Below are 115,343 nucleotides of genomic sequence, written 5' to 3' on the forward strand. Positions count from 1 at the left end.
ACAACAACTTGGTTTATTTGATCAAATAATATGTCTCTCTGATCTCACAACAGAAGAAGACAGATTGCAATATCAAGCTGTTCAATCAGAATCTTCACCAAACTTACTCAAAGTGTTCGTCCAGAAAAAGAACAGTATCAGCCATTTGAAGTTTTGTGCACTGGCGTTTTCTGAACGCCGCAAAGAACCAAGATACAGCTTCAAAACAGAAATAAACATTCAACAAGATGGTCAATCCATCACTGGTCACTCTCAAGATATTTCCACAAAAGGCTTTCAAGTCACTGTGCCTTCGCCATTTAATTTAGATAATGAGAAAGTCGTTTGGCTTGGTTTGCCTAAATTGCAATCACTGGCAGGCAAAACCCAATTACATAACTTGCCCTACAAGCTCGTCATGCAGCGAAAAAATGGTCAACAATTGCATCTAGTTGCAGCTCAATCTACGGAACCTCACACTGGCGTGACCTTTATGAATCGCCTCATCATTCATAATGAAGAAAAGTTAAAACAGTTATCTGAAGCAGACGATCAAACAGGTGAGTTATCAGATGGATTGAAAAACTTAATGATGCGGAAATTGCCAGCCACTCCGTTTTTTATTGAGAAAACCCAAAAATCCGCCAAGCTCTCAGCCATTGCAATTAGCTCTGAAAGAGATCCTGTTGCAGAATTGTTTGCCGCTAATTCAAAAGAATCATTCACTTATGACTTGAGTCCTTTATTTGAAGATGGCTTCTTTAAAAAACATATCATTGCCTTTATACGCCGCACTCGCTCTCATCAAGAGATGATGCATGTGGATTTTTATCTGCACTTAATCCGCCAATCCCGAGGAACATTCAATTTAAAGTGTGTCCCTAAATACTCCTTTTCTAACCAAAGTGAGCAAGCAGAATTCATTAAAACAGGACAAAAACTTGGGCGATTTATTGCTTTGAGAATGTTTGTCGGAGTTACAGGGAAACCTGATCTAAAGTACATCCAACAAGAGCGAAAATACATTGCACAACACGCGGCTCATAAAGCCAAACAGCTTGAAGAAAAGCTATGGTATACCGTTGGTGTCGGAGAGATTATGGATATAACCGCAGAGGTTCTACATCGCAATATTTGCAGTAAAACGGAATGATTACATCAGAGAAAAAGGCTTAATGCATAATTAAACATCCTTCATAAAACTTCAACTTATGAAAATATTGTATATAACATAGGTAAAAGGCCTAAACAGTTTCTCAACAAATTATCAAAAACTGATTAGACTGAAAAACGGGGGATATTTAAGCATTACTGGAATGTATTTGCTTAAATATAGTTTCAAATGTAAGACCTTATGGTTTTACTAAGGATGCATTATGGTAACTTCAGTACGCTCTGGTATCGCTCCTTGTGAACGGGCCGTAGATGTTGAACCACGTAAAAGACGTCACACCAACTCAGCTTTTTTGCTTGAAGGTAAAGATTACTTCATCGAAAACCTGTTAGATGAAGACAAAGAGCAAGGAAGTAATAAGCAGTCTCAACAAGAGTTTGGTGGTTTTCACGAGTCTCTCGAACAAGGCGAGTCTTCATTTTGCCAAGCCTTGAAGCAAGGGTTCTCCATTAAACGACTGAGTGATGGATTCATTGCCAAAGCGCTAAAACGATTGGTACTAATTTAGCGAATATTCTGAGCAATACTCTTATTCATTTCTTGAAGCATGGTTTGCATACTGTTAATCATGCTCACACTAACATTATAAGTTTGCATAATCTTTTGAAGCTGTAGTTGAGCTTGCGATACAAAATCGGAAGCACGATTGGAGACATTCTCTAATGCGTCTTTTACAGCTTCTAATTGACCTTTATTTAATTTTACTGTCGAGAGCGTATCATCTGGCTTTGGATCATCAAAACGTCCTTGGTAGGTTTTACCATTCAACTCGTAAGTAACGTCTTTACCGTCAGCCGATACTTGTACCTTAGAAGGATCGATGGTTTCCTGAGTCACTCCACCTTGACCATCATCTAATTCACCATAGGTTTGATAAGACCCATCTTCATACTTAAACAGATCTAACTTTTGACCATCACTGTCAGTTAAAAAAATATGAGCTTGTGGTTCAGGAGGTTTAAAGGGATGTTTAAGGTAATCATCAATGGACTTACCATCAACCTCAATGCCATTATCTCGCATGTAATCGATTACATCTTGTGGCAACGGCTCAGCACCTTGGTCACCTTCTTTTGCCACTTTAGCAATCACTTCATTAACTTCATTGGCTTTATCTTGTGCATCACGAGAAACTTTGGCTTTTTCTTGCATCTCGAGGTATTTTTGGTTGGCAAGTTCAGATAGTAAATCCATGAATAAATACAACACTGCGATGCCTCCTGATAATACTGAATCTCCATTAAATGCTAGCGAGTAATCAGTACTAGGGCTCGGAACTCCATAGCTTGCAGAAGCCCCAATACCAAAGTGTGAGTTGACATAATCTACATTTGAGTCAGTTAACACTGGCCCTCTAGAGGAATCAGACATAGCATAACCTTATTGATGTATGGTTATGCCATTATGCCGCTTTAACGACCAAAAGATTTTAAAAGTTAACCATAAACCCGCATAACTGGTCTAACCAGATATCACAGAGATTATACTATCTAACCCTTGATGTGAGATTGATACATGAGCTTGTTCTTGAACTTTCGGCTTGGCATGAAATGCCACTCCCAAACCCGCAGCTTGCATCATAGGAATATCGTTAGCGCCATCTCCAACGGCAACGGTTTGATTGAGTTCAACGCCATGTTGTTTAGCTAATGAAAGTAAAATATCTGCTTTAGCTTGAGCGTCCACCACTTTACCAACAACCTTGCCAGTTAACTTACCATCAATAATTTCCAGCACATTAGCAAAGGCTGCATCCAAGCTAAGTTTGTCTTTTAAATGATTCACAAAAGGCGTAAAACCGCCAGAAGCAACGGCAACAATCCAGCCATGAGACTTTAGTTCTCCAACCAGTGATTCTAACCCTTTTGTTAGAGGTAATTGGTCACACAATTGCTTGATCACGTCTGCATCCAGCCCTTCAAGCAAAGCGACTCGTTGACGTAGGCTTTGCTCAAAGTCCAACTTGCCTTGCATGGCTAATTCAGTCACTTCTGCAACCCGTTCTCCAATGCCCGCCAACTTAGCCAGTTCATCTATGCATTCTATTTGAATAGCCGTAGAGTCCATATCCATCAACAACACACCTTTTATCTTCAGCATTGGATTAACCTTAGATAAAGGAATGACTTCTACATTTACACTAGAGAACGTCTTATGAATATCAACAGCAATTGAGCAAGCACAATCAATATAAGTAACGCCCGATTGAGTTTTGCCTTGTTTTACTTCTTGAGCTGTTTGCTCCTGACTCAGCCAAGCTTCAATGGCATCTAACGCTGCACAACCTTGGTAAATCAATCGATAGGTTTCCATAGTGTTCATTTTTAATTATTCCGATAAAAACGCCTCTCAAGACACAATACCAAAATAATGATGTATAAGGTAAAACAGTCTATCGCTATAACCAGACAATCACATTGATTTAACAACTTGGTTTTGGTATTTTCAGCAACATTAAATTATCAATGGAGTGACTCTATGAATACGTGGACAAAAACTGCTTGTATCCTTGCTTTCTTAGCCGCATCACAGGCAAGTTTTGCCTCGGAATCACCACAATCTCAACGTGAATTATTTAACCAAGCCTACAGCCAATATAAAGAAGCTATCGCTGAACGGAAAAATTTTAATGCTGTAAAGTTTGCTAAACAATCTTACCAATTGGGTAAAGAGTTATATAAAGATTCACCTAATGACTTAGCCGCTCTCACCGTCAATTACGCCACTTCTCTGTCTAAAATTTACCAACGAGATAAGAAAAAAACAAAAGCCACTCACCAACAAGCTAAAGCGTTATTTGATGAAGCATTGGCGCTATATCAGCAAATTAAGCCGGCTCCTGTTACCGCTATTATTGACACTCACCTACTTAAAGCCAAAGTGATGTCCAGTTCTGGTGGAACTAAAGACCAAATAAACAAAGCCTTAAAACTTGCTGAACAAAACGGTGATCAAATCTTTGTTGCCAAGGTAAAAATGCTCGCTTTCGATACGCTAAATAGAGATAAGTATACTCGTCACTTACGTGGGTTAACCATTGAGGCGTTAGACACATTTCAAGAAAAACTGCCTGAAAATGCTATGGACAGAGTCACTACTGAATTTCAGGTAGCGCGTATCTATCAAGCTGAGAAAAAAACCAATAAAGCAGAAAACTTATATAAAAGTGTGATCAAGCAATTCGACACATTGGATTACAGCCACCCGTTTAAGTTAGGTGCTCATTCTCGTTTAATTTCAATTTATGAAAAACGTGGTGACAGTGATAAATCAACCGAACATTGTATTGCCATTGGTAAAATGAAGCCTTGGCAGGAGGATCAAGATCCGATTCCACTATATCGCACTGCATTAGATTATCCGGCCAGCTATGCAAGGTTAGGAAAAGAAGGACATGTAGTTTTGTCATTCACTATATCTAAATCTGGTACTGTGAAAGATATCGAAGTCATTGAGTCTGAAGGTGGACGTAAATTTGAAAAATCAGCTAAGAAAATGTTAACTGAGTGGCGCTATGCACCTAAATTCGAAAACGGTAAAACCGTTGATGCCAAGGATATGAAGATAAGACTGGATTTTTCCTTGGGTTAAATTTTCTCTTTTAGTTTATATAATAAAGGCCGCAAATGCGGCCTTTATTATTAACGACTTTAAGCAATTACAGTTCAGAAACTGCATCCAAAGTCATTTCGATCATTTCGTTGAACGTGGTTTGACGCTCATCAGAAGTGGTCGCTTCACCAGTACGGATATGATCAGATACAGTTACAACACATAATGCTTTTGCACCGAACTCTGCCGCCACACCGTAAAGACCAGCAGCTTCCATTTCCACACCTAGAACGCCCATTTTTTCCATTTTGTCGAACATTTCAGGCTGTGGAGTGTAGAACAAATCAGCTGAGAATACGTTACCAACACGGTGCTTAATACCACGCTTATCAGCTGCATCAACAACCGCCTTTAAAAGACTATAGTCAGCGATAGCAGCGAAATCTTGGCCACCAAAACGCATACGGTTAACTTGTGAATCAGTACAAGCACCCATACCAACAATAACGTCACGAACTTTAACGTCAGTGCTGATTGCACCACAGCTACCAACACGGATTAGGTTTTTAACACCATAATCTTTTACAAGCTCAGTAGCATAGATAGAGCATGAAGGAATACCCATACCAGAGCCCATTACCGATACACGAGTACCTTTGTAAGTACCAGTAAAGCCAAGCATGTTACGAACATCAGTAACTTGCTCTACATTCTCTAAAAAAGTTTCAGCAATGTATTTTGCACGTAGTGGATCACCTGGAAAAAGAACGGTTTCAGCAAAAGCGCCATCGGCCGCATTAATGTGTGGTGTAGCCATCGTTTATAACCCCTATATTTTTTAATGTCTTTCCAAATTAAATTAGGAAACTCTAAATTAATTTGGTGTAATTTAACGACTTTATTTAATTTTTTCACTTAAATACTGCCCAATTGATGTCAATTGGACAGTCAGTATTCAAATTCTGTTAGCCAACGAAAGATGTACCGTATTCCATTGGCTCTAATTGGTAATAGCTAGCGATAGACTGCCCCATATCGGCAAACGTTTCGCGCCCACCTAAAGAACCCGCGGCTAAACCTGCACCTAATGCTAAAACGGGTATGTGCTCACGAGTATGATCGGTGCCCGGCCAAGTTGGATCGCAACCATGATCGGCGGTCAGTAATAACAGATCATCTTCTTCTAGAATGTCTAGTAACTCTGGTAAACGAGAGTCAAAATATTCAAGTGCACGGGCATAGCCCGCTACGTCACGACGGTGACCATAGTGAGAGTCAAAATCCACAAAGTTAGTGAATACGATTGTACGTTCACCCGCTTGCTTAACTTGCTCTAGCGTTGCATCAAACAGAGCTTCTAAGCCGTTTGCTTTCACTTTTTGAGTGATACCGCAATGAGCGTAAATATCAGCAATCTTACCGACACTCACCACTTCACCGCCTGCTTCTTGAAGCTTTTGCAGTACGGTTTTTGCAGGTGGTTCGATTGAATAGTCACGACGATTACCGGTACGAGCAAAGTTATCAGCATCAGGACCATTAAATGGACGAGCGATAACACGACCAATATTGTATGGCTCTAGCTCTTCACGAACAATTTGACATAACTTGTATAGGTTTTCTAAACCAAACGTATCTTCATGACAAGCGATTTGGAATACTGAGTCAGCTGAGGTATAGAAAATCGGCTGACCGCTTTTCATGTGCTCTTCACCCAGCTCTTCAAGAATCGCAGTACCAGATGCATGGCAGTTACCTAAAAATCCATCTAATCCGGCACGCTCAAGAATCTTATCCGTTAGTTCTTTAGGGAAAGAGTTTTGTTTGTCATGGAAGTAACCCCAATCGAACAATACGGGAACACCCGCGATTTCCCAGTGACCGCTCGGAGTATCTTTACCTGAGCTGATTTCTTTAGCATAACCGTATGAGCCCGTTACAGTGATATCGTCACCAAAACCCATTGGGAACTCACCCGTGCTTTCTTTAGCAGCATGAGCCAAGCCAAGTTTTGCAAGGTTTGGCAGCTTAAGCGGCCCTTCGCGACCTTCGTTAGCGCGACCTTCTGCACACGCTTTGGCGATATGACCAAACGTGTTAGAACCAACATCACCAAACGCTTCAGCATCACCAGCAGCGCCGATGCCGAATGAATCCAGCATTAAAATTACATTACGTTTCATTTTATAAATCCTCTGCGCGAATGGCTTTGTATACTTCAACTTGTTTTTCAGGTCGAGTATCACTTACTTCAATCGCAGCTTTAACCGCAGCAGCGGCTTCTTCAAATCCAGCTTCAGTTTGAGCATGAACCATAGCTAATGGTTTATCTGCATTAATTTCATCGCCTAATGCACAAACTTCTGTTAGCCCTACACTATAGTCTAACGCATCACCCGGTTTACGGCGTCCGCCACCTAACGTCACAACTGACAGACCTAATTCTCGTGTATCCATGCTATGAGCAAAACCAGATTTTTCAGCGTACACAGGACGAATGATTGATGCCTGTGGTAAATATTTATCATACGCTTCGACAAAATCAGCAGGGCCACCTAAACCAGACACCATTCTACCAAATATTTCAGCCGCGCGACCATTATCAAGCACTGCATTCAGTTTTGCTCTAGCTTCTGTCTGAGAATGTGCAAGTCCACCCAATAGCAGCATTTCTTCACACAGTGCCATAGTCACTTGATATAAACGCGGGTTGCGATAACGACCAGTCAAGAAATCAATCGCCTCTTTCACTTCTACTGCATTACCCGCTGAAGATGCAAGCACTTGGTTCATGTCAGTCAAAATAGCTGTAGTCTTAGTTCCAGCACCGTTTGCTACAGCTGTGATACTACGAGCCAACTCTTCCGACGCCTCATACGTAGGCATAAATGCACCAGTACCGACTTTTACGTCCATAACCAAAGATTCCAGACCTGCAGCAAGCTTTTTAGACAAAATGGATGCAGTGATCAATGAAATAGACTCAACGGTTGCCGTATTATCACGAATCGAATAAAAGCGTTTATCAGCAGGCACTAAGTCACCTGTTTGACCAACAATCGCCACGCCAGCTTCTTTTACCACTTTACTTAGCAGTGCATTATCCGCTTCGGTATTGTAACCTGGGATAGCATCAAACTTATCTAAAGTTCCGCCAGTATGACCTAAACCACGTCCAGAAATCATAGGTACATAACCACCACAAGCGGCAACCATTGGACCAAGCATCAAACTGGTTACGTCACCTACACCGCCAGTACTGTGTTTATCAACAATTGGGCCGTCTAAATTTAAAGAGTCCCAGTTCAATACAGTACCTGAATCACGCATTGCAGAAGTAATGGCAACACGTTCATCCATATTCATGTCGTTAAAATAAACTGCCATACCCAGCGCGGCAATTTGCCCCTCGGAAACGGCACCATTAACAATGCCATTAACGAAAAATTGAATTTCTTCTGTGGTTAACGCTTCACCGTTACGCTTCTTACGAATGATTTCTTGTGCTAGAAACATACTGCTACTCCGAAGTATCTTCACCTCTGTTGGAGGCAGATACAAAATGCAAGATTAAAGACAAAATGTAGTAATTTTTCTAAATAGTAACGAAGTTTTATTGGGGCAAAAGGGAGTTAGATCACAGATATACATACCAGCGTCAGCGAATCTGTCATTATGAGATCAAATGACGCTGGTAATTCAGTCTTACTTATTAGTAACCTTGACTTGCCGCTGGCGCGTCAGCAAGTTCAAGAGTATGTAATAGGCTATTTAGCAAGCTTGAAGCACCAAAACGGAAGGTACGTGGCGTGATCCACTCATCACCTAGAATGCTTGCTGCTTTACCTAAAAACTCTGCCGTTTGAGCCGCATCACGAACACCACCAGCAGGCTTGAAACCCACCTTAGTGTTTTTCTCTTTGATCACAGTTAGCATGATCTCAGCCGCTTCAATTGTTGCATTCACAGGTACTTTACCAGTAGAGGTCTTGATGAAATCAGCACCAGCATCGATAGAGATTTCAGATGCTTTGCGAATAAGAGCAGGATCTTTAAGCTCACCTGATTCGATGATCACTTTTAAGATTGCTTTGTCGCCACACGCTTCCTTACATGCTTTTACTAATTCAAAACCAACTTCTTCGTTACCCGCCATTAATGCGCGATATGGGAAAACCACATCTACTTCATCAGCACCGTAAGCAACAGCAGCTTTCGTTTCAGTTACTGCAATTTCCACGTCATCGTTACCATGTGGGAAGTTAGTAACAGTAGCAATTGGCATGTGCTCTGCACCAAGTTCACGGAATGTTTTACGTGCGATAGGAATAAAACGTGGATAAATACAAATAGCCGCCGTATGACCTGCAGCTGTTTGAGACTTTTTACAAAGTTCAATCACTTTTTGATCAGTATCGTCATCGTTTAGCGTTGTAAGGTCCATTAAAGAAATGCCACGTTTTGCAGCCAGTTTTAAGTCAGTCATGTTCTTTCTCCAAACAAAAAATTCGAAAATCACTTAATTCAATTTGATTCAGTTTTGAAAGCAAATGTTGAAGCCGATAATTGGTCAAAACTGAATCTCAGGCAGTTATGCCATCAAAATAGGGTTAAGCATTCAATGTTACTGATCACAGATCAATAACTATCTTGACGGTAACGTCACGACTTGAATCCTTGAAGACCGGAAGAGAAGAAATAACTCAGTTACGAGAGAAATGATGTCCTACTTCCGCGAAAAATCCATCTTAGCGCGAGAAATCTTTATTTAAATTATGATTAATTGAAATAAAGACTTAGAAACTCAAAGGAGCCGCATAGTGCGACTCCAAGCACAATTCTAATTTAAATTAGAAGTTGTATTTAGCAGTGAAGATTACTGCATCATGGTAAATCGAAGTACCTAGCTTTTGATCAGCATAACGGTATTGAACACCAGCAGTAAATTTCTTAGTTGCGTTCCACCATAGTGAAACTGCACCGTTTTGACCAGTACGGCTTAGCTGACGCTTAGCATTGAAACGGAATTGGTCTTCACGTAGGAATTCAGTTTCGTGCCATTGAGTAACAGCGAAGTCTTGACCAGCTAGTTTGAAGTTATAACCTAAAACCCAACCAGCCATTAAGCCATTGTAACCTGCACCAGCAAAACGTTGGTTTTCATAGTGTAGACCTAAGAAAGGCTTCATCCAAAAACCAGAATCAGTGTTGATGTCATAGCTAACACCAAGAACGATATTTTGGTCGAAGAAACCAGTAGAATCGCTTAGGCTATAGATGTGACCGTATGCGTTCCAGTTAGACTTACCGATGTTGTATGCAATAGAACCTTTAGCAGCGATACGGAACGCTTCTGGAGCAGGAACACCAGTACGTACATCTTTACCGTCTACTTTCTTAGTAGCATTCTCTGAGTTATTAATGTTACCTGGGTTTTCAAAGTCTACGAAACCGTAAACATCACCCCAATCGTAACCAGCACCGCCTTCAATTTCTAGATAAACGAAATCATGCTTAGGAGCACCATAGCCTTCTTTGTTAGTGCGGCTTTCAGCTTTAGCAGTCCAGTCTAAGTAGTTAACCGAAGCAGTCATAAAACCGTAGTATTGCTCAGCTTGAGCGGTTCCGGCAGTCATAGCTGCAGCAGCTGCACCAGCGATAGCTAACATTTTAAAGTTTTTCATCATCAACCCCATATTATTTGAGTTCTGCCTATTTTGGCAGTGTTTTTGTTTGCACTTGTATTTTACTAAATTCCGAAAGCATCACCAACGGTTAACAAGCAAAATACAAACATAAAATCCCGAAATGTGAACAATATCTTGTTTTTTTAATTAGCTAGACATGTGATTGTTAGAAGGATGTAAAAAGACATGAGCTTTAGAAAAATAGCTATGTCTTCCTTGAACACAACACAGCCTATTTGAATTTGGTTAGTCAACTCGATTGGAGCAAATGGCGACCCATAGGCCGCCATTATTTGGTATTACAGTGCTAAGAATAGACCTGCAATTGTTGCACTCATAAGGTTAGCTAGAGAACCAGCAACTACCGCACGTAGACCTAAACGAGCAAGGTCGTGACGACGGCTAGGAGCCATTGCACCCAAACCACCTAGTAGAATCGCGATAGAAGATAGGTTAGCGAATCCACATAGAGCGAAAGAGATAATCGCTTTAGTACGGTCAGTCATTGGTAGACCAGTTTCAGCTACAGCTTTAAAGCCTTCAGCAGCAGGGTCTAGCATGTATGGAGCGAAGTTCAAGTAAGCTACGAACTCGTTCACAATCACTTTTTGACCGATGAATGAACCAGCAACGAAAGCTTCGTTCCAAGGTACACCGATTAGGAATGCTAGTGGCATGAACACATAACCTAGGATCATTTCTAGGCTTAGTTGTGGGAAACCGAACCAGCCACCGACACCACCAAGAATACCGTTAGCCATTGCAATCAAACCAACGAATGCGATAAGCATTGCACCAACGTTAAGTGCTAAGTGCATACCAGAAGAAGCACCACCAGCTGCAGCGTCTAGAACGTTAGCAGGCTTGTCTGGATCTTCAGGCAGATCTTCCATGTCATCTTTAACTTCTTCAGTCTCAGGGTGCATCAGTTTAGCCATTAATAGACCACCTGGTGCTGCCATGAACGATGCTGCAACTAAGTACTCAATCGGTACACCCATTTGAGCGTAACCAGCCAATACAGAACCCGCGATTGATGCAAGACCACCAACCATGATAGCGAATAGCTCTGATTGAGACATAGATGCAATGAAAGGACGCACGATAAGTGGTGCTTCAGTTTGACCTACGAAGATGTTTGCAGTTGCAGACATAGACTCAGTACGTGAAGTACCTAGTGCCTTTTGTAGACCACCACCGATGATGCGGATAACCCACTGCATAACACCTAGGTAGTATAATACTGCAATTAGAGACGAGAAGAAGATAATAACTGGCAATACGTTGATTGCGAAGATAAAACCTACTTTGAAGTTAGCAAGATCACCAAATAGGAAACCGATACCATCTTTTGAGTAGCTGATTACGCTAGAAACGCCATCAGATACCGCTTTAAGAATATCTTTACCTACTGGTACGTATAAAACAAAACCACCGAAAGCCGCTTGAATAGCTAACGCACCACCAACGGTACGATAGTTAATTGCTTTCTTGTTGTTTGAAAGTAGGAATGCAATACCTATAAGGACTGCGATACCTACAAGACTCATTAATATATCCATGAACCATCACCCTAAATTGTTAACGTTTTTTATTTTGTTGTTAACCAACCATTTCGAATAGGGATTATACCTAAGCCATAAATAAAAAGCGTTGTATTGATCATATTTTTGAAATCTAACAAAGTGAAAATAACACGTCGTTAACAGCAGCCCAATGACTATGTTTTCACTTAAACCTTTTAGACTCAAAAGCCTGAGCGTGATTTAGCCTTAGCTGTTCTGAAATTAAGGTAACTGATTTAGCTGACAGTTTGCTTAATTTAGAGACAATTTTGGGGATTAAAAGTGGAGAATTTCGAACTTGATCACTATTTTTTGGTAACATTGACGGCGAATCTGTTTCAATTAAGAAGTTTTCTAGCGCAATATCCTTAACAGTTTGATGCAACTTTTTCGCGTCTTCATTCAGCAGTAAACCACCAATTCCAAGCTTAAAACCTAAATTAATGTATCGCTGTGCCAATTGAGGTGAGCCATAAAAGCCGTGGATAACACCACCAAAGCTCGAACCATAATGCTGTAATAGTTCAATAACTTCATCATGAGCTTTTACCGCATGAATAATCAAAGGCTTTCCTAGTTCAACCGCAAGTTGAATTTGCTTTTCGAAGCAATCTAGTTGTTGTAGCCAGTTTCGCTTCCTTATTTTATCTAAGCCTGTTTCCCCTATAGCAACAAAGTTCGGGTTATTCAGGTGACGTTTACACTCTTCCACCAATAACTTTATATCAAAATTTACATCATCAGCCGTAAACCAAGGGTGAACACCAAGAGCAAAAGGACAATTAAACTGAGTCGCAACTTGAATTTGTTTTTTCCAATGAATAGGTGAAATCCCCGGAATAAGCGCTCCACTAATCCCTTGTTGTTTCATTTTTTCAAAAAGCTCTGCCCTGTCACGATCGAAATCATTAAAATCTAGATGGGCATGACTATCCATTAACATTTTCTTCATCCTTTAACAAAAAAGGCCGCAATTGCGACCTTTTAAATATGACACCAATTAATGCTCACGTGTTTTCGCAAACTTGATGTCTGGATAACGTTCCATACTCAAGCTTAAATTCACCATGGTTGGTGCAATGTAAGTCAGGTTATCACCGCCATCGAGTGCAAGGTTTGTACTGCATTTACGACGGAAATCTTCTAGCTTGCGCTCATCATCACAATACACCCAACGAGCCGTCGCTACGCTTACTGATTCATAAATCGCTTCTACGTTGTACTCGGTTTTTAAGCGCCCTACTACCACTTCAAACTGTAGAACACCAACAGCCCCTACAATCAGGTCATTGGTATCAAGTGGACGGAACACCTGCACCGCGCCTTCCTCTGAAAGCTGTACTAACCCCTTAAGCAGCTGCTTTTGCTTTAAAGGATCACGTAATCGAATGCGGCGGAACAATTCAGGCGCGAAATTAGGCACCCCCGTGAAGCGCATAATTTCACCTTGAGTGAAAGTATCACCTATCTTAATCGTTCCGTGGTTGTGTAAACCAATAATATCACCAGGATATGCGGTTTCCGCACGTTCACGATCGCCAGCCATAAAGGTCAACGCATCGCTGACATTAATGTCTTTACCTAAACGCACATGACGCATTTTCATACCTTGACGATATTCACCAGAGCAAACTCTCATAAAGGCAACACGGTCACGGTGCTTGGGATCCATATTGGCCTGAATCTTAAAGACAAAACCTGAAAATTTTTCTTCGTTTGGTTCTACATTGCGCTCTTCTGTTTCACGCGGCTGCGGGATTGGCGCCCATTCAACAATGCCATCAAGAATGTGATCAACACCAAAATTGCCCAGCGCCGTACCAAAATACACGGGGGTCATTTCGCCTTTTAAGAAAGCATCATGATCAAACTCTGGGCAAGCACCAACAACTAACTCCAGTTCATCACGTAAATCTTCAGCGTAAGAGCCAATGGCTTCATCAAGCTCTGGATTATCTAAGCCTTTGATCACGACTGAATCTTGAATGGTATGCCCCATACCCGTTTGATAAAGCACGGTTTCATCACGCAGAATATGGTAAATCCCTTTGAACTCTTTACCACAGCCTATAGGCCAAGTGATTGGTGAACATGAAATTTTCAGTACGTCTTCAACTTCGTCCATCAATTCGATAGGATCACGAATATCACGGTCAAGCTTGTTCATAAAGGTGACAATTGGCGTATCACGTAAACGAGTTACTTCCATTAATTTAATGGTTCGTTCCTCTACACCTTTCGCCGAGTCAATCACCATTAGGCATGAATCTACCGCCGTTAAAGTACGATAAGTATCTTCCGAGAAGTCTTCGTGACCTGGGGTATCAAGCAGGTTTACCAAAGCATCAGCATATGGAAATTGCATTACCGAGGTAGTGATCGAAATACCACGGTCTTTTTCCATTTCCATCCAGTCAGATTTTGCATGCTGACCTGACTTTTTACCTTTAACGGTTCCTGCTTTTTGTAACGCCTGTCCGAACAGCAATACTTTTTCTGTAATGGTGGTTTTACCCGCATCTGGGTGAGAGATGATCGCAAAAGTGCGACGTTTAGAGACTTGCTCTGGCACTGACATCGACATGAATTATTTCTTCTTTGGCAATTTGAAATTTTGCGCGTATTTTCGCTGAAATTAGCTAATGAAACAATCAAAGCCTAATTTTTTGTTTGTAAATGTGCCTTATTAGGCACAGCTAACCTCAATAAAACCACTAACCTCGTTTTGATGGATGTGTTTAGGCAGCTCGTCTAAACGCCATCTTAACGATGAACTCACTTCATGTTGAAACTCATTATACTCTATGAGTAACTCGAAACATTGCTCTAGATTTTTATTGGTTGACAGCAACTCAGTTTTGGGATGAGTAATAAGACCTAAAATAACTCCCTGTAACTTGGGTGATTTAGAGTTCTTTTTGTAATGACGAAGTGCATGATGAAGAGGGGTATCTTGTCGTGAATTCTTTAAATTCGCTTTTACCGTTTGCTGATTAAGCACTAATAGCATAATAGGTATTCTTAGGTAATTAATCGCTAAGAAGAGGGGCGATGGAATTAAACCGCAGTAATACTTGTCAGCCGTAACGGTCTGACTTAGAAATAGCGATCTTAAAATCTCAGTGGCATTGCTTTCGATACAATGGCTAAGCAAATCAGACTTATACCCCAAATTTTTTCCATATTCACTTTGTTTAATTCCGTTTTTGATATAATTATCGAATAAAGTTTTTTTGGCCTTTAACCGCTCAAAGCCAATCAAGTCGTCTTCTTTAATTGTGTGATTAATTAACTGATTAAAATTATATACAGTGAGATTGTCGAAACAACCTAAAAGCTCCAATTCAGACCAGTTACAAAATGATTGCTCAACTTCATCATCCGATAAGAAGCCACCTAGCTTTAAGTTCACAATTGTAGATGTTCTGCAACGCTCTTGCGTATCAAGTAGACAATAAAATTGCTCACAAAACTTAATACTAAAACCTCTCTTTTGAGGAGAGCATTGCAAGAGAGTAGCGATTCGTTCTTTAATTAATGGTTTTTCTTCAATTAACAGTTGCAACTTTTCGATAACCAAACAAGTTGGCAGCCGTTTCTCGCAACTCAAAACTTGATTAGTACTTAAAAAGTTTAAAACTTCATCAAATGATTGAGCACTGGCTATTGTTAGTTCAAAAAGATGATTAACGGCTTCATCAGAAAGATCTTGCAAGTTAACTCGTTGCACGTCAGCCATCATCACGGCTCGAGAGGCATAATTTTCCTGTATCCAAAAATAACTTCCCTCGGGAGTAAATTTAAACAAGGTATTAGGTTTTGAACGCAACGTAACCGTCTCTTCCATCCCAATAGGGATCTTTTCGAAGGCTCTTGCTGTTGTAGCGAGAAGGTTTAGCTTGATCTCAGCAATAGAAATGGCACAAGGATAATTGGCATCTAGTATATCGGCTTCAGTGCATATCTTTCGTTCTTCGGCAATAATGCGAAGAGGTCCACAAAGCTGTATAAACAACTCACGAGGTAAAGAGTTAGCTTTCGCTATTTGCATTTGAGCAACAGCATCGGTACTAAAATATTCTAATGGAATGTAGACACAATCTTGCCAACGAGGGTCATCGACAACAATTTGATTTAACCTTTTCAATACCGCATCTTTGTTTTGAATATCTAATTGTGTGAGTTTACGATTCAAATCTTCTAATGAGCCAAACTGCTTGGACCAAAATTTATCTATTAATAACGGGGTTACTGATTCATCGCTAATTTGCAGCAACTCTGCTTTTAACTTGTCTTGCGTGGATGCCGTTAGTTCAGACAAACATACCCAATCCGCTCTCAATACTTGATAATCAGACAGTACGGTAATAAGTTCTTTAGTCAGTTGTTCAAAAACATATTTTGTTAAATATATGGGATGAAACGCGGCCTCAACTTTTTGTTCGAAGCCAGTTAGATAGGAATATCTAAAACCGATCTGGGTATCCGTATTTTCAAACTTGGGAACATTAAATCTTTCGGAAAAATGGTTAACTAAGCCATGTTCAATATGAATCTGACTATGGGCTAAATTATCTACTGAATCGCTATCTTTAAACCCACACAAATGCTCCCTAGCCACAGCTATCATAACTTCACGTTTATGCAGCTGTAATGTCTCTAAGGTAAAGTTACTCTCTAATAATGTCGCGTTACGTATACTCTGAACAGTTTCTTGAATACCTGACATGCATTTATCCAATGCATGTATTAACTCTCCAAGCAGTCGTACTTTCTCATCTTCAGGAAGCTCGTCTGATTCTAGTTCATCAATAGCTAGGTGAAATTCATCAGTAAAACTGGAAAAAGCAATTTCTCGATATTGCGCAGCAGTTAAATTTACTGCCTTTTCGTCATCATCAATTTCGAAAAGATATTTCCAAAATAATTTTTGAGCTGATTCAAAATTAGACAAGCCGAATTCACGCGATAATGTTCTTAAACGCTCGACATCCTGCTTATACTGCGTTTTTAACCCTTCGAAGCCACTCGTCTGACGATAACGGTTTAAATCGCCATGTTCATTCCGTGAATACAAAACCACCTCAAGCTGAACATTTTCTTTTTCAGAGGGCGTATATTGATCATCAATATTGGTATTAGCATCAACTGCATCGACACACATATAAACCTCCATCAACCTTTTAAGGTCTTAAGCCAGCTTAACCACGTAAAATCCTGACTTTGCTTTATGGTTTAGTGCAGTTTGAATTGCATAAATCTAGAAAGTTCAAAAATCAATCAAAAGTTAATGTAACTGTAATTTATTTGAAATACATACCGCTAATCCCCACTCTTATAGATTAGTTTTATTACTCGAAAATAATATGTAAACATAAATTAACCGCAGCACTGTAGATAAAAATTTAAGGTTTATGTTGTAACATAATAATATTATTGATTTAGTTATACAGAACTAAGGCTAAATTAAATAATGAAAACGAGCTTGAGGGGTTAAAAATGAAAACAAGAGAAATGGTCATCCATGCAAGCTTAGAGCTGTTTAATGAGCATGGCGAACGTACAATTACCACCAACCATATTGCAGCGCATATAGGGATTAGTCCGGGAAATTTGTACTATCACTTCGCAAATAAGCAAGATATTATTCAAGAGATCTTCACTTTATTTGAAAATCATATTAATAAAAATATTAAGCCGTCTGTAGAAAAAGAGTTCCATACTGGCTCTATCATGGCTTATTTAGACGCCGCTTTTGAAGCCTTATGGAAATTCCGCTTTTTCTACGTCAATCTACACGACATTTTGCTCAAAGATGATCAATTGAAAAAGCGCTATCTGAAACTGCAGCAAAGCACGACTCATTCTATTAGTCAGATATTGCAGCAAATGGTGAATTCCGGATTACTCTGTATACCAGCGGGAGATGTCGAGCGACTTGCAGACACCGTTAGAATTCTAATGGGCTCATGGATTGGTCACAAATTGGTTCAATCTAATCAAAAAGAAATTAAACCATCAGAGCTTTTTGATGGCATGTCCCGCATGATTTTAATAATAAAACCCTATGCTACTGAAGCTTCTTCAGCCATGTTTTCGCAAATGGAGTCTCGTTATCAATCATTAATCGGGGAAGATGGGGCTGCTCTGAACGCCATTTAGCAAAGTTGGCTACATGTTGATTTAAAAAATAGAACAGCACATTCAATCTACAACGCAATAGAGGACTCATAAGTCCTCTATTTCATCCCTATTTTCAAACTTTGTCTATACTGTTGATAAAACGTATACAGAGTCAGGCAAATGTCACAATTATCTATTTCAAACAATGCATCCCGTCAAGTAAACATTAATTTAGAAGCATTCAAAAAACCGAGTGTCGACGGTCAAGGCGCTGAATCTGGAGTTACAGAAACAAGTTTTACGTCCAAAAACCCTGTTAAACAACTTATCCAGCATATTTGGAATGGAATTAGATCAATTGGAACTGGCATTTCGATAAATGACGTTGAAAAAAAATTAACCCAAATATCTAACGCAACAAGCTATGGCGAATTGAATGCTTTGACCGATGAGCTAAATAGTATGTATGAAAGTGAACAACAACATTTTTACCTTAAGGTTGTTGAAGATCCCGCAAGGGGCGTTTCGTATATGCAATGCCATGCCAGACTAGATAATGGAGAAGAACTTCCAATCTCAAACCCAGTTTCATTTAAACCCGTAAATGATTGGCACCAAGGAGACCAATACGAGCAGCTCAAAGAAGATTTTTGCAATAACTGGATACCTAAAGCTTCTGCTGATGTTAAAAACCAAGTGCGTAATGCATTAGATGTTTTAGCCTTAACAAAAGAAGAAGCCATAGACCAGCGTGACAGTGCCGTTAGGCAGATTGAGGAATTAGTTGCTGAACATGGGTTTCATTATAACCAATTTGCTTTTGAAGTCCTTGATAGAAAACCGCATAACAGTCAAGACAGTTTTGTTTTCGATAGCAATGCTGGATTACAATATAACTTACGCCTAAAGCCGGGCGCTAACTCGATAGTTCTTCACCACCCCATAAATAGATTTAAAGCGAGCTAGAGTAGCTATCGCTACTCAAACTCTCCCTCAAGTCTTGATAGCTCTAGCCCTGCAAAGCGATATTCGACAAAGTCATAAACGTCTGTGGCAAGGGCTAACCTAAATAATTGAGTAGCGGCTTCGAGATGTCCTTGGTGCAAAGCTTGCTGAGCGATATAAAAATACGCTTCACATAGATGCTCCGTGTATTCACGTCGCTGATCTTTGGAATCAAGGTATTCATTGGCCTTACTTACTAATTTATCTGCACTTAGGTTACCAAGTAAATACTCAGCTATTTGAGTGGACCACAACCCCTTATCCAGTTTCGAAACCCTTTGAGTCAGTTCTGTTTTCGCTTTTTCAGGGTTAAACTTACGATGCGCTAAATAAAGCCAAATTGAACGGTACGCATCGTCAGGTGCTTTTGAATAGAAAGTGGTGAGATCATCTTTGGAAAGTTCAAATCGGCCTGCATAATATAAAGCAATACCACGATTTAAATATGCATACTCATAGTTAGGGGCTAACTCAAGGACTGAATCAAAAGCATCATACGCACTGTCAAAGTCACCCTCTAACGTCGAGTAAATACCAAGAAAATTATACGCATCTGCCAAACGAGGATTTAAATTCAACGCTTGCCTAAAGTCATAACGGGCAGAAAGCTGTAATCCCATGCGGTCATAAATCACCCCACGCTCATACATAAATCGAGCACGTTGCTCATCCGTTAGCTTAGCACGAGCAAGAATATCCGAACTTTTAAGCAGGTTTAACTCATCTTGATAGAGATGAGTAGCAGGCTCAACCAATAAACGGTCGGGATAATGAGGGGCTGAGGGAGTGGATATGCAACCAGAAAGTAAAAAAACTGCCGCCGCAATTTTAAGAATACGCCAATAAACAATCATTTATATTAAAGCCTTTAAAAAGTACGGAAACCGCTTAATCATACCAATCCAAGTCATAAACGGCTATCACGAATTTGTCTATGCCGCTAAACTTTCACAGAGCCGCTTCGAACTTCGAATGAGTTTTTCTGTTACCTCATTGAGATCCAGTAATAGCATCGATTTGGAAGTTAAGTAATTAGAATAAATTCCATAACAAACCAGCTCGATATCATTTAAATTTGCTTGAGGATACTCAGAAGTTATGATTTGGCGGCAATGATTTATGAATTCAGCCATATTTTGCTCTTGATGCTGTTTGACCTGCTCCAAGCGCTTAGATTCAGAAAATAATTCATGGCTGATAATATTGTCTTTATTATCCTCTGGTGAGCTAAAATTAAACAAAATCTCTAACAAAGCATCAACGGCAGCAGTTTTAGGAAGATGAGAAAGTACTTGTTGCCACTGTTCAGAATAAATATCTCGCCAACGCTCACTCAATGCGGAAATAATTTGATCTCGATTACCTATATAGTGACGTAATATGGTGCGCTTCACTCCAGCGGTTTCGGCAATGTTTTCTAAAGACGTGTCCTGAAGTCCTCGCTCAATAATACATATCTCAAGTGCATCAAGGATTTCTGCTCGCCTCTGCTCCACCATACTGGGTCTTGCCATTATCGCCTCTATTTTGTTACTTATTGTGTTTAATTGTCATTTTTTTAAGTTATCCATTTACCAGAGCTCTATGTAACAAAATTCAAATCTTATAAGGTATTTTCACTTGTAATACCTAAATAGAGCTAAAGGTTAAGTTATCACACTCAAAAAAATTAACAAATATTGTACATTTATATATGGAATTTGTGCTTATGTTGCAATCATAATATATTTTCATAATGAAAACATACTAAGACAGACAATTTTATTGAATTATCTCACAAAAGGTAAAACGATTAACCTTTTATGGTTATAAATCTATTTTATAACCATAAAAAAAGGGAGCTAAAAAGCTCCCTCATATTTACTATCTAAAAAAACAGATTATTCAGCCGCTGGCGCTTCTGCTTTAACTACTGCTTCTTTGATAGATAGACGTACGCGACCTTGACGATCCACTTCCATCACTTTCACGTCCACTTCCTGACCTACTGCTAGGTGATCAGATACGTTAGCGACACGCTCTTCACTGATTTGTGAAATGTGTACTAGACCATCTTTACCTGGAAGGATGTTTACGAACGCACCGAAATCAACGATACGGTTGATCTTACCTTTGTAGATACGACCTACTTCAACTTCTGAAGTCAGTTCTTCAATACGGCGGATCGCTTCACGCGTTGAGTCACCGTCAGAAGAAGCAATACGCACTGTACCGTCATCATCAAGTTCAATCGTAGTACCCGTCTCTTCAGTAAGCGCACGGATGGTTGCACCACCTTTACCGATAACATCACGGATCTTCTCTGGGTTGATCTTGATGCTAGTGATACGAGGAGCGTGATCAGAAATATCATCACGGTGAGAGCCGATTGCACTGTCCATCACGTTCAAGATGTGGATACGAGCACCCATGGCTTGCTGTAGAGCAATGTCCATGATCTCTTTGGTGATACCTTCGATCTTGATGTCCATTTGAAGTGCAGTAATACCACCACGAGTACCTGCTACTTTAAAGTCCATGTCACCTAAGTGATCTTCATCACCTAGAATGTCAGAAAGAACCACAAAGTCATCGCCTTCTTTAACCAGACCCATTGCGATACCCGCAACTGATGCCTTGATTGGTACACCAGCATCCATCAATGCTAGAGAAGTACCACAAACTGAAGCCATAGAGCTTGAACCGTTAGATTCAGTGATTTCAGAAACGATACGAACTGAATATGGGAATTCAGTTTCACTTGGCATAACCGCGTTGATACCACGCCATGCTAGCTTACCATGGCCGATTTCACGACGCTTAGGTGAGCCTACCATGCCTGTTTCACCAACAGAATATGGAGGGAAGTTATAGTGCAGCATGAAGCGATTAACTCTTTCGCCCATGATGCCGTCAATCTTCTGTGCGTCGCGCTCTGTACCTAGAGTAGCGGCAACTAAAGCCTGAGTTTCACCACGAGTGAAGATTGCAGAGCCGTGAGTACGTGGAAGTACACCAGCTTGAACATTTAGCGCACGAACCATATCAGGCTCACGACCATCAATACGCGGCTCACCACGAATGATGCGACCACGAACAACGTTCTTCTCTAGGCTACCAAGCAAACCTTCAACTTCAGACACATCAATGTCTTCGTTTTCAGCAACTAGCTTCTCAACAGCAGCAGATTTTACAGCCGCTACTGCGTCACGACGCTCTTGCTTATCAACCACTTGGTAAGCTGCGCCCATACCCTCTTCAGCTAAGTCTTTGATTTTAGCAACAAGGTCTTGATCTTTTTCTTCTGCAGTCCAACCCCAAGCCGGCTTGCCCGCTTCAGCTTTGAACTCTTCAATGGCGCTTACAACAACTTGTTGCTGATCGTGACCATAAACTACTGCACCTAGCATGATTTCTTCTGGTAAAGCTTGCGCTTCAGATTCAACCATCAATACTGCTGATTGAGTACCAGCAACGATTAGGTCAAGCTGGCTCTCAGGCATTTGATCTACGTTAGGGTTTAGGATGTACTCACTGCCGGTATAACCAACACGTGCTGCACCTAATGGACCATTAAATGGAATGCCAGAAATCGCTAATGCTGCTGAAGTACCAATCATCGAAATGATGTCTGGCTCAATTTGAGGATCAACTGAAACAACAGTGATGATCACTTGAACTTCGTTCTTAAACCCATTAGGGAATAGAGGACGGATCGGACGGTCAATCAAACGTGCAATCAGAGTTTCGTCTTCAGATGGACGACCTTCACGCTTGAAGAAACCGCCAGGGATCTTACCTGCTGCGTATGCTTTTTCTTGATAGTTTACAGTTAATGGGAAAAAATCACGCCCTGGATCAGCTTGTTTTTTACCTACTACAGTAACTAAAACAGTGGTGTCGCCCATGCTTGCCAACACAGCAGCGTCAGCTTGACGTGCAATCACTCCGGTTTCTAGAGTTACGGTGTGTTGACCGTATTCAAAACTCTTTACAATTGGATTCACTTGACCAATTCCTTAATTAATTATCTTAAATTTCGCTCAGCATTATACGTTAACAACCGTCATTAGATAAAGCGTCTATACTTCACAAACATCATTATCACAAATATTTCATGTATAAATGTGCTAACAAACGGATTTTGTAAGCTCAAAAAAATCATAGAGGATTGAATTCAGGGATGAAATTAAGCTTTAGTTCTCTCACGTTAAAGCAAACGTTTTTAGTATCTATCACGGTATTTTGTTTTGCCGTGGCACTGCTCTTTATCGAGTTTATTTCGGTGGTACATGCTGAAAAACGCCACCTAAAACAACAGAGTGCTACGCTTTTTCATTCGTTACAACAAACAGCAAAAGCGTCCCCTCTTACAGACAATATACTGTTATCAGAGCAATTATTAGAACAAAGCTTTAATCTGCCATGGGTACAGGATATTAGTCTTGAGCTCAGAGCTACTGGTCATTTGCTGTCTGCAGCTAAGCCTCTAGATTCAGATGACAGCATTTGGTTAAATCTCAGCCAATGGTTCTTTCAAAATCAGCAAGATGTCACTCACTTGCTTTATAAAAATAGTCAGCAACCTTTCGCTAGAATCAGCTTAAAATACGATCTAAAAGATATTAGCCAAACACTTCAAAGCCACTTTACTCGAACCTTTATATTTACCTTAGTCTGCACGCTCATTCTCACGATTTTATTGACTGGTGTGTTTCATTTATTTCTAACGAAACCCATTCTCACTTTGAGTCAAGCCATAGATAAGATTACTCCCGACTCCCCTAAAAATAATTTATTACCCCGAATCCCTTTCCACAACAATAATGAGTTGGCTGGAGTGGTAACTAAGTTTAATCAAATATTGATCCAGTTTGATATGGCACAACTCAAGCTTCGAAAAATGGCGACCAAAGATGCGCTGACGAGTTTACCTAACCGAATACTGTTACTTGAAACCATGAATTTGAACATTCAGCGTTCAAGCCAACAAAAACGAAGTTTCGCCTTGTTTTACATTGATTTAGATAGATTTAAAAATATCAACGACTCGTTAGGTCATCAACTTGGCGATCGCTATCTAACACGCATAGCTCGTGTTTTAAAGCGAGTTGTTGGTGAAAAAGGCACCGTTGCACGCCTTGGTGGTGATGAGTTTGCCATTATTGCTAACGAGCCTCAAACGCTTCCCCAAGCAGGGGAATTTGCGCGGACTTTAATTAAAGAGATCAAAAAGCCGCTATATCTCAATGAACATAAACTTCATCCCAATGCCTCTGTGGGCATTGCCCTATACCCTGACGATGGCCATAACGCTGATGATTTGATCCGTCATGCAGAAATCGCCATGTACAGTGCAAAAAAGCAAGGGCTAGGAAACTGGGAGTTTTTCAATAAACGTATGACGGAAAAAGCTATCGCTCACCTACGCATTGAAGCCGAACTCCATAATGCTATTCGAAATGATGATTTATGCTTATTTTTTCAGCCTAAAATCGAATTAGCCACAGGAATGATAAAAGGCTCAGAAGCTTTGATCCGTTGGCAAAAAGACGACAAGATCATTTCTCCAGGTGAGTTTATCCCAGTAGCTGAAGAATCTGAACTAATCGTAAGCTTGGGAAAATGGGTGATTAATAAAACCTGTGAAACACTAAGAAAATGGTGTGACGAGTTTAATCAGGTTCCCTCAATTGCAATTAATATCGCAGCAAAACACTTTATTGATCCTAAGTTTGTAGAACAGCTCAAAAGCACCGTCAACAGCTATTTTCTCGATCCAGCCCTTATCGAAATCGAAATCACTGAAAGCTCTTTTATCCATGATATTCAATTAGCCATCGATGTTACTGAGCAACTTAGAAAGTCCGGTTTTAAAGTCTCAATTGATGACTTTGGAACAGGTTATTCATCGTTATCGTACCTGAAAGTGTTACCTATCAACACGCTTAAAATCGATCGCGCCTTTATTGAAGGGCTACCCGATAACGATGCGATTGCTTCCACCATTGTTATGCTTGGTAAGCAAATGGATTTAGAAATTGTCGCGGAAGGAATCGATGAGAAAAAGCAGCTGACATGGTTAAAAGATCATGGCTGCTCTTTAGGTCAAGGGTACTTGTTCAGCCGACCATTATCACAAGATGAATTTGAAAAACAATACCTTGAACCAGAGCAAACCATACTAGAAATTGAATGATACTAAAGCTTCAAGACAAGTTTTTTAGAAACCGCATTTTTACCCACCCGAATTTAGCCATCCACACACCTTGACACCTTAACGTCTTGATGTTTATTATTTATCCAGAAAGGAGAATTTTTGTTCGTATCTTCATAGGGATAAAAAGATGACAGTTGCTGCAATACCTGCTTTATCTGAGACATCAGTACAGCTAAAAACGAGAGCCGAATTAGTATTACCTGCCAAGCTTCCCTTGTTTCATGGTGGCTGTATCAGTCACGGCCAGCTTTCATATTATTTACGCGGCCCAAAAGGTGCGCCTATTATCATTGTGCTAGGAGGCATTTCTTCTAGTAAAGAGACGGAAAAGTGGTGGCCAGAAATAGTAGGTGATGGATTAGCTATAGATACAGATCGATTCCAAGTTCTCAGTATTGATTTTCTCGGTGGCAACCATAATTCGAGCACTCCCGATAGTGAGCAAGCTTCCACTCAAGCAGCTGCTGTTGATACCCGAGATCAAGCTAATGTCCTTAACCTACTACTTGAACATTTAAACATTGAAGCTGTACATTGCTTTGTTGGTGCCTCGTATGGCGGCATGATAGCTCTCGCCTTTGCAGAATTATTTCCTGAAAAAGTAAATCAACTTTGTATTTTATGTGCCGCTCATAAAAGCAGTAATTTAGGCATTGCTTGGCGTTCAATTCAACGTCAAATAATCCAGCTTGGTGCAGATACCAATCAGAAACATCAAGCTATCGCACTCGCGCGATCGCTAGCAATGACCACCTATCGCTCATTCATAGAATTTGAACACCGATTCTCCACAGCACCAGAACTTATTGATGATCAATTTCATTTTCCTGTTAATGGCTATCTAAACGTCAAAGGAGAATCATTTAAGCAAGGTTTCTGTTGTCGAGCTTATCTTTGTTTATCTGAATCTATTGATCTTCACAATGTAAAACCACAATACATATCAACGCCAATTACCTGCATCAGTTTTGATACCGACCAGTTAGTTCCGTCTTCCTTGATGCAAAGTCTGGCTGACAACAGCGACACAAATAGCCAGTACTACCAACTTACCACTTTGTATGGTCATGATGGTTTTCTTAAAGAAACTCAGGCCATAACTCCTATCATTCAACGTACTCTAGAGCTCGATAGCCATGTCCAATAAAAACGAACAACCTATATATACCAATACTCAAACCACCGCAGTTCGCTCAGGTTTAGATACGGATACGGCTCACGGTGCCGTTATGCCTCCGATTTATTTGTCTAGCAACTTTAGCTTTGAGTCTTTTAATCAACCAAGAAAATACGATTACACTCGTTCAGGCAATCCTACACGTGATCTTCTTGCTGAAGCACTCGCTGAATTAGAAGGAGGTCATGGTGCGGTGATCACACCAACGGGTATGGCTGCAGTACATTTAGTTCTTCAACTATTGCGTCCTGAAGATACGCTGGTTGTGCCACACGACTGCTATGGTGGTAGCTACCGTTTATTTGAAAATGCCGCGAAACGTGGTTTATTTAAACTCAGCATTGTCGATCAAAATGATCTTCAAGCTTTGAAACAGGCACTAGAATCCCAACCAAGTGTTGTGTGGGTAGAAACACCGAGTAATCCTCTTTTGCGTATTTATGACATTAAAGCCATTTGTCAGCAAGCTCATCAGGCTGGAGCCTTAGTGGCGGTTGATAACACCTTTTTAACTCCGTTATGGCAAAAACCTTTTGATTTAGGTGCTGATATCGTCATTCACTCAACCACTAAATACATTAACGGCCATAGTGATGTTGTTGGGGGGGCCGTTATCGCAAAAACACAAACTCTCCATGAACAACTAGCTTGGTGGGCAAATTGTATAGGCGCGACTGCTGCGCCATTTGATAGCTATATGACTTTACGTGGTGTGAGAACATTGCATGCTCGTCTTCAGGTTCACGAGCAAAATACAAAAAAAATAGTGAGTTACCTTAGCAATCACTCTGCTATTTCAAAAGTGTATCACCCTAGTTTATCGAGTCACCCAGGCCATACACTTGCAGCTGAGCAACAGTCAGGTTTCGGGGCCATGTTAAGTGTTGAGTTAGATTTAGGTGATGACTCACATCACTATCCACAACTGCTAAATCACTTTTTCAGCTCATTACGCATGTTTACTCTCGCTGAGTCCCTTGGTGGTGTTGAAAGCTTAGTCTGCCATCCAGCTACTATGACACATGCAGGGATCAGCGAAGAAGCCAGAGCAACTGCAGGCATTTCTGCTTCACTACTACGATTCTCTATTGGGATTGAGCATAGTGAAGATCTCCTCAGTGACTTCTCAGTAGCCCTTGAGTCTCTCATCACTCTCCGCCAACAACTAGCCAGAAAATAGTACTCTCCCTATTTATATTTATTAGAAGTTGGGGTGAACCCTTTTTTGAATAATTAATCAATAAAACCGAAAAAATCATCACCGAGCATTGACAGTGCAAATATTATTCAATAGATTAAACAAAAGAGCATCTAGACATCTAAATGTCTATTTAAAATTAATAATTCTAATGATAAATAACTCCAAGATTGCAGTAACAGGGAAGTTTAATAAGTAGAGGATATCAACATAATGCAAGTTTCAGCGGCTAAAATTTTGGATGAAATTAATAATAAGTTTGGGCTTTTGAATGACAAGGTATCTGTTTCATTCGAGTTTTTCCCTCCTAAAACTGAAGCAATGGAACAAACCTTATGGCAATCGATACTCAAGCTTCAATCCACTAGTCCTCGCTTTGTCTCTGTCACTTATGGTGCGGGCCATTCTACTCGCGATCGTACTCATGGGGTGATCAAACGTATTCTAAAGGAAACAAATTTAACTCCTGTTCCTCACCTAACTTGTGCCGGTGCTACTCGTAAAGAAATCGAACAAATTGCTGAATCATACTGGAATGATGGTATCAGGCACATTGTCGCTTTACGTGGTGATGCTCCTGATGGCTATGATCATTCACAAAGTGAATTACCTCATGCTACAGATTTGATCAAATGCCTACGTGAAGTAGCGCCTTTTGAAATCAGTGTGGCCGCCTATCCAGATGTTCACCCTGAAGCTCCTAACCTTCAATTTGATCTGGATAACTTAAAACGTAAGCAAGATTTAGGAGCCTCTCATGCCATCACTCAGTTCTTTTTTGATATTGAAAACTTCCTGCGGTTTAGAGATAAATGTGCTGCCAATCAAATCAATTTAGAGCTTATTCCGGGCATTTTGCCCGTTACTAATTTTACCCAATTACAACAATTTGCTGGGCTAACAGGGGTAGAAGTGCCTGCTTGGATGGGAAGAATTTATAGTGGCCTTGAAAATGATCCACAAACTCGCCAATTACTTGCGGCAAGTGTAGCCATTGAGCAGGTAAAATTACTGGTTCAAGAAGGTATCACGGACTTTCATTTTTACACTCTAAACCGTGCTGAATTGAGTTACGCCATCTGTCAGACACTCGGCTTGACTCAACAACGGATTAACCCTGCCGCTTAAACCTAAAAACATCAGTTGAACGCTCAATAAGTTAATATCTATTTGAGTTAGCAATAATTTCAATGTCTTAATAATTCACCGAATGGATGAAACGCTCAACGCCCGCAAGCTTGCTAAAATGCTCGTTAGCTGCGTTGTAACTTTTGCAAGTAGAACAACTATTTGCTGCAAGCTACGCCTTGCTAGCAATCATTTTTTCTACGCTTGAGAACGTAGCCAACTGATGTTTTTAAGTTAAAATAAAAATGACGCAGTAAAAACTGCGCCATTGTTCATTTTGATACAACTATTTTTTTAGGTTTTGTTCAAACAGCTTATAAATACGATTGTATTCATCTAACCAGCTTGACGGCTGTTTAAACCCGTGGGGTTCTACCGGATAAATCGCTGTTTCAAACATTGGTTTTTCCAGTTCAATTAAGCGCTGAACTAAACGTACACTGTCTTGGAAGAATACATTGTCATCCAGTACACCAGCCATGATAAGCAATGGCTTCTTAAGACCTTCAGCATGCTCAATCGGAGAGCTACGCTCGTAAGCAATTGGATCAACATCAGGTGTATTCAAAATATTAGAGGTATAAGGAGCATTGTAATGTGCCCAATCAGTTACAGGACGAAGCGCTGCTCCTGCTTGGAATAAATCAGGCTCAGTAAACAGCGCCATAAAGGTTAAGAAACCACCGTAAGACCCACCATAGGTACCTACACGTTTAGCGTCTACGTTAGCATTCGCAGCCATCCATTTTACGCCATCTTCCAAATCTTCAACTTCTGGATGACCCATATTGCGGTAAATCGCAGTTCGCCAATCACGTCCGTAGCCTTTAGAACCTCGGTAATCCATATCCATCACTACATAGCCTTGCTGAGCTAATAAGTTATGGAACATGTACTCGCGGAAGTAGCCTGAAAATCCATAGTGCGCATTTTGTAGATAGCCCGCACCATGATTAAAAATTACTGCTGGGTACTTGTGAGCATTATTTTTATCAAAACCTTGAGGCAAATAAACACGTGCATATACATCACCAGCGACATGAGTTGATGGTACAGCTACGACTTCAGGGGCTTGCCATTGATAATCAGCAAATGCTTTGCTGGTGTAATTGGTCAGTTGCTTCAACTCCCCTCCAATTTTTTGAACATAAAGTTCATTTGGACGAGTTCGAGTTGATGCCGTTAATAGTAATGACTCCCCATCAGGACTTAATCGGTAATCGAGTACCCCTTTCCAGTTCGTCAATTGTTCACTTTTACCCGATGCAATATTCACCCGATATACGTTATACATTCCAGGGTGGGTTTTATTGGCTTTGTAGTAAAGATACTGCCCACGAGGACCAACCGTCACTTCGCTCACCACGTATTTACCTTGGGTTAGCTCTTTTACTGGTTTACCTATTTGTTTTAGATAAAGCTGCGAGTAACCGCTTTTTTCAGACAAGAAATAATATTGGTCACTGTCATCAATCCACCCGTATTGATTATGAGTGTAATTGATCCACGCATCGTCGTGTAAACGATCTTCAGTACTGAAACGACCATTTTTTAGGTCAACATTAGCAATCCAGCGATCTTTGTTATCAACGGCTTCGATCATCACCAGCAGTTTATCTTCTGATGGATGCCATTGGATAGGACTTTGACTCCAGCCCCAATCCACCATTAATTGCAATTTACGAGGTGTCTTTTCACTGTCGTAAGCTTTGCCTTCTTTCTTAGCATTTTCAGCTTTTACTTTAGCTAACACATCTTGGTTGTAGCCTGTTAACCCTTCAATCGTGATTGCACGCTTTTGATGAGTCTTAAGATCAAGCACCATAAAATCTTGACCTGGATACTTGTCTTCTGCAACTCTTGCTCGTGCAGGAACGGCATCTACGTAGCCATCTTTGCCAATGTAGTTTGGCATGATGTCGTGTTCACTACGCCACTTATAGTTTTTATCAACCACGGCTACAAATAGGTAACGCCCATCTGGTGATAAGCTTGATTCGACTACACGGTTATTTTTACCTAAGTACCATGCTTTTGAAGCCAAAGTTGGATCCTGCTTAGCTAACTCTTGATTAAAGCTCTCTTTTAGCTCAGCATTCTTATGTTGCTTGGCAACATAGTTGATCAATCGATGCTGCTGCTTAGCTAAGTAAGTGGATGGCTGCTGAACACTTTTAGGCGTATTTTCCATCTTGATGTCTGCCAGCTGCTCGATTAAGCCACTATTTGCATGAATACGGAAAATTTGATTACCTTGCCAATAGGCTAAGTCACCGTTGCTAAGATAACGCACACCACTGATACGGCGGTTTTGTTTAGTAATTTGCTCAACATTACCGGTTTCTAGGTTTTTAACGAAGATATTACCTTGGTACAAATACGCTTTTTTGGTATTTTCGATATTGAAAACACCATCACGTTGGTCAGCTAAGTGGTAATCAGCAATATTCAATTTTTTGGCAGTACCATTAACAGCTTGCTGATAATAATCTTTTAGTGGCGAACCATATGCCTGACGCACAAAATATACAGAGCTACTATCATCTGACCAATAAGCTTGTTTGGCTAAAATACCCATCCAATCTGGATTAGCCATGATCTGTTTCATGGTAAGCTGTTGTCCCACTTTCGGTGGAGCCGTTAGTTCAACGATGGATGATGTAGTTTGTAACTGAGCTTTAGGAGTAATTGGCGCAGATGCACATGCCGATAAAATCGCCACGCTCAATGTCCCTAAGGCAAGATTTCTAGTCAACAAGTTCATGCTTGTTCCTTTATTTTTAAAAAGTTATTGAGCAAATCCAAACCTTGCTCAGTCAAGATAGATTCTGGATGAAATTGAACGCCAAAAATAGGCAAAGAATCATGACTCATCGCCATGATTTCACGCCCGTGATCTGGATCATCAAACCATGCGTCCAGTGTAAAGCTTTCAGGTATGGAATCAACCAACAGGGAATGGTAACGAGTAACAGTGAGTGGATGATTCAACTTAGAAAATAACCGTTGCCCTTGATGCTCAATATCATTGGTTTTTCCATGCATTACTCGCTGAGCACGAATAACATTAGCACCAAAAACCTGAGCGATGGCTTGATGCCCAAGACAAACGCCTAATATAGGCAGTTTTCCTTGAAAATACTTGATAGCTTCAAGTGATATTCCAGCTTCATTTGGCGTACAAGGACCTGGCGAAATAACCAAATAGTCAGGGGCAATACCTTCGATATCTTCAATGGTTATTTCATCATTACGTTTAACCAATACCTCTTGCCCTAACTGTTGAAAGTACTGAACAAGATTGAAGGTAAACGAATCATAATTATCAATCATCAGTAGCATATAAGTGCTACCTTGTGTTGTTGCTGCATAAATTGAATAAGGATAAATATTGATGGGGTATTCTATGATCAAAAATAAGTAAAGTGCAGGATTTTAAGGCTTTTGACAGATTCTTTTACAAGTTTGATGCAGTTAAGAAGCAATCATTTTTTACAAAAAAAGCCCTTATCGGGCTTTTATTAGGGCTTGTTGAACTTTCATGCTTATTTTTGCAGCGATAAATTGGTTGTCTTATGCAAGGCAGAGTTTGTGAAGTGTGGTTACTCCACATAAAAAAACGATAACGCAGCAGAAGTAACCAATTTACGCTGTCTTCGATGCTTTTGAGCACTTCCTGTTCTGTGTTGTGACCAGCTTACTTAGATAACTAAGCTTCACTGCTCACGCCTTGAACAGAAAAGTGCTCAAATAGCACAAAATTTAAGCCTAATAGTTCAACAGGCCCTAAAAACAGGTTTAATTAAAAACGATATTGAATACCAACATTGAATACTGGGTAAAACTTATACTCTTTAATATCATCTTCAAATTCTTTCTGCTCTGCGACAACGTTATCTAAAAGAATATTACACTGACTGGCAGAAAGTGTTTGACCACAGGTCACATTAAGTTGAGTTTGGGGCGTGTTGTGATAATAAGCACCAAGCTCAACATTGAAACCCCAATTTGAAGTGCTTGTTGGTGCAAAAGCCCAACCTAAGCCAAGATAGGGAGCAAACTTTTGAAATTCAATTTGACCTTTTGCACTGCCAACGTCTTCAACTTTATATATTTGACCGTTAAACTCGAATTCACCATTAACTGCCAAGGCCTCTAAATTAGCCTTATTACCATTATAAAAAGCACCAGCACTCATACGGAAGCCAGATGAGTCAAATGGATGATAATCAATAATAAGTGATGCAGATCGAAGCTCAAGCTCAGCATCATATTTGAGTGAAGCTTCTTCAAATTCACCATTTGCATTAAATGCATTTACACCAAGTCGAACATTCACGTTATCAGTTAGACCATGGTAATACTCAATACCAGCACCTAAGGTACCAGCTTTGATTGCTATTCCATTCGATGAATCGGCCATTGCTGGTGTTGAAAGGCTAAAAAAAGCCAGTAGTAATAGAGCTCTGCTCAACTTCATGTTTACATCCTCATATTTCAATACCACTCACAGTAATAAGTGATATTAAGCAGTATCCTACAGTGAATTTGTTATCCGACATGGCAACAAACGTTTGTTCATTATAGAATGATGGCAATGATGTTGCGAATTATGGTTGCAAGTTTGGGGAAAATATTAAACCCCATAAGTGTATTAACTTGTATCCCCTTTGATGTAAATGGAGTTAACATTGGCTGATATAGTTTTACGAGTGCGATCAGTTTTACTCCCAATGCTATTGACTGGTATCGCTTTTTTTCTGGTACTGAACTTTCAAGAATATTGGCAACATTGGCGTCCAGTCACTCGCGAACTCCCTCTATGGCTATTTCCTATTGCCGCCTTAGTTTCACTGCAATTCAATCGCAGTCGTTTAGCCTACTTGGCTTTGCTGCTCGTTATTTTTTATTGCATGAACAGAAGCATTATTATTGATAGTAAATACCTACTCACCCATAAAGTACCTATCTTTATATTCGGTAGTTTAAGTATGTCATTACTGCTATTGATGAAAGATAGAGGGATAGCATCGATTCATGGATTGCTAGCCTTTTTCATCTTCATGGCTTGTGCTGGCCTGACGTTTAACATCGAAACGCTGCTTAACCACGGCAACAAATTGGTTTCAACACCGTTAGCAATTGATGACGTTACACTTACTTTTTGGATTGCTACGGCCATTATCATTAGTATTGGTGTACTCGTTAAAAATACATTGACAACAACAACGATTGCGCTTGCCTTTACTTTATGGTCATTATTGTATTTTCAGCCACACACAATCCCAATAGATATTGCATTGCTTGGAATAGCTGTATTGATCTTCCTAAGCGTTTTATTCGAGTCTTATCATTTAGCCTATCGTGACGAACTCACGGGGCTTCCATCACGCAGAGCGTTATACAATTTAGTGTTATCCCTAAGCAACAAGTATTGTGTTGCCATGACAGATATTGATCACTTTAAAAAGTTCAACGATACCTATGGTCATGATGTTGGAGATCAAGTACTGAAACTGGTATCGAGTAGGCTGTCAAAAGTCACTGGAGGTGGAAAAGTATTTCGCTACGGTGGTGAAGAGTTTACTATCATTTTTCCGAGAAAATCGGTTGAGCAAACGCTCGAGCACCTCGAAGCGGTTCGTGAAGAAATCCAGAATTACGAAATGGTGATCAGAAACGAAAACCGTAAAAATACTGATAAGAGTGCTAGAAATAAGGAAAGCAGTAAAAATAAAACCGTGAGTGTGACCATTTCGATAGGTGTAGCACAACACGAACGGAAGCAAGATTTTGATAAAACACTTAAAGCTGCTGACATAGCGCTATATAAAGCCAAGAAGCAAGGCCGAAATCAAGTTTGTTCATGACTCAATTTAAAGCATAAAAAAACCGAACCTCTTGGGTTCGGTTTTTAAACAGATACTTTAAACTATTTAACAACAGTTAAATGCCCACGTTTTTTGGGTGGCTTTTTCTGCTTTGGAGCTTCTGCTTCAACAACTTCAGGCTCTATAGCCTGTTCTTCATTTGTCTCAGCTTCGACACTAGCTAATGTTAACTCTTCATCATCCTCTTGTGGAGCCATAAAGGCTTCTTCCATATCGAAGACACTACCAGCACCGTTTTCACGAGCGTAAATAGCAACAATAGCTGCCATTGGTAATAGGATATGATGCGGAACACCACCAAATCGAGCATTGAACTCAACAAAACTGTTGCCCATCTCAAGGTTCATCACGGCTGATGGTGCGACATTAAGTACAATTTGTCCATCTTTAACATATTGCTGTGGAACCTGTGTACCCGGTACAAAAGCATCTACAACCAGATGTGGAGTCAAATCATTATCGAGTAACCACTCGTAATAGGCTCTTAATAGGTAAGGACGATTTGGAGTTAACATAAATTAGATCCCCATGCGCATTTCACGTTCTGCTTCAGTCAAAGAAGCTTTAAATGACTCACGATCGAAGATACGTGTCATGTAAGCGTGAATATGTTGACTAGCTTGTGAGCTTAATTCAATGCCTAAAGTCGGTAAACGCCATAATAGCGGAGCTAAATAGCAATCTACCAAACCAAACTCTTCACTCATGAAATATGGCATTTCAGCAAAAACCGGAGAAATTGCCGTTAAACTTTCTTGCAGTTCCTTGCGAGCTTCATCTGCATTATTATCGCTGCGGATACGCTCAACCAGTTGATACCAATCCGTTTCAACACGGTGCATCATCAAACGACTTTTACCACGAGCAACAGGATAAACCGGCATTAACGGTGGATGTGGAAAACGCTCATCTAAGTATTCCATGATGATGCGTGATTGATATAAAACTAACTCACGATCAACGAGAGTTGGTACAGAGTTATACGGATTAATCTCTAACAGATCTTCCGGCATTTCATTAGGGTCGACCTGTAAAACATCAACAGATACACCTTTCTCAGCCAAAACAATACGTACTTGATGGCTATATAAATCATCAGCCCCAGAAAATAGGGTCATGATAGAGCGTTTGTTGGCAGCAACAGCCATTGATACCCTCCAGAATCGAAAAACTAGAAAACAGCAATTCATCGTAACTTACGATAGACATTGCATACATTCTAGACAAAAAAACAAAACAAACGAGGGGCAAAGCCCCCCGTTAACTATGGATAACAGTACATTCTACCCGTAAATTAACGGTTAGTGTACATCTCTCCAATATTCTTTCTTCAAGAAGTAAGATAATACGAACAAGAAAAACAAGAATCCTAGTACATATTTACCTAAAGCTTCACGTTCAAGACGGATTGGTTCAGCAGAATAGACTAAGAAACCAGTAATATCTTTTACCGCTTGGTCATATTCTTTAGGAGTCATAGAACCTTGCTTAGTCAGCTCTAAATGACAATCCATTTTTGGTGAACCAGAAGCTTTATCAATGATAGGGTTACCCGCTTCATCTTTTGCTTCTTTACACACTTGCTCTTGAATACCCTGAAGGTCTTGAAGAACGTGTGGCATACCCACAGATGGGAATACCGTATTGTTCACACCAAATGGGCGGCTTGGATCTTGATAGAAAGTTTTTAAATAACTGTAAATCCAATCTTCACCACGAACACGACCAACAAGCGTTAGATCAGGTGGAGTCGCACCAAACCATTTAGCCGCTTCTTTTGGTGGAATCGCGTTAGTCATAAGTTGACCAGGCTTCGCACCATCAAGGATATACTTAGCGCGCATATCATCAAGAGAAATACCTAGGTCAGTCGCTACACGTTCATAACGTTGATATTCAGTGCTGTGACAACCAGAGCAATGCTTTTGGAATAAATCCAAACCACGCTCTAATGAAGCCTTATCATGCAAATCAATATCTGCTTTGTATGGTACAGGAGCACCACCACCAGCCATAGCCATCATTGGTAACAATGAGGCAAATGCAATCAGTAATTTCTTCATTAGTGAGTCACCCTCTCTGGCAATGGCTTAGTCTTTTCGTTCTTACTGTATAGCCACAAGAAGAAGAAGAAAGCAAAATAAGTGATAGTGAATACACGTGCTGCAATTGTTAATTCAGGAGTTGCAGGCACCGCACCTAGGTAGCCAAGGATAATAAATGAAACAGCGAATTGGCCGATGTTCAATTTATGGAACATGCTACGATAGCGAACTGATTTCACTTTACAGCGATCTAACCACGGCAGAACAAATAGAACTGCAATCGATAGACCCATCATCACAACACCACCTAACTTGTTAGGTACCGCACGTAAGATTGCATAGAAAGGTGTAAAGTACCAAACCGGTGCAATGTGCTCTGGTGTTTTCAGAGGGTTAGCAGGCTCAAAATTAGGACGCTCTAGGAAGTAACCACCACCATCTGGTAGGTAGAATAGAACCCAACAGAAAGCAATCAAGAAACCAGCCACACCCATAATGTCTTTCACAGTGTAATAAGGGTGGAATGGAATGCCGTCTACAGGCCAACCGTTCTCGTCTTTGTTCTTCTTAATTTCAATACCGTCAGGGTTGTTTGAACCCACTTCGTGTAGTGCAATCAAGTGTAAGAATACAAGTACAACTAGAACTAGCGGTAGAGCGATTACGTGTAAGGCGAAGAAACGGTTTAACGTTGCACCTGAAATAACGTAGTCACCACGGATCCAAAGCGTAATGTCATCACCGATAACTGGAATCGCACCAAACAGTGAGATAATTACCTGCGCACCCCAGAATGACATTTGACCCCATGGTAGTAAGTAACCCATGAAGGCTTCAGCCATCAACACTAGGAAGATAAGCATACCAAACAACCACAGTAGCTCACGTGGCTTTTGGTAAGAACCGTAGATAACACCACGGAACATATGCAGATAAACAACGATGAAAAACGCCGAAGCACCAGTAGAGTGCATATATCGGAGCAACCAACCGTATTCCACATCACGCATGATGTATTCAACAGAGGCGAATGCACCTTCAGCACTTGGCACATAGTTCATAGTTAGCCAAATACCAGTCACTAATTGGTTAACAAGAACTAATAAAGCTAGAGAGCCGAAGAAATACCAAAAGTTGAAATTCTTCGGAGTCGCATATTGCCCAACGTGACGGTTATACGTCGCCGTCATTGGGATACGCGCATCAATCCAACCTTGTAAATTCTTTAACATGGTCATCATAATTACGCTGCTCCTTTATCTTTACCGACAAGGATAGTGTTATCGTCGACGTAGTGATGCGGTGGGATCACTAGGTTCAATGGTGCAGGTACGCCTTGGAATACACGACCTGACATATCAAATTTAGAACCGTGACATGGACAGAAGAAACCAGACCTAATGCCTTCAACATATTGCTCAAACTTGTTGTGCTCATATGTTGGTGAACAACCAAGGTGAGTACAAATACCTACGGCAATAAAGAATTCTTCTTTAATTGAGCGATAGATATTTTTCGCGTATTCAGGTTGTTGGTCTTCTTCAGAGTTTGGATCACGTAATTGATCATTGTGCTTTGGCAGTTCTGCCAAAATGTCATCAGTACGACGTACAACCCATACAGGTTTACCTCGCCATTCTACACGGATCAGCTGACCCGGCTCGACTTTACTGATGTTAACTTCAACCGGCGCACCTGCAGCTTTCGCTTTGGCACTTGGATTCCATGACTTAATGAAAGGAATCGCTACAGCGACGGCACCGGCTCCACCTACTACGGCGGTTGCGGCGGTCAGAAATCTGCGACGTCCGGTATCGACTGGCGCATTGCTCATCCACTTATCTCCCAGAGGGTGTTGGAATTATTCTTAATTAAAGACGTTAATCTACATAATTGCTCAAAATTTTAGCAATCAAAGATTGAGGCGATGCTCATTATAGCTAAAAATTAGAAATAGATCATAGTTAAAACACATAAAGTGTATGGGGATATTTTGTTTTTTTGCGCTTTAGTCAGCTAAAAAATAGGCAAACGCTCAAAATTTAATACAAGCAGACAAAATTTAAACATTTAGATTGTGTTAAAAACAAAAAAGCCCGATGTTGTTCGGGCTTTTTTACAGTTAAGGCTTTTGATACTAAAAAGTGTCTGTAATTGATAACACTATTGGCTAATTACTTTTTGTCAGAACCTTTAAGATATTTGAAGAAATCGCTATCAGGAGACAATACCAACACATCAGAATGATTTCCGAAACTTTCACGATAGGCTTCTAAGCTACGTAAGAAGCTATAGAACTCAGGATCTTTTTTAAAGGCAGTAGCAAAAATTTTCGCCGCTTGCGCGTCACCTTGACCACGAGTGATCATAGCTTGACGATTAGCATCTGCGATTCTTACCGTTACTTGTGCATCAGCAGTGGCTTTAATCACCTCTGATTGCTCTTGACCTTCAGCGCGATGCTCTTTAGCAACAGCCTCACGGTTAGCTCGCATACGCTTATAGATACTGCTACTCACACTATCAGGCAAGTTGATTTGCTTAACACGAACGTCTACAACTTCGATACCTAAGTCTTTCGCACTTTCTTGTGCATTTTTTAGGGTATTTATTTGCAGTTCGTCACGGCTACCAGAAACGATTTCCTTAATGGTACGACGACCAAACTCAATACGAAGATCATTGTTTACTTTCGCTAACAGTCTATCAACGATTGGACCTGTCTGAGTTCTTTCGTAATATTTCTCAAAGTCTTTCACACGCCACTTAATATATGAATCAACCATTAAGTCTTTTTTCTCAGACGTTAAGAAACGGTCAGCATCACTGTCTAATGTTTGAATTCGTGCATCCATATAACGCACTTTATCAATCACAGGGATTTTGAAGTGTAACCCCGGCTTGTAAACTTCAGTGATTGGCTTACCGTCAACTTCAACCTTATTGACTTTACCGAATCGTGACACGATTGCACGCTCGCCTTCATCCACTTTATACAGTGAAGAAATACCTAAACCAATAAATATAGCGATAATAACTAGTACTATTCTGTTCATCATTATCTCCCGCTCTGACGCATACTTTCTTGACGAGACATGCGAACACTACGAGTTGTTGTGCTCGATTGAGAAGAGTTCGATGGAGTTTTCTCTATATTTGGAGCTACCGAACGACTCATTGGCATATTGTGAGTAGAGCTTTGCATCATTTTGTCCAATGGCAAATACATTAGGCTGTTATTGTTTTTGCTATCAACCAATACCTTACGATTACCTTTAAGCACTTCTTGCATGGTTTCAAGATACAAGCGCTCACGGGTCACTTTTGGAGCCGCTTTATACTCAGGTAATAGGCTTTCAAAGCGTGCAATCTTACCTTGTGCATCTAAGATAGCTTGCTCTTTATAAGCTTTAGCTTCGCGTAAAATACGCTCAGCTCTACCACGAGCTTGAGGCTCAATTTGGCGAGCATAAGCTTCTGCTTCTAAAATAGCACGCTGTTCATCTTCTTGAGCCGCAATCGCGTCATCAAAGGCATCTTTTACTTCTTCTGGTGGACGAGCTGGAAGTAAGTTTACGTCACCAATCTTAAGACCTAAATTATACGGTTTAATGATACGTTCAATTTCACTACGAGTAGCAACAACGATTTTGTCACGGCCAGTTGTCAAAATGTCATCCATTTTGTTGTGACCAATCACATAACGAAGTGCACTATCGATAGCTTCTCTCAAGCTCGCATTAGCATCAACAACACTAAACAAGTACTTGTATGGGTCTTCAACTTCGTATTGAACTTCAAGCTGAACACCTACTACGTTTTCATCCGCGGTTAACATGCTTCCAGAAGCAGGAATCGAACGAATTTGTTCAACATTTACCGGATACACTTTATCAATAAAGGTCGCTTGCCAGTGTAGGCCTTGAGTTTGAACGCTATGAAGCTTACCAAAACGCAAAACTACACCTCGTTCAGCGGGTTTGATGGTATAAAAACCAGACAATCCCCAAACAACAAGAGCAATAACGACAAAAATGCCTATCGCAGTGCCACTGACACCTGAGCCATTGCCTTTACCGCCAAAGCGCTTTGACATGCCACGAAAGATATCGTCCAAATCAGGTGGTCCTTTATCGTTACCACCACTACCTTTATTTCCCCAAGGGTCTTTACCCTTATTTCCGGGCTCATTCCAAGCCATTTAACACTCCGTAACAGAATGAAACAATGAAAAGCCGTATGACTGTTTAAGTAACAAAATTTACAAACAGTCAGAACGACAATATAGTTAACTTAATACTTTATCAGTGCTTGATTCCATAATAAAGGTCTCAAGCTCACCTTGGCTTTGCTTTAGTAATCTATTCCAATTCGACATTGGTAATCTTACCGACAAAATACAATTGCCAAGGTCGTCATATTCCTGCTGCTTTAACGCATCAAGACGATAAAACTGGCCAAGATAGTGTCCTGATGAAGCTGGGATTTTTAGCTGATATTCAGCAACTTGCTCGCCAACCAGTTCCTCAATTGCATCTTGTAATAATTCAAAGCCTAAATTGTGATGTGCAGAAACCCAAACTCGATAAGGCTCACCATTTTCATTTCTATCCACTTTTGGTGTCACATCATCTAACAAATCTATTTTGTTACAAACTATGAGTTGAGGAATTTCTTTGGCATCAATTTCTTCTAATACGGCTTGAACTTGTTCAAAGTTCTCACCCATATTCTCATCCGCACAATCCACCACGTGCAATAATAAGTCAGCATTGCGCGTCTCTTGTAACGTTGCTTTAAATGCCGCAACAAGATCATGGGGCAAGTGGCGAATAAAACCTACCGTATCCGCTAAAATTACGCTGTGATCTTTTAAATCCAGCTTGCGCAGTGTCGGGTCAAGTGTGGCAAATAACTGATCTGCTGCATATACCTGTGATGTGGTCAGCGCATTAAATAATGTTGATTTACCCGCATTGGTGTAACCGACTAATGAAACCGTAGCCAGATCACTGCGCTTTCGAGCTCGACGGCTTTGTTCACGCTGCTTATCGACTTTTTCCAAGCGACGGTTAATGGACTTGATCCGCCCTCTTAATAAACGACGATCGGTTTCAAGCTGAGTTTCACCAGGACCTCTTAGACCAATACCACCTTTTTGCCGTTCTAAGTGAGTCCAGCCACGAATCAGCCGAGTAGACATATGACGCAACTGCGCCAACTCCACTTGAAGTTTACCTTCATGGGTACGCGCTCTTTGAGCAAAAATATCTAAAATCAGCGTAGTACGATCTAAAACTCGACACTTACAAATCATCTCAAGATTACGTTCTTGAGCTGGAGATAATGCATGGTTGAAAATAACGACATTGGCATCAGTTCCAGCCACCATAGCAGCGAGTTCTTCAGCCTTGCCAGAACCGACAAAAAATTTCCGATCGGGTGATTTTCGGCTGCCCGTTATCACGCCCACTGATTTAGCACCAGCAGACTCAACTAAAAGCTGTAGTTCAGTTATATCTTCTCGACGTTCTTCGTCCGCAAAGTCGATATGGACAAGGACAGCTTGTTCACCCGCCTCATAACGATCAAACAAAAAAACTTCTCCTCAAATTATTCAGCGCTAGCTTCTGGTTGCTCTGAGCCTGCTTGAGGTGCTTGACTTGGACTTACGTTAAATGGTCGAGACGGAACAACAGTTGAAATGGCATGCTTATATACCATTTGGCTAACCGTATTTTTAAGTAAGATCACGAACTGATCAAATGACTCTACTTGTCCTTGGAGTTTGATACCATTTACCAAATAGATTGATACAGGAACGCGCTCGCGACGAAGTGCATTTAAGAATGGGTCTTGTAATGATTGCCCCTTAGCCATTTTGGTTTCCTTTTTTAATTTATATTTGAACCTATCTAATGTTTCTACTAGGTCTCTACGAACAACAAATAACAGTATGATACAACAAAAGTAAATTGGCTAATTTAGATGCCTAACAACAGTAACAATATTTTGCTTATTACCTGTTTCGAGCCAATTCAAATTTTTCCAGCTACGTAACCATGTTAATTGACGTTTGGCTAATTGCCTAGTAGCCGCAACGCCTTTTTCAACCATTTCATTATAATCATAATCTCCATCAAGATATTGCCAGCATTGACGATATCCAACACATCGCATTGACGGCAGATTTAAATGAAGGTCTTTTCTCTGTTTAAGTGCCTCAACTTCCTCTACAAATCCTTGTTCAAGCATTATCTTAAAACGTTTTTCAATCAATTGATGTAACGTTGAACGCTCATGGGGAGCGATCGCAAATTGAATGAATTCATACGGTAAAGCTTCGGCTTTTGTTTGTGTTAACTCCGTCAGGCTCTTACCACTAATTCTATATACTTCTATAGCTCTCGATAGACGCTGTGGATCATTGGGGTGAATACGCTCCGCTGACACTGGGTCTATTCGCTTCAACTCATCATGTAATACCGCCCAACCTAGCTGTTCGGATTCGGCTGAAATTTGTTCTCTGATTTCAGTATTTGCTTCAGGTAATGGCGATAACCCTTCCAGTAAAGCTTTAAAATAAAGCATGGTACCGCCAACGAGTACAGGCGTTTTCCCTCTAGCAATAATGTCATCCATTTCTCGAATGGCATCTCGTCTAAAATCAGCCGCAGAGTAATTTTCAGCAGGATCAAGAATATCAATTAAACGGTGTGGTGCTAATGCAAGTTCCTCAGCCGTTGGTTTGGCCGTACCAATATCCATGCCTTTATATATTAATGCCGAGTCCACCGAAATCACTTCACAGTTGTGATTTTGTGCTAGTTCAATGGCTAATGCGGTTTTACCCGATGCCGTCGGTCCCATTAACAAAATGACTTTTGGATACTTGCTATTTGTCACTTAATTTCTCTTGTCATTCAATTAGACATAAGTCCAATACTATTGCTCTTCTAACCAACGTTGCCACGGCAAATCGATGGCTTGCTTTAACAGTTCATCTTGTTGTGCTTGTGGTAACTGTAAATACAAAAGCCACACTTGCTTAGCTGAAACAAAGCCTTGAATACTGTTCTCGGCCAACCACTGAACCAAAGCTTCCTCACTTGGCTGCTCACTTTGCAACCACTGTAAAAAAATTGGAATCACTTCAGCTAGCTGACTGTCTCTTAGATATGAGGGCACTTTTTTTATTATCAACTGCCCTGAGCGAAATGTTAGCTCAATGCCTAACTTTCTTAATAATACTTGCTGATGATCCACCAATTGCGGCCAATCTGTTAACTGAGGAATTGATACTGGCATCAATAAAGGTTGCGGAGTCAATCCTGTAGCAAGCTTTTGTTGTAATTCATATTTATTACACGCTAAAGCAGCTTTTTTTATTGCCAATAATCGAATATGGTCGTTCTCAGTAAACAACCAATAATCTCCTTGCAATAATGGCGGCATTGCAATGCTTTCATTACTCATAGACGATTCAGCAATGCCAACATTAACGGTTTGTTCTTGAGTAGAAAGCAGTTCGGCGTAAGTTTTTACAGCATTTACATTAAGCTGGTCACCTTGATAGCTTCTTTGAGGTCGTGCATAGCCAGAATTTGATGAACCGAAAGCACCAGAAGCAGAGGTAGGTGAAGATGAATGCGACCAAGTTTGATGCTCGTTAGGGAGCGTCTCAAAATGTTGTTCAATATACTGCTCTTCTGCGCCCCCTTCCGTTTTGGCCACTAAGCCTTCACTTAGTTGACTAAGAGCTGATTGCAAGGCTTGTAAAATAAAGTCGTGAACATAACGACTTTGGTGAAAACGGACTTCATGTTTAGCTGGATGAACATTTACATCAACTTGATGAGGGTCTAAATCAAACTGCAAAACATAATTTGGCTGTAATTCAACTGACAATTCACCAAAGGCTTGTCGAACCGCATGATTGACGAGGCGATCACGTACATAACGGCCATTCACATAGAAATAATGCATGTTAAGGCTTGGCTCTGGCACTGTTGGCGACTGTAAATAGCCACGTAATCGCATTCCGTCATGCTCACAATCTACAGCAACAGCGTGTTCTGCAAAACGGTTACTCGCTACTTGAGCCAAACGTTTCACGTACTGGCTTTCATTACTTGCAGGACGATAGTTTCGCACCATTTTGCCGTTATGCTGCAAAGTAAAATGGATGTCACTACGGACCAAAGCCATCCGCTTCAGCCACTCATCAATATGAGTAAATTCGGTTTTATCACTCTTTAGAAAACGTCGACGTGCTGGCGTATTAAAAAATAAGTCATGAACGTCAATGGTTGTGCCGACAGGATGCGCAGCAGGAATAACCTTAACCGCCATTTGTGAACCTTCGGCGTACGCTTGCCAAGCTTCACTTTGCTCTTCTGTCTTAGAAGTTAAAGTGAGTCTTGCAACCGAACTAATAGATGCTAAGGCTTCACCACGAAAACCAAAACTCATAATAGCTTCTAAGTCATCCAAAGAAGCCACTTTAGATGTTGCATGACGTGCCAGCGCTAGCTCTAATTGCTCTTTGGCAATGCCACAACCGTTATCTCGAATGCGAATTAATTTGGCGCCGCCTTTGTCAATCTCAATATCGACTCGAGACGCTCGTGCATCTAGGCAGTTTTCAACAAGTTCTTTAACTACAGAAGCGGGTCTTTCTACCACTTCCCCAGCTGCAATTTGGTTTGCAAGCTGAGGCGGTAAAATTTGAATTGGCATAGATTCCCTTAGCTACGTGGAATTGTGAGATTTTGACCGATTCTAACGGTATTTGACCTCAACTTATTGGCTTTTTTTATACTGCTTACAGAAACTTGGTAACGCTGAGCAATTTTAGATAATGAGTCCCCTCTCACAACTTTATAAGTAAGAGAAGATTTACTGGCTATCAAAGTATCAGACGGTGCATTTTTCTTAAAGTATTGATAAATGCCTTTATGGATTGCATTCGCGAGCCGGTATTGGTGGTTATTAGAACGAAGCAAACGCTCTTCTTTAGGATTAGAGATGAACCCGGTTTCTACCAAAATTGAGGGAATATCGGGTGATTTTAAAACAGCAAAACCAGCGGACTCAGTGTGTTTTTTATGAAGTTTAGTCACACGACCCATTTGCTTCAGTACATCACTGGCAACGGTATGACTAATGGTCAAGGATTTATCGGAAACCATTTCAATAAGCGCTCTTGCCAAGTACTGCTCACTGTCAGTATTTTGGATTATTTCACCCGCGCCGCCCAACAATTCAGAATGACGCTCTTTTTGCTCCAACCAGCGACCCATTTCGGTTTCAGCCCGACCTTTTCTTAGCACCCAGACTGATGCGCCACGAGGTTGAGGCGTTGTAAAAGCATCAGCGTGAATCGACACTAATAAGTCAGCTTCTTGCTTACGAGCAATTTCACTGCGACGATTCAGATTAACAAAGTAATCTCCCGTGCGCGTCATGACGGCTTTCATACCCGGAGTTTTATTAATCAGAGTCTTGAGTCGATTGGCAATCTGTAGCACTACTTTTTTCTCATGCATGCCAGAAGGACCAATTGAACCAGGATCATCACCACCATGACCAGCATCAATCGCAATAATGATATCTCTCAATGCTTTTTTAGGTTGGTGAATAATTTTTTTGGCTGTTTTTACCGAAGGTTCTAAATCGATTACCAAACGGTTTCCATACGGCGCAGTTGGCTTAAGTGAGAATAGTTTTGCTTTTACTGACTTTTTCAGGTCAATAACCACTCTTAAGGTGCTTTTTTTAGGAGGCTTACTGATGCGAATTCGTTTGATCAGCTTACTGCTATTTTTAATCTTACTGAAATTGAGCTTAGTTTTACTGTTGGATAAATCGATAACCAAGCGATCAGGCTTAGAAAGGGTAAAATCATTAAATTTGGGCTTACTGCTGAGATCAAACACCACTCGTGTTGAATCAGGTGCCGCCCATATTCGAACACTTTTTAAATTATTGGCCGCGACCACTTGCAGAGGCAGCGTTAACAACACCAATAAAATGAATTGTTTACAGTAAGCTTTTATCGACATATTATTTTAATTGTTCTAGTAGTTCTTTACCTTTTGCGGTAATTGCATCCATTCTCATTGTTCGCCCCTCTTCCATATAATCAATATGTAAGTGTACATCAGCTTCTGGCAATAAGCCGTGACCACGATCAGGCCACTCCACAATACACAAACAATCATCAGAAAAATAGTCGCGGATCCCCATAAATTCCAATTCTTCTGGGTCCATTAATCGATACAAATCAAAATGAAACACTCGCATTGATGATAATTCATAAGGCTCAACAAGCGTATAAGTAGGGCTTTTTACTGCCCCTTGATGACCAAGCGATTGAATTAACCCCCGAGAAAATGTGGTTTTCCCAGCACCTAAATCCCCTGTTAGGTACACAGTCAAAGGTGGAGTGATCAAAGTTGAGAGTTGGCGACCTAAAGTCACAGTTTCGTCTTCATTGGCTAACGAAAAAACACGTTGACTCATTGATTCATTTACACTTAAAAAAAAGAAATTGATTATACAGAAAAAAGCCGAGTGCAAAAACTCGGCTTTTACATTGAATCGTCATGCCTGCGTAGACAGGCATCAAGTGGCTTTATCTCTATTTAGGACAAAGTAACTAGGTACCTGCCTTAGCAGGTACGACATAACCTCCAGCTTTATGCTTGCACTGAAATAGCAAAAACTGGATTACCCTTGCTGTCTTTGCAAGTTTAATAGCCATTTACCGTAGACAAAAATACCTACTGCAGAAATCGAACCGATAGCGGCAATGATATACCAAGCCATTCCGATATTATGGGTTTCATACAAGTATTGAGTCAACGCCTGTGGCGTGTCACCTGTATAACTGACAAGGGTTTTGAATGCTTCACCATGAGGAATTTTTTCCATATTAGCCACTGACATCCCACGCTCAACTAATAGCTCACGAGAAAACAGTTCCTTAGAGGCATACCACTCATACAACTTAGGACCAAAATAGCCTTCTAATCCCCAGCCAATGCCTTGCGGTAGCATAACAAAGCCAAGATACATGGCTTTTTTGCCCTCTGGCGCAATGTTACCCATAAACTCATTCTTTTTCGGGCTAATCATCATTTCGCCGAAAGAGAACATAGCAATCGCAAAAACCATGATCCAAGCGGCGTGGTACGACCCAATTAAAAGGAATGCAAAAATACTCAACAAACAACCACCTAACATGGCTGTGGTCACTCGGACTTTTGCCGTCAAACCCGCAACCAAGAAACAGCAAGTCATAATCAACGCTGCATTAATGTTTACCAGCCCTTCAGGTAAAATTTTGGTACCCGCAAAATCCATTGCCAATAAACCTCGCCAGAATGCGCTAGGGGTTTCACCACCAAACAAACTACTGACGATCACACTGGTATCTACCCACTCTGATATATGAATAGGTAACACATCAAAAAGCGAGTTAAATAAGAACCAGAAACCAGAAAATACCAACATGTAATAGATCACAATTGGCTTTTTCAACTCATGTAAAGCATCTTTCCAAAGCACTTCTTGCTTAACTTCACCACTCTTAATTTGTGCCATACGAGCCAAGCGCTGCTCTTTACCCGGCTCTTTATAAGCAAGTAATAATAAGAAGTTTAAAGAAATGATGGCGGCACAGGTGAAAAATACATATTCCCATGATAGCTGACGCATATATGCGGCAACGATAGGACCTAAGAATCCACCAATATTTACAATTTGATAGAATAAGCCCCAAGCCATGGAGGTGTTATTACGATTGGTAGAAAGCACCAAAGTACCTTGAATACCCGGTTTGAAGATCCCTGTGCCACCAGCCAATAACATGGCACCAATCAAGAAGCCCCAAAATGATGGAAAAAACGCCATCACTAAATAAGCCGCTATTTTTATGATAGTTGAGGCAAAAATTGTTTCTTTATAGCCAACACGATCTGAAATACCGCCAGTAAATACAGGCACAAAAGTTTGGGTTATTGCAAACCAAAACATAATAATACCGTAATCACCAAGACTAATACCTAAGCCACCTTCAGAAGCAGGTGCTTGGGCATATAACGAAGCAGTTGTTTTTACGCCATAGTATGAAAGCCTTTCAACCAGCTCCATACCGCCCACCAGCCAAAACACATAACTGAGGCTAGCAATTGAAGCCCACATGCCCAATTGTTTTACTTCGCGCAAATCATTGCCCGATGTAGCATTCCCATTACCCATAATTAATCCTTATGGTTATTTTTGTTGTTATTTAGTCATGATACTCGTAGATATAAGGTTTCTGCGAGAATAAAAATATGTCGAGTATATATCACTAAAACGGCCATCACGGATTTTACATGAGTAAAAATGAGAACATCAACGCAGTTTTCACGAAAAGGGATAGATTAGCTACGCTGTAGTTTCAGTAACCACTTGCCATAAAAATAAATGCCAACCGCAGAAATACACCCTATGGCTGACATTATGTACCAAGCCAAACCAATATTATGGGTTTGATACAAAAACAACGTTAAGTCCTGCGCAGATTCACCAGTAAAGCTTACTAAAGTGGTAAAAGCTTCACCTTGGGGTATCGCTTCCATTTTCTCAATTGACATTCCACGTTCAACTAATAGCTCACGGGAAAACAGCTCTTTTGATGCATACCATTCATAGAGTTTAGGGCCAAAATAACCTTCAAGTCCCCAGCCAATCCCTTGAGGTAGCATCACAAAACCAAGGTACATCGCTTTTTTCCCCTCTGGCGCGATGTTACCCATAAACTCGTTCTTCTTCGGGCTAATCATCATTTCACCTACTGAAAACAAGACAATGGCAAACGCCATTACCCAAGCAGCCGTATAAAAACCAATAATGGCAAACGATGCAATACAGAGAATACAGCCAATCAACATGGCATTAGTGGCTCGAAACTTTGACGCTAATCCCGCAATAAGAAAGCAAGTGGTCATGATCAAAGCAAAGTTAATGCTGATCATCCCTTCAGGTAAAATTTTGGTGCCCGAAAAATCCATCGCCATTACTTTTTGCCAAAACACACTCGGGGTTTCACCGCCAAAGATACTGGAAACAATCACGCTAGTATCAACCCACTCTTCGATATGAATAGGCAACACATCAAATAGTGAATTGAACATAAACCAAAAGGCTGAGAACACCAGCATGTAATAAATGACAATGGGCTTTTTAAGCTCATTCCAAGCGTCTTTCCATAAGACCTCTTGTTGTAACTCACCACTTTTCACTTGAGCCATTCGAGCTAAACGCTCTTCTTTACCCGGTTCTTTGTATGCAAGCAGCAGTAAAAAATTTAAGGAAATAATAATGGCACAAGCAAAAAATACGTTTTCCCACGCCAGTTGCCTCATGTGAGCCGCTAATAGTGGGCCAAGAAAGCCACCAATATTGACCAGCTGATAGAAAATGCCCCACGCCATCGAAGTATTATTTCGATTAGTAGACATCACTAATGTCCCTTGAATCCCCGGCTTGAAAATGCCCGTGCCACCAGCCAATAGCATTGCGCCAATAAAAAAGCCCCAGAAAGAAGGATAAAAGGCCATGACTAAGTAGCCAGCAATTTTGACAATGGTTGAGGCAAAAATGGTTTCTTTATAACCGACTCTATCTGAAATACCGCCAGTGAACACTGGGATAAAAGTTTGCATGATGGCCCACCAAAATAAGATGATGCCGTAATCCCCAAGGCTGATACCCAGTCCGCCTTCCGATGCAGGAGCTTTAGCATAAAGTCCAGCACTGGCTTTAACGCCGTAATAAGCTAAACGCTCAACGACTTCCATGCCACCAACTAACCAAAAGACATAGCTCAAGCTGGCAATAGATGCCCACATTCCTAGCTGTTTTACTTCTCTTAAATCATTGCCAGATGTCGAATTGTCCTTTTCCATAATTGATCCTTTAAGTTGTTTTTTATTATTCAATCATGTTCAAAAAACATACTTGCATAAAATATACAAAATTAACACTTCTTTTAATAACCTATGGCTGTATTCATATGCCTAATTAATTGGATGATCTCGAAAATATGCCTTTTTTGTTTTTAATAACTACGGCAGACTTATCGTAGTAATTATTCACATTCATTTTTCTTATATTGTTGATTGAAGGTGAACACCATGAAATACCTCGCAATCCTCTTTTACTTTTGCACCCTCTATGCTTCTGCCTCTCCTTTGCATCAACAAAATAACTTTGCCCAAAAACCAGCTATAGCTAGTTGTGGCAGCCCTGATACAAAACTGTTTCTGAACAACCAAAACGATGTTGATACCTTTAAGCACAGATTTTCAGGGTGTAAGGAATTTTTAAGCTCAATCATTATTGATAGTGATGAAGTGAAAGATTTGAGCGGTCTGTCGGAACTAGAATCCATTAACGGCAGCTTAGTCATTCTCGACACAAAAAACTTAATTGATTTAAGTGATTTGACAAATTTGTCCTTCGTTGGAGCTTCACTGGACATCGAAGCCAACCAAGGACTAATAAATCTAAATGGTGTCGAGCACCTTACTCACTTTAAGAGCCTAATATTGGTAAGAAATACTCGTTTAAAGGATATTAGCTCACTGAATGCCAAAGGTGTGGCTGGCTATGTCTTTGTCCAAAATAATCCAAACTTACAAGGTATCCCCAGTGCTTCTGATGCATTGAATAAAACCTTACCTTGGATTTATCAAGCTAATAGCAACCCAAACCTACAAGCCATTGGCGACTTGTCCACACCAGACGGCCAACTTAATGGCGCGATTTCGTTAAGTGAGGATAATAAGATTTCTAATAGTGACTTTTTAAAGTCGGTAAACAAAATTAATGGCCAATTTGGGTTGTTTGATATGAACAATCTATCTTCACTGAATGGATTACAAAACCTCACCGATATGAGCGGTCAATTGACTATTGATGACTTACCTAACCTCACTAAGTTAAATGGGCTACAAAACTTAAACCCTAACTTTTCAGGACAATTATTTATCTACGATAATTCGGGATTAATTGATTGCAGTGCCATCTGCCCACTGATGGAAAATAAAGGTCATGTAGTGCTTGTCAACAACAATGAAAAATGCATGGAGTCATTAAGAAAATGTACTTAAATAGTGCCAATTAATCTAAGTGGACTTGGAGGTATACGATACCATTTACCCTTAATAAAGCATTCAGTATAGGTGAAGTGATATGGCCCTAGCGCAATTTTCAAAATTTTTGCCCGTTTCCATTAGAGCTTTTTCAAGCACAGCCGCGTTGCTCAGTAAATCTCCAGAACAAGAACAAAAACATCATCTACTTCTAAAATCATCTGATCGTGAAACCCTATGGTTTTTAAATAAAGACGCTCATGATATACAAACGCTCAAAGCACAAAATAATTTTTGGAACGGTATTGTAAGTGATACTGATTTTAAAGAAGATAATTCGCTACAAAAAATCTATATCACAATCTCAACCATCCCCAAAAGATGATATTGAAACCATGGCTTAAAGCTATGGTTTTCAGTTAGTCCCTATTTTATCTCGCACAAATAATAAAATAATGGGTATATTCATTACTAAACCATATGTCATAGGTAATAATGCCCATTCAGGTTGTTTGAGTATTGCTGCAGCAATAAACATCCCTGTTCCCGCATTTTGAATACCAACTTCAACGAATAAAGTTCTGCGAGTTTTAAAGCTTAATTTGGATTGCTTGCAAATGAATTGGGTGGCACACATCGCAATAATGGAGAAGGTTAAACACAGTAGCACCATTAACCAGCCTGATTTCAATAAATCTTGCTGAAAATACAATGCCATAAATACCACTAACGCTAAAAATAAGCCGCTGGCGATACGGGAAATAAAAGGCTCCGCTTTCTTAACTCCCGTTTTAAAACATGCCTTGATAATCATTCCAATAATCACAGGAACAATGGTGATCAACAACAGCTTTTTCAAAGTGATAAGAAAGGGCAAATTAACCTGCGATTCAACGCCTAGCCAAGATAACTGCCATGAAAGTGTAAATGGCAAAATTAAAGGCATTATTAAACTAACTAACGCCGTCATGCTGACAGATAAAGCAGCATTACCGCCAAGTAAATAAGCAATTAAATTAGAGGTAGCCCCCCCCGGGCACGCAGCCAAAATCACGAGCCCAGCAGTGATCAATAATGGCAATTCAATGAACTTACCAACCACTATAATATGCAACCAAGCAATTAAGGGTAATAACAGCAACTGAAGCGTAACACCAAGAATAAAAGGTTTTGGATTAAGCAGTGCTTGCTTAAAGTCGTGAAGAGATAAGCTCAACCCAAGCGTCAGCATCATCATGGCTAAGGCTAATGGAAGCAAAATTTGAGTCAGTGTGGTTAATTCCATTTATATCTCTATCCAACAAAAAAAGGCAGTTCGAATGAACAGCCTTTATACCAGAAACTTATGACAAATTATGTGTTAAGTGCTACAAATTCTACTTTGTTTTTTAATGGGTAAATCAGCTTGCGCTTTTTTCAAAAATAACAGTAATTCGCGAGTTATACTCTTTAAAGACTTCATTCATAGTTGCATTTACTGAAATTGAAGAATTCAATGGGTTCCAACCTTCAGAGGTGATACTTCCAATTCCAGTATAGGTTTTTCTTTCTCCATTTAAATAGCAAAAAAAGTTTGCAGACTCTAAATGTTCATAATTAGTGTTATTTGCGCCAATGCAAAGCATCCTTTGCTGACTCGTTTCAGTACCTTCGGCAAGAGCATATGTGCTCAATAAAAAGCTGAAACACACAAAAAGTGAACTCAATAATACTGCTGGATTCATTTTGATGGACATCATATTTCTTCAAATTAGAACTCGTATTTGGGCAACCTAGCAAATAAACCTTGAAGACACACTGAACAACATAAAACAAAGCAGATATGACAGAGAGCGTTTCGGATTGAAATAAAGGTAATACCAATTACAGTAATTAATCTCTCACTCAGCAAGAGCTAAAGGTTTTCAGTACAAGGCGCATGTTCGAAGTACTAACGGGTTAATTCGAGAACATGCAACACAGTAATGGAAGCCTTTAGCCTTGCCCTTCGGGAGCTTGTATGCGCAAAAATTACTGCACAAAATTGTCTCAACGTAGAACAACTATGTCTTCACCAATTTCGTTTGTACTTTGTGCGCATACGTAGCTCTGAGTCGAGCATTTAATTACTGTAATTGGTATAAGGTCGAGCTTAATAGCAACAATGAAGTTTCTTAATCGTCCACTCTAATCGGAAAATCACCAGTAAATACAGAAATGAAAGTTTGGTATTCAAGCAAATAATCAATGCACCTTATTTTGCATGAAATATAAAAGGCTATGAAAAATCAATCGAAACTTGAGTTCGAGGAAAGATAGCTAAAGCAGACTAAAAATACAGAAAATTCCATCCATGGAATGAGCTTGATATGCTCAACCGCAGCATTTTTTATATTTTTTTCCACTGCCGCAATGACAAGGTTGATTGCGATTGGGTTTATTTTCTACTCGGGTTGATTTGGGCTTACTTAGCAAGACATCTAGTTGAGTTATGTTTTCACTCAACTCAGCATCAATTTCAATATTGGCAGAGAAACCATGCTGCGCAACTATGGCTTGTATTTCATTTTTACGTTGAACAGAATTTACCGTTAACGACAATGGTAATGCGGGAGTTCCTAATTTAACGACACGCTTCGTGTTATATCCACTCTCACCATACGCTGGCTTTGGTGTTTGACGACCTTTGAAGAAAAATTTATCAGACATACTGCGTTCCAGTTATTGCAAAATGGCACAGAGCTTACCTGTATTTTGGATAGATGCAATTCATAAAATAAAGCGACTCAGTAACTGAGTCGCTTTATTTTCTCGAACACCTTTTCAATCAGCCAGTTAAAGAACTGGGCTAATTAATACCTATACTTCTAGTTCGGCAAATTCAGCTTTAGTTTCTTGAAGCTTTTCCATGTCACGCTCAAGATCCGCTAGCTTCGTACGTTCTTTTTCAATAACCACGGCAGGTGCTTTAGCAACAAATCCTTCGTTAGAAAGCTTACCTTGAATACGGCTAACTTCTTTCACGAGCTTTTCAAGCTGCTTGTCGATGCGTGCCATCTCAGCGGCCACATCAACCAAACCAGCCATTGGGATCAACAGTTCCATCTCGCCCACTAATGCCGTAGTCGACATTGGCGCTTTGTCGTCAGCGGCTAGAACCGTCATTGACTCAAGCTTGGCAAGCGTAGTGAAGAAAGTTTGGTTTGCTTCTAAACGGGCTTTATCTTGCTCAGATACATTCTTAAGCAATGCGTTCAGCGGCTTAGAAGGCGCAATGTTTAGCTCAGCACGGATATTACGTACTGCAACAATCACTTGCTTAACCCACTCAAGGTCTGCCATGGCTTGCTCGTCCACTTGAGTTTCATCAAACTCAGGGAAGGCCGCTTGCATGATGGTGTCACCTTCAGCTTTCGCTAATGGCTTAACACGCTGCCAAATGGTTTCAGTGATGTATGGCATGATTGGGTGCAGTAAACGCTGCATCGCTTCAAGCACAGTGATAAGCGTATGACGAGTACCACGTTTTTGTGCTTCAGTACCGTTGTTCAATACTGGCTTAGTCAGTTCTAAGTACCAATCGCAGAACTGGTTCCAAGTGAACTCATACGCGGTGTTTGCCGCTAAGTCGAAACGGTAAGCGTTGATGTGATCATCAAACGTTTTCACAGTTTCGTTAAACAGACCTGAGATCCAACGATCAGCCAGAGAAAACTCCATTTCGCCGCCGTCGAAACCACAATCTTCGCCTTCTGTATTCATCAATACATAACGTGATGCGTTCCAAAGCTTGTTACAGAAGCTGCGGTAACCGTCTAGACGCTTCATGTCCCAGTTAATGTCACGACCCGTTGATGCCATTGCTGCTAATGTGAAACGAAGTGCGTCGGTACCGTGTGCTTCGATACCTTCAGCAAACTCTTTACGAGTGCTCTTTTCAATCTTAGCCGCAAGCTGAGGTTGCATCATGTTGCCAGTACGTTTAGTCACTAGAGACTCAAGATCGATTCCGTCAATCATGTCTAGCGGGTCAAGTACGTTCCCCTTAGATTTAGACATTTTATTGCCTGCCTCATCACGGATAAGACCGGTCACATAAACGGTTTTGAACGGTACTTGTGGCTTGCCGTCTTCATCTTTAATGAAGTGCATGGTCATCATGATCATTCTGGCTACCCAGAAGAAGATGATGTCAAAACCCGTTACCAATACATCGGTTGGGTGGAAGGTTTTTAGATCTTCTAAATTGTCTGGCCAACCTAGAGTAGAGAACGTCCACAACGCCGAACTGAACCACGTATCCAATACGTCATCGTCTTGGCGAAGTACCACTGAATCATCTAATTCGTGCTTAGCACGAACTTCGGCTTCAGTGCGACCTACGTAGACTTTACCTGCTTGGTCATACCAAGCTGGAATGCGGTGTCCCCACCACAACTGACGAGAGATACACCAGTCTTGAATATCACGCATCCAAGAGAAGTACATGTTTTCATACTGCTGCGGAACAAACTTAATGTCGCCGTTTTCTACTGCTTCAAGAGCCGTTTTCGCCATTGGCGCAACCGCGACGTACCATTGGTCAGTCAGTAGTGGTTCAATAACCACGCCTGAGCGATCGCCATAAGGCACTTTAAGACCATGTGGCTCAATTTTTTCAAGTAAACCAATACGCTCAAACTCAGCAACGATCGCTTTACGAGCCGCAAAACGTTCCATACCTGCAAATTCTTGCGGTAGGCTGCCGTCGATGTCTTTATTGATAGTACCGTCAGTGTTCACCACTTCAGCTTCGCTACGAATAGCAGCATCAATGGTCAAGATATTGAACATTGGCAACTGGTGACGCTTACCGACTTCGTAGTCATTAAAGTCGTGAGCAGGCGTGATCTTCACACAACCTGTACCGAACTCCATGTCTACATAGTCATCGGCAACGATAGGAATACGACGATTAACGATTGGCAGCAGAATAAACTTACCAATCAGGTTTTGGTAACGCTCATCATCAGGATGAACCGCAACCGCACTGTCACCTAACATGGTTTCTGGGCGAGTCGTCGCCACTTCTAGGTAGTCTTTACCGTCAGCGGTTAATTCGTTATCCGCTAATGGATAACGCAAGTGCCACATGCTGCCTTGCTTTTCTTTGTTCTCAACTTCAAGGTCTGAAATCGCGGTGTGCAGTTTTGGATCCCAATTCACCAAACGCTTACCACGGTAGATCAAATCATCTTCATATAGACGAACAAACACTTCTTGAACGGCTTTTGATAAGCCCTCGTCCATGGTAAAACGTTCGCGTTCCCAATCTACAGACGCACCAAGACGACGAAGTTGTTGAGTGATGTTACCACCAGATTGTTTTTTCCAATCCCATACTTTGTCGATGAAAGCATCGCGGCCAAGATCGTGGCGAGATTGACCTTCTTCAGCTTCTAATTTACGTTCCACCAGCATTTGGGTAGCGATACCCGCATGGTCAGTACCGACTTGCCATAAGGTATTTTTACCTTTCATACGCTGGTAGCGCGTTAAGGTATCCATAATGGTGTCTTGGAATGCATGACCCATGTGCAGGCTACCTGTCACATTCGGCGGCGGGATCATAATCGAGTAGTTGCCTTGGCTGGTATCACCATGCGGCTTGAAATAACCTTTCTCTTCCCAGTTTTGGTAAAGAGATTGTTCTATAGACTGAGGATCGTATGTTTTTTCCATGGGAATTCGTCTTTTAAAAGCTAAATTGGGTTCGTGCCAATATGTGTTGTTAAGCGGATTTGAAAGAGCAATAGTACGAACGACAACTGAAACACACATCCTTGTGCTGACGACCGTGACGTCCTGTCACGGACGGTTGTCTTATCGTACTATTGCTCTTCTGTGCATCGACTGAGATCTTCTACAGCAACACACTTAGCTAACCGTTCTGATTTTGAGTATTGAGTTCAATATTCATAGAACGATATTGGCGAAAACGTTCGCGAGCGATGACTTTTTGATTTTCATCAGCCGCAACAAAGTCAATAATTTGAGGGAAGTTTACCGCAAAAGCAGGGGCTTGGTCTGCAAGATTTATCAGAATATCGTAATCTTTTATTTGAGCTTGTTGATCAAAGCCAATTTCTACTGGCGAACCGTCTTTTAATCCCTCTCCTTTGAGATTGTGAGGAATAAAAGTATCTGGTTCAAATGACCACAATAAATCATCTAACTCATGAGCTTGAGTTCTTGTCCCACAGTGTAGATAAAGACGCTTTTGCTGCTGATAATGTTGCTTTATCAGCTGACAGATAAAATGACGCAAGTCTTGTTCAGTGCTGTTTGACTGCATTAAATAAAAAGTGCCTTGGGTCATTGTTGTCCTTTGCTGTTGTGGTTGGTAAGGGAATGAGTATACAGAAAATTGTTGGTAAGTTTGATAACTTAAAAGTGTCGATTTGAATGTCATTCCTACGTGCTGGTAGTCGGCATCCAGTGACACTTTGGAAATTCTACCGTCATGCCTGCATGTTGTTAGCAGGCATCCAGTGACTTCTTCTTTTCTTGGTTTTGGTCATAAAAGCAAAGCTTCTTCGAAGCTTAGAAAGTCGTGGTGTTGCACACCACACCGCACAAGAGGGGATTCATCAGCAAATCCCCTCTTGCATCTCCCCGTGCCACCCCACGAAGCTGAACGTTTCAGCGATAATTGAATAAATGCCTAACGCCTCTGATGGTACATCCATGTACCCCAGAGCCTAGCCTGACATCCATGTCAGGCTCACGCCATTTTGTTATTCAATTTTCACCGAAACAGCTTCAAGGGGACTGGGGTGTCTCTTCGATTTAAGACCACTCAACAATTAACTTTTAGAGGATAGATGAGCGATATTTGCATTTATATGATCAGTAATAAGCTTACTAGATAAATCCCATTTACCTTCATTTGGGTGAATAATTTTATGAGTTAAAAATTCATTTATTAGTGTTATAGAATTAATTACATTTCTTAAAAGTACATAGTTTTTAGTATCATTTAACAGAAATTTATCAATACTACTCAAGTAGTTTTCTTCACCTAATGTGCAATCTATTACCTCAGCAGAAGCTGCACGGTATAACTTTAGGCTCTGGTTCAGAACATCTATAAGGTTTTCTAACTGCACTGAATCAATTCCTTTTTTATTAACGTACTCTAAAGAAAGGGCATAAGCATGGTGCAAATTTTGAGTCGCCTGCCGCATATGCTCATCAAGTACAGTCGTTAATTCCTTTGCCATTTCTTCAGCCCATATTGTCAGAGCCAACTGCTTTTTTTCTTCATCAACAGATTCAATATCTAAGTCATCTAATACGAAACTTCCTCCGCTCTCTATTTTTTCAAATTGTTTTTTTATAAATGTCAGTGAACCTCGTGCATTGATTGCTTTATCTAGGTATTTGTCGTAAACAGCTTGATGCCGCCATTGTTTTGCACTCATTTCAGCTGCTTGAGCTGCCCTTGCTGTATAAATAGCTGCTGTAGCCGTAGCTAAGGCTGAAACTGAAGCAACAATTAAAGACCAATCAAACAAAGACCAATTTAAATTTTCTTCTAAAAAGTTTTTGAAACCACTATTTAAAGAGCTGTCAATTAAAGGAAAACACACTAAACCCAAAATAAAGCTCAACACCATCACAGTAAAAATCGCCACTTTTTTAAAATGTAACTTAGTAAATCTCATATCAAAATTTCGAAAAAAATAAGAGCAATCATATACTAACTCTAATAATAAAACAGAATTGTCTGTGCTAATACATGATGTGTTTAGGATAGTTTTGGACTACTACAAAAACCTCGCAGACTACAACACTCCCCCCTCGAAGCTGTTTCAAATGTGATTGAATGAAAAAATGACGTAAGCCCAACATGGACGTTGGGCTAGGCTCTGAGGTACATGGATGTACCATCAGAGCCGTTAGGCATTTATTCAATCACATTGGAAACGCTTAGCTTCGTTGGGGCGGCTCAGGGGAATCAAAAGGGGACGCAGCTGAAGGCGTCCCCTTTTGGCGGTGTGGTACGCAGTACCACGACTTTCTAGAATTTTGCAAAAATTCTTGCTTTAAAAAGTAAAGTCACAAGGCACTTACAGGCTACAACACAACCTTCCCCTCGAAGCTGTTTCAAATGTGATTGAATGAAAAATGACGTAAGCCCAACATGGACGTTGGGCTAGGCTCTGAGGTTCAGGGATGAACCATCAGAGCCGTTAGGCATTTATTCAATCACATTGGAAACGTTTAGCTTCGTTGGGGCGGCAAGGAGAGCTCCAAGAGAGGGGTTGCTGGTGACCCCTTTCTTGGTCGGGTGTGGGCAGAAAGCCCACGACTTTCTAGAATTTTGCAAAAATTCTTGCTTTAAAAAGACTAAAGGCACTGGACACCTGCCTTCGCAGGTGTGACGAACAAACTCCCTTGCAGACTACAACACTCCCCCTCGAAGCTGTTTCAAATGTGATTGAATGAAAAAATGACGTAAGCCCAACATGGACGTTGGGCTAGGCTCTGGGGTACATGGATGTACCATCAGAGCCGTTAGGCATTTATTCAATCACATTGGAAACGTTTAGCTTCGTTGGGGCGGCATTGGGAGTTGTTAGAGGGAGTTTGCTGGAGAACTTCCTCTGACGCAGGTGTGGGCGGCAAGCCCACGACTTTGTAAACTTCGTAGAAGTTTTACAGTTAACTCCTTAACCCAATCCCTCTAGAAACCAAATAATACGCCAAACACCATAACCCAACACAAAAACCAACAATAATGGCCAGTGACAAAGGAACACTCATATCAGCCACACCTAAGAACCCGTAACGGAATACGTTGATCATGTAGACGATTGGATTTAACGCTGATACACCTTTCCAAAAATCAGGTAGCAAGGAAAGTGAATAAAATACGCCTCCAAGATACGTCAATGGCGTTAATATAAATGTTGGCACAATACTGATGTCGTCAAAATTCTTGGCAAATACCGCATTTACCAAGCCACCTAACGCAAATAAGATAGACGTGAGCACAACCGAAAGCACGACCAGAAGTGGATTATGCAATTCAATATCCACGAAGCACATCGCCACACCTGTAACAATGGCGCCAACAATTAATCCTCGGCATACGCCACCACCAACAAACCCTGCGATCATGACAAAATAAGGCACAGGTGCCACCATAACTTCTTCAAGGTTACGCTGGAATTTTTGACTGTAGAACGAACTTGCCACGTTAGAGTATGAGTTGGTGATCACCGCCATCATGATAAGCCCGGGAGCGATAAACTCCATGTAGCTTACCCCTGACATTTGTCCTACTCGACTGCCGATCAAGTTGCCAAAGATCAAGAAATATAACGTCATAGTAATGGCTGGTGGAACCAAGGTTTGGATCCAAATCCGAGTAAAGCGATTAATTTCTTTACCTAAGATGCTTTTAAAGGCCGTAAAATATAATTCTCTCATTATTTTTCGTCCTTAGCTTGTTCAAGCAGACCTACAAATAATTCTTCAAGTCGATTCGCTTTGTTACGCATTGAAATCACAAATATACCTTGGGTAGTTAGTTGCGCAAATAAGTCATTTAATCCATGCGCTTTTTCTACATCAACCTCTAGTGTGTGACTGTCGATTAATCTACAAGGAATTGAACCAAGATCTGGGGTTTCATTACACGCATCTTTGAGATCAAACACAAAGGTTTCAACATTAAGCTTACCGAGTAACTTCTTCATGCTGGTGCATTCCACCAGCACACCTTTATCAATAATACCGATATTGCGACACAGCATCTCGGCTTCTTCAAGGTAGTGAGTCGTCAGAATGATGGTGACCCCTTGCTTGTTGATGGTCTTTAAAAAATCCCACATAGAGCGACGAAGCTCGATATCAACACCCGCTGTTGGCTCATCTAAAATTAACAACTTAGGCTCATGCATTAAGGCTCTGGCAATCATCAAGCGGCGTTTCATTCCACCTGACAAATGTCTAGATGCCGTATTACGTTTGTCCCATAAATCGAGTAACTTCAAATACTTTTCAGCTCTAACTATGGCTTCTTTTTTTGAAACACCATAGTAGCCAGCTTGGTTGATAAGGATCTGAATCAGTGGCTCAAACTGGTTAAAATTGAACTCTTGAGGTACTAATCCGATTGAAAGCTTGGCTTGCACCACTTGAGTATCAAGATCATAACCAAACACATTCACTGTGCCCGAGGTTTTCTGAACTAGAGAACTGATGATGCCAATCGTTGTGGATTTCCCTGCTCCATTGGGGCCAAGTAAAGCAAAGAAATCTCCTTGCTCTACTTTTAAGTCGATGCCTTTAACGGCTTCTACACCGCCTTTATAGGTCTTTTTAAGTTGTTTCAATTCTAGGGCAAGCGGGGTTGTCACCAATGATTACTCCTAATGGATAAATGAAATAAAAAACCCTGAATCATTCAGGGTCTTTTTAGGATTGAATTATTCCTGCGGTATCACTTTCGCGATATAAGATAGATTGCGATACTGCTCCGCATAATCAATACCATAGCCTACAATAAATTCGTCAGGGATGGTTTTACCGATAAAGTCGACATGAACATTAACTTCACGACGCTCTGGTTTATCCAGCAAAGTACAGATGGCTAAGCTCTTTGGTGCTCGTAACATCAACATTTCTTTGACTTTATTTAGGGTATTGCCTGAGTCAATGAGATCTTCAACAATCAGTACATCACGCCCTGCGATGTCAGAATCAACATCTTTTAAAATTCGAACATCACGACTGCTGGTCATTTTATTGCCGTAACTTGAAACCGCCATGAAATCGATTTCAACATGACCACGAATTCGGCGACATAGATCAGCCATAAATACCGCTGAACCTTTTAGCAATCCAACCATAAGCAATCGCTTATGCTCTTTGTAGTGTTCGTTAATTTCGTCAGCGAGCCGATCAAGCATAGTCTCGATTTCAGCAGTCGAAATCATTTCTTCAATGGTGTGTTTCATAGACCTTCCAAACAGTAGAATACGACTGATTTCTTATCAGTTCTTTGACTCATAACCCCAACGTAGAGCGAGTTGATGCTCAACGCCTAAATGATCCAATATGCGAGCCACGACAAAGTTTACCAGATCCTCTACCGAAGTGGGATCATGATAAAAACCAGGAGCTGCTGGCATGATAGTGGCACCAAGACGACTTAGATTTAACATGTGTTCTAAGTGGATTGAATTAAAAGGCATTTCTCGTGCCACTAGGATTAACTGACCCTTTTCTTTTAGTACTACGTCAGCAGCACGCTCGAGTAAGTTGTTACTCATACCAGTGGCAATGGCCGCTAAACTGCCTGTTGAGCAAGGGCAAACCACCATCTGCTTTGGTGCGGCACTGCCTGATGCTGGCGGAGAAAACCATTCTTCTTTTCCAAGTACCACCAATTCACCTTTCATTTGGGCTTCATCCAAATTAAGGGCGACTAAGAGTTGCTCTTTGGCTTTTTTGGGGTTGGCACTTAACATAATACCGCTTTCGGTATTCAACACGACACGAGCCGCACTGGAAATCATCAAAAACACGCGTTTGTCTGCGTGCAATAAACATTCTAAAAGCTTAATACCATAAGGTGCGCCTGAGGCACCTGTCCACGCTAGGCTTATCGATGCTTTATCGGTTTGGGATATCAAGCTTTACTTCCTCGCTTTTTGTAATGCTTCAATTAACTGGCCGTGTAGGCCTTCAAAGCCACCATTACTCATGATCACAATATGTTCATCCACCTCGGCTTGATGACAAATAAGTTGCACCAAATCATCAACCTTATCTTTAATAATAACCTCTGCATCAATTTCTTGACGAATATCGTCTAATGACCAACCCACATTGCCCGATTGATACAAGTAAACTTTATCCGCTAACGCCAACGATTTTCCTAATGTGGCTTTATGCACACCTGACTTCATCGTGTTAGAGCGAGGTTCTAATACTACGGTTACTTTTTGCGCTCCAACCTTAGCTCGCATAGCTTGTAAGGTTGTCGCAATGGCCGTTGGATGATGGGCAAAATCATCATATACCGATACGCCACTGACATTATCAAGCAGTTCTAAACGACGCTTTGGCGGATCAAATCGAGTTAAAGACTCAATAGCCGCAATAGGTACAACACCGACATGACGTGCAGCAGCAATGGCATTGATGGCATTTTCGATATTATGCTGACCAATTAGCGCCCAATCTAATGTACCTTGAAGCTCACCATCAAAATGCACTTCAAATTGATGACCGTCATCGGCCAGTGATTTTGCATACCAACCTCTGGCATTCGGTTGTTGCTTAAAACACTCTTGTTCACTCCAAATGCCTTTTTCAATCACTTGCTGAACCGCTTCAATATCAGCCGGCCATATTACTTTACCCGTTGAGGGCACGGTTCGGATCACATGATGAAATTGTTTCTGAATATCACCAAGAGAATCAAAAATATCAGCATGATCAAATTCAAGATTATTGATCACAAGGGTTCTGGGCTGGTAATGAACAAACTTGGAGCGTTTATCAAAGAAAGCACTGTCGTATTCATCGGCTTCAACAACAAAAAAAACCGAATCACCTAATCGTGCTGACACGCCAAAGTTTTGCGGAACACCGCCAATCAAAAAGCCCGGTTGATAGCCGTTATCTTCAAGGATCCACGCCAGCATGCTCGCAGTGGAGGTCTTACCGTGAGTACCTGCAATCGCTAATACCCAACGTTCAGCTAGAATGTGATCCGATAAAAATTGTGGTCCCGAAGTATAAGGTAAACCTTTATCCAATACAGCTTCGACACACGGATTACCACGTGACATAGCATTACCAATCACAATAAGGTCTGGCGTTTCACCGAGTTCATTTTCCAGCTGAGCAGGATCAAAGCCTTGAATAAGCTCAATACCTTGCTCCTCAAGCTGTGTGCTCATAGGTGGGTAGACGTTAGCATCACTACCTGTGACTTTATGTCCTTTGGCTCTTGCCAGTAAGGCTAAGCCTCCCATAAAGGTACCGCAAATCCCTAGGATATGTACGTGCATGTCGGTTGCTCGGTTTTAGAATAAAGGATTCATTTTATACTTAACCTATAACCGATGAAAATACTTATATTTTTTCCCATGAAACAAAGACTCTAACTGATGTTCTTTGAATACCATTTGGCAAAGTTCATAAAGTTCTTTTCTTTTTTCGATATTTACAACTCCATCATTGAACGCTACGAAATACTCTTCAATCAAAGTAGGCTTAGCAAACAGCAAATTGAGTTAAGCCAATGTGGCCATTAGCATAGAGATAAAACAAAGAATCATAGGCTTGAGAACTTTTAAAAACTTTTGAGTGCCAGTCACCCAACTTTATCGCTGTAAGTAAGGTTTCTGCTTCAACTGCGAAACCCTTATCCCCCTCAGCTTTACAAAACGAGCACGCTGCGAAGTTGACATATAGTTCAGCAACGAAGCTTGATATCGTTCTAGATAAGGCTGTGTAGATTGTGCTGTGGCGGTCATAGAAGACTCAGTACATGAGATACTAAATAAGTATAAGTAGAAGGTTATTAACTAAGGGTTGAAGTAACGTAAATAATATTTAAAGAAATTCGTAACCCTACCTCTCATCTGCCTCGCCCAACAAAAAACATCTAGACGTCTAGATTGACACTTTTATCTTGTAACTTTACACTGGCTTAAAAAATTGTCATTAATAGTGATGCCAAAAATATAGAGAGTCATTGTGAATCAATCAGATAATTCAATCATCACTGTAAAGCCAAGCTTTATCCCACTTATTCCATTATTGGTGTTCATTACCCTATTTGTGGGTGCGGGTCTTTATTTTCAAAACCAAGGCATCGACTTTGCCTTTTATCAATTACCCAGTGTTGTCGCCATTTTACCTGCTATCATTCTGGCTCTATTGCTTTCCAAGCAAAAACTGAATCAAGCCATCGACACTTTTATTCAAGGTATTGGCCATAACAACATCATCACCATGTGTTTGATTTATTTGTTGGCTGGCGCTTTTGCTTCTGTGGCAAAAGCCACTGGCGGTGTTGATGCAACCGTTGGCCTTGGGCTCTCGTTTATTCCGACCGAATTTTTGCTTCCTGGCTTTTTTATTATCACGGCCTTTATTGCGACTGCTATGGGTACCTCAATGGGAACCATAGCAGCGGTCGCTCCTATTGCCTTTGGTGTTGTAGGCCAAACGGATATTTCACCTCTGCTTATGGCAGGCGCTGTGATGTCTGGTGCTTTATTTGGTGATAACCTGTCAATCATATCGGATACGACCATTGCCGCTACCCGTACTCAGGGTTGTGAAATGAAAGATAAGTTTCGTGAAAATTTGATTTTTGCCATTCCTGCCGCAATCATTACGCTTATTTTTTTCATATTTGCTGGTAGTGGTACGGTTGAAATACAGCCTCAGGACTATGAATTAGTAAAAGTGATCCCTTATTTAACCATTTTGGTGTTGGCTGTTTCTGGGCTAAATGTATTTGTGGTGCTGACCATAGGCATTGTGCTGGCGGGGATCACGGGGTTTGTTACCAGTGATTATCATTTAATCCAGTACACAAAAGATATCTACAGTGGTTTTAGCAGCATGCAAGAGATCTTCTTACTCTCATTACTCGTGGGAGGCTTAGCGTCCTTGATGCAACAGCAAGGTGGGCTTCAATTTATTTGCCAAAAAGTTGAGTCTCTATTAGATACTTTGTCACGAAATGCTAAAGAAAAATCCCCAAAGTTAGTTGAAGCTTGTATTGCGTTTATGGTGGCATTAACCAACACCTGTATTGCCAATAATACCGTTTCAATTGTGGTGACGGGAGATATTGCTAAAGAGTTAGCTCATAAACATGGCATCAGTCCAAAGCGGAGCGCAAGCTTGCTGGACATCTTTTCTTGTGTGGTTCAAGGGATGCTACCTTTTGGTGCTCAAGCCTTATTAATCGCCTCTATCTTTAAAATCACTCCGATTGAGGCTGGCTTACAAGCAACTTACTGTATGGTATTAGCGTTTGTTTCTTTAGTCATTATTGCAATAAGAAAGTAGTAAATCATCTGAAACTATCAGTATTTAAGGTGAGTATTTTCAATAAAGGAGTGTCTAACAACCACCTTTAATCATTTTATTGCAGTTAAATGTCTTATAGCATTTCAAACTTAGCGGGGTCTTTTTCAGACCCCTATGCACCAAGTCCAGTTGATGATGGCGGTAACTATGAACCTGACAGTTATAGCCTAGAAGCAGCAGAGCCCGTTCTGGCTGTTGATTGGTTGGTATCAGCTGCAGATCAATCGTCCTCTCCTTCATTTATTCCTTTTGATACGGCAACTACTGGTGTGAATAATGAAGGATTATTTTTTGATTGCGACACTAGCTTTTATGATTTGTATCAGCAGCTTAACAGTCGTGACGATATTTCAGATCAAGCCTACTATTTGTGCTCTAAAGATGAATTTTTAAAAGGTTTTATCAAGCAATCTCGTACACTTAACGCGACAAGAAAATATGGTGAGTTTGTCTGTGACCGTTTATCAGAGTGTTTCTTGAGTTTTATTCAGCGATTTGTAGCAAACTCCCCCCTAATGTTCGGTACTTGCCTATTTTTAAATAAGTTCATTCAAGAGGTAGGTATTAAAGCTGCTATAGCGAATATCCAACAATTACAAACTCATAAGTGTGCTCTCATCGCAAGCCAACTTGCCCGTTTGACTCTACCTATTAACTATTACCGAGACAAAAAATACATTTTACTCCGCTATGCCCTCCCTCTTACTAAGTACGAATTGTCCCAGCTTTCAAAAGCAGTCATTTCACATTAGAGGTAGAAAACATAAGCCTATGGCAACATCACAGACTCCACCACCCCGAGAAAGCCAGCGCTCACAGAGTTTTACCTCTTCTGGAGAAAAAACAAATTCTCAACAAAATTACGTTAACTTAAAGCCTAATAGCTCTGAGCTTTCTCTTTTACAATCACACCAAGACAAGCCATTCAAAGTTGAAGTAAAAGCTTCTGCTTCCCAAGCTAATTGGCACGCTTCCCCTAAAGATGAAATCACGGTCAAAAGAAAGACAGGACCTTATATGGTCACTAGTTGTCTGGATTATACGGATACCACATCCTTTGAAGACCTCGCTCTCCAATTACAGCATAATGTTTGTATTCCAAATAACGCCGTATACGCTTGTAGTGAATCAGAGTTACGCTCAGTTCTTGAACACTTCACTTCAGCTGAACATCAACCATTTAAAGGGTATTTCGCTACTTTTAAGCAAAGCCAGAACTCATTAGAACCAAGCTATTGGTTAGCAGAAACTCATTGCACATCTACCGCCACTCTGCATATTGGCCATGGCACTTCTCTTTTTTTTATCGTGTTTATCAAAGACTACGGAAGAGAAGCTTTGGTTAATGCACTAAAAGCGAACGGCAACTCAAAATGTTCATTACTGATTGAGCTATTAAGTAGAACACATACTTGGGAAACAGGCTTGATCGCATCATCCATCCCGTCATCATCAAGTATTTCACCTTTCTATGCACTCACAAAATCCGATGTATTACGCCTTTGGGAATACGTTCAACAAAATAGCATTCAACGAAAGTCATCCCCCATAAAAGGTTTAAAAAAGCCCTTATTTCTATGTGCCCAAACCATGCCTAATGAGCTGTTTTCACAATTATCACTGATGGGCGAAAAGCTGGTCTTTTATTGCAACGAGACGGAATGTCGCAATTTTTTTGCAAATATTACTCCTGATTACATAGGGCAGTGGATTGATCCTTTAACACGCGCTATAGGTGAGAGTACTGCTAAGAAAGATTCTTTAACCCAAATGCTGTATGGAAAAGCAAGGGGAACAACCGTTATGCTGTCTATCTTTATCAAATGTTATGGAATGGAGTTAACCATAGAGGCACTTTCTAACTTAGAGTCAAACCATCGGTTTAGAAGTCAAGAAACACAAGAGCAAATAAAAAACATTCCTCTATGTGAGAATGGTCATTTAACAAAAACGGTAGAACTGGGATTAGAACTTAACTGTTCAGATATTAAAGAAATGTATTCAAAGCTAAGTAAGACAATAGACGATACTTATGAACGAATATAATAATAAAATGCGGCTATCCAAGCCGAATGCCTATCAGATAGCGGAAAACGTCATACCTGCGAAGGCAGGTAACCAGTGCCTTTCTTACAAAAAGCAAATCGTCGCTCCTGCCTTCGCAGGTGCGACGATTTGCATGGTTATAGGCTAGTTATCCAAGCCGCATTTTTATGTAAAGTAAAAAGAATTACTTAACGATATCCATCTCTTCAAGCAGGTTATCAGCACCATCTAGGTACTTCATCACCCATAGCATATAACGGCTATCTACTTGAATTGAACGGTTAGTTTGAGGGTCATATCCCCAATCACCAATGATACTTTCGTATACACCGTCAAACAGTAAACCTACAAGCTCCGCTTTACCGTTTAAGGTTGGAGAACCAGAGTTACCACCAGTGGTATCAAGTGTTGAAAGAAAGTTTACAGGCACTGAACCAATTTCTGGCATGTAGTATTCGCCGTACTTCTTTTGCTTAATCAACTCTAACTGCTTCTTAGGCGCATCAAACGGTTCTTTACCCGTATCTTTATGCTCGATACCTTCTAAAGTGGTAAATGGAACAGCGTATAATCCATCTTGTGGGTAGTAACCTTGAACATGCCCAACAGTGACACGTAAGCTAGAGTTAGCATCTGCATATACAGGCTTACCTTGGCTTCGGTTATAAGCAATGATGGCTTCCATATAAAGTGGACGCGCCTTCATGAAGTCACCAGCACGTTGTTTACTTTCTTGCTCACGCTTCATGTTGGTGTCAAACATTGCGACAGCATATTGAATGAATGGATCATCTGACGCTTTAAAGTCAGCAACTGACTTTTTCATCCAACCAAGACGAGTTTTACTGTTCGCTAATGTAGTAGCGGCATACATGCTATCTAAACGCTGCTTCAACTTAGCTTTATTCAACCCATTTTCTAAACCAAAGAATTGGTCAAATGCGTCAAGACGCTCAGATTTAGGCAACTTAGCGTAACGCTGAAGTAAGTCAAATACGATGGCTTTTTCTACTTTTGGCGCATAGCTACGATCAATGCGTTGTAGACCTTGAGTAAATCGAGTCATATCACGATTTTGATAGCCTGATTCACGTTGCATATCTGGCAATTGCTTTTCGTGAGCTAAACGGTACAAGCGAGTTGCTGTACTTAGCATTCTGCTGTATCCCAAATAGCCTAAAATCAAGTTACGCTCTTTATGCTGTTGAGCTTGCATCACCAAACGATCTAAATGGCTTAACGCTGCACCATACTTTGCTTTACGAGCTGAATCTTGTGCAATCCAAGCTGTTAGTTTCGCTTCACGAGCTTTACGATCTGCCAACAATGGCGACTTAGCGTAAAACTCAATCATAGAACCATAGTTTTTCGCATAGTTAGCTAAACCAGCCAGTGTGCTTTCATACTTGATGCGATCATCTGAACCTTCTGGCGATGCTTTTTTGATGATATTGATAATATCTTCACGTAACGCTTTGCTGTGTGGGTAAGTCCACTCAAACTGGTTCTCGACTTCTACTGAAGTCCGATAGCGATTGGTGCGACCCGGATAACCCGCAACCATGACAAAGTCACCTTCTTTTACCCCTTTAGCGGATACTTTTAAGAAGCTCTTTGGCTCATAAGGTACGTTGTCTTTGCTGTAATCTGCTGGCTTACCATTTTTACCAACATAAGCACGGTAGAATGAGAAGTCACCGGTATGACGAGGCCACATCCAGTTATCAATATCACCACCATATTTACCGATACTGCCTGCTGGGTTATACACTAAACGTACATCACGGATCTGCATCTGCTTGATTAGGTAATATTCTAAACCACCATGAAAGCTATACACACTACAGCGGTAACCATCTTCTTTTTCACATTCAGCAACAAGCTCTTTTCTATGGTTTTCGATGCCTTTATAGAATGCATCACCAGTCACACCGTCAAGGCCCGCTTTAACTTGATCGGTAACATTGGTCACTTTCTCAGTTACATAAATGCGAGAACCCGGTGAAGCAGGTAATTCTTCGCTATAATTTTTTGCTAAAAAACCATCTTTAAGACGGTTATTTTCAGCCGTAGAGTTATAAGCGATTGAGCCATATGCACAGTGATGGTTAGTCACCACTAAGCCTTTTGGTGATACAAATGATGCCGAACAGCCACCAAGGCTGACAACAGCATTCATTGGAAACTCAGTAAGTTTAGAAATCGATTTAGCATCAATTTCGAGGCCTTTTGCTTTTAATTCAGCCGCCATTGAAGGAAGCTGATAAGGTTGCCACATGCCTTCATCGGCACTAGCAGTAAAGCTAGCTGCTATGGTTGCAGCAATTAACCACTTTTTCATTGGAAGATCCTATTGTTTTTTTAGCGCAGCCACCGACTTTAGCATAAAAACCTTATGAAAATGTGATTTTGTAACACTTTAATACAATTAAGATTTATACAAAAAAACCGCACTAAGCTCCTGAGCCAAATGCGGTTTACAAGAAAGGATATGAATATAATTTTTATTACGAAGCTAGCTGGGAAATGATGATCCCTACACCAATTATAGCCAAAGCCCCTAAACCTAAATTGCCGCCTGAAACCTGATAACCTTCAGACGCTTGCTTACGCCCAACAAATGCCATTCCAATCGGTAAAAAGATGATCATGATAACTAAAGGAATCGCAGCATAACCCAATACTTTCACAAAGCCGTCAGGATAAAACAATGCACACAATAATGGCGGAATAAAGGTCAGCACCCAAGTTTGCAAACGACCAGCAACACTATCTTTAGCGCGTGTTAGCTCTTTAAGGAAGTCGAACAAACTCATGGTTACGCCTAAAAATGATGTCAACAAGGCAAGATCAGCAAATACGCTTATACACTTATCAATCAGTGGAAAACTAGACACACCTTGCAGCGCTTTCACCAGCATAGGTAATGAGCCATTAAAGCTGGAAATCGTTTCGCCACCCACAGTACCTATGGTAACTAATAGCCATAAAATGTAACAAAATAAAGGGATGGTTGACCCTACAAGCAATACTTTTTTAAGGCTTTTAGCATCACCATCTAAATAACCGACTAAGGTCGCAATGCATACGTGGAAACCAAAAGAAGTAAACACTACGGGTACAGCAGCCATTAATGCTCCGCTAAATCCCCCTTGTTGAACGCCTTCTTTAATCGAATCGGCAACAATGGTTGAAAAGCTGACTTCTGGCAACAAAAAGAACACCACAACCACCAGCAACAACACCATAATAGGAAATAATAAGCGAGACGCTTTATCAACCCAACTGACGCCAATCGCAATCAAACCACCAAAGACTAACGTGAAAGTACTGATTGCCACTTCATGATTCATCGGCTCACCAGTTAATAGCTCAAACTTAGCACCTAATAATGACGAACCCCCAAGCAAATACACCATAGTTAGGGCATACAATAAACTTAAAAATGAAGCCCCTTGAATAAACTGGCCAAATTTACCTAATGTTTTTCCAGTGATGGCGTGAACGTTGTCACCAACACCAGAACGTAAATTAATTTCTAACATCAACAATGCGGTATACGCAGAAACGAGCCATAACACTACTAACAATGCCAGCGCGGATAACGAACCTAAACCTGCAGTTGCAAGGGGGAGCGCAAGCATGCCACCACCAATCGCCGTACCAGAAACAATGGCTATGGAGCCAAGAAGTTTTGAATTCACAATTTTACCTTTTTATTATTGTATGACTGCTCATAGCTCCTTAGGGCAAAATGAAACCGCTCAACATTCAAGTGCCAAAGACTACCTCTAGAACAGATAAAAAAAGCTTGTGTGACAACAAGCTAAAAATAAGAGCTATCAAGAACCTAACAGATGTGAAATATCGGAGCAAGAGTTAAGCTTAACTCTTGCATAAAATATTGAAAATAATGCCTGAAATGTCACAGTGAAGAATTAGGACTACTGAGGCTGTATCGCAGAATTAGCAGGAGAAATGGGGGTTGAGCTATCAACCGTTTGGATGTCACTGTTATCTGAACTTACAAAACTGAACACAGTTTTCATATGCCCAACAGTGCTGAATGGAGATGCGTAAACTAAATTGCAGCTGTATTTAGGTGTCACGCCACCGGTTTCATCTTTTTGACCAGCCCTGATCCCTGCAAACTGATGGTTAATTTTATAAGCCAGTTGAAAAGCCCATTGCTTGGCTTTACCTTGTTGAGGGTTATCAATGGTTAGAACCAATTGCTCTGGTAGTAATCGGTTGTTTTTATCGTAAACCTTTACGGTTACTTTGTCTCCGACTTGTAAATCTCGACTAGGATCTATTCGACCAATCAGCGAACGACCACTTTCATCGCTTAACAAATACGATTCTTGTTGATCACATGCATTTTCCTGAGCATTAGGAGTTGTTGTCGCCTCAACACCTGCTGAATCTATATCTTGAGTGCCATCCTTAGAGTGAGATGATGAAAATGACGCTAACTTAGAAACTTGAACTGGCACAACTCCAGCTTGTGCCTGAAAGATACCAAAAGACAAGCCCAATAGCATGATACCTAAAGAGTACTGGATACGACTCTTTAAAAAAAACGGACTGCGTCCCATATAGCATTTGCTCCATATACAATGACCTTATGGGTAAAGTATATAGAGCAGCTTCGAAGTTATCTCTAAGGTGAACACCTGATGTATTGCCTAGGGTGTATTTATTTTCGCTTCACAACTGCGGCCGTCATTCTCGATACACAAACGAGTTCTCCACCGCTATTGGTGATGTTTACTTCCCAAACAGAGCTTCGCTTCCCAATATGAACAGGCTTAGCAACAGCGGTTAGTAGCCCTTTTCTTGAAGCTCTAATATGATTGGCATTAATTTCTTGGCCTACACAATAATACTCAGTAAAGTCCACCACAAAGTTAGCCGCATAACTTGCCACTGTTTCCGCTAATGCTACATTAGCGCCACCATGAACAATCCCCATTGGATTATGCACTGAAGGGTCGGCAGGCATAGTAGCCACTAAGTAATCATCGCCAATTTCAGTGATTTTTATCCCTAACGTCTCCATTAAAGTACCCTTTTGGTGTAATCCTTTATCAAGCCTTTCACAATCCTCTAGGGTAATAGGGGCAAACCATATGCTCATTGTTCTTCTTCCTTCGTTTCGGTTTTCTGCATGGTAAAAAAAAGGGATAGCAAATGCCATCCCTTTTGTCGGTATAACTTAATTACATCGTTTTTTTATTTAGCAAAACGACGTCTAATACCTGCTAAAGAAAGTAACCCTAGTGCTAGGAAGCCTAGAGAACCACTGCTTTTCTTTTCTGGCTGAGGTTCTGGAGTAGGTGTTGGCTCTTCTTTCTTGTAATCAATTGCGATGATCACTGGATCGTGATCTGATGAAGAAAATACACCATTCGCTTTTTTCAAGTCACCCGTATGCTTAGATGAATACTCAAACAAAGTCGATTCAGCAGAGTTAATGTGCCAGTCTTCGATATCAGTTACTTTGTCAGCAAGTGACTTATTTGCTAATGCGTGGTCTAAGTTACCTAGCTCACCAGCCCACTTATAACTATAGGTGTCAGCACCATGTAGCTTAGTATTTAAGTTAATGTAACCAAAGCTTTCTGTGATGATGCGCTGTTGAGTATCAAGTGTTTTACCGCCTAAGGTTGTATGTGCAGCTGTATGAATAATTTTACCGTTATGAGTTGATGGATGATAATCCGTCAATACTTGCAATGGATCTTCTTTTCCGTAAGCATTTAAATCCCCCATAATAAGCACATCACCTTTAATTGGTTTTAGCGCATTACCCACAGCTTCAGCAGCACTCACACGGAAGTCATTACAATTACCTTGCAGATCATCTGGACTTGAATTATCAGCCGCATCGATCCAATCCTCTAAACAACCAGAGCCTTTAGATTTAAAGTGGTTCACCAGTATCGTCAGCTTTTCTTCACCAACTTTAAAGGTTTGAGCAAGAGAGTGACGTTGGAACTTGTCGTATTTGGGGTTGCTTGATTTTTTTCCATTTTTTGTGCGAGTTGCCACGCCAGCTGGAGCATGCTGCTCTGGTGTTTTGATCACTATAGCATCACCATCTAACTTAGCTTTGGCTGGGCGATATAACATACCCACCATAATGGCATCAGTCCCAAAGAACTTCTCTTTGTTCATGTCCTTATCAGCGATTTTCACAAACTGATAAACATCATCACCCGACATTTCTTTGTTTAATTCAGTGACTAAATCATGAATTGCACTATCATCAGAAAACCCATTGTTCTCAATTTCCATCAAACCAACAATATCGGCATTCATAGCTTTCAAAGATTTAACAATTTTTTCTCTTTGAAGCTCAAATGCTTGTTTAGCTGTTTGATCAAGTGTCTTAGAGCCTCTCGCACCACGATTACAACTTTTTCTTGTATCTTCCAAGTCAGCATGGGCTTGATCTTTACAGCTGGCATTTAATGCGCCCCCCACCTCACTGTGGCTGGTGAAGTAGTTCAATACGTTAAAGCTGGCTACGCGTAAATCACCTTTTTCAGCCAATTTTGGCGTTTCAATATCTGCACGCTCTACTTTACGAGTAAAGTCGGCTGGCTTGATTTCATTAGTCACATATAGGCGATATTTACCATAAGAGAACCCAACTGCCCCTTCCATATTTTGCAGAGTGTCACCCACACGCATGTAGCCAGTTTCGGCATTAAAATCTGGGAAATAAGGAATATGCCCTTTTGGTGCACTTAAATCGGTTTCAATTTCTAAGCGGCGAGCGTCATTGGCTTTTTGAAGGTCTTCAGCTTCTTGAGTGCTAGCCATATGAATTTGCGTTGGCTTAAATAACGGCGTTTTATGAGCCAACGCCATGTTACTATACTTGCCGTTGAAGCCATAAGGACTCGTTACCACCATTGCACTGTCAGCCACTAACTTAATCTTCATGCCTTCATGGCGTTCCATCGCTTGAGTATAGGTTTCGTCACCTAATAACTTAAACTCTATCGCCGCTGGAATTTCGGCTTTATCTTCAGAAATCTTGCCCAATTTAGCTTCTGCTGAAGACATTTGGGTTAAACCAAATTGTTCTTTAACTTTACCTTGAACACATACTTGAGAGCCTGGAGCCAACCATTCAGGTGCTTGATTTTCTTTGCCAAGATAAACAAAAATACCTTCTGAGGTTTTATCATTGCTGTCGAAATCGGCCGCTGCAGACTGCATAAAAAAACCGTCATTACGGTTAGAACGAGCCGTTACAATACCTTTAATGGCGAATTCTTCAGCCGATTCGTATTTGCCCTCTGCAATTTTAGGGCTTCTGAAACCATCACCTTGAATTTCGCTGATTGATGTAATGGTTAGACTGTCACAGTTTAAAAGTTCAATCGGTGCAGGTCTTGCCCCCTCCATATCACCAGTTCTAGCACCTAAACCATAAAAATAATTCTTTCCTTTCGAAGTCCACTGAGCGGGTACATAAACAGCAGCTGATGAAGTAACCTCAGCTTTCCTTTCATAAGTAACGTCTTTGGCAAAATTACTGCCATCAGCATTAGATAGTGCACCAAAAATATCAACAACATCAGAACCTTTTACAAGAGCAACAGCATCGTCACCATTAATGCTTCCAATCTTTTCCTTAACACTTTCAACTTCCATAGCAAGCGTAATGGTCGCTTTTGGATCGTCATTTAGAATAACCTTCGTTTTACCCGCAGCTAAAGTGCCAGATAATTGAGCAAGAGTTTTTGGAGGGTTAGAGTTATTGGCTTTTGAGTAGTAAACTAATTTATATTGAGAAAGATCTACATTTGCCGTTCCTGAGTTGTAAATTTCAATAGCTTTATTAAAGCCTGAACCCTCAACATACTCGCTTATTATCACATCCGCATTTGCCGCACACGACAACGCACTGGCAACAGCCAGTGAAACCGCCGTTAATTTATTAAACTTTTTCATCACATCAACCCCGTTTTATATTTTTTGGTATTACTTATGAATACTTCGGGGCAAGATCTTCCCAAAATTAGCTCAACAAAATCGTCATCTGAGTCACATTTTATTTACCTTTGAAATATCACAGAGTTATACGAAGAACAGATAAAAAAATAGATAATCAAAAGCTAACAATATCAGTAGCTTTAACTAAAAAAATGATAATTAAACAAGGGAAGACAAATAAAATACAAAAACACTTTTTAAATAAATAACAATCACTTAATCAAAGCTAGTCTTTTTTGATGATGTTCACAGTTTTGACATCTCACCTCGGTCAGACCACGGTCAACTTTTAATCAAGCAATAAAATGAAAGCAATTGAGAAAAGCTGAACTCCACATAAAGGAGCTCAGTGACTGGAGCGTGTTGATCTTTCGTAGTGCAAAATTTAATCCTGAAAGATCAACACGCTTTATTAGTTTTGCAATTTATGGATGCGAGTAGATACGTCGTCTTATCGCTAAAAGGGATAACCCCCACAGCAAATAGATGCTAAACGAGCCACTGACCTTTTCAGAATGAGGCTGAGGTTTGGGTTGGCTTTCTGGGTAATCAATAGCGATCAAAATAGGATCATGATCGGATGAGGAAAACACATTATTCGATTTCTTCAAATCGCCCGTGTACTTGGACGCATATTCAAAAAGCGCTGATTCGGCAGAATTAATGTGCCAATCTTCAATACCAATCACCTTGTCAGCCAATGAGTTATTCGCTAAAGCATGATCAAGGTTACCTAGCTCACCTGCCCACTTGTAACTGTAAGTCTCGGCTCCGTGGAATTTAGTGTTCAGATTGATATAACCAAATCCTTGAGTAATTTCACGCTGCGTCTTATCTAACGTCTTTCCATCTAGTGTGGTGAAAGCTGCGGTGTGAATGACTTTATCAGTATGCTTATCCTTGGAATAATCGGTTAACACTTGCAGTGGGTCTTCCTTACCATAAGCGTTTAAGTCTCCAATGATAAGCACATCACCTTTTATTGTTTTAAGCCTATTACCTATGACATCTGCAGCACTGACGCGAAAATCATTGCAGCGCCCTTGTAGATCTTTGGGTTCAGATCTATCTGCAAACTCAAGCCAATCTTCTATACAAGCTGAACCCTTTGATTTGAAATGGTTCACCACTACCGTCAGTTTCTCATTGCCAACATTAAAAGTTTGCGCCAACGAATGGCGTTGATATTTATCATAAGTAGGGATCTGTTCTGTTTTTCCATGCTTACTACGTGTAACGGCATTAGCCGATACATGTTGCTCTGGCGTTTTGATCACCATTGCTTCACCAGCAAGTGAGACTTTACTTGGGCGATAAAGCAAACCAACCATAATGGCATCAGAACCGAAATATTGACCTTTATTGAGATCTTTTTCCGCTAAGGTGACAAACTGATAAGCCTCATCTTTTGAAACCGTTTTATTCAACTCAGTAACGAGATCTTGAATGGCACTGTTTTTACCAAAACCATTGTTTGCCACTTCCATCAGACCAATAATATCGGCATTCATAGCCGCTAACGATTTGACGATCTTAGCCCGTTGTAACTTGAATTCTTTCGCATCACGGCTACCGCGATTTTTACCATTAGCACTTTTATCACCACCAATGGCATCGTTAAAGTAATTCAATACGTTGAAGCTAGCGACGCGTAAGTTCCCCTTATTCGCTGTTTTGGGAGTCGTAATTTCCGCGCGTTTGAGCTTACGAATAAAGTCTGTCGGCTTTATTTCATTGGTCACATATAACCGATATTGACCATGAGAATACCCGACTGCACCTTCGATGTTTTTTAAGGTATCCCCAACACGCATAAAACCGGTTTCGACATGAAAATCAGGAAAGTAAGGGATGCGTCCTCTTTCGGCGGTTAAATCGGTCTCAATTTCTAAACGGCGAGCATCATTAGCTTGTTGCAAATCAGCCGCGTCTTTCGAACCTGACATGTGAATTTGGGTAGGCTTAAATAAAGGCGTTTTATGAGATAAACTCATCTTGTTGTAGCCGCCCGAATAGCCATAAGGGCTGGTAACCACCATTTCGCTATCTTTGATCAGCTTGATCTTCATTCCTTCATGACGTTCCATCGCTTCAGCAAAGGTTTCACCAGCATTGAGTTTGAATTCAATTGCTTTCGGAACGATAGAGATTTTTTCAGACGTTTTAGATAGTTTGAGAACTGATGACGAGAGCTGCGTTAAGCCGAATTGCTCTTTTACTTTGCCTTTAACACAAACCTGAGAGCCCGGAACTAACCACTTAGGTGCATTATTGTTTTTTCCAAGATAAACAAAAATGCCTTCTGAAGTGTTGTCATTGTCATCAAAATCACTAACAGGAGCTTGTATAAAAAAGCCATTATTGAAATCAGAACGAGCGGTAACAATGCCTTGAATGGTGTATGGAACTGTTGATTCAGACTTACCGTCTTCAATCATAGGACTTTGAAAGCCATCACCTTGAATAGCATGTATGGGAGTATATTCTGTATCAATACATGTGAATGTATTATTAGCGTATGCCGCATTCGATAATGCACCAGCAACCACCACTGATATTGCCACCAGCTTATTAATTTGTTTCACAACGTCTACCCTTGTTTATAATTCTTATCCGATATGTGAATTTTGATATCTAGGTTGTGATGGATTTTACCAAAAACAATCAAAATAAGCGTTAAATCACAGTCAATATTTCATTCAATGGTTTTTTATTGATTGCATGTTCAGGAACCGTCGCATCTTCAGCAGGATAGCCCACAACCAATAACATATAAGGTCGCTCATTATCTGGATTGCGTTGACAAATTTCAGTAAGAAAACTCATTGGCTTTGGAGTATGAGTCAGAGTGCCTAAGCCTGCATGATGAAGCGCTTGGATCAAAAAGCCAGTCGCGATTCCAACGGATTCATGAACGTAATAATTGGTTTTAACACCTTCCTCGGTATTCATTCGTTTTTGGCTAAAAATGGCAATTAACCAAGGCGCGGTATCAAGGTAGGATTTATTAGCATTTGTTCCCAGTGGTTTTAAAGCATCAAGCCACTCTTCACCACCACGACCGCTATAAAACGCTTGCTCAATGGCTTCGGCTTGCTGACGGATCTGTGACTTTACTTCTGGATTTTGGATCGCCACAAAGTGCCAAGGCTGGTGATTGGCACCATTAGGCGCAGTACCAGCAGTCAAAATCGCTTGCTCAATAATGGCTTTATCAACGGGTCTATCTGAAAATTTACGAATCGAATGACGACGCTTAATCTCTTCGTAATTGTCTTGGGCACGCTTGAGCATCTCAGAAGTTGGATATTCAATAAAATCAGTAAGTGGAAAGTGTTGTTCACTCATAGCTCGCTCCCTTTAATCAAGTCGGAATAAGAGTTCTTGTTCGTTTTCACACGCCATATGAGTACAGAGCATGAAACCACATTTTTCGAGTACACGTTGAGAGGCAATATTCGATTGATGCACGAAAGCACATAAAGGCCGAGGAAGTTGCTGAATGAACATATCTAAAGCTTGGGAAGCGACACCTTTTCCCCAATAGTTTTGCCCTAGCCAAAAGCCAACCAATCGCTGTTCATCTTGTTGCCAGCTCACAAGGTTGCCCACAACAGTGCCATCTGAATCAATGGTCGAAATTTTTACATCTTCTCTGCCAGTAATAGTTTGCCAATGTTGGGTAAATTCTTCTTGGGTTCGAGATTCGAAATGAGCAACACGACACGCCACTGGATCGGCTTGATGCTTATAAAATACATCCACATCTGTGGTAATTGGGTCTCTTAGATTTATGTTCATATTCACGGTTATTGTTGTACTAGAGGCCATTCCCAATTAGATTTTTGATTTGCTGCTGTTAATTTTTTAGGTTAAACAAGGCGGAAAATGTGAAGTGTAGTAATCTACACGAACATTTGACAACGCCGTTTAAACAAAAAAGAAACGCAGCCCTTCGGGTTACACCTAAAATTCGCAAACTCTTCGTTACTCATCTTTCGTTTAGTCCACTAAACTTCATTCTTCGTGCCTTGATTTTGCAAATTTTAGGTTGTAACAAATCAAAAAGTCTTTAATTGGGAATGGCCTCAATGATGAATAGCACAACACGTTAACACAAGGTTTTATTTATGTGAACAATGTTAACAATCCACTTTTATATCAATTCGAATTTGATCACGAACAAGTCGTTAGTATCTGGGTAAACTTCTTTGATAAGCGCCTTAAGATCACCTAAAGGTAGTGCTTCTTGTTGAGCATGGAACTCGTTAATGTGCTCAAACTTCAAAGGTTCCACCGATAAGATTCGAATATCACACACTTTAAGATTCGTTTCGAGGGTGTAAACCTCAACCTCAGTATTAGGCTGATAATGACTTTCAGATTCATCTCTTATGGTGATGGTTTTTAGGCCTGAAGCGACTAAAGGGCAAAGCTTTTCAAAAAAGGTAATGGTAGTTGGATACGACACTATAATTGGCAACGAGATAAGACATTTTGCAGTAGATTAATTGTGGATAACTTAGGAGTCAAATGCTTGTGTTGCTTTCTTAGACATGTCTTTGCATCTAGGACATGAGAGACCTAAATGAAAGTTTTTTATGCGTTTATTATCTTTAGGCTCTGACACTTTAGCGGCTTTTCTTTTTTTTGTTTTCTTATTGGACACGGGAGGCTGAGCTTTTGCCTTTAGGTTCTCGGCAAGTGTGTCAATGCACCCAGAACAAAAAGTATGACCACACTCTACTAAGAAAAACTTTCTTTTGGAAACATTATCGAGTGAGTATTCCTCAAAGCAAATTCCACATATCGTAGAAGCTTGATAACTATTAATTGTGGCTTCAGCTCCTTCTGGGACAATTGCCACCTCACTTTTTTGCTCACTGTGTTTTGCTAGGATCTCACTTTCGAATGGAACTTCTGCTGAAATCAATTTCGTTGCGGTTTTTTCATCATCTAGGAAGCGCTCTGCCATCAAAGGTTCGTAGAACGCAGCATGAGGAGTCATAGCCGAAGTATTTCCTATTCGTTCTTGAGTAATTTGTGGAATAGTTCGAGGAATACTAGCTTCGCATACTTCCACTGAAGCACATTGAAAAGCTTGCTCACCTTGATTTTCTTCACGTTTGGGAATAATTTGCTTATCTGCTTCAACCTTCTCAGTACGATCCTTAGATAGCAATTCCTCTTCATCAATAGCCGCGGCAATATGCCTTCTTCTTAACAGAGGAGATTCTAGTCCTCTCTCGGCAAATGCATCATTAGTAGCGGCAACTGTAGCCACAGCTTTCGTTCTCGCTCTCACCCCGTTGGAGTCATCTTCCACCGATGCAACCGGTAGCACTGGGTCGCCATCATTTTTCTTAGATTCAAGTAAGGCTTTTGCTGCTTTTTCCGCTTTTATTGCTGCTATTTCAGCCTCATACTCAGTCGCTTTAGCCGAAAGTCTATTCCTAAAGTCGTTTGTTTTTTCAATGGTCTGTTCGCATAGCCAAAGAGAAAAAGTCAGGAAACGATGCAGTGTAGTTTGCACCACTCTTCTACAGTCGTAGTGCCCTTTGTAGCAACTGAAACAAATGTTTGTTTTATGTTCAAAACAATGAAAGAGTTTATATTCATCTGCTCTAAGTACAGAGTCTTGATAATTCACCTTGACCAAATACGCCTCTCGATTGGTAACTAATTCATTGCCTTGGCACGAAGCGCAAAAAAGTGTAATTTCATTAGGGAGTCCATTCGGCGTAGTAGAGTTTGGCATTAGATCTTTGATACGGTATCGAGAAAGGATCAAAGCTAGGGGTTCAGACCTCACTAACCTGTCACATTGTAATTGCGTGCAACTCACCGTCTCTTCATCACAAGCAACAACTCTAATTGAAAAATCAACCCTAGCTCTTGAAATTAAAGCTGTTTTCTTATCATTGAGTGCGGCAAATTCAATCCACCCTACAGCGAGGTTGTGAGCATTAGATGGATAGCTGCTACCAATGTTGGATCTCCATTGATTAAACACCTCAAGAGTCACATTATTTCCTTTTAATTGACTAATAATCGTCTTCTGCTCAGATATCCAACGATAACAATCAAAACGATGCTTATGTTGCTTAGTAGCAACCCTTATAAATCTTTCAAGCTCTTTTTCATCACCTTGGTTGAGGGTATAAGCCGCACATATCGCAATAAGTGGACAGTGTTGCTTAAACATTTTATACACTTGATGATGATTTTCAGGGTTAACTGCATCGATATATTGCACTAAATCAAGTAAAGTAACTGAATCAAAAATATCCAACACAGGAAGGAAACATTGAAATAATGGGTTATCCATTTTTTTCAAAAAACCTTTAATATTAACAGCGGGAATACAGACTCTTAAAATCTTAACGGCTTCCGCTGTAGGGATTTTTCGAATAATGTCCATATCTTGAGCGATAAAAAACTCTGGAGAATGAGTCAGAAGTTGATTAACGTAATCATGCTTTGCGCCACAATAAACTTCTAAGGACTGTAGTACTTGCTGTGCAGTTTCAATCAAATGAAACTTTTTGTATCTCTCCAAATCCACTAGATATTTGAAATTATTTAGATGTTTCCTAAAATTTTCTGGAATTTTAGGTGACTGCGACGAATAATCTCGTTTAAATTTCAATAATAACTGATATGCATTTTGGTGTTCTATTGTGACCCCAGTCAGTCTATCTGGAAACTGCCACTTAGACATCATGCCAGTGACTAAATGGCTAAACAAAGCCAAATCATCAACAAAAATTTTAAATTGATCGAATTCTATTTTTCCCATAGATAGATCATCGCGAATAGTGCTGATTCCTAGTCGACATCGACCGATTTTTTCTACTTTGGGTTCAAAATCAAGTCTATTTTCAGATAAAAATAGCGTACAAGCAGTAAAACAGTGTGGTCGATAATACTCAGTAAAAAGGTTAAAAATGTGATGATAAAATTTTCGTTGAACGTCTAATGAACACTGAAGTACTGAGTCAGCATAGCGAACGCCTATACTTTGTGCTGAATCAACAGATGCAAAGGAAGTTAATAACTTGTGACTTCCTGTACCTAAAATGGTTAAAAGGTACTCATAAGAATAATCGCCAGAAACGATTTTTTTTAACTTCATTACAATGTGTAAGGGGTTTAAACTTTTCCCATTTGCAACCAAATAAAAAGAAGAGTTTTCATAGACCAACCTAGCTGAGGGACATTGATGCTCCCAAAACTCCAACAGTTGCTTTACTTCAGCAAACATTTCCTGATCATTGCCCCCAGGCCCAATTTCAACACATGCCAAAGCTTGTTTTTGAGCCATAGTTTCTGTCATTGTATCGACATGATTGGATTGAGCTTTAGGCATCTTATGAGCATCATCAATAAAGTAGCAACTCGATAACTGAGGACTGATTTTTCGACAAAGGTATTTTCTATTGAGAGCAACCTGAACTGAGGCTCCATCAAGTAACCTTTCATCGAGAACCAACTTTCTATCTGATATGGAAGGAAGCGATTCAACCGCTGATACACATGCTGCCATCTTTACTTTGAGTTAAACGAATTGATAACTTGTTTTTCAACAAATTACTGACAGAATGCAAGTGAAATTTTATTTAGGAAGTAATGAATAAACTTTGATGCAGTAAAAAGCGGACGGCCTTATGGCCATCCGTAGTGTTCGATGGGGTAACCTATTTTTTCAAACTCTGCTTCAAAATAAAGAAGCCAACCAAACCTGATACTAGTGAACCAACGATGATGCCCAAACGTTCGTCGAACAATAAGTTCACCCCAGTTTCTTCAAACGCCAACGATCCAATAAACAAGCTCATCGTAAATCCGATGCCACACAATGCCGCCGTACCGTATAAGCTCTTCCAATTCATTCCTTCAGGTAGTTTGGTAAGCTTGGCTTTTACCGCCAACCAGCACAGGCCGAAAATACCAATTTGTTTACCAAAGAATAATCCTAGAGCGATACCAACTGGAACACCATGAAGCACTTGCTCCATCGTTACCCCTGTTAAATTAACGCCTGCATTGGCGAAGGCAAATACAGGTAAAATGAAAAACGCTACAACTGAATGTAAGTCATGCTCCATTTCTTTTAATGGTGACTCCTGCTCATTCTTTTTGGAACGCATTGGGATAAACATCGCCACCAGTACACCTGCTAAGGTGGCATGAACGCCTGATTTAAGGGTTGCCACCCAAATAATTAGGCCAATCAGGATATAAACACTTTTGTTACACACATTACGGCGATTCATCAAATATAAAACCGCTGTACCAGCTGCAACCACTAGCAGTGCTGCGAGTGAGATTTTTGAGGTATAGAAAAAGGCGATGATCAGAATTGCACCAATATCATCAAAAATCGCTAATGATGTTAGAAAAATTTTAATCGAGATCGGAACTCTTGAACCCAATAATGCTAACGCACCTAATGCAAAAGCAATATCGGTTGCCGCTGGGATTGCCCAACCTCGAATCGCAACCGGATCTTGGTTAAAATATACATAGATCAATGCTGGGAATACCATTCCACCAATCGCGCCCACTGCGGGTAGAATAATATTTCGCTTATCTGCAAGCTCACCTTCGAGCAGCTCTCGCTTAAGCTCTAAGCCTACTAAGAAGAAAAACACCGCCATTAAGCCGTCGTTGATCCACAACAGCATAGGCTTGGCAATTTCAAAAGTACCGACTCGAACTTCAACCTCGGTTGAGAGCAGCATTTTGTAGTATGGCTCAAGCCCAGTATTAGAAATGACAATAGCTAGACAGGCAGCAATAAAGAGTAAGATGCCTCCAGCGGATTCTAACTTAAAAAAGTCCTTCATAAAATCGTCGCTGTTTCTCGTGTTTACAACCTTTTCGTCCACTTTCCCTCCTCATTATAGACATAATATGTCACTTATTCTCATGGTAGACGAAATTGAATCTTGTTACCATAGCTGAGTATAGAACTTATATAGCTAAATCTATATAAAATGGCGCACTCAGCTGAAATTGGCTCTACTACAACTTAGGATTAATGAAATTTATGAAAATGCTTTTAGCCGTTATTGTTATCGCTTTAGTGATTTTTTATTTTTACACCCAAAATGTTAATAATAAGCTAGCTCAAGAAAATCTACTTAAAGGGCAAGCATTTTTAGCACAGAACAAAGACAAAGAAGGAGTCAAAACGACAGCTTCTGGCTTGCAATATGAAATACTAGAAAAAGGGTCTGGTACTGTTCACCCAAAAGCGAGTGACGTTGTAAAAGTTCACTATCACGGAACCTTAATTGATGGAACTGTCTTTGATAGTTCAGTTGAACGTGGCGAATCTATTTCTTTTCCACTGAATCGAGTCATTAAAGGCTGGACAGAAGGACTACAGCTAATGGTCGTTGGCGATAAGTATCGCTTTTTTATTCCAAGTGATTTGGCTTATGGTAAACGTGCAACGGGTAAAATACCGGGGAATTCGGTATTGATATTTGATGTAGAGCTATTAGCGATAGACCAGTAATCCCGAAGAAATAAGGCTACATTGGTAGCCTTTTTAAAAAAATGAAGCACCAGCGGGAACATCTATCACTTTCTTAAAAAATTGCCTAGCTTCCATATAATTATCTGCAGTAATCTCTCTGATATCATCAGGCTTAATGGTCAAGGGTTCAAAATGTTTAAACATGTCCCCATAATGTTTTGGCGGTGCAAGCAACAACTTCACGATTCCATTTCTCGATATCGTCAACCAATCGCTGTCTGATGGAGTGCTTGGATGCTTAGTCGTCGCCGTTTTTTCAGATTTAATTTTCAATTGCACTGCACTTCCATAATCGAGTTTTTCTCTAGTAATTGGGCATACCAAAGGTAATCCAGCCATCCTTGATTTAAATTCAATTCCTCGAGGGGCTGCTGGGCGTGTATACATATGAAGAATCGCATTTTTTAGTGGTATAGCTGCCTTCGTATGGGAAAGAGCACTTAAATTATTTTTAGGTGTAGGAATCCTTTTCAAAGTACTACTGAATTCACTCAAAAAAGTTTGTTGACTATTAGGAGGGAGAGTTAAAGCACTTATTTTGGCATGATAAGTCACAGGTTGAGTTTTTACCTTAGATTTACCATCTCGAATCACATAACCTCTTTCTAGCAACCAAGGTCGTCTATATGCACATATACCTGAACAAGATACGGCCTCGGCTAATTCTTTGAAAGCATCGGGAAGATCTTCTCGTTCACCTTCATAATAAACACGAACTGTATCTTTTCCGCCAAACAATGCAGGTTTCACTTCATATCGAAATTGATTCTTCCCCACTTTAAATACATCTGAGCCTAAATTTTGCCAAATTTGTGCTCCTACAATGGTGTTTAAACTGGTAAATGCTGGATTAAAAGTGATATCAGTACTCATTACTCACTCCAGAAAATCGAAAGTGAAAATCAATGAGTTAAGCTTCTTACTTAGTAGCGGTAAAAACAATAGCTAATAACGCTAACCAAGAAAAATTAATTGTATGTTAATGAAGCATTTATCTCTTCGCTTCTATCATTTCTGATAGCCAAAAGGATCATTAATGGAATACGAAGGCTCAGTAAACCATTTAGGACCATGATTTGTCATATAAAAATGGTCTTCTAGTCGAATGCCAAACTCTTTAGGAATGCAAATCATCGGCTCATTACTGAAGCACATGCCTTCGGATAATAAGGTCTTTTCACTCGCCACTAAATAGGGACCTTCATGAATTTCAAGCCCTATACCATGGCCAGTACGGTGTGGTAATCCGGGCAATTGATAATCTGGCCCCAAACCAGCCCTAACGATAACCTCTCGCGCGGCATCATCGACCTGTCCACAGGCTTCGCCAAGCTTAGCAGCGTCAAAAGCGGCTAATTGCGCTTGTTTTTCTAATGCCCAAATCTGCCTTTGTTTATCACTGGGGTAACCAAATACATAGGTTCGAGTAATATCAGAGTGATACCCAAACAACTCACACCCCGTATCGATAAGTACGACATCACCCGCTTCTAGTGACTTAGGATTTTTCACCCCATGAGGATACGATGAATCTTCACCAAACAGCACAATACAAAAATACGACCCACTTGCCGCACCAAGTTTTCGGTGGGCTTTGTCGATAAACGCTGTCACTTCTTGAGTGGTAATACCCTCATATAAAATTCTCGCAGCGGCTTTTTGCACTTCTAACGTTATGTCCATTGCGCGCTGCATAATGGCTAGCTCAGTGGCTGATTTTTGTCCTCGACATCCCTGAGTAATAGGTAAGGCATTGCTGGTCTCAATACTTACACAAGCCTTTTGAATTCCATCGACTAAAAAGAAAGGTGACGATTCATCAATGGCTAATTTACCTGAAGATATCCCATTGGAAGCTAGAGTGGCTGCCAATAATTCATAAGGCGATTCATGTTCATGCCAAGTCACAATTTCAGCTTCAAGCTGTAAGTAATCACTTAGCGTGCCGAGTTCGAAGTGTGGTGCGACGTAAAATAATTTTCCATCTCGAGTAAGTATTGCGCCAACCATACGTTCACTGGCATACCAATCCAGCCCAGTAAAATAGTACAAGTTGGTTCCGGCATTTAAATACAAAGCATCAATATTATGCACTGCCATCAGCGATTGTGCCTTAAGCTGGCGCTGACAAATTTCATCTGCTGTAATTGGCATTAAATCAATTGTCCAAGAACTCAATTTTCTCAACTCTTGCTCTGGCGTAGAGCCACCTATCCCTATCGTCATCATTAATTTCCTGTATTAATTCACACTTAACGTATAAAGTATCCAATCATAATCAGAATGTCACCTTGCATATTCATCCTCTGCACTGAGATAATCATTCTCATATTAAGTAAATGGAGATCCTTATGTCTGTCGCAGCCAATATTATTGCTGAGCGCCTAAAGGCCGTACGAGCGGATATACAAAAACAACGTATTGATGCCTTTATCATTCCTCGTGCTGATGAATACTTAGGAGAATACGTTCCCGCGCATAATGAACGTTTACTATGGGCAACAGGGTTTACTGGTTCAGCAGGGGCGGCCATAGTGCTAAAAGACACCGCTGCGATTTTTACAGATGGACGCTACACAGTTCAGGTTCGCCAGCAAGTGAGCCATGCTTTATTCTCTTATGAAAGTCTTACTGACACCCCACAAGTCGAATGGCTCAAAGATAACCTACCAGAAGGCAGTAAAGTCGGCATTGATGCTCGCTTACACACCTTTAGCTGGTATCAGCAAGCGCAACAAGAATTGGCAAAAGCCAAAATAGAATTAGTTACTCTAGACAGTAATCCTGTTGATGCAAACTGGCAAGCCCGCCCAGTGTCATCTCAAGACAACATCGTACTGTTCAGTGAGCAGCAAGCAGGTCAAAGCTGCAGTGATAAACGACAAGCTATTGGCGACATAGTCGCTAAAGCTAATGCCGATGTTGCCCTAATCACTGCTCTAGACTCAATTGCATGGTTACTCAACATTCGTGGAAATGATGTTCCTTGTTTACCAGTGGTGTTATCTACTTTACTTATCGACACTAAAGGGCATGTAAAGCTATTTGTCGATCTCACCAAGTTACCTGACAACATAGAGAAACATGTTGGTAAAGGTGTTACTTTCTATGCCGAAAAAGAACTTAAGCATCATATCCAGCAATTAGCTGGAAAGCGTTTATTAGCCGATCCTGCTACCGCCAATGCTTGGTCGCAAATCACCGCTAAGGATGCAAATGTAGAGTTAGTGAAAGGTGACGACCCAATAGCTCTGTTAAAAGCACAAAAAAATCCGTTTGAATTGCAAGGCATGCGCGATTGTCATGTTAGAGACGGAGTCGCCGTGACTCGCTTTTTAGCGTGGCTCGACAGTGAAGTCAAAGACAATAACTTCCACGATGAAGGAAAGCTGGCTGACAAATTGGAGAGCTTTAGAAAGCAAGACGCGCTTTATCAACAACCCAGCTTTGACACCATTTCAGCTGTCGGTGGTAATGCCGCAATGTGCCATTACAATCACTTAAATGGTACACCAGCCATCATGCCGATGGACTCTATATACCTTGTAGATTCAGGCGCTCAATACCTTGATGGCACCACAGACATCACACGTACCGTTGCCATTGGTCATGTCACCGCTGAGCATAAGCAAATGTTTACCTTAGTACTTAAAGGTCATATTGCGCTCGACAGTGCCCGCTTCCCTAAAGGTACTTGTGGTCAACAATTGGATACTTTTGCCCGTCAATATTTATGGCAATATGGTTTCGATTTTGATCATGGTACTGGTCATGGTGTTGGTCACTTCCTCAATGTACATGAAGGGCCACAACGTATCGCCAGCAAAGGAAACCAAGTTCCTTTACTTGAAGGTATGGTGGTATCAAATGAGCCGGGCTACTACCGCGCTGATGCTTTTGGTATTCGTATCGAAAACTTAATCGCGGTTCAAAAATGCTCTGAACTGAAAAACTCAGAACGTGATATGTACTCATTTGAAGCACTCACCTTAGCGCCGATTGATTACCGTTTGATTGATAAGACGTTGTTAACAGAAACCGAAATCCAATGGCTCAATCAGTATCACGCTAAAGTTCAACATAGCTTATCAGCACATTTAAAAGGTCGCGACCTAGAGTGGTTAACCCGCGCTACAGAAGCAATCTAAATAGAATAGTGTTATAATCCGCCGCCGATTTAGCTGACCGTTAAATCGGCGTTGTTGTTTTTAGGCGAATTAAGGAAATATTATGAACTTCGAATCTTTTAGCTTTCCCGAAGCACTATTGCGAGGTGTAACCGAATATGGCTATAAAAACTTAACGCCAATACAACAAAAAGCAATCCCAGTGATCCGCCGTGGTCATGACGTGATCGCCAACGCCCAAACTGGCACAGGTAAAACGGCCGCTTTTGCGCTACCAATATTACAAAAGCTGATTGAAACCCCAAAAACCGTAGCCAAAGCCAACTGCCAAGCAGTGATTTTAACGCCGACTCGTGAGCTTGCTGCCCAAATTGCCGATAACATTACTGCTTATACTCGCTATCTCGACCTAAGCATCGTCACGGTTTACGGTGGCACCAAGATGCAACCTCAAGCGCTTAAGCTCAGAGAGGGTTCAGATATTATCATTGCCACTCCAGGGCGCTTATTAGAACACCTCATGGGTGGCAACATCAGCTTAGCGAACATCGATTATTTGGTATTAGATGAAGCCGACCGCATGTTAGATATGGGCTTCAGCACTGACATTCATAAAATTTTACAAGCCACCAGCAAGCAAAAACAAAGCATGCTGTTTTCAGCCACTTTTAACGGTTCAGTTAAGCGTCTTGCCAATGAGTTGATGAAGAATCCAAAAATCATCAGTGTCGATAAGCAAAACACCACCGCAGAAACCGTATCACAAGTGGTTTATCCAGTGGAGCAACGTCGTAAGCGTGAACTGCTATCTGAATTGATCGGTAAAAAGAATTGGCAACGTGTTTTGGTATTTAGTGCCACCCGTGAAGATACCGATCGATTAACTAAAGAGTTAAACCTAGACGGCATTCCAACCAAAGCCATTCACAGTGAGAAAAACCAAGGTAATCGTCGCCGTGCGCTGCGTGAATTTACCGAAGGAAACCTTCAAGTACTGGTTTCCACTGAAGTAGCCGCACGTGGCTTAGATATTCCAGATCTTGAGTATGTGGTTAACTACGATTTACCATTTCTAGCCGAAGATTATGTACACCGTATTGGTCGTACGGGTCGTGCGGGCAAAACTGGTGTAGCCATTTCATTCGTGAGCCGTGAAGAAGAGCGCACATTGAAAGACATTGAAAAACTGATCGGCTTTAAGCTTAAACGTATTATGGTACCGGGCTATGAAGTCAGCAGCCGTGATTTATTGCTTAAACAGCTACAAAAGCGCCGCAGCTTTAGTAAAAACCGTGAGCGTAGCGATAACGTGCGTGAGCAAGTTGTGGCCGAAAAAAGCATGTCGGGTCGCCGTACAAAATTGAATGCGACAAAAAAAGCCAAAAAGTGAAATAAAAACTCTAACGATCAGGTCTTGTTCATTTAGGACGTGTCCTAGACAACAACAATGAATTAAGGCCTGATATGTTTACCCGACTTCTTACCACTTTTGCGCTGCTGTTTACTATCAGCGCTACTGCTAAACCCATCGCCACCAAAGATGAATTAGTATCTCCATTACTCAATGGACAAAACATTCCTAATATCAGTATTTCTGACATCAATGGAAAAACAGTTAACTTAGCGAAGTTAGCTAACCAAAAGCCGACGATTTTCTTCTTCTATCGCGGTGGCTGGTGCCCATACTGTAATGCGCAAATGGGACAAATCCAGTCAATTCAGCCAAAACTTCTGAAAATGGGATTCCAAATTGTTGGTATTTCCCCTGATACGCCAGAAAAGCTGAAAGAATCGATGACCAAAAACGATTTGGGCTATCAGCTGCTATCAGATCCAGAAATGAAAGCCGCTAAAGCTTTTGGTGTTGCCTTCTTTACCAGCGAGCGCACCACTAAGCGTTATGCTTCATTTGGTGTCACCAACCCAAGCTTCACAACGCCTGAAGGTGAAAAGCGCTTAGTGCTTCCAGTACCAGCTTTGTTTATGACCGACAACAAAGGCTTAGTCCACTTCCAATACGTTAACCCAAATTTCAAAGTTCGAGCTGAACCAGAATTAGTGTTGACCGCAGCTAAGTTGATTAAAAAGAAAGTTAAGTAACCGACGATTTAAACCTGAACGACTCTCAATACTTTTTATTAACGCCCTTGAACGGTCAGGTAAGAGTAATAGTGTGATAAAACAACCGTCCGTGACAGGATGTCACGGTCGTCAGCACATGGCCATTTTCGCACATCCATGTGCTTCATGGCATTCAGGCGTCCTGCCTATCAGACATGCGTTTCTGTTGTTGTTCACACTATTGTTCTTTCACAATTTCCGAAATCAATCACATACGAAATCTGCAACTAAATTTGTACTCATAAATCATAGCTGTAACAATACACTGGACTTTCTTATCAACCGTTAACCTCACTATGATTGTTCGCTCCGCCACTTTGCAAGATCTTAAGCAAATCGCTCAACTCGAAATTGACAACCTGCACGATGAACACCAACTTGATGCTAGCTCAAAACAGGGGCAATCTTTCTCCCTTGAGCAATTAACCACGATTCTCGACCAAGGTTTCATTCATATCGCCGAAGTGAACACTAACATCATCGGATACGTACTAGTCGCACCATGGTCGTTTTTCAACAAATGGCCAATTTATAAGAAAATGTATCAGCAGCTTCCTCAATACAGTATCAATCAACAACAAAGCTGCCAATATGGTCCTATCTGGGTTAACGAAGCTTATCGAGGTAAAAACGTTTTTCAGCCCTTATTCGAAGCGATAAAACAACAAGCACTCTCTAAATATCAACATATGGTGACGTTTATTGCCGAAGATAACGAACGTTCCTTTCGAGCTCATACTAGAAATGACAATATGAAAGTATTGGATTTTTTTGAAATGAATGATCAGGGGTATTACTTATTAGCTTCCAGTTAAACAGTTAGAAGCCCTCAGTGGGCTTCCATGATTTAGATGAGCATCTACCAATTACGCATTTCATTGGCTTCTTTGGATAACTCCACCACTTCTGAACGTGTCATGGCATCCTGCAGTGCACGTTTATCAGAGTTGATCAAAATAAATAAGTTACCAATGCCAAGCAATGACCAAATCACTCTTGCATAAGCCGTAATTAGACTTATCCGCTGACCATTGGGATGTTGAATTTTAAGACGCCAAGCTCGCATTCCCAATGTTTGCCCGCCTTTGCTCCAAAATATCGCATAAAAACTGGCAACGGTTATGGCTAGCCACAATTGGTAAACGCCTTTATAAACTGGAACATTGTGCAATGAATCAGACATAATTTCGTAGCCATGAGAGTTAAGTACGCCAGTTGAAACTAACACCACAAAAACACCAAAACCAATGGCACCAGCAAACATATAAATCGCTACAGCCAATAATGAATCATAAATCATAGCGCCTAAACGACGTAAAAAACTGGCTCGGGGGAAATTCGCGTGCTCTGTGTTGATCACCGGCATTTAAGACTCCTCGTCATCCTGAACAAAATGAATATTAGCAAATCCCATACGCAAAAACTCACTACGTCTGAAATCTCGCTCGGCTTTCGCCCCTTTTTTTGAAGTCATGGCAATTTGTTGTTCCATTTGCAAAAAGCGCGTTAAATCAATTCCCTCTGCCGCGGCTACCGCCTCATAAGGATCATGATGCTTACTAAAACTGAATGGAATAACTTTGACTTCACCTTTAAAGGTGTATTGTACTTGACGAGCCATGACTTTTTCCTAGAGGCCACATTAATGCTCGATATTATCTGAGAAATCAAAACAAAATGCGAGTTTAGTCATGAAGCAATGCTGAATTTCAGTAAAAAACATCTATCTTTTTTCTGAAATATTCAGTAGTTGCTCTTCGGCTGATGATTAGCCCTCTGCGACTGCATTTAATGGGCTTTATCTGAAGTTCTGCTGGATTAAATTTAGTTCAATTACCTTAAGAAGCTCATTCTATACTGTTAACCACTTCTCTTATCGGCGACATTAGATCACTGGCAATCATGCCTCGCTCTCCTTTCTCAGCCGCTTTATCAGCTGCACAACCGTGAACAATCACACCAGTATAAGCCGCTTTCATAGGAGATAACCCTTGAGCCATTAGGGCACCAATGATACCCGACAGAACATCGCCACAACCACCACTCGACAAACCCGGGTTTCCAACGGTGGCTACGATGGTTTGGTTGCCATCGTAAATCAAAGTACCCGCTCCTTTTAATACAGCCACGCCACCGTATTTTTGCTGCAATTGTTTTACGGCAGAAAAACGGTCAGCTTCAACCTTTTCAACACTACAATCTAGTAATCTTGCTGCCTCGCCAGAGTGCGGTGTCAGCACCCAATTTTCTTGCTGAACCGGCTCTTTGCTCAAGATATTTAATGCATCAGCATCAATAACACTTGGTTTACCACTCAATATCGTGGCTTTAAACAGATTCTGTCCCCAGTCTTGTCGACCGAGTCCGGGACCTAGCACCAATACATCAGCCCAGCCCAAGCGATGGTATACGTCCATATCAATAAACTCAGCAGGACAATACATAAGCTCAGGGCAAGCTGTTACCACAATGTGTTGATGCTCTGGGCGACTCACCACTGCAACTAGGCCACTGCCAGCACGAAAACAGGCTTCGGCACATAATCGAACAGCTCCCGGCATGCCAATATCACCGCCAACGACACTCACTCGTCCAAAATCGCCTTTATGTGCATGACGTGCTCGCTTCCCTAGCTTTCCTTTAATATCACGACAGTCAAATCTCAGGGTATCTGATTCAGGTAAGAACTCCTGCAATCCAATATCGGCGAAAAAGACCTCGCCGCAAAAATGGCGAGCTTGATAAGTAAATAAGCCACGCTTCAAAGCACCAAAAACGAGAGTGGCATCTGCCGCAACCGCAAGTTCTCCAAAACCTGAATCAGCGTTAACTCCAGAAGGTGCATCTAGTGATAATCGAAAAGCAGAGCTTTGATTAATCCGTTTAATGAGAGTTTGAAATTCGTCAGATAAAGGCCGTGATAACCCTGTGCCAAACAAGGCATCCACAATGACATCGGCTTTATCAAGCTCATCGAGTTCAATGGCTTGTACTGGTATATTCACCGCCTGTAAAGTTTGCAGTGCTTGCCCGTATTCTTTAGAGTTTACAGGACGCAATAACCCCATCACAACCACTTGATGCTCATGCTCCGCTAACCACCGAGCTAAAACCAATCCATCAGCCCCATTGTTACCACTGCCAACCAGTACCACTATTCTTTTCGTTTCGGGCTTATATTGCTGCAACCACTGAAAAGCCGCTGCTCCGGCATTTTCAACCAACTGATATAGGCCATTTTCAGTAGCTTGGCTTGCATCCAATTCGGCTTGACGAACCTGCTCGACACTATATAACTCTGTAGGCAGTATCTTGCTCGTCATGGCGTTATTCTCCATACTATTGTCTGTTGCGGATAAATGGGCACAATCGCCTCTTTTGATAACAAAGCAGTACAAGCCAATTTCACTGCTTGAATACAGGTTAGCAAACACTTTTGCCGCAAAGCATGACCTAAATCAGAAATTATCGATAAAAAGAGATCTTTCTCTTCAAGTGGGCACAAAAATTATGCAATGGTTTATTCCGTATTCAGTATCAACGATCCAGCCTTGGTTATCTCAACGTACAGGAGAAACTCGATTTGGAGATAAGATACATTTTGTTGAGCAGCAACAACATTTAACTCAACTAAAACGACAAGGGGTTAAATTTGTTCTCATTGGAGTCAATGAAGACATTGGCCCACAAGGAAACTTAGGCAAAGGCGGAAGCGGTGACGGCTTTAAAGCAGCCATCAGTCAATGGATAAACCTACAAAGCAATGCTCACCTTACAGGCTCTGAATGTGCCATTTGGGGTGAAATTGATTGTGGCGATCTTAATATTAAAGAGGCTTCTGTTGAACAACTCCGAGCCAATGCAGAAATCATAGACCAACGAGTCATAGAAGTGGTTCAAGCCATATTTGATGCCGGACTTGAGCCTATCGTTATTGGTGGTGGTCACAACAACGCATATGGACTATTAACCGCAGCAAAGCAAAGTTTCAGCTCCCCTATGGCAGCGGTAAACCTTGATCCTCACTCTGATTTTCGCCTTAAAGAAGGCCGCCACAGTGGTAATGGATTTAGCTATGCGGCCTCAGAAGGGGCCCTAGCTTGTTATCATGTGCTTGGTTTACATGAACTCAAAAATAATGCCGCTAACCTTGAGCGACTTCAAAAGTTTGGTGGCACTTGGCACAGTTTGCAGCAAATATGGGTAAGGCGAGAACTGTCTCTAACCGATGCTTTAGTTCAAATAACGGACAAATTGAAGCAAAGCCAACTTCCTGTTGGATTAGAATTAGATGTTGATTCCATTAACGCATTTCCATCCAGTGCCATGACTTATGCAGGCATTCCGCTTTTGGATGCTGCCCACTATGTTTATTACATCGCCAAGCATAATGATTGCCGATACGTCCACTTCGCTGAGCCAGCCGCTACAATTCACCCTATATCAGGCACTGAAGGCTTTAAGCAAGTAGGTCAAAGCTTATCAGAATTGATCTATGCCTATATTCAAGGTCGACTGGACAAATAACGTTCATTACAAATAAGTAACGCTTTTACAAAGATACACTTTTGAACTTTGGTGGGTATAATGGCTCACAGAAAAATGCGTAAACAACACAGGATACCAAGACCATGTCTGATGGTGGCTCAAAACAAACCCACTTCGGTTACAAAACCGTAGATGCTGACAAAAAAGCCGATTTAGTAGCTGATGTTTTTCACTCAGTAGCTGCTAAATACGACATCATGAATGATGTTATGTCATTGGGTATCCATCGCTTTTGGAAGCGATTTACGATAGAAACTGCTGCGGCTCGACCAGGTATGAAAGTACTAGATCTTGCTGGTGGCACTGGCGACCTTACCGCTAAATTTTCACAGCTTGTTGGCGCTACGGGCTCGGTAACTTTGGCTGACATCAATGACTCTATGTTGAAAGTAGGACGTGATAAGCTTCGTGACAAAGGCATTGTAGGTAATGTCAGCTATGTGCAAGCGAACGCTGAAGCGCTGCCTTTTCCTGATAATCATTTTGATATCATTACCATCGCATTTGGTTTACGTAATGTTACCGATAAAGATGCAGCCCTTCGCTCAATGCAACGAGTGTTGAAACCGGGTGGCAAACTGTTAGTTTTAGAATTTTCTAAGCCTCAACATGACTTGATGAAGAAAGTGTATGATCTATACAGCTTCAGAGTGATCCCTCAAATGGGCAAACTCATTACTAATGATGCTGATAGCTACGAGTATCTTGCCGAATCAATTCGTATGCACCCTGATCAAGAGACGTTAAAGCAAATGATGATCGACGCAGGACTTGAGCAAGTGGACTATACCAATTTGACTGATGGTATTGTCGCACTGCACCGTGGATACAAGTTCTAATGTCATCTCATCAGCTTGCCTTAGTTTGTGTTAGTGTCGTTGAAACGGCACTGGCTCAGCTTGCGAAATTAAACCCTCATCTCAGTTCTGAGCAAAGCAAGCTCAAAGGTAAAATCATTAAAATTCAGCTGAAGCAGCTGCCCTTTCCGCTATTTTTTATCGGTGGCGAACAAATTTTGGTGATGAGCCAATTCTCAGGAGAAGCAGACGTTACCGTCAATGCCGATGCCACCACTTTGTACCGCCTAACTGAAGGTGCCAATCTAACCGAACTGATCAAAGCCGATAAGCTGCAATTAGATGGCGACCTTGCCGTACTACAAAACTTTAACCATTATCTGCAACAATTATCGTTTGATTGGGGCGAAATCATGGCAAAAATGATTGGTGATGCTCCTGCTCATTGGTTGCAAACAGGGCTTAAGCAGTTAAAACGCGATGTGACTAAGGTGATGTGCCGTACCCAAGAGCACGTGGCAGAGCTGGCTATTGAGGAATACAAGTTAGCTCCCCATAAAATTGAATTTATTCATTTTCAAGATACGCTTGAAACACTAGAAAACGAAGCCGAGCAATTAGCACAGCGCATCGCCATGTTAAGGAATCAGATTAACTAATGAGTATCACAGGGATCCGGCGTGGATATCACATCATCAAGGTACTGCTCCAATTTGGCCTTGACGAACTTTTGCCTAAAAAACTCAAGCCATGGTATTTCCAGCTATTACGCAGTAGCTTTTTCTGGATCCGTAATAAGCACAAATCATTATCAGGTGGCGAACGTTTTCGTCTTGCCATGCTTGAACTCGGTCCTGTCTACATCAAGTTAGGACAGATGTTATCCACTCGCCGAGATCTATTGAGTGATGAATGGGCACAAGAACTGGCCAAACTGCAAGACAGAGTACCACCATTTTCGTCTCAACTCGCCCGTGAAGCCATCGAGACAGAATTGGGTACAACCATTGATGCCCATTTTGATGATTTTGATGACACGCCATTAGCGTCAGCATCGATTGCTCAAGTGCATTGTGCAACACTTAAATCTAATGGGGCGCCAGTGGTATTAAAAGTGCTACGTCCTAATATCGAGCAACAAATCCAAGCTGATATTACCTTGATGGAACAAGTCAGTCATACGATTGAAAAATTGCTCGGTAAAAGCCGCCGTTTTCGTCCTGCTGATGTTATTGCTGATTATAAAAATACCATTCTTGGAGAGTTAGATTTAAAACTCGAAGCCCACAACGCCACTAAGCTTAGAAACAACTTCCTTGACTCAAACTCTTTATACATACCTTTCGTTTATGAAGAACTCTGTCACCGTCGTTTAATGGTGATGGAACGAATTGACGGCATTCCAGTTTCAAATGTTGAGGAGCTTACCGCTCAAGGGACCAATTTTAAGTTGTTGGCAGAACGTGGGGTTGAAATCTTTTTCACCCAAGTCTTTAGAGATAACTTTTTCCATGCCGATATGCATCCTGGTAATATTTTTATCTCCAAAGAACACCCTGACAACCCATATTACATTGGGCTGGACTGCGGGATCATGGGGGTATTAAGTGATTCTGATAAACGTTACTTAGCTGAAAACTTTTTGGCTTTCTTTAATCGCGATTATCAACGTATTGCCCAACTTTATATTGAGTCAGGTTGGATTTCTGGAGACACAGACGTAGTTGCCTTTGAGCAAGCCGTCAAAGCCATGTGTGAACCAATGTTTAACAAACCTCTCCATGAAATTTCGTTCGGACATGTACTATTAGAGCTATTTAGAACCGCAAGGCGGTTCGAGCTTATCGTTCAACCTCAATTAATTCTTCTTCAGAAAACCTTATTATATATTGAGGGCTTAGGTAGACAGTTGTATCCTCAGCTAGATTTATGGCAAACGGCGAAACCTTTTTTAGAAAACTGGATGTCAGAGCAAGTCGGCCCTAAAGCGTTTTATCAAAAAGCCAAAGCCAACTTACCATTTTGGTCTGAAAAGCTACCAGAGTTGCCAGAATTAGTTTATGACAACTTAAAACTGGGCAGAAAGATGTTAGGTTCGCAGCAAGATATGCTCAACAAATACCTAAAACATCAACAACAGTTACATAAAAGTCACTATTTATTGATAACTTCAGCCGTTTTATTGATTTGTGGCACCTTTTTGTTCACACAAAGTGCGTATCCTATATTGGCACAAAGTTGCATAGGGTTGGGTGTCGGTTGCTGGTTATTCGGTTGGTTCACACGACCTAAATCATAGAATTTATAGAGTAAATTAGGAGTATTTCATGGCGGGTATTAGCATTTGGCAACTACTTATTATTGCCGTAATCGTAGTGTTACTGTTTGGAACTAAAAAGCTTCGTAATATCGGTAGCGATTTAGGCGGTGCGGTTAAAGGTTTTAAAAGTGCCATGTCAGAAGAAGACAAAAAGTCTCTCACTGATGAAACAACGGCAAACAACACTGTAGACGTTGATAACAAAACCACCACTGAAACAAAAGATAAAGAACAGGCGTAACCAGCATGTTTGATGGCATCGGCTTTATGGAGCTGTTGCTGATAGGTATTATTGGCCTAGTTGTACTTGGGCCTGAACGCCTGCCAGTGGCAGTTCGTACAGTAGCAGGCTGGATCAAAGCAATAAAGCGCATGGTTAACTCAGTGAAAGATGAGCTGGAACAAGAGTTAAACATTGAGCAACTGCATAAAGATCTGAAAGAAGCAGAAAGTAAAGGGCTAGCCAATTTGTCTCCTGAACTACAAGAGTCAATCGACAAGCTCAAGCAAGCGGCAGATTCCGTAAATCGACCATATAAGGTTGACGCGGAAACCTCGACATCTTCTGAACAGGCTTTAAAACCTGAAACAAAGGATGAAGAGTCACAGAAATCCGCCGCCCTTAAAGCGGACACGACTTCTAAGCCAGCAGATCACAACGGATAAACTATGGCAGAGCAACAACCTTTGATCAGCCACTTGCTGGAACTTCGCACAAAAGTGCTTAAGGCAATTGGTAGCATACTTTTTGTATTCATGTGTATTGTGTATTGGGCAAAAGATATTTATCACTTTGTGTCAGTACCACTAATGAGTACGCTTCCTACTGGTGGCAGCATGATTGCTACCGAAGTAACGGCGCCCTTTTTTGCTCCATTTAAGCTCACTCTGATCTTATCTTTCTTTATCGCCATACCATATGTGCTATTCCAGATTTGGTCTTTTATTGCACCGGGGTTGTATCGACACGAAAAGCGTCTTATTGCTCCGCTGCTGTTTAGCAGTACCTTTCTGTTTTATCTCGGCATTGCATTTGCGTACTTTGTAGTCTTTCCAGTGGTATTTGGCTTCTTTACTAGCGTTGCACCTGAAGGGGTACAAATTGCAACAGATATAAACAGTTACCTTAACTTTGTATTAAAACTGTTTTTTGCGTTTGGATTGGCATTTGAGATACCTGTTGCCGTTGTCCTGTTATGTTGGGCAGGCGTCACCACTGTTGAGGATTTAAGTGCAAAACGCCCTTATATTGTCGTGGCCGCATTTGTGATTGGGATGTTGCTTACGCCGCCGGATATCATTTCACAAACCATGTTGGCCGTACCGATGCTAGTGCTTTTTGAAGGTGGTTTGATTGCAGCTCGTTTCTACCGACCTAAGCCAGAGCAGCAAGAAAACGAGACTGAAAACAGCATCATTCCTAAAGATTAATCGTGCATATTTACCCTCTCTCGTTGTAGTATCTGTGCTACAACGAGAATAATTGATATTAATAAATAAAAGGTGAATCAAGATGCGTTATGGATGGTTAGCTTTTAGTGCCCTTTTTATATCCACATCTAGCTTTGCAGGTATTGAAACTCAGCTTAAGCGTTGCCAAATCATCAACGACAAATTGGAACGATTGATATGCTACGATCGTGTGGCTAAATCGGTTAATTCAACCAGTACCACGTCACTATCAAAAGCGAAGCTTCAGTCTGCCTCAAAGAACCTTATTCCAGCAAACCCTGAAGATGATTTTGGTCGCGTAAAACCTAAACCCGATGCCATTGCAAAATTAACCCTAACGGTAGCCAGTGTCACCAAGAGTCATTATGGTGCATTGCGAATTCGTTTTACCAATGGTCAATCATGGCGCCAGTTAGATTCACGCCGCTTTAGGCTCAAAAGAGGTGATAAAGTTTTTATAAAAAAAGGGGCTCTTGGCTCATTTTTATTAGGAATGGGTGGACGTAACAGCACCATTCGAGTGAAAAGGGATCAGTAAGTTTTGCAGCAAAGGTATATTGATATCGGCGTTAACCTTGTCGGTAGCAAACTTGAACACCGTCTAGACACCATCTTGCAAGAAAACAAACAACATGGTGTTAATGCCATGGTGGTCATAAGTAGTGACCTGAATGAATCAGCAGATGTTATCAATATCACTCATGACTACCCTAGACAATTATTTGCCACAGCTGGCGTGCACCCTCATCACGCCAGTAGTTGGGAAGGCTCCAGTCAAGACACTTTAATTGAGCTTGCCACTCAAAAAGGGGTCGTAGCGATTGGTGAATGTGGTTTAGATTTTAATCGCAATTACTCACCACCGCAGGCTCAATTAAAGGCCTTTGAGCAGCAATTACAAATTGCTACGGAACTCAATAAACCCGTCTATATGCATTGTCGTGATGCCCATGACGAGTTCATAGAGTTGGTGGCGCGATATCGTAACCAATTACCTAAGGCTGTATTGCATTGCTTTACCGGAAATACACAGCAACTGCATGATTGCTTGGCACTTGATTTACATATTGGTGTTACTGGTTGGGTGTGTGATGAACGTCGCGGTCATGAATTGGCAGAAGCCGTTAAGCACATTCCTAGTGAGAAATTGTTACTTGAAACAGACAGCCCTTATTTATTGCCTAAAAATTTAAAACCAAAACCAAAGTCAAATATTAATTATCCTAAGTATTTGCCGAGCATTGCTACAAGGATCGCAGAGTTACGCGGCCAACCACTTAATGAATTAACCGAACAATGCTACCAAAATGCATTAGATTTTTTTGAAATGGATATCATCGCATGAAGCAAGCTTGCTTATTTGTATGCAGTCTCTTTTTGTGGTTTACCACGCAAGTTTTCGCGGCTTCAGTTATCCCACCAGCTAACGTTACCACTCAACCGAAAGTGGATCTCACGCCTTATATTTATGTGCTTCATGATCATGAGAATGAGAGTGCTAATTCAATCATTAATATGCCAGACAGTGAATGGGTTAAATTTAAAGATGCCAATAATCGCAGTGTAGGCTCACATAATTTTTGGTTTCAAGTACGACTGAATACACAGCTGAATTCAGTCAGTCGTTCGATTGAACTTGATAACCCTCTACTAGATAAGATTACTATTTATCACTTTGTCGATGGTAAGTTAGTAGACACTAACGTTATGGGTGATACTTTACCTTTTGCAAGCAGAGATATTACCCACAACGACTTTATTTACCGAGTTAATATACAAAAAGGACAGCAACACAGCTTACTATTTCATATCGAAACCTTAGGCAGTGGAGCCGTTCCCTTGACATTATGGAGCGCGAAAGCGCTGTTTCAGTCCGATCAACTCAAAATCATGACCACAGGGTTATTGATCGGAATGCTATTTGGTGTCGGAATTTTTAGTTTATTTTTTGCGCTCAGCACTGGCTCATTCAGTTATGGCTACTTCTCAGGTTATGTATTTTCCATGACACTATTGTTAGCCAGCCTTTCTGGCTATGGTTATCAATACATCTGGCCAAGCATCCCATACCTACAGGCATTAATTATGCCTCTGATCATTCCTATCAGCATGACTTTTGCTCTCATGTTGACCGAAAAAATCTTAGATCTAAAACGTAATAGCCGTCACATGGTTCGTTTTTGTCGACTCGGCGCTGTAACCACTTTAGGCCTAAGTTTATTAGCTTTTGTTGTCCGTTATGACTTGCTGTTACTCATACAGATATACATGGCAATGCTATTGGTTTTTTTATTGATCATGATAACAGTCATTCAGGTTACTCGAGGACATAAATTAGCTCGTTTATATGCTCTGGGTTGGGGAGCTATTTTATTAGGTGCTGGAACCAGTGCATTTAATTATTTAGGTCTAATCTCACTCAAAATTGAGCCTCAGTACCCAATAATGGCTGGGTTAGGGGTTGAAGTGATCATGATCAGTCTGATTTTGGCCATACGCTACAATAACGAACGTAAATCAAAGTCACGTATTCAGCAAAAAGCGTTAATGCAAGCAGAACGGATCAGACAAGTTAAAGAAGAAGCATTACGCGCAGAAACAAAGAGTAATGAACAACTAGGCTCTATGGTTCAAGAGCGAACCCTAGAACTGGAAATTGCCTACCGAGAACTGAATGAAGCTCACCATAAATTAAAAGAGCAATCGACGATTGATACCCTTACTGGCGTAAAAAATCGCAGCACTTTTGACAAACGCTTACCCGCTGAAGCAAAACTAAGCCGTCGCCAACAAACACCGTTAGCTGTGATGATGTTGGATATTGATAAATTTAAACTGATTAATGATACCTACGGTCATTTAGCTGGCGATGAAGCCCTTAAATTTATTGCAAATTCCATCGCTTCTCAACTGAACCGCCCTACTGACTTAGTATCTCGATATGGTGGAGAAGAATTTGCCATTATTCTCCCCGCAACTGACATTACTGGCGCCCTAAAAGTTGCTGAAAATATTCGACAGTTTATTCGTCAAAACAATATCAAATGGAAAGATCAGAGTATTTATTTAACCGTGAGCATTGGCGTCACTGCAGACATTGTTCATGACTCAGATCAAGCCATGAAGCTACTCGAACAGGCCGATAAAGCGTTATACTACGCCAAAGACTCTGGCCGCGATCAAGTTCAGGCCTACTCGCTTCACCTAGAAGCGCATGAAAGTGAATCCTAGAAACGAGGTATACGTGAATTTAGTAACTGGAGCATTTCCACAGCGCAGAATGCGCCGTATGCGTAAGCATGATTTTAGTCGTCGTTTAATGGCAGAGAATCAATTAACCGTTAACGATCTCATTTACCCAATGTTTGTTTTAGAGGGTGAAAACCGTACTGAAGATGTCTCTTCAATGCCGGGCATTAAACGCTATTCATTAGATTTGCTGCTCAAAGAAGCTGGAGAGTTAGTTGAATTAGGTATTCCCCTAATTGCTTTATTCCCTGTTACTCCAGCAGACAAAAAGTCATTAATGGCAGAAGAAGCCTACAATCCACAAGGATTAGTCCAACGCAGTGTTCGCGCTCTAAAAGCCGCTTATCCAGAGCTTGGGATAATGACTGATGTGGCTCTTGATCCATTCACCACTCATGGTCAAGACGGCATCATTGATGACGAAGGCTACATTATCAATGACGTCACAACCGAAGTATTAATCAAGCAAGCGCTGTCTCACGCGGAAGCTGGCGCCGATATGGTAGGACCGTCAGATATGATGGATGGTCGTATTGGTGCTATCCGAAATGCCCTTGAACAAGCAAATCATGTAAATACCCAAATTATGGCTTATTCGGCTAAGTACTCATCAAGCTATTACGGCCCATTTAGAGATGCCGTAGGCTCAGCGGGCAACCTGAAAGGTGGCAATAAGCACTCTTACCAAATGGATCCTGCCAATATTGACGAAGCCTTGCATGAAGTGGCATTGGATATTCAAGAAGGCGCTGACATGGTAATGGTTAAACCTGGCATGCCGTATTTAGATGTGGTGCGTCGAGTAAAATCTGAACTAGCTGTGCCAACGTTTGCATATCAAGTCAGTGGTGAATACGCGATGCACATGGCCGCGATTCAAAACGGCTGGCTCGCTGAAAAACCTATCGTGATGGAATCACTGCTTTGCTTTAAGCGTGCTGGTGCTGATGGCATTTTAACTTACTTTGCTAAACAAGTAGCTCAGTGGTTGAAGGAAGAACAACGGTAGCCTTTATCTAACAGGATAAAAAAAAGCCCCATGAGTACATACTCACGGGGCTTTTTTATAGAATCAAATAATTACAGACCAGCATCTGCTTTTAATACTTCAGCTTTATCCGTCGCTTCCCAAGGGAAGATGTCACGACCAAAGTGACCATAGGCTGCAGTGTCTTGATAGATTGGGCGCTCTAAGTTCAACATTTGAGTCAGACCATAAGGACGAAGATCAAAGTGACGACGAACCAGATCAATCAATAATGCTTCTGATACTTTACCTGTGCCAAACGTCTCAACACTGATAGATGTTGGTTCTGCCACACCAATAGCATAAGACACTTGAATTTCACAACGCTCAGCTAAGCCAGCAGCAACAATGTTTTTCGCTACATAACGTGCCGCATACGCCGCACTGCGGTCAACTTTTGATGGATCTTTACCAGAGAACGCACCACCACCGTGACGAGCCATGCCACCATAAGTATCAACAATGATCTTACGACCCGTTAAACCACAGTCTCCCATTGGTCCACCAATCACAAAGCGGCCGGTTGGGTTAATGAAATATTTAGTGTCTTGATTTAACCATTTTGCTGGCAATACAGGCTTAACGATGGTTTCCATCACAGCTTCAATCAAATCAGCTTGAGCAATGTCTTCGCTGTGCTGAGTCGAAAGTACAACCGCATCAATACCCACAATTTTACCTTGTTCATAAGCAAAGGTAACTTGGCTTTTCGCATCAGGGCGTAACCAAGGTAAAGTACCGTCTTTACGCACTTCAGATTGACGCTTAACCAGTGCGTGTGAATAAGTGATTGGCGCAGGCATTAGCACATCAGTTTCGTTACTGGCGTAGCCAAACATCAAACCTTGGTCACCGGCACCTTGCTCGGCAGGATCAGCACGATCTACACCTTGGTTAATATCTGGTGATTGCTTACCAATGGTATTTAAAATAGCGCAAGAATCAGCATCGAATCCCATATCTGAATTGGTGTAACCAATTTCACGAACGGTTTTACGGGTTAACTCTTCAATATCAACCCAAGCTGAGGTAGTCACTTCACCACCAACCATAACCATACCTGTCTTTACATAAGTCTCACAGGCGACACGGGCTTTAGGATCTTGCTCTAAGATTGCATCAAGTACGGCATCAGAGATCTGATCCGCAATTTTATCTGGATGACCTTCTGAAACCGATTCAGAAGTGAATAAATGTTTTGCCATTATTTTGTGCTCTCAGTCACTAAAAGAAGCTTCTATAACAATATATCAACATCAGAAGCATTGACATCTAGATGGCTATTTTAAATGATCTCATGACAAATTTCACCCTAAATGACACCTTATTTACCAATTTTGTTGATGAACGTGAGTCACATTGATGTACTTTTATTTTTACGGAGGAGTTTGCAGAGGGATTATTTGTTCCGTTTTTCATGCATTTTCAGAGTCAAGGCAAGCTTGTAAAGTTATACAAACAACATAACCAACAACGAAACGTAGTTTTTGATAGTAGTGTGTTTGGTTTATTTCCACTTAACCACCTCAAACAAGGGGATAGGAAGTGGATTAGCCGCAGGATCTTTTAAAAATTGTCGAACGGCACCTTGATGCTGAGGCAAAATATTATCCACTACCCAAGCCCTAATATTATGCTTGAATTCGTGGTGCCCCAGTACACCCAATTCATTAAAATGATCAAGATCCAACTCTATATCCGAGTCCTTGCTACAAGTAGCCTCAAGCATACAAAGCAATAACGCGTATTCGTCTGCTGCCCTATTCATCTGCTTTATTTCACGTCTCATTTTCTGCTTGGCAGTTTTATCAGCGTCTTCTGGTATCTTTTTCTCCCTACCATAAATTAATTTTTGGGTAGAATAAGCAGGCGTTAACGGCCTGTATTTGTTTGTCCCTACTCTGTTGTAAGCTACAGGATGATTTTTTTGATCCTGCAATAAATCAAAAGTAGCGATACTATCCAAGTCAATGAGCATCACTGGATCATTATCACTTTTAATCACAAAGTTAGAATTTTTAATGTCACCGAAGTAAATTTCTCTAGCATGTGCTTTCATCATGTCTTCACAAAACTTTTCGTATTGTAAAACAGCTATCTTTTTATCTTTAGCTACGACATCAAGATAAACATCTCTGCCACCGTCTGGAGCAAGTACCGTGTTTCTATCAACAATGACACAAGGATGTATGGATTGATAAGGACTTAATAATCGAAGGGCATAGCGGTTTTGCCTAATTTGTTGATCGCTAAAAGGCTTCCTATTTTTGTGCAGCTTGAGTTGAATGCTTTGCGCCCCCCTTTTATCAACTTTTTTTTCTTGTCCATAACCTTCTGATTTTTCTGAGTTAGCTAAATGAAATGTTTTAACTTCCCAAGCTGTAGGTCTTGATACCGCTTTAAACATTTTGAGCGGATCACTAAACTGCCTTTGTGATTGAGTTTGCTCTGTTGGTTGAATTATCTGTCTTGTTAGTCGCGTATCTGCAGGGAGCGGTTTTATTTTATAAATACGTTTAAAAGGATTTTTTAACCGTTTTTTTTCAGCTAGTGTGGACTGAGCTCTGAGCTGTTCAAAAATTTCATTAGGCTTAAGCCAACCAATCATCGCTGCTCCAATCACACTACGATTGCGGCTGTCTTGTATTTCCCATAATTTTTTTAGCGATTCAAACCGGGAGTCAGCGCCGTCATCAAGACGTTCGATACTCTTTAAACGCCACAAGTCGGTATCAAATTTATCTTTAACAAAATCAACCTGATACTGTTTATCTCCTAGTGACAACAAGTACTTGCCATCTTCTATTTTACTAATTTCATATTCTTCAAAAGTTGGAGTTCTCATCAACTTTTGCAGTAAAGAATACATAGTCCCTTTCCTTGTGCGCTAACGCTTATCCATAAGATTAGTCAAACAATCTGTTTTCGAAAATGTCATCAGCCACAAACACACAGTTCACAATTTACATTTGCTTCAAAACTTCGAGTAAGCGAAAATACCCCGCATAATCAACTGCCGTTTATCCAAATTGGCCGTTACCTCACACAAATGCAGCAGGAGAGAGCATGTCTTCCCGTAAAGAACTCGCTAACGCTATTCGTATCCTAAGTATGGATGCGGTTCAAAAAGCAAAATCTGGTCACCCAGGCGCACCGCTTGGTATGGCTGATATTGCGGAAGTGCTATGGAATGATTTTCTTAAACACAATCCAAGCAATCCAAACTGGGTAGACAGAGACCGTTTTATTCTTTCTAACGGTCATGGTTCAATGTTGATTTACTCATTATTGCACCTAAGTGGTTATGAGCTACCTATGTCTGAACTACAACAGTTCCGTCAGCTTCACTCTAAAACGCCAGGTCACCCTGAATACGGTTACACACCAGGTGTTGAAACCACTACCGGTCCACTAGGTGCTGGTATCAGTAACGCAGTGGGTATGGCGATTGCGGAAAAAACACTTGCTGCGCAATTTAACCGTGACGGACACGATGTTGTTGACCACTTCACTTACTGTTTCCTAGGTGACGGCTGCTTGATGGAAGGTATTTCACATGAAGCGTGTTCACTAGCCGGCACTCTAAAGCTAGGTAAACTGATCGCATTTTGGGATGACAATGGCATCTCTATCGACGGTGAAGTTGAGGGTTGGTTCACTGATGACACGTCTAAGCGTTTTGATTCATACGGCTGGCACGTAATTTCAAATGTTGATGGTCACGACCCTGAAGCGATCCGCAACGCCATTGAAGAAGCAAAGTCTGTGACTGACAAGCCAACCATGATTTGCTGTAAGACTGTTATCGGCTACGGCTCTCCAAACAAGTCTGGCTCTCACGATTGTCACGGCGCACCTCTAGGTGACGAAGAAATCGCAGCCGCACGTGAATTCCTAGGTTGGGAAGCAGCACCATTTGAAATTCCAGCGAATGTTTATCAAGGTTGGGATGCTAAAGAAGCGGGTAGCCAAAACGAACAAGCTTGGGATGCTAAGTTTGATGCGTATAAGGCAGCCCACCCAGAACTAGCCGCTGAATTCGAGCGTCGTGTGATCAAAGGTGAACTTCCTGCTGATTTTGAAGCAAAAGCTCAAACTTACATTCAAGAGTGCCAAGACAAAGGCGAATCAATTGCTTCGCGTAAAGCATCACAAAACGCCATTGGCGCATTTGGTGCGCTACTGCCTGAATTAATGGGCGGCTCAGCTGATCTTGCTGGTTCTAACCTAACGCTTTGGTCGGGTTCTAAAGGTATTCAAGACCATGCTGATGGTAACTACATCTTCTACGGTGTACGTGAATTCGGTATGGGCGGCATCATGAACGGTCTGTCTCTGCACGGTGGTTTCATCAACTATGGCGCGACTTTCTTAATGTTCATGGAATACATGCGTAATGCCACTCGTATGTCTGCATTAATGGGCATTCAAAACATTTTCGTTTATACCCATGACTCAATTGGTCAAGGTGAAGACGGCCCAACCCACCAGCCAGTTGAGCAAATTGCTAACTTGCGTATGACGCCAAGAATGGCCGTATGGCGTCCATGTGATGCAACTGAAACCGCTGTTGCGTGGAAAGCAGCGATTGAGCGTCAAGATGCACCAACGTCATTGATCTTTAGCCGCCAAGGTTTACCGGCACAAGCTCGTAGCGCTGAGCAAGTATCAGATATCGCTAAAGGTGGTTACATCATCAAAGATTCTGAGCAAACGCCAGAAATCATTTTGATTGCCACAGGCTCTGAAGTACAACTTACTTTAGATGCTGCTGCTGAGTTAACCGCTCAAGGCAAGCAAGTACGTGTTGTTTCTATGCCATCAACCACTGAGTTTGATAAGCAGTCGGCTGAATACAAAGAGCACGTTCTTCCTTCTACTATCACTAAACGCGTAGCAGTTGAAGCAGCTCACACTGACTTCTGGTATAAGTATGTTGGTATGAATGGTGGCGTTGTTGGTATGCAAACCTTCGGTGAATCTGCACCGGGCGGCGCATTGATGAAGCACTTCGGTTTCACAGTGGAAAATGTAGTGAACAAGGTTAATTCGTTATAAATAATCACTTCTTTAATCTATAACATTGAGCGCAAGAGATTGCGCTCATTTTTTATCCCACGCCTACCTTCCTGAACGCTATCACTCACTAAGAATTAATTATTCCCCTAATTTTGTTGTAACTGGCGTAAACTTGCTTTTAATTGCTGACATAACATCGCATGACAAGTATCTCTAGCCATCAAGTTAACAAAATCTTTCGCTTTTACGGTCGGTTTTTTAGATGTAACAATTGTTTTCCTGATTTCAGCGAGCACAGCAGTTAGCTGAGTTTTTATTGTACTTTGCTCTTCTACTTTATTAAGCAATACCATGTTTAACGTTGGCATAGATATAAGCCCTTTACTGAAAGCTTCCTGACACATAGGCAGGAGAGTTTCCCTTAGAGTTATTCGAATCAATATTTTCTCTTGGTCTGCATCAAAAGATTCTAATAATTTCGCTCTTTGCTCCTCAATGGGGTCAACCGATACGCCTGCTTGCTTCTCCACCGTTACTTGATGAAATCCTCCGAGCGCCTGATTTGCTGACGAACTTGTACCGTAGCGATGTGGGCTACTGTCATCAAAACTCAACTCTTTTCCACCACTGAGTGATAAACCTCCACTTTGCTCAGCCATTGCAGGTTGTGACATATCGGGTGCAGAATTTCTGACTCTGGGATCGAAACTCATTTATTGTTCTCTTAATATTAAAAAAACAATTATGTCTAAACAAATGTTAAGAGAGCCTTTAATTCCAATTAAATTTATTTCATTGTAAACTTTGAGTCGCAAGTCATTGAACGCTATAATCCAGCTTCTTTTTTTGATCATTAGTTCTTATGATTTTTCGAACTCAATAGATCTGCTTTGAATCACAAAGGAACGCTGATTTGAAAACCCGTGTTGCTATCAATGGTTATGGTCGTATTGGCCGCTCTATTCTTCGTGCTCTTTACGAATCAGACAAACATCAACACATCGAAATTGTCGCCATCAACGAACTCGCCAATACCGATGCCATTGTCCACCTCACAAAATACGACACCACTCACGGCCGCTTTCAAGGCAATGTAAGCCACCAGCAAAATACTCTGATCATCAATGATGATCACATCCAATTACTGCAAGAATCTGACCCGAGTAAATTGCCATGGAAAGATCTTAAGGTTGATGTCGTGCTTGAAGCGACAGGTCAGCTCAAAACACGTGAAGAATGTGAAGTACACCTAAAGGCTGGTGCTAAGCAGGTATTGATCAGTCACCCATCTACGCCGGATGTGGATGCCACCATTGTTTTTGGTGTCAATGAACAGCAGCTAAAACAAAGTGACAAAGTCGTTTCCAACGCTTCTTGCACCACCAACTGCCTAGTGCCTGTGATTGATTTACTCGATAAAGAATTTGACGTCAAAAGTGGCGCAATCACCACCATTCATTCGGCGATGCACGATCAGCCCGTTATTGACGCTTATCACGACGATTTACGTCGAACTCGCGCAGCTGGACAATCCATCATTCCCGTCGACACTAAACTCGCCCGTGGTATTGAGCGAATTTTGCCGCATCTCAAAGACAAGTTTGAAGCGATTTCTGTACGTGTTCCGACCATCAATGTGACCGCAATTGACTTATCGGTCACAGTTGCGAAACGTGTCGATATTGCAAGCGTAAATAATGTTTTAGAATCGGCCGCATTAGGACATTTCTCTGCCGTGCTGGGTTATACCGATGAGCCACTTGTTTCTTGTGATTTTAATCACGATCCTCGCTCTAGTATTGTCGACGGCACCCAAACGCGTGTCAGTGACGGTCATTTGATCAAATTGCTACTTTGGTGTGATAACGAGTGGGGCTTCGCCAATCGTATGCTCGATACCACACTGGCGATGACTGAAACTCAGCAGGGATAGTCAAGGACAACCGAATTCAAGAATTACTGCTTAAATAGGAAAAACTTATGACAATCATTCGTATGTCAGATCTTGATCTTCAAGGTAAACGCGTACTTATTCGTGAAGATCTTAACGTGCCCGTTGCTGATGGCAAGGTCACCAGTGACGCACGTCTTCGTGCAGCATTACCAACCATCAAGCTTGCACTTGAAAAAGGCGCAGCGGTTATGGTGATGTCTCACCTTGGTCGTCCAACCGAAGGTGAATTCAACGCAGAGTTTTCATTAAAGCCAGTGGTTGATTACCTAAACGATGCACTGGATTGCAACGTGACTTTGGCTTCTGATTACTTAGATGGTGTTGAAGCTAAAGCGGGTGAAGTAGTTGTGTTCGAAAACGTACGTTTCAACGTAGGTGAGAAAAAGAACGAAGAAGCACTGAGTAAAAAACTGGCGGCACTTTGTGATGTTTATGTGATGGATGCTTTCGGTACGGCTCACCGCGCTCAAGCTTCTACTCATGGTGTTGGTCAACACGCACCTATCGCGTGTGCAGGCCCTCTACTTGTCGGTGAATTAGATGCTCTTGGCAAAGCATTAGATAACCCAGCACGCCCAATGGTGGCGATTGTCGGTGGCTCTAAAGTGTCTACCAAACTGACGGTACTTGAAAGTCTATCGACTAAAGTTGATCAACTTGTGGTTGGTGGTGGTATCGCTAACACCTTTATTGCTGCTTCGGGCAATGGCGTTGGTAAATCATTGTACGAAGCCGATTTGATGGAAGAAGCGACTCGTCTTGTGAATAACGCGCAAAGTCGTGGCGGTGATATTCCTGTCCCAACGGATGTTATTACAGGCAAAGAGTTCAGCCCAACCGCAGAAGCTACTTTAAAACCAGTCGCGGACGTTGCTGAAGATGATATGATCTTCGACATTGGTCCTGACAGCGCTGAAGCTCTAGCTGAAATTCTAAAAAACGCTGGCACTATCGTCTGGAATGGTCCTGTTGGGGTATTTGAGTTCGATCAATTTGGCGAAGGCACTAAGCGTATTGCACAAGCAATTGCCGAATCTGATGCCTTCTCAATTGCAGGCGGTGGTGACACGCTAGCGGCGGTTGATAAATACGATATCGCTGATAAAGTGTCTTACATTTCAACTGGTGGTGGTGCTTTCTTAGAATTCCTAGAAGGTAAAAAGCTTCCTGCGGTAGAAATGCTAGAAGCTCGCGGTAAATAATATCTCATAGCGGCTCCCGTTCTTACTTTCATTTAAGAGCGGGAGTTCAATTAAAGTCGCTGACTTTAGTTGAAAAAACAGCGTATTCAGCACAAAAAAATAATATGCAGACTCAAGAAGAAACTGCAACTTGCCAAAAGGCAAAAGAAAAAGAACTTAAAAGACATCAATTATCCATGCGAAAAAGCATGGTGCCCTAACAATGGAGCAATCTCATGGCACTTATCTCATTAAGACAGATGCTAGATCACGCAGCAGAACACAACTACGGTGTTCCAGCGTTCAACGTAAACAACCTAGAACAAATGCGCGCTATTATGCAGGCAGCGGAAGCCACTGACAGCCCTGTGATTGTGCAAGCTTCTGCGGGGGCTCGTAAGTATGCCCGCCCTCAATTCTTAAAATATCTGATGAATGCCGCTCTTGAGCAATACCCAGATATCCCAGTGTGTATTCACCAAGACCACGGTACTCACCCTGACGTTTGTCAGCGCTCCATCCAATTAGGTATGTCATCAGTAATGATGGACGGCTCACTAATGGCTGACGGTAAAACCCCTGCAAGCTATGAATACAACGTAGACGTAACTCGTAAAACCGTAGCTTTTGCTCACGCATGTGGTGTGTCGGTAGAAGGTGAAATCGGTTGTCTAGGTAGCTTAGAAACTGGTCAAGCGGGTGAAGAAGACGGCATTGGTGCTGAAGGCATTTTAAGCATGGATCAAATGCTGACGACGCCTGATGAAGCAGCTCGCTTTGTTGCTGACACCCACGTAGATGCATTAGCAATTGCGATTGGTACCAGTCATGGTGCATACAAGTTTACTAAGAAGCCTACTGGTGATGTGCTACGTATTGATCGTATCAAAGAAATCCACGCCCGTATTCCAAACACTCACTTGGTCATGCACGGTTCATCTTCTGTACCACAAGAGTGGCTGAAAGTGATCAATGAATAC

At 41.0% G+C, this 115,343-nt stretch carries 97 protein-coding genes and 1 pseudogene (2 of these 98 cut by a window edge); 36 read left to right on the forward strand and 62 right to left on the reverse strand.

Going from position 1 to position 115,343, the window contains the following annotated elements; genetic code table 11:
- Positions 1-1,132, forward strand: partial view of a PilZ domain-containing protein gene (locus tag AC1EU0_RS01515; RefSeq protein WP_480300115.1) — the 3' end only. 1,241 nt of this gene lie to the left of the window's left edge; 1,132 of the gene's 2,373 nt are visible here — the last part of the coding sequence; the start codon falls outside the window, past its left edge; its stop codon occupies positions 1,130-1,132.
- Positions 1,133-1,355: 223 nt separating this feature from the next.
- Positions 1,356-1,661 carry a hypothetical protein gene (locus tag AC1EU0_RS01520; RefSeq protein ID WP_480300116.1) on the forward strand — a complete coding sequence of 102 codons (306 nt, stop codon included), beginning with the start codon at positions 1,356-1,358 and terminating at the stop codon, positions 1,659-1,661.
- On the opposite strand, the gene AC1EU0_RS01525 is transcribed toward AC1EU0_RS01520, so the two are convergent.
- On the reverse strand, positions 1,658-2,524 hold the full coding sequence (locus AC1EU0_RS01525) for a secretion protein EspA (protein WP_480300117.1): 867 nt from the start codon (positions 2,522-2,524) through the stop codon (positions 1,658-1,660). The genes AC1EU0_RS01520 and AC1EU0_RS01525 overlap by 4 nt on opposite strands.
- A gap of 90 nt (positions 2,525-2,614) precedes the next feature.
- Positions 2,615-3,475 (reverse strand): phosphoserine phosphatase SerB, encoded by an 861-nt coding sequence (gene serB, locus AC1EU0_RS01530; protein ID WP_480300118.1) that lies wholly within the window; start codon positions 3,473-3,475, stop codon positions 2,615-2,617.
- Between the two features lie 156 nt (positions 3,476-3,631).
- On the opposite strand from serB, the gene AC1EU0_RS01535 reads away from it, so the two are divergent.
- Positions 3,632-4,744 (forward strand): TonB family protein, encoded by a 1,113-nt coding sequence (locus AC1EU0_RS01535; RefSeq protein ID WP_480300119.1) that lies wholly within the window; start codon positions 3,632-3,634, stop codon positions 4,742-4,744.
- Positions 4,745-4,811: 67 nt separating this feature from the next.
- Here AC1EU0_RS01535 and deoD read toward each other — a convergent pair whose 3' ends face one another.
- The 9 genes from deoD to AC1EU0_RS01580 all read right to left on the reverse strand — a co-directional run bounded on the left by deoD (position 4,812) and on the right by AC1EU0_RS01580 (position 17,121).
- Positions 4,812-5,522, reverse strand: coding sequence for a purine-nucleoside phosphorylase (deoD, locus tag AC1EU0_RS01540; protein WP_480300120.1), 711 nt, complete (start codon positions 5,520-5,522; stop codon positions 4,812-4,814).
- 148 nt (positions 5,523-5,670) lie between these two features.
- A complete protein-coding gene (locus AC1EU0_RS01545; RefSeq protein ID WP_480300121.1) occupies positions 5,671-6,888 on the reverse strand; it encodes a phosphopentomutase in 1,218 nt (405 codons plus the stop codon).
- Position 6,889: 1 nt separating this feature from the next.
- A complete protein-coding gene (gene deoA, locus AC1EU0_RS01550) occupies positions 6,890-8,221 on the reverse strand; it encodes a thymidine phosphorylase (RefSeq protein ID WP_480300122.1) in 1,332 nt (443 codons plus the stop codon).
- Positions 8,222-8,417: 196 nt separating this feature from the next.
- On the reverse strand, positions 8,418-9,191 hold the full coding sequence (gene deoC, locus AC1EU0_RS01555; RefSeq protein ID WP_480300123.1) for a deoxyribose-phosphate aldolase: 774 nt from the start codon (positions 9,189-9,191) through the stop codon (positions 8,418-8,420).
- 364 nt (positions 9,192-9,555) lie between these two features.
- Entirely contained in the window at positions 9,556-10,392 is an 837-nt protein-coding gene (locus AC1EU0_RS01560) for an outer membrane protein OmpK (protein WP_480300124.1), read from the reverse strand.
- A gap of 299 nt (positions 10,393-10,691) precedes the next feature.
- Positions 10,692-11,954: a NupC/NupG family nucleoside CNT transporter gene (locus tag AC1EU0_RS01565; RefSeq protein WP_480300125.1), complete on the reverse strand. Its 1,263-nt coding sequence runs from the start codon at positions 11,952-11,954 to the stop codon at positions 10,692-10,694.
- 166 nt (positions 11,955-12,120) lie between these two features.
- The gene (locus tag AC1EU0_RS01570; RefSeq protein WP_480300126.1) at positions 12,121-12,900 is read right to left on the reverse strand and encodes a TatD family hydrolase; all 780 of its coding nucleotides are present in this window, start codon (positions 12,898-12,900) and stop codon (positions 12,121-12,123) included.
- Positions 12,901-12,957: 57 nt separating this feature from the next.
- Positions 12,958-14,541 (reverse strand): peptide chain release factor 3, encoded by a 1,584-nt coding sequence (gene prfC / locus AC1EU0_RS01575; protein ID WP_480300127.1) that lies wholly within the window; start codon positions 14,539-14,541, stop codon positions 12,958-12,960.
- Between the two features lie 102 nt (positions 14,542-14,643).
- Complete coding sequence (locus AC1EU0_RS01580; protein WP_480300128.1) at positions 14,644-17,121, reverse strand: hypothetical protein; 2,478 nt, start codon at positions 17,119-17,121, stop codon at positions 14,644-14,646.
- A 335-nt stretch (positions 17,122-17,456) separates the two neighbouring features.
- Here AC1EU0_RS01580 and AC1EU0_RS01585 point away from each other — a divergent pair, with 335 nt between their 5' ends.
- Together AC1EU0_RS01585 and AC1EU0_RS01590 are read left to right on the forward strand one after the other, a co-directional pair.
- Positions 17,457-18,119, forward strand: coding sequence for a TetR/AcrR family transcriptional regulator (locus AC1EU0_RS01585; protein ID WP_480300129.1), 663 nt, complete (start codon positions 17,457-17,459; stop codon positions 18,117-18,119).
- A gap of 141 nt (positions 18,120-18,260) precedes the next feature.
- The gene (locus tag AC1EU0_RS01590; RefSeq protein ID WP_480300130.1) at positions 18,261-19,046 is read left to right on the forward strand and encodes a hypothetical protein; all 786 of its coding nucleotides are present in this window, start codon (positions 18,261-18,263) and stop codon (positions 19,044-19,046) included.
- Between the two features lie 11 nt (positions 19,047-19,057).
- Here the strand turns inward: AC1EU0_RS01590 and nlpI are convergent, their stop codons facing one another.
- The 3 genes from nlpI to pnp all read right to left on the reverse strand — a co-directional run bounded on the left by nlpI (position 19,058) and on the right by pnp (position 23,071).
- Positions 19,058-19,939 (reverse strand): lipoprotein NlpI, encoded by an 882-nt coding sequence (gene nlpI / locus AC1EU0_RS01595; protein WP_480300131.1) that lies wholly within the window; start codon positions 19,937-19,939, stop codon positions 19,058-19,060.
- Between the two features lie 78 nt (positions 19,940-20,017).
- Positions 20,018-20,599, reverse strand: coding sequence for a TetR/AcrR family transcriptional regulator (locus AC1EU0_RS01600; protein ID WP_480300132.1), 582 nt, complete (start codon positions 20,597-20,599; stop codon positions 20,018-20,020).
- Between the two features lie 366 nt (positions 20,600-20,965).
- Positions 20,966-23,071: a polyribonucleotide nucleotidyltransferase gene (pnp, locus tag AC1EU0_RS01605; protein ID WP_480300133.1), complete on the reverse strand. Its 2,106-nt coding sequence runs from the start codon at positions 23,069-23,071 to the stop codon at positions 20,966-20,968.
- A gap of 176 nt (positions 23,072-23,247) precedes the next feature.
- Between pnp and AC1EU0_RS01610 the strand changes: the two genes are divergently transcribed.
- The 4 genes from AC1EU0_RS01610 (at position 23,248) to metF (ending at position 28,787) form a co-directional block, all read left to right on the forward strand.
- The gene (locus AC1EU0_RS01610) at positions 23,248-25,263 is read left to right on the forward strand and encodes an EAL domain-containing protein (RefSeq protein ID WP_480300134.1); all 2,016 of its coding nucleotides are present in this window, start codon (positions 23,248-23,250) and stop codon (positions 25,261-25,263) included.
- Positions 25,264-25,411: 148 nt separating this feature from the next.
- The gene (gene metX, locus AC1EU0_RS01615) at positions 25,412-26,431 is read left to right on the forward strand and encodes a homoserine O-succinyltransferase MetX (RefSeq protein ID WP_480300135.1); all 1,020 of its coding nucleotides are present in this window, start codon (positions 25,412-25,414) and stop codon (positions 26,429-26,431) included.
- Positions 26,421-27,641: a cystathionine gamma-synthase gene (gene metB / locus AC1EU0_RS01620; RefSeq protein WP_480300136.1), complete on the forward strand. Its 1,221-nt coding sequence runs from the start codon at positions 26,421-26,423 to the stop codon at positions 27,639-27,641. Before metX ends, metB begins: the two co-directional genes overlap by 11 nt.
- Before the next feature lie 231 nt (positions 27,642-27,872).
- Positions 27,873-28,787, forward strand: a complete 915-nt coding sequence (metF, locus tag AC1EU0_RS01625) for a methylenetetrahydrofolate reductase (RefSeq protein ID WP_480300137.1) — start codon at positions 27,873-27,875, stop codon at positions 28,785-28,787.
- 286 nt (positions 28,788-29,073) lie between these two features.
- Here the strand turns inward: metF and AC1EU0_RS01630 are convergent, their stop codons facing one another.
- From AC1EU0_RS01630 to AC1EU0_RS01640, 3 genes are all read right to left on the reverse strand, one after another.
- Complete coding sequence (locus AC1EU0_RS01630) at positions 29,074-31,551, reverse strand: S9 family peptidase (RefSeq protein WP_480300138.1); 2,478 nt, start codon at positions 31,549-31,551, stop codon at positions 29,074-29,076.
- Entirely contained in the window at positions 31,548-32,129 is a 582-nt protein-coding gene (locus AC1EU0_RS01635; protein ID WP_480300139.1) for an anthranilate synthase component II, read from the reverse strand. Before AC1EU0_RS01635 ends, AC1EU0_RS01630 begins: the two co-directional genes overlap by 4 nt.
- Positions 32,130-32,589: 460 nt before the next feature.
- Positions 32,590-33,267 (reverse strand): hypothetical protein, encoded by a 678-nt coding sequence (locus AC1EU0_RS01640; protein ID WP_480300140.1) that lies wholly within the window; start codon positions 33,265-33,267, stop codon positions 32,590-32,592.
- Between the two features lie 211 nt (positions 33,268-33,478).
- Here AC1EU0_RS01640 and AC1EU0_RS01645 point away from each other — a divergent pair, with 211 nt between their 5' ends.
- Entirely contained in the window at positions 33,479-34,657 is a 1,179-nt protein-coding gene (locus tag AC1EU0_RS01645) for a GGDEF domain-containing protein (protein ID WP_480300141.1), read from the forward strand.
- Positions 34,658-34,719: 62 nt separating this feature from the next.
- Here AC1EU0_RS01645 and AC1EU0_RS01650 read toward each other — a convergent pair whose 3' ends face one another.
- The 15 genes from AC1EU0_RS01650 to AC1EU0_RS01720 form a co-directional block, all read right to left on the reverse strand.
- Entirely contained in the window at positions 34,720-35,193 is a 474-nt protein-coding gene (locus AC1EU0_RS01650) for a ClpXP protease specificity-enhancing factor (RefSeq protein ID WP_480300142.1), read from the reverse strand.
- Positions 35,194-35,196: 3 nt separating this feature from the next.
- The gene (sspA, locus tag AC1EU0_RS01655; protein ID WP_480300143.1) at positions 35,197-35,826 is read right to left on the reverse strand and encodes a stringent starvation protein SspA; all 630 of its coding nucleotides are present in this window, start codon (positions 35,824-35,826) and stop codon (positions 35,197-35,199) included.
- A 153-nt stretch (positions 35,827-35,979) separates the two neighbouring features.
- Complete coding sequence (locus AC1EU0_RS01660; protein ID WP_480300144.1) at positions 35,980-36,741, reverse strand: cytochrome c1; 762 nt, start codon at positions 36,739-36,741, stop codon at positions 35,980-35,982.
- Positions 36,741-37,955, reverse strand: a complete 1,215-nt coding sequence (locus AC1EU0_RS01665; protein ID WP_480300502.1) for a cytochrome b — start codon at positions 37,953-37,955, stop codon at positions 36,741-36,743. The genes AC1EU0_RS01660 and AC1EU0_RS01665 overlap by 1 nt, the downstream gene beginning before the upstream one ends.
- An 11-nt stretch (positions 37,956-37,966) precedes the next feature.
- A complete protein-coding gene (gene petA / locus AC1EU0_RS01670) occupies positions 37,967-38,557 on the reverse strand; it encodes a ubiquinol-cytochrome c reductase iron-sulfur subunit (RefSeq protein WP_480300145.1) in 591 nt (196 codons plus the stop codon).
- 340 nt (positions 38,558-38,897) lie between these two features.
- A complete protein-coding gene (hflC, locus tag AC1EU0_RS01675; protein ID WP_480300503.1) occupies positions 38,898-39,779 on the reverse strand; it encodes a protease modulator HflC in 882 nt (293 codons plus the stop codon).
- A gap of 2 nt (positions 39,780-39,781) precedes the next feature.
- Entirely contained in the window at positions 39,782-40,924 is a 1,143-nt protein-coding gene (hflK, locus tag AC1EU0_RS01680) for an FtsH protease activity modulator HflK (RefSeq protein ID WP_480300146.1), read from the reverse strand.
- Positions 40,925-41,011: 87 nt separating this feature from the next.
- Positions 41,012-42,319, reverse strand: coding sequence for a ribosome rescue GTPase HflX (gene hflX / locus AC1EU0_RS01685; protein WP_480300147.1), 1,308 nt, complete (start codon positions 42,317-42,319; stop codon positions 41,012-41,014).
- 17 nt (positions 42,320-42,336) lie between these two features.
- The gene (gene hfq, locus AC1EU0_RS01690; protein ID WP_480300148.1) at positions 42,337-42,603 is read right to left on the reverse strand and encodes an RNA chaperone Hfq; all 267 of its coding nucleotides are present in this window, start codon (positions 42,601-42,603) and stop codon (positions 42,337-42,339) included.
- Positions 42,604-42,702: 99 nt separating this feature from the next.
- A complete protein-coding gene (gene miaA, locus AC1EU0_RS01695) occupies positions 42,703-43,629 on the reverse strand; it encodes a tRNA (adenosine(37)-N6)-dimethylallyltransferase MiaA (RefSeq protein WP_480300149.1) in 927 nt (308 codons plus the stop codon).
- A gap of 39 nt (positions 43,630-43,668) precedes the next feature.
- The gene (gene mutL, locus AC1EU0_RS01700; protein WP_480300150.1) at positions 43,669-45,462 is read right to left on the reverse strand and encodes a DNA mismatch repair endonuclease MutL; all 1,794 of its coding nucleotides are present in this window, start codon (positions 45,460-45,462) and stop codon (positions 43,669-43,671) included.
- 8 nt (positions 45,463-45,470) lie between these two features.
- Positions 45,471-46,787: an N-acetylmuramoyl-L-alanine amidase gene (locus AC1EU0_RS01705; RefSeq protein ID WP_480300151.1), complete on the reverse strand. Its 1,317-nt coding sequence runs from the start codon at positions 46,785-46,787 to the stop codon at positions 45,471-45,473.
- A 1-nt stretch (position 46,788) separates the two neighbouring features.
- The gene (tsaE, locus tag AC1EU0_RS01710) at positions 46,789-47,247 is read right to left on the reverse strand and encodes a tRNA (adenosine(37)-N6)-threonylcarbamoyltransferase complex ATPase subunit type 1 TsaE (RefSeq protein WP_480300152.1); all 459 of its coding nucleotides are present in this window, start codon (positions 47,245-47,247) and stop codon (positions 46,789-46,791) included.
- Positions 47,248-47,454: 207 nt separating this feature from the next.
- Entirely contained in the window at positions 47,455-48,987 is a 1,533-nt protein-coding gene (locus AC1EU0_RS01715) for an MFS transporter (protein WP_480300153.1), read from the reverse strand.
- 167 nt (positions 48,988-49,154) lie between these two features.
- Positions 49,155-50,681, reverse strand: a complete 1,527-nt coding sequence (locus tag AC1EU0_RS01720; RefSeq protein ID WP_480300154.1) for an MFS transporter — start codon at positions 50,679-50,681, stop codon at positions 49,155-49,157.
- A gap of 228 nt (positions 50,682-50,909) precedes the next feature.
- On the opposite strand from AC1EU0_RS01720, the gene AC1EU0_RS01725 reads away from it, so the two are divergent.
- Both AC1EU0_RS01725 and AC1EU0_RS01730 read left to right on the forward strand, forming a co-directional pair.
- Positions 50,910-51,887 (forward strand): hypothetical protein, encoded by a 978-nt coding sequence (locus AC1EU0_RS01725; protein ID WP_480300155.1) that lies wholly within the window; start codon positions 50,910-50,912, stop codon positions 51,885-51,887.
- 82 nt (positions 51,888-51,969) lie between these two features.
- Positions 51,970-52,254, forward strand: coding sequence for a hypothetical protein (locus AC1EU0_RS01730; protein WP_480300156.1), 285 nt, complete (start codon positions 51,970-51,972; stop codon positions 52,252-52,254).
- A gap of 30 nt (positions 52,255-52,284) precedes the next feature.
- Here AC1EU0_RS01730 and AC1EU0_RS01735 read toward each other — a convergent pair whose 3' ends face one another.
- The 6 genes from AC1EU0_RS01735 to AC1EU0_RS01760 form a co-directional block, all read right to left on the reverse strand.
- Positions 52,285-53,154, reverse strand: coding sequence for a bile acid:sodium symporter family protein (locus AC1EU0_RS01735; RefSeq protein WP_480300157.1), 870 nt, complete (start codon positions 53,152-53,154; stop codon positions 52,285-52,287).
- A gap of 115 nt (positions 53,155-53,269) precedes the next feature.
- Positions 53,270-53,593: a hypothetical protein gene (locus tag AC1EU0_RS01740; protein ID WP_480300158.1), complete on the reverse strand. Its 324-nt coding sequence runs from the start codon at positions 53,591-53,593 to the stop codon at positions 53,270-53,272.
- 628 nt (positions 53,594-54,221) lie between these two features.
- The gene (locus AC1EU0_RS01745; RefSeq protein WP_480300159.1) at positions 54,222-54,557 is read right to left on the reverse strand and encodes a PBPRA1643 family SWIM/SEC-C metal-binding motif protein; all 336 of its coding nucleotides are present in this window, start codon (positions 54,555-54,557) and stop codon (positions 54,222-54,224) included.
- Positions 54,558-54,707: 150 nt separating this feature from the next.
- Positions 54,708-57,569 (reverse strand): valine--tRNA ligase, encoded by a 2,862-nt coding sequence (locus AC1EU0_RS01750; RefSeq protein WP_480300160.1) that lies wholly within the window; start codon positions 57,567-57,569, stop codon positions 54,708-54,710.
- A 199-nt stretch (positions 57,570-57,768) separates the two neighbouring features.
- Complete coding sequence (locus tag AC1EU0_RS01755; RefSeq protein ID WP_480300161.1) at positions 57,769-58,206, reverse strand: DNA polymerase III subunit chi; 438 nt, start codon at positions 58,204-58,206, stop codon at positions 57,769-57,771.
- A 487-nt stretch (positions 58,207-58,693) separates the two neighbouring features.
- Positions 58,694-59,554, reverse strand: coding sequence for a hypothetical protein (locus tag AC1EU0_RS01760; protein ID WP_480300162.1), 861 nt, complete (start codon positions 59,552-59,554; stop codon positions 58,694-58,696).
- A 213-nt stretch (positions 59,555-59,767) separates the two neighbouring features.
- Here AC1EU0_RS01760 and AC1EU0_RS01765 point away from each other — a divergent pair, with 213 nt between their 5' ends.
- On the forward strand, positions 59,768-59,914 hold the full coding sequence (locus tag AC1EU0_RS01765; protein WP_480300163.1) for a hypothetical protein: 147 nt from the start codon (positions 59,768-59,770) through the stop codon (positions 59,912-59,914).
- Positions 59,915-60,554: 640 nt separating this feature from the next.
- Here AC1EU0_RS01765 and AC1EU0_RS01770 read toward each other — a convergent pair.
- The 5 genes from AC1EU0_RS01770 to mpl all read right to left on the reverse strand — a co-directional run bounded on the left by AC1EU0_RS01770 (position 60,555) and on the right by mpl (position 64,921).
- Positions 60,555-61,325, reverse strand: a complete 771-nt coding sequence (locus AC1EU0_RS01770) for an ABC transporter permease (protein WP_480300164.1) — start codon at positions 61,323-61,325, stop codon at positions 60,555-60,557.
- Positions 61,325-62,260 carry an ABC transporter ATP-binding protein gene (locus tag AC1EU0_RS01775; RefSeq protein WP_480300165.1) on the reverse strand — a complete coding sequence of 312 codons (936 nt, stop codon included), beginning with the start codon at positions 62,258-62,260 and terminating at the stop codon, positions 61,325-61,327. Before AC1EU0_RS01775 ends, AC1EU0_RS01770 begins: the two co-directional genes overlap by 1 nt.
- Before the next feature lie 66 nt (positions 62,261-62,326).
- Positions 62,327-62,857 (reverse strand): hypoxanthine phosphoribosyltransferase, encoded by a 531-nt coding sequence (gene hpt, locus AC1EU0_RS01780; protein ID WP_480300166.1) that lies wholly within the window; start codon positions 62,855-62,857, stop codon positions 62,327-62,329.
- 36 nt (positions 62,858-62,893) lie between these two features.
- Positions 62,894-63,535, reverse strand: coding sequence for a flavin prenyltransferase UbiX (locus tag AC1EU0_RS01785; RefSeq protein WP_480300167.1), 642 nt, complete (start codon positions 63,533-63,535; stop codon positions 62,894-62,896).
- A 3-nt stretch (positions 63,536-63,538) separates the two neighbouring features.
- A complete protein-coding gene (gene mpl / locus AC1EU0_RS01790; protein WP_480300168.1) occupies positions 63,539-64,921 on the reverse strand; it encodes a UDP-N-acetylmuramate:L-alanyl-gamma-D-glutamyl-meso-diaminopimelate ligase in 1,383 nt (460 codons plus the stop codon).
- A gap of 691 nt (positions 64,922-65,612) precedes the next feature.
- Between mpl and AC1EU0_RS01795 the strand changes: the two genes are divergently transcribed.
- From AC1EU0_RS01795 to AC1EU0_RS01805, 3 genes are all read left to right on the forward strand, one after another.
- Entirely contained in the window at positions 65,613-66,941 is a 1,329-nt protein-coding gene (locus tag AC1EU0_RS01795; protein WP_480300169.1) for a Na+/H+ antiporter NhaC family protein, read from the forward strand.
- Positions 66,942-67,030: 89 nt separating this feature from the next.
- Positions 67,031-67,714, forward strand: a complete 684-nt coding sequence (locus AC1EU0_RS01800; protein WP_480300170.1) for a hypothetical protein — start codon at positions 67,031-67,033, stop codon at positions 67,712-67,714.
- Positions 67,715-67,733: 19 nt separating this feature from the next.
- On the forward strand, positions 67,734-69,008 hold the full coding sequence (locus AC1EU0_RS01805) for a hypothetical protein (protein WP_480300171.1): 1,275 nt from the start codon (positions 67,734-67,736) through the stop codon (positions 69,006-69,008).
- Positions 69,009-69,192: 184 nt separating this feature from the next.
- Here AC1EU0_RS01805 and AC1EU0_RS01810 read toward each other — a convergent pair whose 3' ends face one another.
- The 11 genes from AC1EU0_RS01810 to nhaA all read right to left on the reverse strand — a co-directional run bounded on the left by AC1EU0_RS01810 (position 69,193) and on the right by nhaA (position 85,912).
- The gene (locus tag AC1EU0_RS01810) at positions 69,193-71,349 is read right to left on the reverse strand and encodes a S46 family peptidase (protein ID WP_480300172.1); all 2,157 of its coding nucleotides are present in this window, start codon (positions 71,347-71,349) and stop codon (positions 69,193-69,195) included.
- A gap of 166 nt (positions 71,350-71,515) precedes the next feature.
- The gene (locus AC1EU0_RS01815; protein WP_480300173.1) at positions 71,516-72,712 is read right to left on the reverse strand and encodes an amino acid permease; all 1,197 of its coding nucleotides are present in this window, start codon (positions 72,710-72,712) and stop codon (positions 71,516-71,518) included.
- 240 nt (positions 72,713-72,952) lie between these two features.
- The gene (locus tag AC1EU0_RS01820; RefSeq protein ID WP_480300174.1) at positions 72,953-73,606 is read right to left on the reverse strand and encodes a hypothetical protein; all 654 of its coding nucleotides are present in this window, start codon (positions 73,604-73,606) and stop codon (positions 72,953-72,955) included.
- Positions 73,607-73,707: 101 nt separating this feature from the next.
- On the reverse strand, positions 73,708-74,148 hold the full coding sequence (locus tag AC1EU0_RS01825; RefSeq protein ID WP_480300175.1) for a PaaI family thioesterase: 441 nt from the start codon (positions 74,146-74,148) through the stop codon (positions 73,708-73,710).
- A gap of 95 nt (positions 74,149-74,243) precedes the next feature.
- A complete protein-coding gene (locus AC1EU0_RS01830; protein ID WP_480300176.1) occupies positions 74,244-76,979 on the reverse strand; it encodes an ExeM/NucH family extracellular endonuclease in 2,736 nt (911 codons plus the stop codon).
- 467 nt (positions 76,980-77,446) lie between these two features.
- Positions 77,447-79,606, reverse strand: a complete 2,160-nt coding sequence (locus AC1EU0_RS01835; RefSeq protein ID WP_480300177.1) for an ExeM/NucH family extracellular endonuclease — start codon at positions 79,604-79,606, stop codon at positions 77,447-77,449.
- A gap of 91 nt (positions 79,607-79,697) precedes the next feature.
- On the reverse strand, positions 79,698-80,369 hold the full coding sequence (locus AC1EU0_RS01840) for a nitroreductase family protein (protein ID WP_480300178.1): 672 nt from the start codon (positions 80,367-80,369) through the stop codon (positions 79,698-79,700).
- A 12-nt stretch (positions 80,370-80,381) separates the two neighbouring features.
- Entirely contained in the window at positions 80,382-80,822 is a 441-nt protein-coding gene (locus AC1EU0_RS01845; RefSeq protein WP_480300179.1) for a GNAT family N-acetyltransferase, read from the reverse strand.
- A gap of 355 nt (positions 80,823-81,177) precedes the next feature.
- Positions 81,178-81,492: a N(4)-acetylcytidine aminohydrolase gene (gene yqfB, locus AC1EU0_RS01850; protein WP_480300180.1), complete on the reverse strand. Its 315-nt coding sequence runs from the start codon at positions 81,490-81,492 to the stop codon at positions 81,178-81,180.
- A gap of 51 nt (positions 81,493-81,543) precedes the next feature.
- Entirely contained in the window at positions 81,544-84,567 is a 3,024-nt protein-coding gene (locus AC1EU0_RS01855; RefSeq protein ID WP_480300181.1) for an RING finger protein, read from the reverse strand.
- A 151-nt stretch (positions 84,568-84,718) separates the two neighbouring features.
- The gene (gene nhaA / locus AC1EU0_RS01860; protein WP_480300182.1) at positions 84,719-85,912 is read right to left on the reverse strand and encodes a Na+/H+ antiporter NhaA; all 1,194 of its coding nucleotides are present in this window, start codon (positions 85,910-85,912) and stop codon (positions 84,719-84,721) included.
- 161 nt (positions 85,913-86,073) lie between these two features.
- Between nhaA and bamJ the strand changes: the two genes are divergently transcribed.
- The gene (gene bamJ / locus AC1EU0_RS01865) at positions 86,074-86,547 is read left to right on the forward strand and encodes a BamJ family beta-barrel-assembly machinery protein (protein WP_480300183.1); all 474 of its coding nucleotides are present in this window, start codon (positions 86,074-86,076) and stop codon (positions 86,545-86,547) included.
- Positions 86,548-86,580: 33 nt separating this feature from the next.
- Here bamJ and AC1EU0_RS01870 read toward each other — a convergent pair whose 3' ends face one another.
- Together AC1EU0_RS01870 and AC1EU0_RS01875 are read right to left on the reverse strand one after the other, a co-directional pair.
- The gene (locus AC1EU0_RS01870) at positions 86,581-87,441 is read right to left on the reverse strand and encodes a hypothetical protein (protein ID WP_480300184.1); all 861 of its coding nucleotides are present in this window, start codon (positions 87,439-87,441) and stop codon (positions 86,581-86,583) included.
- Between the two features lie 135 nt (positions 87,442-87,576).
- Entirely contained in the window at positions 87,577-88,794 is a 1,218-nt protein-coding gene (locus AC1EU0_RS01875; protein WP_480300504.1) for a M24 family metallopeptidase, read from the reverse strand.
- A 125-nt stretch (positions 88,795-88,919) separates the two neighbouring features.
- Between AC1EU0_RS01875 and AC1EU0_RS01880 the strand changes: the two genes are divergently transcribed.
- The 4 genes from AC1EU0_RS01880 (at position 88,920) to AC1EU0_RS01895 (ending at position 93,631) form a co-directional block, all read left to right on the forward strand.
- A complete protein-coding gene (locus tag AC1EU0_RS01880) occupies positions 88,920-90,716 on the forward strand; it encodes an aminopeptidase P family protein (protein ID WP_480300185.1) in 1,797 nt (598 codons plus the stop codon).
- An 82-nt stretch (positions 90,717-90,798) separates the two neighbouring features.
- Positions 90,799-92,085: a DEAD/DEAH box helicase gene (locus tag AC1EU0_RS01885; protein ID WP_480300186.1), complete on the forward strand. Its 1,287-nt coding sequence runs from the start codon at positions 90,799-90,801 to the stop codon at positions 92,083-92,085.
- A 74-nt stretch (positions 92,086-92,159) separates the two neighbouring features.
- The gene (locus AC1EU0_RS01890; protein WP_480300187.1) at positions 92,160-92,795 is read left to right on the forward strand and encodes a peroxiredoxin-like family protein; all 636 of its coding nucleotides are present in this window, start codon (positions 92,160-92,162) and stop codon (positions 92,793-92,795) included.
- 317 nt (positions 92,796-93,112) lie between these two features.
- Positions 93,113-93,631 carry an N-acetyltransferase family protein gene (locus tag AC1EU0_RS01895; RefSeq protein WP_480300188.1) on the forward strand — a complete coding sequence of 173 codons (519 nt, stop codon included), beginning with the start codon at positions 93,113-93,115 and terminating at the stop codon, positions 93,629-93,631.
- A 44-nt stretch (positions 93,632-93,675) separates the two neighbouring features.
- Here the strand turns inward: AC1EU0_RS01895 and AC1EU0_RS01900 are convergent, their stop codons facing one another.
- From AC1EU0_RS01900 to AC1EU0_RS01910, 3 genes are all read right to left on the reverse strand, one after another.
- Positions 93,676-94,176 carry an RDD family protein gene (locus tag AC1EU0_RS01900; RefSeq protein ID WP_480300505.1) on the reverse strand — a complete coding sequence of 167 codons (501 nt, stop codon included), beginning with the start codon at positions 94,174-94,176 and terminating at the stop codon, positions 93,676-93,678.
- Between the two features lie 6 nt (positions 94,177-94,182).
- Positions 94,183-94,437 carry a DUF2960 domain-containing protein gene (locus AC1EU0_RS01905; RefSeq protein ID WP_480300189.1) on the reverse strand — a complete coding sequence of 85 codons (255 nt, stop codon included), beginning with the start codon at positions 94,435-94,437 and terminating at the stop codon, positions 94,183-94,185.
- A 226-nt stretch (positions 94,438-94,663) separates the two neighbouring features.
- Complete coding sequence (locus AC1EU0_RS01910) at positions 94,664-96,139, reverse strand: NAD(P)H-hydrate dehydratase (RefSeq protein ID WP_480300190.1); 1,476 nt, start codon at positions 96,137-96,139, stop codon at positions 94,664-94,666.
- 187 nt (positions 96,140-96,326) lie between these two features.
- On the opposite strand from AC1EU0_RS01910, the gene AC1EU0_RS01915 reads away from it, so the two are divergent.
- The 11 genes and pseudogenes from AC1EU0_RS01915 (at position 96,327) to hemB (ending at position 106,191) form a co-directional block, all read left to right on the forward strand.
- Entirely contained in the window at positions 96,327-97,343 is a 1,017-nt protein-coding gene (locus AC1EU0_RS01915; protein WP_480300506.1) for a formimidoylglutamase, read from the forward strand.
- Positions 97,344-97,447: 104 nt separating this feature from the next.
- Complete coding sequence (gene ubiE, locus AC1EU0_RS01920) at positions 97,448-98,203, forward strand: bifunctional demethylmenaquinone methyltransferase/2-methoxy-6-polyprenyl-1,4-benzoquinol methylase UbiE (protein WP_480300191.1); 756 nt, start codon at positions 97,448-97,450, stop codon at positions 98,201-98,203.
- Positions 98,203-98,820, forward strand: coding sequence for a ubiquinone biosynthesis accessory factor UbiJ (locus tag AC1EU0_RS01925; RefSeq protein ID WP_480300192.1), 618 nt, complete (start codon positions 98,203-98,205; stop codon positions 98,818-98,820). Before ubiE ends, AC1EU0_RS01925 begins: the two co-directional genes overlap by 1 nt.
- Positions 98,820-100,460: a ubiquinone biosynthesis regulatory protein kinase UbiB gene (gene ubiB, locus AC1EU0_RS01930; RefSeq protein ID WP_480300193.1), complete on the forward strand. Its 1,641-nt coding sequence runs from the start codon at positions 98,820-98,822 to the stop codon at positions 100,458-100,460. The genes AC1EU0_RS01925 and ubiB overlap by 1 nt, the downstream gene beginning before the upstream one ends.
- 28 nt (positions 100,461-100,488) lie before the next feature.
- Positions 100,489-100,722 (forward strand): Sec-independent protein translocase subunit TatA, encoded by a 234-nt coding sequence (tatA, locus tag AC1EU0_RS01935; protein WP_480300194.1) that lies wholly within the window; start codon positions 100,489-100,491, stop codon positions 100,720-100,722.
- A gap of 5 nt (positions 100,723-100,727) precedes the next feature.
- Positions 100,728-101,025: pseudogene (gene tatB, locus AC1EU0_RS01940) on the forward strand (Sec-independent protein translocase protein TatB); the annotation flags it as partial.
- 125 nt (positions 101,026-101,150) lie between these two features.
- Positions 101,151-101,912: a twin-arginine translocase subunit TatC gene (gene tatC, locus AC1EU0_RS01945; protein ID WP_480300195.1), complete on the forward strand. Its 762-nt coding sequence runs from the start codon at positions 101,151-101,153 to the stop codon at positions 101,910-101,912.
- An 82-nt stretch (positions 101,913-101,994) separates the two neighbouring features.
- Positions 101,995-102,471, forward strand: a complete 477-nt coding sequence (locus AC1EU0_RS01950) for a hypothetical protein (RefSeq protein WP_480300196.1) — start codon at positions 101,995-101,997, stop codon at positions 102,469-102,471.
- A 3-nt stretch (positions 102,472-102,474) separates the two neighbouring features.
- Positions 102,475-103,278 carry a TatD family hydrolase gene (locus AC1EU0_RS01955; RefSeq protein ID WP_480300197.1) on the forward strand — a complete coding sequence of 268 codons (804 nt, stop codon included), beginning with the start codon at positions 102,475-102,477 and terminating at the stop codon, positions 103,276-103,278.
- On the forward strand, positions 103,275-105,164 hold the full coding sequence (locus AC1EU0_RS01960; RefSeq protein ID WP_480300198.1) for a sensor domain-containing diguanylate cyclase: 1,890 nt from the start codon (positions 103,275-103,277) through the stop codon (positions 105,162-105,164). The genes AC1EU0_RS01955 and AC1EU0_RS01960 overlap by 4 nt, the downstream gene beginning before the upstream one ends.
- A 13-nt stretch (positions 105,165-105,177) precedes the next feature.
- The gene (gene hemB / locus AC1EU0_RS01965; protein WP_480300199.1) at positions 105,178-106,191 is read left to right on the forward strand and encodes a porphobilinogen synthase; all 1,014 of its coding nucleotides are present in this window, start codon (positions 105,178-105,180) and stop codon (positions 106,189-106,191) included.
- A gap of 71 nt (positions 106,192-106,262) precedes the next feature.
- Here hemB and metK read toward each other — a convergent pair whose 3' ends face one another.
- Both metK and AC1EU0_RS01975 read right to left on the reverse strand, forming a co-directional pair.
- Positions 106,263-107,414, reverse strand: a complete 1,152-nt coding sequence (metK, locus tag AC1EU0_RS01970) for a methionine adenosyltransferase (RefSeq protein WP_480300200.1) — start codon at positions 107,412-107,414, stop codon at positions 106,263-106,265.
- Between the two features lie 302 nt (positions 107,415-107,716).
- Positions 107,717-109,078: a hypothetical protein gene (locus AC1EU0_RS01975; protein WP_480300201.1), complete on the reverse strand. Its 1,362-nt coding sequence runs from the start codon at positions 109,076-109,078 to the stop codon at positions 107,717-107,719.
- Between the two features lie 197 nt (positions 109,079-109,275).
- On the opposite strand from AC1EU0_RS01975, the gene tkt reads away from it, so the two are divergent.
- Positions 109,276-111,267 (forward strand): transketolase, encoded by a 1,992-nt coding sequence (gene tkt / locus AC1EU0_RS01980; protein ID WP_480300202.1) that lies wholly within the window; start codon positions 109,276-109,278, stop codon positions 111,265-111,267.
- Between the two features lie 107 nt (positions 111,268-111,374).
- Here tkt and AC1EU0_RS01985 read toward each other — a convergent pair whose 3' ends face one another.
- Positions 111,375-111,941 (reverse strand): hypothetical protein, encoded by a 567-nt coding sequence (locus AC1EU0_RS01985; protein ID WP_480300203.1) that lies wholly within the window; start codon positions 111,939-111,941, stop codon positions 111,375-111,377.
- Between the two features lie 200 nt (positions 111,942-112,141).
- On the opposite strand from AC1EU0_RS01985, the gene epd reads away from it, so the two are divergent.
- The 3 genes from epd to fba all read left to right on the forward strand — a co-directional run.
- Positions 112,142-113,161, forward strand: coding sequence for an erythrose-4-phosphate dehydrogenase (gene epd, locus AC1EU0_RS01990; protein WP_480300204.1), 1,020 nt, complete (start codon positions 112,142-112,144; stop codon positions 113,159-113,161).
- Positions 113,162-113,208: 47 nt separating this feature from the next.
- The gene (locus AC1EU0_RS01995) at positions 113,209-114,384 is read left to right on the forward strand and encodes a phosphoglycerate kinase (RefSeq protein WP_480300206.1); all 1,176 of its coding nucleotides are present in this window, start codon (positions 113,209-113,211) and stop codon (positions 114,382-114,384) included.
- 215 nt (positions 114,385-114,599) lie between these two features.
- On the forward strand, positions 114,600-115,343 hold the 5' portion of the coding sequence (fba, locus tag AC1EU0_RS02000) for a class II fructose-bisphosphate aldolase (protein ID WP_480300208.1). It continues 324 nt past the right edge of the window; the window shows 744 of its 1,068 coding nt (coding positions 1-744); it begins with the start codon at positions 114,600-114,602; its stop codon lies beyond the right edge, outside the window.

Source organism: Parashewanella sp. 2210YD4-3 (assembly GCF_056591735.1).

Excerpts from the sequence above, each read along its gene's own strand:
- AC1EU0_RS01960 (WP_480300198.1), top strand. The coding sequence starts at position 103,275 with ATGAAGCAAGCTTGCTTATTTGTATGCAGTCTCTTTTTGTGGTTTACC.
- AC1EU0_RS01665 (WP_480300502.1), bottom strand. The coding sequence starts at position 37,955 with ATGTTAAAGAATTTACAAGGTTGGATTGATGCGCGTATCCCAATGACG.
- ubiE (WP_480300191.1), top strand. The coding sequence starts at position 97,448 with ATGTCTGATGGTGGCTCAAAACAAACCCACTTCGGTTACAAAACCGTA.
- AC1EU0_RS01755 (WP_480300161.1), bottom strand. The coding sequence starts at position 58,206 with ATGACCCAAGGCACTTTTTATTTAATGCAGTCAAACAGCACTGAACAA.
- AC1EU0_RS01720 (WP_480300154.1), bottom strand. The coding sequence starts at position 50,681 with ATGGAAAAGGACAATTCGACATCTGGCAATGATTTAAGAGAAGTAAAA.
- AC1EU0_RS01770 (WP_480300164.1), bottom strand. The coding sequence starts at position 61,325 with ATGAGAGAATTATATTTTACGGCCTTTAAAAGCATCTTAGGTAAAGAA.
- AC1EU0_RS01800 (WP_480300170.1), top strand. The coding sequence starts at position 67,031 with ATGTCTTATAGCATTTCAAACTTAGCGGGGTCTTTTTCAGACCCCTAT.
- tatC (WP_480300195.1), top strand. The coding sequence starts at position 101,151 with ATGGCAGAGCAACAACCTTTGATCAGCCACTTGCTGGAACTTCGCACA.
- AC1EU0_RS01750 (WP_480300160.1), bottom strand. The coding sequence starts at position 57,569 with ATGGAAAAAACATACGATCCTCAGTCTATAGAACAATCTCTTTACCAA.
- hpt (WP_480300166.1), bottom strand. The coding sequence starts at position 62,857 with ATGAAACACACCATTGAAGAAATGATTTCGACTGCTGAAATCGAGACT.
- bamJ (WP_480300183.1), top strand. The coding sequence starts at position 86,074 with ATGAAAATGCTTTTAGCCGTTATTGTTATCGCTTTAGTGATTTTTTAT.
- AC1EU0_RS01525 (WP_480300117.1), bottom strand. The coding sequence starts at position 2,524 with ATGTCTGATTCCTCTAGAGGGCCAGTGTTAACTGACTCAAATGTAGAT.
- prfC (WP_480300127.1), bottom strand. The coding sequence starts at position 14,541 with ATGTCGATGTCAGTGCCAGAGCAAGTCTCTAAACGTCGCACTTTTGCG.
- AC1EU0_RS01735 (WP_480300157.1), bottom strand. The coding sequence starts at position 53,154 with ATGGAATTAACCACACTGACTCAAATTTTGCTTCCATTAGCCTTAGCC.
- AC1EU0_RS01895 (WP_480300188.1), top strand. The coding sequence starts at position 93,113 with ATGATTGTTCGCTCCGCCACTTTGCAAGATCTTAAGCAAATCGCTCAA.
- AC1EU0_RS01660 (WP_480300144.1), bottom strand. The coding sequence starts at position 36,741 with ATGAAGAAATTACTGATTGCATTTGCCTCATTGTTACCAATGATGGCT.
- tkt (WP_480300202.1), top strand. The coding sequence starts at position 109,276 with ATGTCTTCCCGTAAAGAACTCGCTAACGCTATTCGTATCCTAAGTATG.
- AC1EU0_RS01950 (WP_480300196.1), top strand. The coding sequence starts at position 101,995 with ATGCGTTATGGATGGTTAGCTTTTAGTGCCCTTTTTATATCCACATCT.
- AC1EU0_RS01635 (WP_480300139.1), bottom strand. The coding sequence starts at position 32,129 with ATGCTACTGATGATTGATAATTATGATTCGTTTACCTTCAATCTTGTT.
- AC1EU0_RS01825 (WP_480300175.1), bottom strand. The coding sequence starts at position 74,148 with ATGAGCATATGGTTTGCCCCTATTACCCTAGAGGATTGTGAAAGGCTT.
- hflK (WP_480300146.1), bottom strand. The coding sequence starts at position 40,924 with ATGGCTTGGAATGAGCCCGGAAATAAGGGTAAAGACCCTTGGGGAAAT.
- sspA (WP_480300143.1), bottom strand. The coding sequence starts at position 35,826 with ATGGCTGTTGCTGCCAACAAACGCTCTATCATGACCCTATTTTCTGGG.
- tsaE (WP_480300152.1), bottom strand. The coding sequence starts at position 47,247 with ATGAGTCAACGTGTTTTTTCGTTAGCCAATGAAGACGAAACTGTGACT.
- petA (WP_480300145.1), bottom strand. The coding sequence starts at position 38,557 with ATGAGCAATGCGCCAGTCGATACCGGACGTCGCAGATTTCTGACCGCC.
- AC1EU0_RS01985 (WP_480300203.1), bottom strand. The coding sequence starts at position 111,941 with ATGAGTTTCGATCCCAGAGTCAGAAATTCTGCACCCGATATGTCACAA.
- AC1EU0_RS01805 (WP_480300171.1), top strand. The coding sequence starts at position 67,734 with ATGGCAACATCACAGACTCCACCACCCCGAGAAAGCCAGCGCTCACAG.
- AC1EU0_RS01995 (WP_480300206.1), top strand. The coding sequence starts at position 113,209 with ATGACAATCATTCGTATGTCAGATCTTGATCTTCAAGGTAAACGCGTA.
- serB (WP_480300118.1), bottom strand. The coding sequence starts at position 3,475 with ATGAACACTATGGAAACCTATCGATTGATTTACCAAGGTTGTGCAGCG.
- AC1EU0_RS01570 (WP_480300126.1), bottom strand. The coding sequence starts at position 12,900 with ATGTTAATGGATAGTCATGCCCATCTAGATTTTAATGATTTCGATCGT.
- AC1EU0_RS01915 (WP_480300506.1), top strand. The coding sequence starts at position 96,327 with ATGCAATGGTTTATTCCGTATTCAGTATCAACGATCCAGCCTTGGTTA.
- AC1EU0_RS01810 (WP_480300172.1), bottom strand. The coding sequence starts at position 71,349 with ATGAAAAAGTGGTTAATTGCTGCAACCATAGCAGCTAGCTTTACTGCT.
- AC1EU0_RS01745 (WP_480300159.1), bottom strand. The coding sequence starts at position 54,557 with ATGTCTGATAAATTTTTCTTCAAAGGTCGTCAAACACCAAAGCCAGCG.
- ubiB (WP_480300193.1), top strand. The coding sequence starts at position 98,820 with ATGAGTATCACAGGGATCCGGCGTGGATATCACATCATCAAGGTACTG.
- AC1EU0_RS01705 (WP_480300151.1), bottom strand. The coding sequence starts at position 46,787 with ATGTCGATAAAAGCTTACTGTAAACAATTCATTTTATTGGTGTTGTTA.
- AC1EU0_RS01760 (WP_480300162.1), bottom strand. The coding sequence starts at position 59,554 with ATGAGATTTACTAAGTTACATTTTAAAAAAGTGGCGATTTTTACTGTG.
- AC1EU0_RS01905 (WP_480300189.1), bottom strand. The coding sequence starts at position 94,437 with ATGGCTCGTCAAGTACAATACACCTTTAAAGGTGAAGTCAAAGTTATT.
- hfq (WP_480300148.1), bottom strand. The coding sequence starts at position 42,603 with ATGGCTAAGGGGCAATCATTACAAGACCCATTCTTAAATGCACTTCGT.
- hflC (WP_480300503.1), bottom strand. The coding sequence starts at position 39,779 with ATGAACAGAATAGTACTAGTTATTATCGCTATATTTATTGGTTTAGGT.
- AC1EU0_RS01520 (WP_480300116.1), top strand. The coding sequence starts at position 1,356 with ATGGTAACTTCAGTACGCTCTGGTATCGCTCCTTGTGAACGGGCCGTA.
- AC1EU0_RS01870 (WP_480300184.1), bottom strand. The coding sequence starts at position 87,441 with ATGAGTACTGATATCACTTTTAATCCAGCATTTACCAGTTTAAACACC.
- AC1EU0_RS01845 (WP_480300179.1), bottom strand. The coding sequence starts at position 80,822 with ATGAACATAAATCTAAGAGACCCAATTACCACAGATGTGGATGTATTT.
- AC1EU0_RS01580 (WP_480300128.1), bottom strand. The coding sequence starts at position 17,121 with ATGTGTGTCGATGCAGTTGATGCTAATACCAATATTGATGATCAATAT.
- AC1EU0_RS01640 (WP_480300140.1), bottom strand. The coding sequence starts at position 33,267 with ATGAAGTTGAGCAGAGCTCTATTACTACTGGCTTTTTTTAGCCTTTCA.
- metF (WP_480300137.1), top strand. The coding sequence starts at position 27,873 with ATGCAAGTTTCAGCGGCTAAAATTTTGGATGAAATTAATAATAAGTTT.
- deoD (WP_480300120.1), bottom strand. The coding sequence starts at position 5,522 with ATGGCTACACCACACATTAATGCGGCCGATGGCGCTTTTGCTGAAACC.
- metK (WP_480300200.1), bottom strand. The coding sequence starts at position 107,414 with ATGGCAAAACATTTATTCACTTCTGAATCGGTTTCAGAAGGTCATCCA.
- metB (WP_480300136.1), top strand. The coding sequence starts at position 26,421 with ATGTCCAATAAAAACGAACAACCTATATATACCAATACTCAAACCACC.
- AC1EU0_RS01560 (WP_480300124.1), bottom strand. The coding sequence starts at position 10,392 with ATGATGAAAAACTTTAAAATGTTAGCTATCGCTGGTGCAGCTGCTGCA.
- AC1EU0_RS01975 (WP_480300201.1), bottom strand. The coding sequence starts at position 109,078 with ATGTATTCTTTACTGCAAAAGTTGATGAGAACTCCAACTTTTGAAGAA.
- AC1EU0_RS01545 (WP_480300121.1), bottom strand. The coding sequence starts at position 6,888 with ATGAAACGTAATGTAATTTTAATGCTGGATTCATTCGGCATCGGCGCT.
- deoA (WP_480300122.1), bottom strand. The coding sequence starts at position 8,221 with ATGTTTCTAGCACAAGAAATCATTCGTAAGAAGCGTAACGGTGAAGCG.
- AC1EU0_RS01765 (WP_480300163.1), top strand. The coding sequence starts at position 59,768 with ATGGATGTACCATCAGAGCCGTTAGGCATTTATTCAATCACATTGGAA.
- AC1EU0_RS01610 (WP_480300134.1), top strand. The coding sequence starts at position 23,248 with ATGAAATTAAGCTTTAGTTCTCTCACGTTAAAGCAAACGTTTTTAGTA.
- AC1EU0_RS01910 (WP_480300190.1), bottom strand. The coding sequence starts at position 96,139 with ATGACGAGCAAGATACTGCCTACAGAGTTATATAGTGTCGAGCAGGTT.
- AC1EU0_RS01600 (WP_480300132.1), bottom strand. The coding sequence starts at position 20,599 with ATGGCAAGACCCAGTATGGTGGAGCAGAGGCGAGCAGAAATCCTTGAT.
- AC1EU0_RS01840 (WP_480300178.1), bottom strand. The coding sequence starts at position 80,369 with ATGAGTGAACAACACTTTCCACTTACTGATTTTATTGAATATCCAACT.
- tatA (WP_480300194.1), top strand. The coding sequence starts at position 100,489 with ATGGCGGGTATTAGCATTTGGCAACTACTTATTATTGCCGTAATCGTA.
- AC1EU0_RS01715 (WP_480300153.1), bottom strand. The coding sequence starts at position 48,987 with ATGGGTAATGGGAATGCTACATCGGGCAATGATTTGCGCGAAGTAAAA.
- AC1EU0_RS01585 (WP_480300129.1), top strand. The coding sequence starts at position 17,457 with ATGAAAACAAGAGAAATGGTCATCCATGCAAGCTTAGAGCTGTTTAAT.
- deoC (WP_480300123.1), bottom strand. The coding sequence starts at position 9,191 with ATGACTGACTTAAAACTGGCTGCAAAACGTGGCATTTCTTTAATGGAC.
- AC1EU0_RS01740 (WP_480300158.1), bottom strand. The coding sequence starts at position 53,593 with ATGAATCCAGCAGTATTATTGAGTTCACTTTTTGTGTGTTTCAGCTTT.
- AC1EU0_RS01890 (WP_480300187.1), top strand. The coding sequence starts at position 92,160 with ATGTTTACCCGACTTCTTACCACTTTTGCGCTGCTGTTTACTATCAGC.
- AC1EU0_RS01535 (WP_480300119.1), top strand. The coding sequence starts at position 3,632 with ATGAATACGTGGACAAAAACTGCTTGTATCCTTGCTTTCTTAGCCGCA.
- AC1EU0_RS01880 (WP_480300185.1), top strand. The coding sequence starts at position 88,920 with ATGTCTGTCGCAGCCAATATTATTGCTGAGCGCCTAAAGGCCGTACGA.
- AC1EU0_RS01820 (WP_480300174.1), bottom strand. The coding sequence starts at position 73,606 with ATGGGACGCAGTCCGTTTTTTTTAAAGAGTCGTATCCAGTACTCTTTA.
- AC1EU0_RS01830 (WP_480300176.1), bottom strand. The coding sequence starts at position 76,979 with ATGAAAAAGTTTAATAAATTAACGGCGGTTTCACTGGCTGTTGCCAGT.
- AC1EU0_RS01925 (WP_480300192.1), top strand. The coding sequence starts at position 98,203 with ATGTCATCTCATCAGCTTGCCTTAGTTTGTGTTAGTGTCGTTGAAACG.
- AC1EU0_RS01650 (WP_480300142.1), bottom strand. The coding sequence starts at position 35,193 with ATGTTAACTCCAAATCGTCCTTACCTATTAAGAGCCTATTACGAGTGG.
- mutL (WP_480300150.1), bottom strand. The coding sequence starts at position 45,462 with ATGCCAATTCAAATTTTACCGCCTCAGCTTGCAAACCAAATTGCAGCT.
- AC1EU0_RS01875 (WP_480300504.1), bottom strand. The coding sequence starts at position 88,794 with ATGACGATAGGGATAGGTGGCTCTACGCCAGAGCAAGAGTTGAGAAAA.
- nlpI (WP_480300131.1), bottom strand. The coding sequence starts at position 19,939 with ATGATTGTTTATTGGCGTATTCTTAAAATTGCGGCGGCAGTTTTTTTA.
- AC1EU0_RS01590 (WP_480300130.1), top strand. The coding sequence starts at position 18,261 with ATGTCACAATTATCTATTTCAAACAATGCATCCCGTCAAGTAAACATT.
- AC1EU0_RS01885 (WP_480300186.1), top strand. The coding sequence starts at position 90,799 with ATGAACTTCGAATCTTTTAGCTTTCCCGAAGCACTATTGCGAGGTGTA.
- AC1EU0_RS01725 (WP_480300155.1), top strand. The coding sequence starts at position 50,910 with ATGAAATACCTCGCAATCCTCTTTTACTTTTGCACCCTCTATGCTTCT.
- metX (WP_480300135.1), top strand. The coding sequence starts at position 25,412 with ATGACAGTTGCTGCAATACCTGCTTTATCTGAGACATCAGTACAGCTA.
- AC1EU0_RS01730 (WP_480300156.1), top strand. The coding sequence starts at position 51,970 with ATGGCCCTAGCGCAATTTTCAAAATTTTTGCCCGTTTCCATTAGAGCT.
- mpl (WP_480300168.1), bottom strand. The coding sequence starts at position 64,921 with ATGCACGTACATATCCTAGGGATTTGCGGTACCTTTATGGGAGGCTTA.
- AC1EU0_RS01630 (WP_480300138.1), bottom strand. The coding sequence starts at position 31,551 with ATGAACTTGTTGACTAGAAATCTTGCCTTAGGGACATTGAGCGTGGCG.
- AC1EU0_RS01565 (WP_480300125.1), bottom strand. The coding sequence starts at position 11,954 with ATGGATATATTAATGAGTCTTGTAGGTATCGCAGTCCTTATAGGTATT.
- AC1EU0_RS01855 (WP_480300181.1), bottom strand. The coding sequence starts at position 84,567 with ATGGCAGCATGTGTATCAGCGGTTGAATCGCTTCCTTCCATATCAGAT.